104 protein-coding genes, 5 tRNA genes and 1 pseudogene (1 of these 110 running past the window's edge) are annotated in these 115,343 nt (G+C 74.3%); 25 read left to right on the top strand and 85 right to left on the bottom strand.

Going from position 1 to position 115,343, the window contains the following annotated elements:
* The 8 genes from ACI79S_RS08785 to pyrR all read right to left on the bottom strand — a co-directional run.
* Window positions 1-1,075, bottom strand: partial view of an acyl-CoA dehydrogenase family protein gene (locus tag ACI79S_RS08785; RefSeq protein WP_456593064.1) — the 5' portion only. 89 nt of this gene lie to the left of the window's left edge; the window shows 1,075 of its 1,164 coding nt (coding positions 1-1,075); its start codon is at window positions 1,073-1,075; its stop codon lies off the left edge, out of view.
* A gap of 88 nt (window positions 1,076-1,163) precedes the next feature.
* Window positions 1,164-2,012 (bottom strand): orotidine-5'-phosphate decarboxylase, encoded by an 849-nt coding sequence (pyrF, locus tag ACI79S_RS08780; RefSeq protein ID WP_456593063.1) that lies wholly within the window; start codon window positions 2,010-2,012, stop codon window positions 1,164-1,166.
* On the bottom strand, window positions 2,009-3,391 hold the full coding sequence (locus tag ACI79S_RS08775; protein ID WP_456593062.1) for a dihydroorotate oxidase: 1,383 nt from the start codon (window positions 3,389-3,391) through the stop codon (window positions 2,009-2,011). The genes pyrF and ACI79S_RS08775 overlap by 4 nt, the downstream gene beginning before the upstream one ends.
* Window positions 3,388-6,717 (bottom strand): carbamoyl-phosphate synthase large subunit, encoded by a 3,330-nt coding sequence (gene carB / locus ACI79S_RS08770; protein ID WP_456593061.1) that lies wholly within the window; start codon window positions 6,715-6,717, stop codon window positions 3,388-3,390. Before carB ends, ACI79S_RS08775 begins: the two co-directional genes overlap by 4 nt.
* A complete protein-coding gene (carA, locus tag ACI79S_RS08765; RefSeq protein WP_456593060.1) occupies window positions 6,717-7,883 on the bottom strand; it encodes a glutamine-hydrolyzing carbamoyl-phosphate synthase small subunit in 1,167 nt (388 codons plus the stop codon). The genes carB and carA overlap by 1 nt, the downstream gene beginning before the upstream one ends.
* The gene (locus ACI79S_RS08760; protein ID WP_456593059.1) at window positions 7,880-9,169 is read right to left on the bottom strand and encodes a dihydroorotase; all 1,290 of its coding nucleotides are present in this window, start codon (window positions 9,167-9,169) and stop codon (window positions 7,880-7,882) included. The genes carA and ACI79S_RS08760 overlap by 4 nt, the downstream gene beginning before the upstream one ends.
* The gene (locus ACI79S_RS08755; protein ID WP_456593058.1) at window positions 9,166-10,083 is read right to left on the bottom strand and encodes an aspartate carbamoyltransferase catalytic subunit; all 918 of its coding nucleotides are present in this window, start codon (window positions 10,081-10,083) and stop codon (window positions 9,166-9,168) included. The genes ACI79S_RS08760 and ACI79S_RS08755 overlap by 4 nt, the downstream gene beginning before the upstream one ends.
* Window positions 10,080-10,691: a bifunctional pyr operon transcriptional regulator/uracil phosphoribosyltransferase PyrR gene (pyrR, locus tag ACI79S_RS08750; protein WP_456593057.1), complete on the bottom strand. Its 612-nt coding sequence runs from the start codon at window positions 10,689-10,691 to the stop codon at window positions 10,080-10,082. The genes ACI79S_RS08755 and pyrR overlap by 4 nt, the downstream gene beginning before the upstream one ends.
* A 236-nt stretch (window positions 10,692-10,927) precedes the next feature.
* On the opposite strand from pyrR, the gene bldD reads away from it, so the two are divergent.
* From bldD to ACI79S_RS08735, 3 genes are all read left to right on the top strand, one after another.
* A complete protein-coding gene (bldD, locus tag ACI79S_RS08745; RefSeq protein ID WP_456593056.1) occupies window positions 10,928-11,488 on the top strand; it encodes a transcriptional regulator BldD in 561 nt (186 codons plus the stop codon).
* Window positions 11,489-11,619: 131 nt separating this feature from the next.
* Entirely contained in the window at window positions 11,620-12,543 is a 924-nt protein-coding gene (locus ACI79S_RS08740; RefSeq protein ID WP_456593055.1) for an ABC transporter ATP-binding protein, read from the top strand.
* Entirely contained in the window at window positions 12,540-13,556 is a 1,017-nt protein-coding gene (locus ACI79S_RS08735; protein ID WP_456593054.1) for a hypothetical protein, read from the top strand. Before ACI79S_RS08740 ends, ACI79S_RS08735 begins: the two co-directional genes overlap by 4 nt.
* Window position 13,557: 1 nt before the next feature.
* Here ACI79S_RS08735 and nusB read toward each other — a convergent pair whose 3' ends face one another.
* From nusB to ACI79S_RS08660, 15 genes are all read right to left on the bottom strand, one after another.
* The gene (gene nusB / locus ACI79S_RS08730; protein WP_456593053.1) at window positions 13,558-13,965 is read right to left on the bottom strand and encodes a transcription antitermination factor NusB; all 408 of its coding nucleotides are present in this window, start codon (window positions 13,963-13,965) and stop codon (window positions 13,558-13,560) included.
* A gap of 15 nt (window positions 13,966-13,980) precedes the next feature.
* Complete coding sequence (gene efp, locus ACI79S_RS08725) at window positions 13,981-14,541, bottom strand: elongation factor P (RefSeq protein ID WP_456593052.1); 561 nt, start codon at window positions 14,539-14,541, stop codon at window positions 13,981-13,983.
* Window positions 14,542-15,657, bottom strand: a complete 1,116-nt coding sequence (locus tag ACI79S_RS08720) for a M24 family metallopeptidase (RefSeq protein ID WP_456593051.1) — start codon at window positions 15,655-15,657, stop codon at window positions 14,542-14,544.
* Entirely contained in the window at window positions 15,654-16,088 is a 435-nt protein-coding gene (gene aroQ, locus ACI79S_RS08715; RefSeq protein WP_456593050.1) for a type II 3-dehydroquinate dehydratase, read from the bottom strand. Before aroQ ends, ACI79S_RS08720 begins: the two co-directional genes overlap by 4 nt.
* Window positions 16,085-17,143 (bottom strand): 3-dehydroquinate synthase, encoded by a 1,059-nt coding sequence (gene aroB / locus ACI79S_RS08710; protein ID WP_456593049.1) that lies wholly within the window; start codon window positions 17,141-17,143, stop codon window positions 16,085-16,087. The genes aroQ and aroB overlap by 4 nt, the downstream gene beginning before the upstream one ends.
* On the bottom strand, window positions 17,140-17,673 hold the full coding sequence (locus tag ACI79S_RS08705) for a shikimate kinase (protein ID WP_456593048.1): 534 nt from the start codon (window positions 17,671-17,673) through the stop codon (window positions 17,140-17,142). The genes aroB and ACI79S_RS08705 overlap by 4 nt, the downstream gene beginning before the upstream one ends.
* Window positions 17,670-18,863 (bottom strand): chorismate synthase, encoded by a 1,194-nt coding sequence (gene aroC / locus ACI79S_RS08700; RefSeq protein ID WP_456593047.1) that lies wholly within the window; start codon window positions 18,861-18,863, stop codon window positions 17,670-17,672. The genes ACI79S_RS08705 and aroC overlap by 4 nt, the downstream gene beginning before the upstream one ends.
* 47 nt (window positions 18,864-18,910) lie before the next feature.
* The gene (locus ACI79S_RS08695; protein WP_456593046.1) at window positions 18,911-19,573 is read right to left on the bottom strand and encodes a prepilin peptidase; all 663 of its coding nucleotides are present in this window, start codon (window positions 19,571-19,573) and stop codon (window positions 18,911-18,913) included.
* Between the two features lie 7 nt (window positions 19,574-19,580).
* A complete protein-coding gene (locus ACI79S_RS08690) occupies window positions 19,581-20,387 on the bottom strand; it encodes a shikimate dehydrogenase (protein ID WP_456593045.1) in 807 nt (268 codons plus the stop codon).
* The gene (gene mltG / locus ACI79S_RS08685; protein ID WP_456593044.1) at window positions 20,380-21,915 is read right to left on the bottom strand and encodes an endolytic transglycosylase MltG; all 1,536 of its coding nucleotides are present in this window, start codon (window positions 21,913-21,915) and stop codon (window positions 20,380-20,382) included. Before mltG ends, ACI79S_RS08690 begins: the two co-directional genes overlap by 8 nt.
* 209 nt (window positions 21,916-22,124) lie before the next feature.
* The gene (gene ruvX, locus ACI79S_RS08680) at window positions 22,125-22,799 is read right to left on the bottom strand and encodes a Holliday junction resolvase RuvX (RefSeq protein WP_456593043.1); all 675 of its coding nucleotides are present in this window, start codon (window positions 22,797-22,799) and stop codon (window positions 22,125-22,127) included.
* Window positions 22,800-22,804: 5 nt separating this feature from the next.
* Window positions 22,805-25,489 carry an alanine--tRNA ligase gene (gene alaS / locus ACI79S_RS08675; protein ID WP_456593042.1) on the bottom strand — a complete coding sequence of 895 codons (2,685 nt, stop codon included), beginning with the start codon at window positions 25,487-25,489 and terminating at the stop codon, window positions 22,805-22,807.
* Between the two features lie 54 nt (window positions 25,490-25,543).
* Window positions 25,544-25,828: a hypothetical protein gene (locus ACI79S_RS08670; protein ID WP_456593041.1), complete on the bottom strand. Its 285-nt coding sequence runs from the start codon at window positions 25,826-25,828 to the stop codon at window positions 25,544-25,546.
* Window positions 25,828-26,253 (bottom strand): DUF948 domain-containing protein, encoded by a 426-nt coding sequence (locus ACI79S_RS08665; protein ID WP_456593040.1) that lies wholly within the window; start codon window positions 26,251-26,253, stop codon window positions 25,828-25,830. Before ACI79S_RS08665 ends, ACI79S_RS08670 begins: the two co-directional genes overlap by 1 nt.
* Window positions 26,254-26,352: 99 nt before the next feature.
* Window positions 26,353-27,690, bottom strand: a complete 1,338-nt coding sequence (locus ACI79S_RS08660; RefSeq protein WP_456593039.1) for a replication-associated recombination protein A — start codon at window positions 27,688-27,690, stop codon at window positions 26,353-26,355.
* A gap of 36 nt (window positions 27,691-27,726) precedes the next feature.
* Between ACI79S_RS08660 and ACI79S_RS08655 the strand changes: the two genes are divergently transcribed.
* A complete protein-coding gene (locus tag ACI79S_RS08655; protein WP_456593038.1) occupies window positions 27,727-28,581 on the top strand; it encodes an aldo/keto reductase in 855 nt (284 codons plus the stop codon).
* A gap of 164 nt (window positions 28,582-28,745) precedes the next feature.
* On the opposite strand, the gene ACI79S_RS08650 is transcribed toward ACI79S_RS08655, so the two are convergent.
* The 5 genes from ACI79S_RS08650 to ACI79S_RS08630 all read right to left on the bottom strand — a co-directional run bounded on the left by ACI79S_RS08650 (window position 28,746) and on the right by ACI79S_RS08630 (window position 34,724).
* Window positions 28,746-29,837 (bottom strand): pyridoxal-phosphate-dependent aminotransferase family protein, encoded by a 1,092-nt coding sequence (locus ACI79S_RS08650; protein WP_456593037.1) that lies wholly within the window; start codon window positions 29,835-29,837, stop codon window positions 28,746-28,748.
* A gap of 57 nt (window positions 29,838-29,894) precedes the next feature.
* Entirely contained in the window at window positions 29,895-31,670 is a 1,776-nt protein-coding gene (aspS, locus tag ACI79S_RS08645; RefSeq protein ID WP_456593036.1) for an aspartate--tRNA ligase, read from the bottom strand.
* A 36-nt stretch (window positions 31,671-31,706) separates the two neighbouring features.
* Complete coding sequence (locus ACI79S_RS08640; protein ID WP_456593035.1) at window positions 31,707-32,702, bottom strand: aldo/keto reductase; 996 nt, start codon at window positions 32,700-32,702, stop codon at window positions 31,707-31,709.
* Entirely contained in the window at window positions 32,699-33,961 is a 1,263-nt protein-coding gene (gene hisS / locus ACI79S_RS08635; protein ID WP_456593034.1) for a histidine--tRNA ligase, read from the bottom strand. Before hisS ends, ACI79S_RS08640 begins: the two co-directional genes overlap by 4 nt.
* Before the next feature lie 79 nt (window positions 33,962-34,040).
* Window positions 34,041-34,724, bottom strand: coding sequence for an MBL fold metallo-hydrolase (locus ACI79S_RS08630; RefSeq protein ID WP_456593033.1), 684 nt, complete (start codon window positions 34,722-34,724; stop codon window positions 34,041-34,043).
* Between the two features lie 148 nt (window positions 34,725-34,872).
* Between ACI79S_RS08630 and ACI79S_RS08625 the strand changes: the two genes are divergently transcribed.
* On the top strand, window positions 34,873-35,712 hold the full coding sequence (locus tag ACI79S_RS08625; RefSeq protein WP_456593032.1) for a peptidylprolyl isomerase: 840 nt from the start codon (window positions 34,873-34,875) through the stop codon (window positions 35,710-35,712).
* Window positions 35,713-35,852: 140 nt separating this feature from the next.
* Here the strand turns inward: ACI79S_RS08625 and ACI79S_RS08620 are convergent, their stop codons facing one another.
* The 23 genes from ACI79S_RS08620 to ACI79S_RS08510 all read right to left on the bottom strand — a co-directional run bounded on the left by ACI79S_RS08620 (window position 35,853) and on the right by ACI79S_RS08510 (window position 57,013).
* On the bottom strand, window positions 35,853-38,300 hold the full coding sequence (locus ACI79S_RS08620) for a RelA/SpoT family protein (protein ID WP_456593031.1): 2,448 nt from the start codon (window positions 38,298-38,300) through the stop codon (window positions 35,853-35,855).
* A gap of 93 nt (window positions 38,301-38,393) precedes the next feature.
* A complete protein-coding gene (locus ACI79S_RS08615) occupies window positions 38,394-38,945 on the bottom strand; it encodes an adenine phosphoribosyltransferase (RefSeq protein WP_456593030.1) in 552 nt (183 codons plus the stop codon).
* Complete coding sequence (gene secF, locus ACI79S_RS08610; RefSeq protein WP_456593029.1) at window positions 38,942-40,282, bottom strand: protein translocase subunit SecF; 1,341 nt, start codon at window positions 40,280-40,282, stop codon at window positions 38,942-38,944. The genes ACI79S_RS08615 and secF overlap by 4 nt, the downstream gene beginning before the upstream one ends.
* Window positions 40,279-41,868, bottom strand: a complete 1,590-nt coding sequence (gene secD, locus ACI79S_RS08605) for a protein translocase subunit SecD (RefSeq protein ID WP_456593028.1) — start codon at window positions 41,866-41,868, stop codon at window positions 40,279-40,281. Before secD ends, secF begins: the two co-directional genes overlap by 4 nt.
* A 14-nt stretch (window positions 41,869-41,882) precedes the next feature.
* Window positions 41,883-42,194: a preprotein translocase subunit YajC gene (yajC, locus tag ACI79S_RS08600; protein ID WP_456593027.1), complete on the bottom strand. Its 312-nt coding sequence runs from the start codon at window positions 42,192-42,194 to the stop codon at window positions 41,883-41,885.
* A gap of 147 nt (window positions 42,195-42,341) precedes the next feature.
* Complete coding sequence (ruvB, locus tag ACI79S_RS08595; RefSeq protein ID WP_456593026.1) at window positions 42,342-43,466, bottom strand: Holliday junction branch migration DNA helicase RuvB; 1,125 nt, start codon at window positions 43,464-43,466, stop codon at window positions 42,342-42,344.
* Complete coding sequence (ruvA, locus tag ACI79S_RS08590; protein WP_456593025.1) at window positions 43,463-44,122, bottom strand: Holliday junction branch migration protein RuvA; 660 nt, start codon at window positions 44,120-44,122, stop codon at window positions 43,463-43,465. The genes ruvB and ruvA overlap by 4 nt, the downstream gene beginning before the upstream one ends.
* A complete protein-coding gene (gene ruvC, locus ACI79S_RS08585; protein WP_456593024.1) occupies window positions 44,098-44,670 on the bottom strand; it encodes a crossover junction endodeoxyribonuclease RuvC in 573 nt (190 codons plus the stop codon). The genes ruvA and ruvC overlap by 25 nt, the downstream gene beginning before the upstream one ends.
* A gap of 103 nt (window positions 44,671-44,773) precedes the next feature.
* Window positions 44,774-45,535 (bottom strand): YebC/PmpR family DNA-binding transcriptional regulator, encoded by a 762-nt coding sequence (locus tag ACI79S_RS08580; RefSeq protein ID WP_456593023.1) that lies wholly within the window; start codon window positions 45,533-45,535, stop codon window positions 44,774-44,776.
* Window positions 45,532-46,173 (bottom strand): pyridoxal 5'-phosphate synthase glutaminase subunit PdxT, encoded by a 642-nt coding sequence (gene pdxT, locus ACI79S_RS08575; protein ID WP_456593022.1) that lies wholly within the window; start codon window positions 46,171-46,173, stop codon window positions 45,532-45,534. Before pdxT ends, ACI79S_RS08580 begins: the two co-directional genes overlap by 4 nt.
* 56 nt (window positions 46,174-46,229) lie before the next feature.
* Window positions 46,230-47,318: a heparan-alpha-glucosaminide N-acetyltransferase domain-containing protein gene (locus tag ACI79S_RS08570; protein WP_456593021.1), complete on the bottom strand. Its 1,089-nt coding sequence runs from the start codon at window positions 47,316-47,318 to the stop codon at window positions 46,230-46,232.
* 14 nt (window positions 47,319-47,332) lie between these two features.
* On the bottom strand, window positions 47,333-48,241 hold the full coding sequence (gene pdxS / locus ACI79S_RS08565) for a pyridoxal 5'-phosphate synthase lyase subunit PdxS (RefSeq protein WP_456593020.1): 909 nt from the start codon (window positions 48,239-48,241) through the stop codon (window positions 47,333-47,335).
* A gap of 48 nt (window positions 48,242-48,289) precedes the next feature.
* On the bottom strand, window positions 48,290-48,841 hold the full coding sequence (locus ACI79S_RS08560) for a LemA family protein (RefSeq protein ID WP_456593019.1): 552 nt from the start codon (window positions 48,839-48,841) through the stop codon (window positions 48,290-48,292).
* A 10-nt stretch (window positions 48,842-48,851) separates the two neighbouring features.
* The gene (locus ACI79S_RS08555; RefSeq protein WP_456593018.1) at window positions 48,852-50,066 is read right to left on the bottom strand and encodes a glycosyltransferase family 4 protein; all 1,215 of its coding nucleotides are present in this window, start codon (window positions 50,064-50,066) and stop codon (window positions 48,852-48,854) included.
* The gene (locus ACI79S_RS08550; protein ID WP_456593017.1) at window positions 50,066-51,010 is read right to left on the bottom strand and encodes a phosphatidylinositol mannoside acyltransferase; all 945 of its coding nucleotides are present in this window, start codon (window positions 51,008-51,010) and stop codon (window positions 50,066-50,068) included. The genes ACI79S_RS08555 and ACI79S_RS08550 overlap by 1 nt, the downstream gene beginning before the upstream one ends.
* Complete coding sequence (gene pgsA, locus ACI79S_RS08545; RefSeq protein ID WP_456593016.1) at window positions 51,007-51,624, bottom strand: phosphatidylinositol phosphate synthase; 618 nt, start codon at window positions 51,622-51,624, stop codon at window positions 51,007-51,009. The genes ACI79S_RS08550 and pgsA overlap by 4 nt, the downstream gene beginning before the upstream one ends.
* Window positions 51,625-52,206 carry an HIT family protein gene (locus tag ACI79S_RS08540; protein WP_456593015.1) on the bottom strand — a complete coding sequence of 194 codons (582 nt, stop codon included), beginning with the start codon at window positions 52,204-52,206 and terminating at the stop codon, window positions 51,625-51,627.
* Window positions 52,203-54,236 carry a threonine--tRNA ligase gene (gene thrS / locus ACI79S_RS08535; RefSeq protein ID WP_456593014.1) on the bottom strand — a complete coding sequence of 678 codons (2,034 nt, stop codon included), beginning with the start codon at window positions 54,234-54,236 and terminating at the stop codon, window positions 52,203-52,205. The genes ACI79S_RS08540 and thrS overlap by 4 nt, the downstream gene beginning before the upstream one ends.
* Before the next feature lie 49 nt (window positions 54,237-54,285).
* Complete coding sequence (locus ACI79S_RS08530; RefSeq protein ID WP_456593013.1) at window positions 54,286-55,422, bottom strand: CapA family protein; 1,137 nt, start codon at window positions 55,420-55,422, stop codon at window positions 54,286-54,288.
* 10 nt (window positions 55,423-55,432) lie between these two features.
* Window positions 55,433-55,978, bottom strand: a complete 546-nt coding sequence (locus ACI79S_RS08525) for an MOSC N-terminal beta barrel domain-containing protein (protein WP_456593012.1) — start codon at window positions 55,976-55,978, stop codon at window positions 55,433-55,435.
* A gap of 9 nt (window positions 55,979-55,987) precedes the next feature.
* The gene (locus ACI79S_RS08520; RefSeq protein WP_456593011.1) at window positions 55,988-56,371 is read right to left on the bottom strand and encodes an HNH endonuclease; all 384 of its coding nucleotides are present in this window, start codon (window positions 56,369-56,371) and stop codon (window positions 55,988-55,990) included.
* Window positions 56,372-56,459: 88 nt separating this feature from the next.
* Window positions 56,460-56,531: transfer RNA gene (locus tag ACI79S_RS08515), tRNA-Val, on the bottom strand.
* A gap of 26 nt (window positions 56,532-56,557) precedes the next feature.
* A complete protein-coding gene (locus tag ACI79S_RS08510) occupies window positions 56,558-57,013 on the bottom strand; it encodes a TIGR02611 family protein (RefSeq protein WP_456593010.1) in 456 nt (151 codons plus the stop codon).
* Between the two features lie 434 nt (window positions 57,014-57,447).
* Between ACI79S_RS08510 and ACI79S_RS08505 the strand changes: the two genes are divergently transcribed.
* From ACI79S_RS08505 to ACI79S_RS08490, 4 genes are all read left to right on the top strand, one after another.
* A complete protein-coding gene (locus ACI79S_RS08505; protein ID WP_456593009.1) occupies window positions 57,448-57,912 on the top strand; it encodes an SsgA family sporulation/cell division regulator in 465 nt (154 codons plus the stop codon).
* A gap of 95 nt (window positions 57,913-58,007) precedes the next feature.
* Window positions 58,008-58,080, top strand: a tRNA-Gly gene (locus ACI79S_RS08500).
* Window positions 58,081-58,121: 41 nt separating this feature from the next.
* A tRNA-Cys gene (locus ACI79S_RS08495) sits at window positions 58,122-58,192 on the top strand.
* Between the two features lie 57 nt (window positions 58,193-58,249).
* Window positions 58,250-58,324, top strand: a tRNA-Val gene (locus ACI79S_RS08490).
* Window positions 58,325-58,397: 73 nt separating this feature from the next.
* On the opposite strand, the gene coaE is transcribed toward ACI79S_RS08490, so the two are convergent.
* Window positions 58,398-58,994 (bottom strand): dephospho-CoA kinase, encoded by a 597-nt coding sequence (gene coaE / locus ACI79S_RS08485; RefSeq protein ID WP_456593008.1) that lies wholly within the window; start codon window positions 58,992-58,994, stop codon window positions 58,398-58,400.
* Between the two features lie 145 nt (window positions 58,995-59,139).
* Here coaE and ACI79S_RS08480 point away from each other — a divergent pair, with 145 nt between their 5' ends.
* Window positions 59,140-59,400 carry a hypothetical protein gene (locus ACI79S_RS08480; protein ID WP_456593007.1) on the top strand — a complete coding sequence of 87 codons (261 nt, stop codon included), beginning with the start codon at window positions 59,140-59,142 and terminating at the stop codon, window positions 59,398-59,400.
* Between the two features lie 259 nt (window positions 59,401-59,659).
* On the opposite strand, the gene rpsA is transcribed toward ACI79S_RS08480, so the two are convergent.
* Entirely contained in the window at window positions 59,660-61,123 is a 1,464-nt protein-coding gene (gene rpsA / locus ACI79S_RS08475; RefSeq protein ID WP_456593006.1) for a 30S ribosomal protein S1, read from the bottom strand.
* A 219-nt stretch (window positions 61,124-61,342) separates the two neighbouring features.
* Between rpsA and ACI79S_RS08470 the strand changes: the two genes are divergently transcribed.
* Window positions 61,343-62,197: a class I SAM-dependent methyltransferase gene (locus tag ACI79S_RS08470; protein WP_456593005.1), complete on the top strand. Its 855-nt coding sequence runs from the start codon at window positions 61,343-61,345 to the stop codon at window positions 62,195-62,197.
* Between the two features lie 10 nt (window positions 62,198-62,207).
* Here the strand turns inward: ACI79S_RS08470 and ACI79S_RS08465 are convergent, their stop codons facing one another.
* Together ACI79S_RS08465 and polA are read right to left on the bottom strand one after the other, a co-directional pair.
* Entirely contained in the window at window positions 62,208-63,281 is a 1,074-nt protein-coding gene (locus tag ACI79S_RS08465) for an AI-2E family transporter (RefSeq protein ID WP_456593004.1), read from the bottom strand.
* A 54-nt stretch (window positions 63,282-63,335) separates the two neighbouring features.
* Window positions 63,336-66,083 carry a DNA polymerase I gene (gene polA, locus ACI79S_RS08460; protein ID WP_456593003.1) on the bottom strand — a complete coding sequence of 916 codons (2,748 nt, stop codon included), beginning with the start codon at window positions 66,081-66,083 and terminating at the stop codon, window positions 63,336-63,338.
* A gap of 66 nt (window positions 66,084-66,149) precedes the next feature.
* Between polA and ACI79S_RS08455 the strand changes: the two genes are divergently transcribed.
* The 5 genes from ACI79S_RS08455 (at window position 66,150) to ACI79S_RS08435 (ending at window position 70,999) form a co-directional block, all read left to right on the top strand.
* Entirely contained in the window at window positions 66,150-66,560 is a 411-nt protein-coding gene (locus tag ACI79S_RS08455) for a PaaI family thioesterase (RefSeq protein ID WP_456593002.1), read from the top strand.
* A gap of 164 nt (window positions 66,561-66,724) precedes the next feature.
* Window positions 66,725-68,101 carry a branched-chain amino acid ABC transporter permease gene (locus ACI79S_RS08450; protein ID WP_456593001.1) on the top strand — a complete coding sequence of 459 codons (1,377 nt, stop codon included), beginning with the start codon at window positions 66,725-66,727 and terminating at the stop codon, window positions 68,099-68,101.
* Window positions 68,102-68,104: 3 nt separating this feature from the next.
* Window positions 68,105-69,103 (top strand): branched-chain amino acid ABC transporter permease, encoded by a 999-nt coding sequence (locus ACI79S_RS08445; protein WP_456593000.1) that lies wholly within the window; start codon window positions 68,105-68,107, stop codon window positions 69,101-69,103.
* The gene (locus ACI79S_RS08440; RefSeq protein ID WP_456592999.1) at window positions 69,093-70,097 is read left to right on the top strand and encodes an ABC transporter ATP-binding protein; all 1,005 of its coding nucleotides are present in this window, start codon (window positions 69,093-69,095) and stop codon (window positions 70,095-70,097) included. Before ACI79S_RS08445 ends, ACI79S_RS08440 begins: the two co-directional genes overlap by 11 nt.
* Window positions 70,094-70,999: an ABC transporter ATP-binding protein gene (locus ACI79S_RS08435; RefSeq protein WP_456592998.1), complete on the top strand. Its 906-nt coding sequence runs from the start codon at window positions 70,094-70,096 to the stop codon at window positions 70,997-70,999. The genes ACI79S_RS08440 and ACI79S_RS08435 overlap by 4 nt, the downstream gene beginning before the upstream one ends.
* A gap of 169 nt (window positions 71,000-71,168) precedes the next feature.
* Here ACI79S_RS08435 and ACI79S_RS08430 read toward each other — a convergent pair whose 3' ends face one another.
* Together ACI79S_RS08430 and ACI79S_RS08425 are read right to left on the bottom strand one after the other, a co-directional pair.
* On the bottom strand, window positions 71,169-72,509 hold the full coding sequence (locus ACI79S_RS08430; RefSeq protein WP_456592997.1) for an ABC transporter substrate-binding protein: 1,341 nt from the start codon (window positions 72,507-72,509) through the stop codon (window positions 71,169-71,171).
* A gap of 235 nt (window positions 72,510-72,744) precedes the next feature.
* A complete protein-coding gene (locus ACI79S_RS08425) occupies window positions 72,745-73,344 on the bottom strand; it encodes an ANTAR domain-containing response regulator (protein ID WP_456592996.1) in 600 nt (199 codons plus the stop codon).
* 79 nt (window positions 73,345-73,423) lie between these two features.
* On the opposite strand from ACI79S_RS08425, the gene ACI79S_RS08420 reads away from it, so the two are divergent.
* Window positions 73,424-73,497: transfer RNA gene (locus ACI79S_RS08420), tRNA-Leu, on the top strand.
* Window positions 73,498-73,660: 163 nt separating this feature from the next.
* Window positions 73,661-75,259: a pyridoxal-dependent decarboxylase gene (locus ACI79S_RS08415; protein WP_456592995.1), complete on the top strand. Its 1,599-nt coding sequence runs from the start codon at window positions 73,661-73,663 to the stop codon at window positions 75,257-75,259.
* 16 nt (window positions 75,260-75,275) lie between these two features.
* On the opposite strand, the gene ACI79S_RS08410 is transcribed toward ACI79S_RS08415, so the two are convergent.
* The 17 genes from ACI79S_RS08410 to ACI79S_RS08330 form a co-directional block, all read right to left on the bottom strand.
* Entirely contained in the window at window positions 75,276-76,154 is an 879-nt protein-coding gene (locus tag ACI79S_RS08410; RefSeq protein ID WP_456592994.1) for an acyl-CoA thioesterase, read from the bottom strand.
* The gene (gene pyk, locus ACI79S_RS08405; RefSeq protein ID WP_456592993.1) at window positions 76,151-77,566 is read right to left on the bottom strand and encodes a pyruvate kinase; all 1,416 of its coding nucleotides are present in this window, start codon (window positions 77,564-77,566) and stop codon (window positions 76,151-76,153) included. Before pyk ends, ACI79S_RS08410 begins: the two co-directional genes overlap by 4 nt.
* A 173-nt stretch (window positions 77,567-77,739) precedes the next feature.
* The gene (locus tag ACI79S_RS08400) at window positions 77,740-79,230 is read right to left on the bottom strand and encodes a glutamate synthase subunit beta (RefSeq protein WP_456592992.1); all 1,491 of its coding nucleotides are present in this window, start codon (window positions 79,228-79,230) and stop codon (window positions 77,740-77,742) included.
* Window positions 79,223-83,887, bottom strand: a complete 4,665-nt coding sequence (gene gltB, locus ACI79S_RS08395; RefSeq protein WP_456592991.1) for a glutamate synthase large subunit — start codon at window positions 83,885-83,887, stop codon at window positions 79,223-79,225. The genes ACI79S_RS08400 and gltB overlap by 8 nt, the downstream gene beginning before the upstream one ends.
* 324 nt (window positions 83,888-84,211) lie before the next feature.
* Window positions 84,212-85,153: a prolipoprotein diacylglyceryl transferase gene (gene lgt, locus ACI79S_RS08390; protein ID WP_456592990.1), complete on the bottom strand. Its 942-nt coding sequence runs from the start codon at window positions 85,151-85,153 to the stop codon at window positions 84,212-84,214.
* Window positions 85,150-85,950 carry a tryptophan synthase subunit alpha gene (trpA, locus tag ACI79S_RS08385; RefSeq protein ID WP_456592989.1) on the bottom strand — a complete coding sequence of 267 codons (801 nt, stop codon included), beginning with the start codon at window positions 85,948-85,950 and terminating at the stop codon, window positions 85,150-85,152. Before trpA ends, lgt begins: the two co-directional genes overlap by 4 nt.
* Entirely contained in the window at window positions 85,947-87,296 is a 1,350-nt protein-coding gene (trpB, locus tag ACI79S_RS08380) for a tryptophan synthase subunit beta (RefSeq protein WP_456592988.1), read from the bottom strand. The genes trpA and trpB overlap by 4 nt, the downstream gene beginning before the upstream one ends.
* A gap of 86 nt (window positions 87,297-87,382) precedes the next feature.
* Window positions 87,383-88,960, bottom strand: a complete 1,578-nt coding sequence (locus ACI79S_RS08375) for a DUF222 domain-containing protein (protein WP_456592987.1) — start codon at window positions 88,958-88,960, stop codon at window positions 87,383-87,385.
* Window positions 88,961-89,325: 365 nt separating this feature from the next.
* Complete coding sequence (trpC, locus tag ACI79S_RS08370) at window positions 89,326-90,135, bottom strand: indole-3-glycerol phosphate synthase TrpC (protein WP_456592986.1); 810 nt, start codon at window positions 90,133-90,135, stop codon at window positions 89,326-89,328.
* A gap of 152 nt (window positions 90,136-90,287) precedes the next feature.
* Entirely contained in the window at window positions 90,288-90,929 is a 642-nt protein-coding gene (locus ACI79S_RS08365; protein WP_456592985.1) for a Trp biosynthesis-associated membrane protein, read from the bottom strand.
* Complete coding sequence (locus tag ACI79S_RS08360; protein ID WP_456592984.1) at window positions 90,926-92,443, bottom strand: anthranilate synthase component I; 1,518 nt, start codon at window positions 92,441-92,443, stop codon at window positions 90,926-90,928. Before ACI79S_RS08360 ends, ACI79S_RS08365 begins: the two co-directional genes overlap by 4 nt.
* Window positions 92,440-92,817, bottom strand: coding sequence for a phosphoribosyl-AMP cyclohydrolase (gene hisI, locus ACI79S_RS08355; protein ID WP_456592983.1), 378 nt, complete (start codon window positions 92,815-92,817; stop codon window positions 92,440-92,442). The genes ACI79S_RS08360 and hisI overlap by 4 nt, the downstream gene beginning before the upstream one ends.
* A 25-nt stretch (window positions 92,818-92,842) precedes the next feature.
* The gene (locus tag ACI79S_RS08350; protein WP_456592982.1) at window positions 92,843-93,547 is read right to left on the bottom strand and encodes a hypothetical protein; all 705 of its coding nucleotides are present in this window, start codon (window positions 93,545-93,547) and stop codon (window positions 92,843-92,845) included.
* Window positions 93,548-93,557: 10 nt separating this feature from the next.
* The gene (locus ACI79S_RS08345) at window positions 93,558-95,228 is read right to left on the bottom strand and encodes an FAD-binding dehydrogenase (protein ID WP_456592981.1); all 1,671 of its coding nucleotides are present in this window, start codon (window positions 95,226-95,228) and stop codon (window positions 93,558-93,560) included.
* A gap of 101 nt (window positions 95,229-95,329) precedes the next feature.
* Window positions 95,330-95,740, bottom strand: coding sequence for a hypothetical protein (locus ACI79S_RS08340; protein WP_456592980.1), 411 nt, complete (start codon window positions 95,738-95,740; stop codon window positions 95,330-95,332).
* Between the two features lie 29 nt (window positions 95,741-95,769).
* Window positions 95,770-97,605, bottom strand: coding sequence for an ABC transporter ATP-binding protein (locus ACI79S_RS08335; protein ID WP_456592979.1), 1,836 nt, complete (start codon window positions 97,603-97,605; stop codon window positions 95,770-95,772).
* On the bottom strand, window positions 97,602-99,377 hold the full coding sequence (locus tag ACI79S_RS08330) for an ABC transporter ATP-binding protein (RefSeq protein WP_456592978.1): 1,776 nt from the start codon (window positions 99,375-99,377) through the stop codon (window positions 97,602-97,604). Before ACI79S_RS08330 ends, ACI79S_RS08335 begins: the two co-directional genes overlap by 4 nt.
* Before the next feature lie 120 nt (window positions 99,378-99,497).
* Between ACI79S_RS08330 and ACI79S_RS08325 the strand changes: the two genes are divergently transcribed.
* Window positions 99,498-100,109: a TIGR03085 family metal-binding protein gene (locus ACI79S_RS08325; RefSeq protein ID WP_456592977.1), complete on the top strand. Its 612-nt coding sequence runs from the start codon at window positions 99,498-99,500 to the stop codon at window positions 100,107-100,109.
* Window positions 100,110-100,128: 19 nt separating this feature from the next.
* On the opposite strand, the pseudogene ilvD reads toward ACI79S_RS08325, so the two are convergent.
* Window positions 100,129-101,966 (bottom strand): annotated as a pseudogene (gene ilvD / locus ACI79S_RS08320) (dihydroxy-acid dehydratase).
* A gap of 77 nt (window positions 101,967-102,043) precedes the next feature.
* On the opposite strand from ilvD, the gene ACI79S_RS08315 reads away from it, so the two are divergent.
* The gene (locus ACI79S_RS08315) at window positions 102,044-102,874 is read left to right on the top strand and encodes a helix-turn-helix transcriptional regulator (RefSeq protein WP_456592976.1); all 831 of its coding nucleotides are present in this window, start codon (window positions 102,044-102,046) and stop codon (window positions 102,872-102,874) included.
* Here ACI79S_RS08315 and hisF read toward each other — a convergent pair.
* The 4 genes from hisF to ACI79S_RS08295 are packed head-to-tail and all read right to left on the bottom strand — an operon-like array spanning window position 102,871 to window position 105,678.
* The gene (gene hisF, locus ACI79S_RS08310; protein WP_456592975.1) at window positions 102,871-103,668 is read right to left on the bottom strand and encodes an imidazole glycerol phosphate synthase subunit HisF; all 798 of its coding nucleotides are present in this window, start codon (window positions 103,666-103,668) and stop codon (window positions 102,871-102,873) included. The two genes, ACI79S_RS08315 and hisF, sit on opposite strands and share 4 nt — an antisense overlap.
* Window positions 103,665-104,057 (bottom strand): RidA family protein, encoded by a 393-nt coding sequence (locus ACI79S_RS08305; RefSeq protein ID WP_456592974.1) that lies wholly within the window; start codon window positions 104,055-104,057, stop codon window positions 103,665-103,667. The genes hisF and ACI79S_RS08305 overlap by 4 nt, the downstream gene beginning before the upstream one ends.
* Window positions 104,054-104,800: a bifunctional 1-(5-phosphoribosyl)-5-((5-phosphoribosylamino)methylideneamino)imidazole-4-carboxamide isomerase/phosphoribosylanthranilate isomerase PriA gene (priA, locus tag ACI79S_RS08300; protein ID WP_456592973.1), complete on the bottom strand. Its 747-nt coding sequence runs from the start codon at window positions 104,798-104,800 to the stop codon at window positions 104,054-104,056. The genes ACI79S_RS08305 and priA overlap by 4 nt, the downstream gene beginning before the upstream one ends.
* A gap of 38 nt (window positions 104,801-104,838) precedes the next feature.
* The gene (locus tag ACI79S_RS08295) at window positions 104,839-105,678 is read right to left on the bottom strand and encodes a helix-turn-helix domain-containing protein (RefSeq protein ID WP_456592972.1); all 840 of its coding nucleotides are present in this window, start codon (window positions 105,676-105,678) and stop codon (window positions 104,839-104,841) included.
* Between the two features lie 38 nt (window positions 105,679-105,716).
* Between ACI79S_RS08295 and ACI79S_RS08290 the strand changes: the two genes are divergently transcribed.
* From ACI79S_RS08290 to ACI79S_RS08275, 4 genes are all read left to right on the top strand, one after another.
* On the top strand, window positions 105,717-106,265 hold the full coding sequence (locus ACI79S_RS08290) for a TIGR03086 family metal-binding protein (RefSeq protein ID WP_456592971.1): 549 nt from the start codon (window positions 105,717-105,719) through the stop codon (window positions 106,263-106,265).
* Between the two features lie 29 nt (window positions 106,266-106,294).
* A complete protein-coding gene (locus tag ACI79S_RS08285; protein ID WP_456592970.1) occupies window positions 106,295-106,909 on the top strand; it encodes a nitroreductase family protein in 615 nt (204 codons plus the stop codon).
* A 56-nt stretch (window positions 106,910-106,965) separates the two neighbouring features.
* Window positions 106,966-108,213, top strand: coding sequence for a hypothetical protein (locus tag ACI79S_RS08280; protein WP_456592969.1), 1,248 nt, complete (start codon window positions 106,966-106,968; stop codon window positions 108,211-108,213).
* Window positions 108,214-108,307: 94 nt separating this feature from the next.
* Window positions 108,308-108,604 carry a hypothetical protein gene (locus tag ACI79S_RS08275; protein WP_456592968.1) on the top strand — a complete coding sequence of 99 codons (297 nt, stop codon included), beginning with the start codon at window positions 108,308-108,310 and terminating at the stop codon, window positions 108,602-108,604.
* A gap of 58 nt (window positions 108,605-108,662) precedes the next feature.
* Here ACI79S_RS08275 and ACI79S_RS08270 read toward each other — a convergent pair whose 3' ends face one another.
* The 4 genes from ACI79S_RS08270 to ACI79S_RS08255 all read right to left on the bottom strand — a co-directional run bounded on the left by ACI79S_RS08270 (window position 108,663) and on the right by ACI79S_RS08255 (window position 113,641).
* On the bottom strand, window positions 108,663-109,331 hold the full coding sequence (locus ACI79S_RS08270; protein WP_456592967.1) for a response regulator transcription factor: 669 nt from the start codon (window positions 109,329-109,331) through the stop codon (window positions 108,663-108,665).
* On the bottom strand, window positions 109,328-110,911 hold the full coding sequence (locus ACI79S_RS08265; protein ID WP_456592966.1) for an ATP-binding protein: 1,584 nt from the start codon (window positions 110,909-110,911) through the stop codon (window positions 109,328-109,330). Before ACI79S_RS08265 ends, ACI79S_RS08270 begins: the two co-directional genes overlap by 4 nt.
* Window positions 110,912-110,914: 3 nt before the next feature.
* Complete coding sequence (locus ACI79S_RS08260) at window positions 110,915-111,223, bottom strand: hypothetical protein (protein WP_456592965.1); 309 nt, start codon at window positions 111,221-111,223, stop codon at window positions 110,915-110,917.
* Between the two features lie 84 nt (window positions 111,224-111,307).
* The gene (locus ACI79S_RS08255) at window positions 111,308-113,641 is read right to left on the bottom strand and encodes a M20/M25/M40 family metallo-hydrolase (protein WP_456592964.1); all 2,334 of its coding nucleotides are present in this window, start codon (window positions 113,639-113,641) and stop codon (window positions 111,308-111,310) included.
* 92 nt (window positions 113,642-113,733) lie between these two features.
* Here ACI79S_RS08255 and ACI79S_RS08250 point away from each other — a divergent pair, with 92 nt between their 5' ends.
* The gene (locus ACI79S_RS08250) at window positions 113,734-114,498 is read left to right on the top strand and encodes an SDR family NAD(P)-dependent oxidoreductase (protein ID WP_456592963.1); all 765 of its coding nucleotides are present in this window, start codon (window positions 113,734-113,736) and stop codon (window positions 114,496-114,498) included.
* Window positions 114,499-114,508: 10 nt separating this feature from the next.
* Here ACI79S_RS08250 and hisH read toward each other — a convergent pair whose 3' ends face one another.
* Together hisH and ACI79S_RS08240 are read right to left on the bottom strand one after the other, a co-directional pair.
* A complete protein-coding gene (gene hisH, locus ACI79S_RS08245; RefSeq protein ID WP_456592962.1) occupies window positions 114,509-115,147 on the bottom strand; it encodes an imidazole glycerol phosphate synthase subunit HisH in 639 nt (212 codons plus the stop codon).
* Between the two features lie 64 nt (window positions 115,148-115,211).
* Window positions 115,212-115,343: integrase core domain-containing protein (locus ACI79S_RS08240; protein ID WP_456593139.1), on the bottom strand; the 132-nt coding region annotated here is incomplete at its 5' end.

The following is a 115,343-nucleotide window of genomic DNA, read 5'->3' as shown; positions in this document are numbered from 1 at the left end:
GGGCGTCGCGCAGGTGCCGCTCCAGCGGGGAGCGGTCGCGGTAGCCGATGCCACCGACCAGGGTCATGGCCTCGTTGGTGACCTCGACGGCGCACCGGGCGACCTCGGCCTTCGCCGACGTGAGGCCCGGCAGCGCGGCGGGACCGCCGGCGTCGGCCTCCTCGGCCGCCCAGTGGACCAGCCGGCGGGTGCGCTCCACCTGCGCCCAGAGGACACCGAGCCGGTGCTGCAGCAGCGGCTCGCCCGCCAGCCGGCGACCGGTGTGCGCGTGCGCCCGGCGGGCCAGGTGCGCCGTGGCCTCGTCGAGCGACGCCTGGGCCACGCCGACGTAGGTGCCCGCCATGGCCATCAGGAAGTACGGCGCCACCACCTCGAAGACGTACCAGATCTGGTCGCCCTCGGCGCCGAGCAGGTGCTCCGGGGAGAGCCGGACGTCGTCGAGCCGCAGGCCCCGGGAGGAGTTGCCCCGCATCCCGATGCCGGTCCACGCGTGCCCCCAGGCCACGCCCTCGGCGTCCGCCGGCACCAGGACGCAGGAGAACTCCCCCACCGGGGCCCCGGGGTCGGCCGCCACGGTGCTCACCACGTAGGAGTCGGCCCTGCCCCCGTTGGTCACGAACGACTTCTCGCCCGCGACGAGCAGCCCCGCGCCGTCCCGGGTCATCCGGGTCTGCGGCAACCAGAACTGGGCCCCGGTGCCCGGCTCGGACAGGGCCAGGGTGGTCAGGTGCTCGCCGGCGACGATCGCGTCGAGGAACTCGCTGCGCTGCCGGTCGGTGTGCTTGGCCGCCAACACCGCGGTGGCCACGCAGTGCATGCCGAAGCACAGCGCCGTCGACGCGCACACCCGGCCGAGCGCCTCGCAGACGGCCTCGACCCCGCGCAGACCCAGCCCGGAGCCGCCCACCGACCGGGGCGCGGCCAGCCCACCCAGCCCGGCGGCCTGCAGCGCGTGCACCGCCTCGGCCGGCCAGACCCCGGAGTCGGTCCGCTCCACCAGGGGCAGCGCGACGGTCCGCGCCACCTCCTCCGCGCGGGCGACGGCCTCCGCCACGCTGGTCGGGGTCGTCGTCACGAGCGCCGAGGATAGGCCGACCCCTGCACGGCCGAGGCGGCCGGGAGCAGGTCGTTCACCCGAGCGGAGGCCCAGGGCAGGGCACGTCTCACGCGGCCAGCGCCTCCGCCCAGCGCGCCGCAGCGACCCGCAGCGCGGCCGGGTCGGGGCCGGCGCCCAGCACGTCCCGGGAGACCGTGGGGACGATGGCCGTCCCCGCGCCGAACAGCCGGCGCAGGTCGCTCACCGTTCCCCCCTGAGCGCCGAGCCCGGGAGCGAGGACCGGCCCGCCGAGCCCGGCCAGGTCGACGTCGGGCTCGGGCAGGGTGGCGCCGACGACGACGCCGAAGGAGCCGAGGGAAGGGCCGAACCCCGTGGCGGGGCCCGGCACCGCCCCGCCGGGGGCGTTCCAGCCACGCACCGTGTCGACGACGACCTGGGCGACCGACCGCTCCCCCACCACGGCGTGCTGCAGCGTGGCGGCGTCGGGGTTGGACGTGCGGGCGAGGACGAACAGCCCGCCACCGGATGCCTTCGCCGTGGCGACCGCCGGCGCCAACGACTCCGGGCCGAGGTACGGGCTGACGGTCATGGCGTCCACCGACATCGGGTGGTCGCTGCGCAGGTAGTCGGCGTAGGCCGCCATCGTCGAACCGATGTCGCCCCGCTTGGCGTCCAGCAGCACGAGGGCACCGGCCGCCCGGCAGGCGGCGACCGCCTCCTCCAGCACCGCGACCCCGCGCGCGCCGAACCGCTCGTAGAAGGCCATCTGCGGCTTGAGCACGGCGACCGATCCGGCCAGCGCCTCGACGACCGCGTCGGTGAAGCGGCGCAGGCCGTCGAGCGAGTCGCCCACGTCCCAGTCGAGGAGCAGCTGCGCGTGCGGGTCGAGGCCGACGCACAGCGGCCCGCGGGAGGCCACCGCCTCCGCGAGCCGCCGGCCGAACGGCGCGGTCACGGTGCCACCGCCCGGGGCAGCGTCTCCCCCAGCGCCGCGACGCAGCGCTGGGCGAGCAGGGGGTCTACGAACGCCCCGGCGGCCGTCTGCACCGCGTCGGCCCCGACGGCGAAGAGCGCCTCGAACGAGCCCGGGTCGGTCACGCCGCCCATCGCCAGCACGTCGAAGCGGGAGCCCGCCGCGTCGCGGAGCGCCACCAGGCGGCGGGTGAAGTCCAGCGCCGAGTCGCGCACGGCGATCCCGGAGAGGCCGGCCAGCTCCCGCCCGGGGAAGGTCGGGGTGCCGTCGCTGCGCCGCACCCGGCTCTGCACGGTGTTGATGCCGGCGATGCCGTCCACCAGAGGGGCCAGCCGCGGCACGAGGGCCGCCAACTGCTGCTCGTCCAGCCAGGAGAGCTTGGCCACCAGCCCGGTGCGGTCGTCCAGCGCCCGGCGCACCGACCCGACGACGGTCACGGTGGCGTCGGCGTCCAGGCACAGCGGCGGCTTCACCCCGGCGCCCGACCGGGCCAGGGTGTTCGGGCAGGACAGGTTGAGCTCGACCACGGTCGCGCCGGCCTCCTGCGCCATGAGAGCGGTGCGGGCGAAGTCCTCGGCCAGCGCCGCGACCTCCCCCGTGCCGTCCGGGTCCTCACCCATGACGCTGACCAGGAGCAGCTGCTCGTCGCCCACCGCGGCCACCGCGCGCTCCAGGTCGGCCATCCACTCCTCGGGCTCCGGCGAGGGCACCCCGAAGGAGTTCACGCTGCTGAACGTCGAGGAGCCCGGCGCCACCCAGTCCCAGGGGTCGGACACGACGGCCGCGCCCGCCCCCGGGGGCAGGCTCTCGCTCTGCCTCGCAGCGACGGTCCAGTTCGGCGCCTCGTTGGGCGGGTGGGCGCGGCCGCGGACCGTCTTGTACGTGAGCACGTTCCAGCCGTTGGTGACGTTGTGCCGGACCCAGGCCGCGCTGCCGTTCAGCACGCAGGACGGCACCCCGATCGGGAAGCCCACGGTCCGCCCCAGCAGCGACCAGCGCCGGCCGCCCGCCGTCGGCCGCTCGGGCAGCCGCGGGCCCAGCGGCCGCTCCAGGTTCTCCCGGAAGGACCCGAGGACGTCGTACGCGGGCGTGGGCAGCCCGTGGGCGGCCAGCAGGTCGGGCTGCCGGGCGAAGAAGAGCACCCGCGTCAGCAGCGGCAGGTCGTCCTCGCCGACCGCCCCGGAGGCGAGCCGGCGGGCCAGGTCGGCGGCCGCGCCGGTCAGCGCGTCGAGCTCCCGCTGCGGGGGTCGCCCGAACCGGGTGACCCCCGCAGCGAACGCCGCGGGCAGCCCCTCGACCAGCCCGCGGCCGACCACGTCGTCGCGCAGCCGCCGGACGGCGCCCGGCGACGACGTCGTCACGCTCCCGTCCCCGCGAACGTGCTCGGCCCGCCGTGCGTGCCGCCGGCCAGCGCGGCGTGCACCTCCTGCAGGCTGCGCACGCCGATGCCGCCCTGCCGCAGCGCCTCGATGCCCTGGACCGCGGCCGCCATGCCCTGCACCGTGGTGATGCACGGGATGCCGGCGCTCACCGCGGCGGTGCGGATCTCGTAGCCGTCCAGGCGGGGGCCGCTGTTGCCCGGCGCGCCGAACGGCGTGTTGAACACCAGGTCGACGTCGCCGGCCTGGATGAGCTCCACGATGTTGCCCGGGCCCTCGCTGAACTTCCCGACCACCTCGGCGGCGACCCCGTGCCGCCGCAGCACCTGCGCCGTGCCGGTGGTGGCCAGCAGGCGGAAGCCCAGGTCGGCCAGCCGCTTGATCGGGAAGACCGCGGAGCGCTTGTCCCGGTTGGCCAGCGACACGAACACCGTGCCCTCGGTCGGCAGCGAGCCGTACGCCGCCGCCTGCGACTTCGCGAACGCGGTGCCGAACTCGGCGTCCAGGCCCATCACCTCGCCGGTGGACTTCATCTCCGGGGAGAGCACGGTGTCCACCCCGAACCCCTCGACGGTGCGGAAGCGGTGGAAGGGCAGCACCGCCTCCTTGACCGCGATCGGCGCGTGGTCGGGCAGGTCGGTGCCGTCGCCGGTGGCCGGGAGGACGCCGGCGGCGCGCAGGTCGGCGATGGACTCTCCCACCGCGATCCGCGCCGCGGCCTTGGCCAGCTGCACCGCCGTCGCCTTGGAGACGAAGGGCACCGTCCGGCTCGCCCGCGGGTTGGCCTCGATCACGTAGAGGATGTCGTCCTTGATCGCGTACTGGACGTTCATCAGCCCGCGGACGCCGATCCGCTCGGCCAGCTTCCCGGTCGCCGCCCGGATCTTCAGCAGGTCGGCCGAACCGAGGGTGATCGGTGGCAGGGCGCAGGCCGAGTCGCCGGAGTGGATGCCGGCCTCCTCGATGTGCTCCATGACCCCGCCGAGGTAGAGGTCGGTGCCGTCGTAGAGCGCGTCGACGTCGATCTCGACCGCGTCCTCCAGGAACCGGTCGACCAGCACCGGGTGGGCGACGCTGACCTCGGTGGCCTTCGCGATGTAGGCCTCGAGCGTGGCGTCGTCGTAGACGATCTCCATGCCGCGCCCGCCCAGGACGTAGGAGGGCCGCACCAGCACCGGGTAACCGATGCTCGAAGCGACCTCGTGCGCCTCGGCGAACGTCGTCGCCGTGCCGTGCTTGGGCGCCGACAGCCCGGTGTCGGCCAGCACCCGGGAGAACGCCCCGCGGTGCTCGGCGTCGTCGATCGCCTCCGGCGACGTGCCCAGCACCGGCACCCCGGCGTCCTTCAGCCGCTGGGCCAGGCCCAGCGGCGTCTGCCCGCCGAGGGTGCAGATCACCCCGGCGACGGGGCCGGCCGCGCGCTCGGCCTCCACCACCTCGAGGACGTCCTCGAAGGTCAGCGGCTCGAAGTACAGCCGGTCGGCGGTGTCGTAGTCGGTGGAGACGGTCTCGGGGTTGCAGTTGACCATCACCGCCTCGTAGCCGGCGTCCTGCAGTGCCATGACCGCGTGCACGCAGGAGTAGTCGAACTCGATCCCCTGGCCGATCCGGTTGGGCCCGGAGCCCAGGATCAGCACCGCCGGCTTCTCGCGGGGCTGCACCTCGGTCTCCTCGTCGTAGGAGGAGTAGTGGTACGGCGTGCGGGCGGCGAACTCCGCGGCGCAGGTGTCCACGGTCTTGTAGACCGGCCGCACACCCAGCCGCCAGCGCAGCGCCCGGACGCCGTCCTCACCGGCGAGCTCCGGCCGCAGCGCGGCGACCTGCCGGTCGGAGAGGCCGTGCCGCTTGGCCCGGCGGAGCAGCTCCGGCGTGAGGGCGGGTGCCTCGCGGACGTCGGCCGCCACCTCCTGCACCAGGGCGATCTGGTCGACGAACCAGGGATCGAAACCGCTCGCGGCCGCCACGTCCTCGACGGTGGCGCCCGCCGCCAGCGCGGCCTCGGCGGTGTAGAGCCGGCCGTCCACCGGGGTCCGCAGGGCCTCCAGCAGCTCGTCGGCCGACCGGGTGTCCGGCGCGCCGGTCCAGAAGCCGACGACCTTCGTCTCGGTGGAGCGCATCGCCTTGCCCAGCGCCTCCGGGAAGTTCCGCCCCATCGCCATGACCTCGCCGACGCTCTTCATCGTCGTGGTCAGCCGGGGGTCGGCGCCGGGGAACTTCTCGAAGGCGAACCGCGGGATCTTCACCACGACGTAGTCCAGCGTCGGCTCGAACGCCGCCGGGGTGACGCCGGTGATGTCGTTGGTGATCTCGTCCAGCGTGTAGCCGATGGCGAGCTTCGCCGCGATCTTCGCGATCGGGAAGCCGGTGGCCTTGGACGCCAGCGCGCTGGAGCGGGAGACCCGCGGGTTCATCTCGATGACGACCATCCGGCCGTCGGCCGGGTTGACGGCGAACTGGATGTTGCAGCCGCCGGTGTCGACGCCGACCTCCCGCAGCACCGCGATGCCGACGTCGCGCATCCGCTGGTACTCGACGTCGGTGAGGGTCATCGCCGGGGCGACGGTCACCGAGTCGCCGGTGTGCACGCCCATCGCGTCGATGTTCTCGATGGAGCAGATGACGACCACGTTGTCGCTGCGGTCGCGCATCAGCTCCAGCTCGTACTCCTTCCAGCCGAGCACCGACTCCTCGATGAGCACTGTGTGCACCGGGGAGTCGGCCAGCCCGTGGGCGGCCATCCGGCGGAGCATCGGCTCGTCGGTGGCGAAGCCGGAGCCGAGGCCGCCCATGGTGAAGCTCGGCCGGATCACGACCGGGTAGCCGACCTCCTCGGCGGTCTCCAGCGCTTCCTCCACGGTGGCGCAGACCCGCGACCGCGGGGCGTCGGCGCCGATCGAGCGGACGATGTCCTTGAACAGCTGCCGGTCCTCACCGCGGTTGATCGCGGCGACGTCGGCCCCGATGAGCCGGACGCCGTACTTCTCCAGCACGCCGTTCTCGTACAGGCCGATCGCGATGTTGAGCGCGGTCTGGCCGCCGAGGGTGGCCAGCAGCGCGTCGGGGCGCTCCTTGGCGATCACCTTCTCCACGAACTCCGGCGTCAGCGGCTCGATGTACGTGGCGTCGGCGACCTCCGGGTCGGTCATGATCGTCGCCGGGTTGCTGTTCACCAGGCTGACCCGCAGGCCCTCGGCGCGCAGCACGCGGCAGGCCTGGGTGCCGGAGTAGTCGAACTCCGCCGCCTGCCCGATGAGGATCGGCCCGGACCCGATGACCAGGACGTGCTGGATGTCGGTGCGCTTGGGCATCAGTTCTTCTCCCCCGTGCTGGACTGGACCTGCGGTGCCGGTCCGCCGGCGCGGGCATCCCCGTCGCGGGCGGACTCCATCAGGTCGACGAAGCGCTGGAACAGGGGGGCGGCGTCGTGCGGGCCGGCCGCCGACTCCGGGTGGAACTGGACGCTGAAGGCCGGCGCGTCGATCAGCCGCAGGCCCTCGACGACGTCGTCGTTGAGGCCGACGTGGCTCACCTCCACCGGCCCGTAGGGGGTGTCGGTGGGCCGGTCCAGCGGGGCGTCGACGGCGAACCCGTGGTTGTGGCTGGTCACGCGGACGGTCCCGCTGACCCGGTCGAGCACCGGCTGGTTGAGCCCGCGGTGCCCGAAGCGCAGCTTGTAGGTGCCCAGGCCCAGCGCGCGGCCGAGGATCTGGTTGCCGAAGCAGATGCCGAACAGCGGCCGGCGGGCGTCCAGCACGCCGCGGACCGCCGCGACGGCGTAGTCGGCGGCGGCCGGGTCGCCGGGGCCGTTGGAGAGGAAGACGCCGTCCGGGCCGGCGGCCAGCAGCTCCTCGGCGGTGGCCGTGGAGGGCAGCACGTGCGTCTCCACGCCGAGGGCGGCCAGGTGCCGCGGGGTCGCCGTCTTGATGCCGAGGTCGAGCGCGGCGATGGTGAACCGCTTCTCCCCCACCGCCGGGACGACGTAGGCCTCGCCGGTGCTCACCGTCGGCGCCAGGTCGGCACCGGTCATGCTCTCCGCCGCCGTGACCCGGGCCAGCAGCGCCTCGGCGTCCAGCTCGGTGCTGATGCCGGCGCGCATCGCCCCGCGGTCGCGCAGGTGGCGGGTCAGCGCCCGGGTGTCGATCCCGCTGATGCCCACGACCCCCTGGGCGACCAGCTCGTCGTCCAGGCTGCCGGTCGTGCGCCAGTTCGACGTGCGCCGGGCGGGGTCGCGCACGACGAAGCCCGCGACCCACATGCGGCTGCTCTCGTCGTCCTCGCCGTTCACGCCGGTGTTGCCGATGTGAGGCGCGGTCATGGCCACGATCTGGCCCGCGTAGCTCGGGTCGGTCAGCGTCTCCTGGTAGCCGGTCATGCCGGTGGCGAACACCGCCTCGCCGACCGTCGTCCCGGTCGCGCCGTAGGACTCGCCCCGGAACGTGCGCCCGTCCTCGAGGACGAGCAGTGCCTCTGTCACCGTGTTGCCTTTCCGTCCAGAACGGTCGGCGTCCCCCGCAGGAACGTCGCGACCACGCGGCCGGGGAGTTCCCGGCCGGCATAGGGGCTGTTGCGGCTGCGGCTGGCCAGCGCCGCGGGGTCCACCGTGCGGCGGACCCCCGGGTCGACGAGCACCAGGTTGGCGGGCTCGCCGGGTGCGATCGGGCGGCCCTGGCCGTGCAGCCGGCCGATCGCCGCCGGGCGCACCGACATCCGGTCGGCGACGCCGGCCCAGTCCAGGCGCCCGGGCTCGACCATCGTCTCGATGACCACCGAGAGCGCCTGCTCCAGCCCGAGCATCCCGGGCCGGGCCTGCGCCCACTCGCTCTCCTTGTCCTCCACCGCGTGCGGGGCGTGGTCGGTGCCGACGGCGTCGATCGTGCCGTCGGCCAGGCCGGCCCGGAGCGCCTCGACGTCGGCGTCGGTGCGCAGCGGCGGGTTGACCTTGAACACCGGGTCGTAGGACTCGGCGCAGGCGTCGGTGAGCAGCAGGTGGTGCGGCGTGACCTCCGCGGTCACCTGCACGCCGCGGGACTTCGCCCAGCGCAGGATCTCCACCGACCCGGCCGTCGAGACGTGGCAGACGTGCAGCCGCGCGCCCACGTGCTCGGCCAGCAGCACGTCGCGGGCGATGATCGCCTCCTCCGCCGCGGCCGGCCAGCCGGTGAGGCCGAGCCGGGCCGAGCGGTCGCCCTCGTGCATCTGCGCCCCGGCGGTGAGCCGCGGCTCCTCCGCGTGCTGGGCGACCACACCGTCGAAGGCCTTCACGTACTCCAGGGCGCGGCGCATGAGCGCCGGGTCGGCGACGCAGTGCCCGTCGTCGGAGAAGATCCGGACGCGGGCGGCGGAGTCGGCCATGGCGCCGAGCTCGGCCAGCCGCTCGCCCTCGAGGCCCACGGTCACCGCGCCCACCGGGACGACGTCCACCAGGCCGGCCTCCTGACCGAGCCGCCACACCTGCTCGACGACGCCGGCGGTGTCGGCGACCGGGTCGGTGTTGGCCATCGCGTGCACGGCGGTGAACCCGCCGAGCGCGGCGGCGCGGCTGCCGGTCTCGACCGTCTCGGCGTCCTCCCGGCCGGGCTCGCGCAGGTGGGTGTGCAGGTCGACCAGGCCGGGCAGCGCGATCAGACCGGCCGCCTCGACCACCTCGGCGCCGGGAGCGGACAGCGAGTCGCCGATGGCGGCGATCCGGCCGTCGGTGACCAGGATGTCGGCGGGGTCGCCGCCCAGCGGCCGGGCGCCCGTGATCAGGTAGGTGCTCACGCGTTTCCTCCGAGCAGCAGGTAGAGCACGGCCATGCGGGTGGAGACCCCGTTGGCGACCTGCTCGACGATCGTGGAGCGGACGGAGTCGGCCACCTCGGCGGCGATCTCCATGCCGCGGTTCATCGGGCCGGGGTGCATGACGATCGCCTCGTCGGGCAACGCGGCCATCCGCGGGGCGTCCAGGCCGTAGCGGCGGCTGTACTCGCGGGCGCTGGGGAAGAACGAGGCGTTCATCCGCTCGGCCTGGACCCGCAGCATCATCACCACGTCGCTCTTGGGCAGCACGGTGTCCAGGTCGTAGGTGACCTCGGCCGGCCAGCTGCCCACGCCCACCGGCAGCAGCGTCGGCGGCGCGACCAGCGTGACGTGCGCACCCAGGCTGTGCAGCAGCCCCACGTTGGAGCGGGCCACCCGGCTGTGCAGGACGTCGCCGACGATCGTCACGCGGACGCCGTCGAGCCGCCCCAGCCGCTGCCGGATCGTGTAGGCGTCCAGCAGCGCCTGGGTGGGGTGCTCGTGGGTGCCGTCGCCGGCGTTGACCACGCTGCCGCGGACCCAGTGCGCCAGCCGGTGCGGGGCGCCGGAGGCCGAGTGCCGGACGACGATGCCGTCCGCGCCCATCGCCTCCAGGGTCAGCGCGGTGTCCTTGAGGCTCTCGCCCTTGGAGACGCTGCTGCCCTTGGCGGAGAAGTTGATGACGTCGGCGCTCAACCGCTTGGCGGCCAGCTCGAAGGAGATGCGGGTGCGGGTGGAGTCCTCGTAGAAGAGGTTGACCACCGTGCGCCCGCGCAGCGTCGGGAGCTTCTTCACCTCGCGGCCGGCCAGGGCGGCGTCGATCTGGGCCGCGGTGTCGAGCACCAGCGTCGCGTCGTCCCGGTCGAGGTCCGCGGCCTCCAGCAGGTGCCGCTTCACGCGCCCGCCCCCTCGGTCAGCAGCACCTCGTCGGTGCCGTCGACCTCCTGCAGGTGCACCTTGACCTGCTGGCTGCGCGCGGTCGGCACGTTCTTGCCGACGAAGTCGGCCCGGATCGGCAGCTCGCGGTGCCCGCGGTCGACCAGCACCGCCAGCTGGACGCTGCGCGGGCGCCCCAGGTCGCGCAGCGCGTCGAGCGCCGCCCGGACCGAACGCCCGGAGAAGAGCACGTCGTCGACGAGGACGACGAGCCGGCCGTCGATGCCGGCGTCCGGGAGCACGGTGGGCTCCAGCGCGCGGACGCCGCGCAACCGCAGGTCGTCGCGGTACAGGGTGATGTCGGCGGTGCCGACGTCGACCGGGGTGCCGGTGAACGCCTCGATGCGCGCGGCGAGGCGGCGCGCGAGCGGCGCACCGCGGGTCGGGATCCCGACGAGGACCAGGTCCGGGAGACCGCCGTCCGCGGACCCCGGGTCGACCGTCGCGGCCCGCTCGATGAGCTGGTGGGCCATGCGGTCGACGACACGGGCGACGTCGGCGGAGGAGAGCAGGGTGCCGGGGGTGCTGCCGGGAGACGTGCTCCGGGCAGGCTCGGGTGAGCGGGCCATGAGGCCTCCTTCCCCGCCTCACTGGACGGGTCGTTAAAGGAGTGGTCGGACCGGCGTCGACGGTACTGCACGCCCGCTCGCGCCCCACCGGCGCCCGCCCCGGCGCCCGGGGTCCCGCCCAGCCCCGGCACCAACCTGCGCTTTCGCGTCGGCCCGCCTGTTGCGATCCCCGCTTCGCACGTACGCTGCGTGACGAACAGCCCCGATCCGAGACGACGGACAGTGAGCAGACAGCGATGAGCACCGACTACTCACGGGCCCTCGGCGCCCGGCTCCGCGCGATCCGCAACCAGCAGGGCCTGTCCCTGCAGGGTGTGGAGGACAAGTCGCACGGCCGCTGGAAGGCGGTCGTGGTCGGCTCCTACGAGCGCGGGGACCGCGCCGTGACCGTGCAGCGGCTCTCCGAGCTCGCGGTCTTCTACGGCGTCCCGGTCTCCGAGCTGCTGCCCGACCCGCGACCCAGCTCCGCGGTCACCTCGACGAACAAGATCGTGCTGAACCTCGAGTCGCTGGGCTCCCTGCCCGCCGACGAGGCCGGCCCGCTGGCCCGCTACGCCTCGACCATCCAGGCCCAGCGGCACGACTACAACGGCAAGGTCCTCTCGATCCGCGCCGAGGACCTGAAGTCGCTGGCGATCATCTACGACATGAGCCCCGACGAGCTCACCTCCCGGCTCATCGAGTGGGGGGTGCTCTCCCCCGGCATGGAGGGCATCGTCAGCTCCGGTGGCGACGACGAGCTCGAGGAGGACGTCGACGACTCCGCCTGGGGCGACCGCCGGCGCGCTCCGCGCTGACGGAGGCCCCTCTCCTCTCGCACGCTCGCTCTTACGGATCCGGCTCGTCTCGACACGCGCGGCAGCGCCTGGGCGTGCACCCCGACCTGTGCCACTCTGCAGCCGACATCCCGGTCCGCGGAAGGGGCACCATGCCGGCAGTGGAGATGGTGGGGGTCAGCAAGACCTACCGCGGCAAGGGCGGGCAACCGCACCGGGCGCTCGACGGGCTGGACATGACCCTCGAGTCCGGCGGCGTCCACGGCCTGCTCGGTCCCAACGGCTCGGGGAAGACCACCTCGATCCGCATCCTCCTGGGGCTCGTCCGCCCGGACACCGGGACCGGGCAGATGCGGCTGCTGGACCGGTCGGTCCCCGCCGAGCTCCCGGGCGTCATCGGCGACGTCGGCGCGCTGGTGGAGACCCCGCTGTTCTCCCCGGGGATGTCCGGCCGGCTCAACCTCCGGCTCCTGGCCGAGACCGCCGGCGTCCCCCGTGCCCGGGTGGAGGAGTGCCTGGAACTGGTCGACCTGCGCGACCGCGCCGGTGACCGCTTCAAGGGCTACTCCCTCGGCATGAAGCAGCGCCTGGGCATCGCCGCGGCGCTGCTGAAGGCGCCCCGCCTGCTCATCCTCGACGAGCCCAGCAACGGCCTGGACCCGGCGGGCATCCGCGACGTCCGCGAGCTGATCAGGCGGCTGGGCGCCGACTGGCGGACGACCGTCCTGGTCTCCTCGCACCTGCTCGCCGAGATCCAGCAGGTCTGCGACTCGGTCACCATCCTGGCGAAGGGGCGCCGCGTCGCCTCCGGGCCGGTGAGCGAGGTGCTGTCCCGCGCCGGCACCGGTGATGTCCGGGTGGCGCTGCCCGACCCGGCCGGCGCGGCCGCCCTGCTCGCCGCGGCCGGCTACTCCGTCTCCCCCGCCCCGGACGGCCAGGTGCTCGTGCACGGCTCCCCGGAGACCGGACCGATCACCCGGCTGCTCGCCGAGCACGGGCACTACGTCGAGGAGCTGGTCCGCGTGACCCCCGACCTGGAGAGCGCGTTCCTCGCCATCACCGGGGAGCGGGCATGAGCGCGGTGCTGGACCAGCCGGCCACCGGCCCCGAGCCGACCGGCACGCGCCGCGGCGGCAGCCTGCTGCGCGCCGAGCTGCACCGCTTCGCCGCGCGGCGGTTCATCCACGTCCTGCTCGGCCTGGCCGTCCTCGGCTGGCTGGCCGCCGTCGGTGTCGGGCTGCTGAACCACGGCCAGCCCACCGAGGCCGACTACGCCGCCGCGCGCGCCGCGATGGAGGAGGCCATCGCTGCGGACGCGGAGTGGCTCGAGCAGTGCGCGGAGGACGCGGCGGCTGCCGGCGAGGACGTGGCGGCGTACTGCCCGGCCCCGGACTGGCAGGTGGAGGACTTCCTCACCGTCCGGCCGTTCGACCTCGCCGACAACGCCACCACGGGTGCGATCGCGTTCGCGGCCGGGGCGTCGGTGCTCGCCTTCCTGGTCGGGGCCACCTGGATCGGCGCCGAGTGGGTCACCCGCTCGATCGTGGCACTGCTCTTCTGGGTGCCCGACCGGCTGAAGGTCATGGGCACCAAGATCGGTGTCCTCGTGCTGGCCGCGGCGGGGATCGGCGTCGCCGCCCAGGCCGCCTGGCTGGCCATGGCGTTCGTCCTGCGGGCGGCGGTGGGTACCGACGGCCCGCTGCCGGCCGGCTTCTGGAGCGACCTGCTCGCGGTCCAGGGACGCGGAGTGCTGCTGACGGTCCTGATCGCGCTGCTCGGGTTCGGCCTGGCCAACCTGACCCGCAACACCGGGGCGGCGCTGGGGGTGGCGTTCGTCTACGTCGCCGTCGTGGAGAACGCGCTGCGGGTCTGGGACCCGATGCTCGACCGGTGGCTGGTGATCGCCAACTCGGTGGCGCTGGTCAACCCGGGCGGCGTCCGGATCTACGACTACAGCGAGTCCTACAGCGGCATGAACCCACCGTCGTTCCTGCTCACCAACCTGCACGGCGGGCTGGTGGTGACGGCGTTCGCCGCGGTCGTCGTCGGGCTCGGCGTCTGGCTCTTCTCCCGCCGCGACCTGCACTGACCTACGCGGTCGGCACCTCGGCGGCGAGGATGGCGCCGAGGACGCCGTTCACGTACTTCGGCGACTCGTCGGTGGACAGCGCCTTGGCCAGCTCCACCGCCTCGTCGATGACGACGGCGTCGGGCACGTCGTCGACCCAGAGCAGCTCGAAGGTGGCCATCCGCAGGATCGCGCGGTCGACGTCGGGCAGCCGCTCGAGCGACCAGCCGGAGGTGTGCGCCTCGATCAGCTCGTCGATGCGCGCTGCGTACTCGTCGACGCCCTCGACCAGGCGGATGGCGTGGTCGGGGACCGGCGGGTTGCCGTCGGCGACCCGCTCGCGGAGCAGCTCCATCCGGTCCCGGCCCCGGACGTCGGCCTCGTAGAGGACGTCGACGGCGCGCTTGCGCGCCTTGGTCCGTGCAGCCACCGGGTCAGCCCGCGATCAGTTGACGCGGCCGAGGTAGCGGCCGTCGCGGGTGTCGACCTTCAGCTTCTCGCCGGTCGTGATGAACAGCGGCACCTGGATCTGCGCGCCGGTCTCCAGCGTGGCGGGCTTGGTGCCACCGGTGGAGCGGTCGCCCTGCAGACCCGGGTCGGTGTGCTCGACGACGAGCTCCATGGTCACCGGGAGCTCGACGTACAGCGGGGTGCCGTCGTGCACCGCGACGATGACCTCGGTGTTGTCCAGCAGGTAGTCCGCGCCCCCGCCGACCGTCTCGGCCGGCACGTAGATCTGGTCGAACGTGTCCCCGTCCATGAAGACGAAGTCGGTGCCCTCCTTGTACAGGTAGGTCATCGACCGCTTGTCCACGTTGGCCGTCTCGACCTTGGTGCCGGCGTTGAAGGTCTTGTCCACGACCTTGCCCGACAGCACGTTCTTCAGCGTCGTGCGCACGAAGGCCCCGCCCTTGCCGGGCTTGACGTGCTGGAAGTCGGTGACGGTCCAGAGCTGGCCGTCCAGGTTGAGGACGATGCCGTTCTTCAGGTCGTTGGTGGTAGCCATCTAGAGGACCAGCAGTTCCTTGCTCGTGAGGGTCAACAACTCGGGCGCGTCGTCGGTGACGATCAGGGTGTCCTCGATCCGGACACCGCCGTGGCCGGGCAGGTACACGCCTGGCTCCACGGTGACGGCCATACCGGCGGCAAGCCTACCCGCGCCCTGCGCTCCGATGCCGGGCGCCTCGTGGATCTCCAGCCCCACCCCGTGGCCGAGGCCGTGGGTGAAGTGGTCGCCGTGCCCGGCCGCGACGATGACGTCGCGCGCCGCGGCGTCGACGGCGACGACCTCCGCACCGACCGCGAGCGCCGCCCGGCCGGCCGCCTGCGCGGCCGCGACCAGCTCGTAGACCTCGCGCTGCCAGTCGGCTGCGTGGCCCAGCACCAGGGTGCGGGTCATGTCGGAGTGGTAGCCGTCCACGGTGGCGCCGAAGTCGAGCTTGAGGAAGTCGCCGGCGCGCAGCTCGGTGCGGTCGGGCCGGTGGTGCGGGATCGCCGAGTTGGCGCCGGTGGCGACGATCGTCTCGAACGACGGCGCCTCGGCGCCGAGCGCCAGCATGCGGGCGTCCAGCTCGCGGCCGACCTCCAGCTCGGTGCGGCCGGGCCGCAACGCGCCCTCGGCGGCCAGCTCGGCCAGCGCCTGGTCGGCGACGGCGCAGGCGGCGCGCAGCGACTCGATCTCGGCGTCGTCCTTGATCGCCCGCTGTCCCTCGACCGCCCGCCGCACGGAGGCGAGCTCCGGGACCGTGCCACCCGCGGCGGCGTCGGCCAGCACCCGCTCCAGGCCGTGCAGCCCGTCCACGGTGAGGTCGTGGGACTCGTAGCCGATCCGCCCCGCGCCGCGCCGCACCGCCTCCCGGGCCAGGGCCGGCACCGTGGCCCGGTCGACGAGCAGCTCGACGTCGGGCACCTGCGCACCGGCCTGGGTGGTGTAGCGCCCGTCGGTGCCGAACACGTCGCCGCCGTCCGCCCGCAGCAACAGGGCGCCGTTGGAGCCGGTGAAGCCGGTCAGGTAGCGGACGTTCAGCAGGTTGGTGACCAGCACGGCGTCCAGCCCGCGCCCGGCCGCGGTGGCCCGCAGCGCGTCGCGCCGAGCCGCCTCCCGCGTGGTGTCGCGGCTCATGACACGCCTCGCAGGGTCATCCACTGCAGCGCCAGCACGTAGCCGTGCACGCCGAGCCCGGCGATCACCCCGTCGGCGACCCGGGAGACGTAGGAGTGCTGCCGGAACTCCTCGCGGCGGTGGATGTTGCTGATGTGCACCTCGATCACCGGGGCGCTCACCGCGGCCAGCGCGTCGTGCAGCACCACCGAGGTGTGCGTCCAGCCGCCGGGGTTCACCACGATCGGGTCGCCGGCGTCGGTCGCCTCGTGGATCCAGCGCAGCAGCTGGCCCTCGTCGTCGGTCTGGCGCACCTGCACCTCGACGTCGAGCTCCCGCGCCGCGGTCTCCACCAGCTCGACCAGCTGCGCGTAGGTCGTCGTGCCGTACACCTCGGGCTCGCGCGTGCCGAGCCGGCCGAGGTTGGCGCCGTTGAGCACCTGGATGGTCATGGCGTCTCCGATACTGCGGCCCACGCCGCGTCGAGCCAGGCCTGCTGCGGGTCGGTCAGGATCCTGGGATTGCCGAGCCCGTCGAGGACGACGAAGCGCAGCGAGGCCCCTCGGGCCTTCTTGTCCACCCGCATCACCTGCTGCAGGCGCGGCCAGTCCCCCGCGTAGCTGGTGGGCAGCCCCATCGCCGCGATCAGCGTGCGGTGCCGCGCGACCTCCGCCGGCGCCAGGAGGCCCGCCTGCCCGGCCAGCTCGGCGGCGAAGACGAGGCCGACGGCGACCGCCTCGCCGTGCCGCCAGCCGAAGTCCTCGACCCGCTCGATCGCGTGGCCGAGGGTGTGGCCGTAGTTGAGGAACTCGCGCACCCCGGTGTCGAGCAGGTCCTCCCCCACCGCCGCTGCCTTCACCCGCACCGCACGCTCGATGAGCTCCTCGGTGTCCCGGCGGCCGGTCGGATCGGCGTCCAGCAGCTCGAGGATGCGGCCGTCGGCGATGAAGCCGCACTTGACCACCTCGGCCAGCCCGGCGCGGAACTCCGCCTCGGGCAGACCGGCCAGGAGATCGGTGTCGGCCAGCACGGCGGCCGGCGGGTGGAAGGCGCCGACGAGGTTCTTCCCGGCGGCGGTGTTGATGCCGGTCTTGCCGCCCACGGCGGCGTCGACCATGCCGAGCAGGCTGGTGGGCACCTGCACGACGCGGATGCCGCGGGTCCACGTCGCGGCCAGGAATCCGGCCAGGTCGGTGACCGCGCCCCCGCCCACCCCGACGACGGCGTCGGAGCGGGTCAGCCCGAGCCGGCCGAACTCCTCCCACACCTCGGCGGCGACCTGCGCGGTCTTGGCGGCCTCGCCGTCGGGGACGACGACCGCCTCCGCGGCCACGCCGGCGGTCTGCAGCGTCTCGACCGCGGCTCCGGCCGCGGCGGCCAGCGGTGGCGCGTGGACGACGGCGACCTTCGCCGTGCCGGCCAGCACGAGCGCCAGCTCCGTCTGGGCGCCGGCACCGATGACGACCTCGTAGGGCTGCTCCCCCGCGACCGGGACGCGGCGGCTCACCGGTCCTCCTCCGGGGTCAGGACGGCGAGCACCTCGGTGACGACCTCCTCCGGCGACCGCCCCGCGGTGGTGACCCGGTGCGTGGCCACCTCCGTGTAGAGCGGGGCGCGCTGTTCGAGCATGGTGCGCAGCATGGCGCGCGGGTTGACCGCGAGCAGCGGCCGGTCCCGGGAGAGCCCGACGCGGCGGGCGGCGGAGGCGACGTCGACGTCGAGCCACACGACGGTGCCGCCGGCGCGGCCGTGGGCGACCAGCAGCTCGCGGGTGGCGGCGCTGGTCACCGCCCCGCCGCCGAGGGCGAGCACGCCGGTGTGCTCGGCGAGCGCCCGCGCGACCGCCTGCTCCTCGAGCGCGCGGAAGTGCGGCTCCCCGGACTGGACGAACAGGTCGGCGACGGTCGCGCCGGCCCCCTCCTCGACGTCGCGGTCGGTGTCCCGGAAGGCCAGCCCCCACGCGTCGGCGATGGCCGTGCCGACCGTCGTCTTCCCCGATGCGGGCGGGCCGACGAGAACCAGGGCCGGCCCGCTCACCGGTACGGCAGGGAGTCGAGGTAGGCCTGCGCGTTGCGCCGGGTCTCGGCCACCGAGTCGCCGCCGAACTTCTCCAGCGCCGCATCGGCCAGCACCAGCGCCACCATCGCCTCCATCACCACGCTGCCGCGGGGCACCGCGCAGGCGTCGCTGCGCTGGTTGATCGCGACCGCGGCCTCCCCGGTGGCGACGTCCACCGTCTGCAGGGCGCGCGGCACGGTGCTGATCGGCTTCATGGCCGCGCGCACGCGCAGCACCTCGCCGTTGGTCATCCCGCCCTCGATGCCACCGGCCCGGTCGGTGAGCCGCTGCACCCGCTGCCCGCCGTCCGCTGCGTCGGCCAGCACGATCTCGTCGTGGGCCACGGAGCCGCGGCGGCGGGCGGTCTCCAGGCCGTCGCCGACCTCGACGGCCTTGACCGACTGCACGCCCATCAGCGCCGCGGCCAGCCGGGCGTCCAGGCGCCGGTCCCAGTGCACGTGGCTGCCCAGACCCGGCGGCAGCCCGTGGACGACGACCTCGATGACCCCGCCGAGGGTGTCACCGTTCTTCCGGGCGTCGTCGATCTCCGCGGTCATGCGCGCGCTGGTGCCCGGGTCGGCGCAGCGCACCGGGTCCTCGTCGAGGCGCGGGTTGTCGTCGGGCCCGGGCACGAGCCCGTCGGGCGCGACGACCGGGCCGATGCCCACGACGTGGCTGACCACCGAGACGCCGAGCGCCTGCCGCAGGAACGCCTGGGCGATCGCGCCGAGGGCCACGCGGGCGGCCGTCTCCCGGGCGCTGGCGCGCTCGAGCACCGGGCGGGCGTCGTCGAAGCCGTACTTCTGCATGCCGGCGAGGTCGGCGTGACCGGGCCGGGGCCGGGTCAGCGGCGCGTTGCGCGCCTGGCCGGCGAGGATCTCGGCGTCGACCGGGTCGGCGGACATGACCGTCTGCCACTTGGGCCACTCGGTGTTGCCCACCTGCACCGCGATCGGGCCGCCCTGGGTGCGGCCGTGGCGCACCCCGCCGGTGAGGGTGACGACGTCCTGCTCGAAGGACATGCGGGCGCCCCGCCCGTGCCCGAGGCGGCGGCGGGCGAGCTGCAGGTCGAGGTCGGCGGTCTGCACCTCGACCCCGGCCGGGAGCCCCTCGAGGATGGCGGTGAGCTGCTGGCCGTGCGACTCACCGGCGGTCAGCCAGCGCAACATGCCGGGGATTCTGCCAGTAGGAGGACCTGGTCCACGGGCCCCTCCCCTCAGGCGGGTGGGATGCCGCCGATCGCCAGCGCCAGGACGGCACCGACCAGCATCGGCGGGCCGAACGGCACGGTGCTGCGCCACCCCGCCCGCCCGGTGACCACCAGGGCCACCGACACGGCGGCGCCGACGACCAGGCCGAGGAACAGCCCGGCGAGCAGGACACCCCAGCCGGACCACCCGAGCACCAGCCCCAGCAGGCCGAGCAGCTTGACGTCACCGAGGCCGAGGGCGGCCGGGGCGGCCAGCCGTGCCGCGCCGGAGACGGCCAGCGCGAGGGCCCCCGCCGCGACGCCCCGGGCCAGCGCCCACCACGTGCCGAGCACGGCGGCGTCGGCGAGCAGGGCTGCGCCGCAGACGACGGCCGCCGGGAGGAGGACGCGGTCGGGCAGCCGGTGGACGGCGAGGTCGACGCCGGCCAGCACCACCGCCGCGCCCGCGGCCCACACCAGGGCGGCGGTGGCCGGGCGGCCGCCCCCGAGCAGGACGGCGGCGGCGAGCAACCCCGAGGTGAGCGCCGCGGTCAGCGCCGTGCGGGAGCCGGAGGGCAACGCCGCGTCGTCGCGGGTGGCCAGCCGGACGGTGCTGCGCGCCAGCGCCGGCCCGACCAGGAGCCCGGCCAGCACCGCGACCCCGGCGAGGACCGGGCGGGAGACGTCCACGGCGCGGTCAGCGCACGTCGAGCGCCGCGCGCATCGCGCCGATGGGGGCCGGCCGGCCGGTCATGAGCTCCACCTGCACGGTGGCCTGCCAGAACAGCACCTCCAGACCGCTGATCACCGCGCCGCCGGCGGCGGAGACGCGCTCGGCCAGCGGCGTGGGCCAGGGCGCGTAGAGGACGTCGAGGACCGTCTGCTCTCCTCGCCACTCCAGCGCGGCGACGGCCGGCTGGCCGTCGACCGGCACGGTGCTGACGACGACCGGGGCCTCGACGCGCGCACCGGCCAGCGGCAGCACCCGCGTGCGCACGCCCAGGGTGTCGAGGACCCGCACCACCTCACCGGCGCGCGAGGGCTCGCGCACGACGACGTCGACCCGCTCGGCTCCCAGCGAGGCCAGGGCCACCGCCGCGGCCGCAGCCGTCCCCCCGGCGCCGAGGATGGCCGCGTGCCGCACCTCGTCCACCCCGCCCACCTGCAGGGCGGTGCCCACGCCGGCGACGTCGGTGTTCTCGGCCCGCCAGCCGGCCCCGGTGCGGACCAGGGTGTTCGCCGCGCCCAGCAACCGCGGGAGCGGCTCCACCTCGTCGGCGACCTCGACCGCGGCCTGCTTGCACGGCATGGTCACCGAGAAGCCGCGCCACTCCTCGCCCAGGCCGGCCAGCAGCACCGGCAGGTCCTCGGCCCCGACGTCCAGGGCGTCGTAGGACCAGCCGGTGAGCCCGAGCGCCGCGTACGCGGCGCGGTGCAGCAGCGGGGAGAGCGAGTGGCTCACCGGCCGCCCGAGGACCGCTGCACGCTGCGGCCGCTCAGCCACCGCACCCGAGACCGGCGTCGGCGCACCGCTGGCGAGCCTGCTGGAACTCGGCGTAGTCGCTGGTGAAGAAGTGCGACCCGTCCTCCGACTCGAGCACGTAGTACAGGAGGTCGCCGCTGCTCGGGGCCAGGGCCGCCTCCAGGCTCGCCTCCCCCGGGGAGCTGATGGGGGTCGGCGGCAGGCCCTGGCGGGTGCGCGTGTTGTACGGGCTGTCGGTCTGCAGGTCCGTGACGGTGAGCTCGTTGCCGCTCTTGTCGAGGCCGTAGGCGAGCGTGGCGTCGATGCCGAGGGCGATGCCCTGCTCGAGCCGGTTGTAGATCACCTGGGCGACGTCGGGCCGCTCCTCGTCGAGCCGGGTCTCCGACTGGACCATCGAGGCGACCGTCACCACCTCACCGGGGGTGCGCCCGAGAGCGGCGGCCCGCTCCTCCAGCCGCAGCCGGGCGGCCGTCTGGTTGAAGGTCTCGACCATCTGCTGCAGCATCTGCTGCGGCGTGGTGCCGGGCTCGAAGTCGTAGGTGGCCGGGAACAGGTAGCCCTCCAGCTGCCCACCCGCGTACGGGGGCAGCGGCAGCGCCGCCGGATCGGCCGCCGCCTCCACCTCCGCGAGGGTGGTGCCGGTCTGCTCCGCGAGCCGGGCGAGGATCTGGTCCACCGTGAACCCCTCGGGCACGGTGACCCGCGAGACCTGGCGGGAGGCCGGGTCCAGCAGCAGCTCCAGCGCGGCCTGGCCGCTCATCTGCTCCCGGAGGGTGTAGACGCCCGGCTGGATCGAGGTGGCCGCCGGGTTCTCCTGCGCGGCCTCGACGAACGGGGCGGTGGAGGCGATGACGTCGGCGTCGGCCAGGGTGCGCGCGATGTCGGTGAGCGTGTCCCCCTGCTGCACCCGCACGTCCACGCTGCCGCTGCCCGCGCCGGTGTAGTCGGGCGCGGTCGGGTCCAGCATCGAGAGCAGCTGCTGGCCGCCGACGACGATGCCCGCGACGAGGCCGCCGAGCACCAGGACGACCAGTGCGATCGCCAGCGGGCGGCGGCGCCGGCGGCGCCGCTCCCGGTCGCTGCGCGAGTCGTAGGGCGCGATCGGGATCTCGTCGTCGTGCAGCAGGGCCCCGTCGTCGAGGTGGTCCTCGTCCGCCGCGGTGGCCCCGTGGGCGGCGTCGTGCGCGGCGTCGTCGGCCGGCTCGTGCTCCGGCCCGCCGGCCGCGGCGGGCGCCGGCGCGGCGGACGCCTGCCGGCGCCGGCCGAGGCCGCGCCGGCGTGGCCGGTCCTCGTCGACGTTCGCGCCGATCACGTCCAGCCCGCCGGTCGGGTCGTCCGCCGACGCCGGGCCGGGTGCGGCCGGCGTCTCGTCCGGGGTGTCGTCGGGCCCGGTGGACAGCCGGGGGGCGGCGACGGTGGCGTCGTCGTCCACGGCGTCCTCGCGCGGCCGCAGCCGGCCCCACGCACCGGTCGGCAGCGGCGGCAGCGGGGCGGACGGGTGCTGAGCCCCGAAGCCGTGCTCGTCGGCTCCGCCGTGCCGGGAGGTCATCGGGAAGCCCGGCGACGTCCAGCCGGAGGCGCCCAGGGGCCCGGTCGCGTCGCCGGCGCGGCCGCCGGCGTGCCGCGGCGGGTGCGGGATGCGGCCCGGCGGAAAACCGCCGACAGGGGAACCGGAGCCGGTCGGGAACGGGAACGGCAGGCCCCCGGTCCCGTCGTCGAACGCGTGCCTCCCCCGCGGCGGCCGTCCGCCGGGCGCGCTCACGAGGGCGCCTGCCGGCTGTCGAGGTACTGCTGCAGGATCACCACGGCGGCTGCCTGGTCGATCACCGCCCGCTGGCGACGGCCCTCGACGCCGCCCTCCCGGAGGTGGCTGGCTGCGGTCACGGTCGAGAGCCTCTCGTCGATCAGGTTCACCGGCACGTCCGGGATGCGGTCGGCCAGTTCCTGTGCGTAATCGGCAGCATCCTGCGCGGAGGCGCCCGCCGCGCCCGACAGGTGCACCGGCTCTCCCACGACCACCTCTGTCACCTCGTGTTCCACCACCAGGGCGGCGAGCCGGTCGAGGTCGGCCTTGTCCTTGGCCCGGCGCAGGGTCTCCAGCGGGCTGGCGAGAGTGCCCGTGGGGTCCGACAGCGCGAGGCCCACCCGGACGGTCCCGACGTCGACGCCGAGGACCCGACCGCGGGCGCGCGGCGCGCCGGGGCGGCGCGGAGGGATCTTGAGGTGCTGCGGCCAGCCACCGGACAGATCGATCTCCGTGGTCTCGTGCTTGACCGGCGGGAACCCCTGGCTGAGGTCGATCTCGGTGGTCGGGTGGTACGTCGGCTGCTCCCCCGTGGCCGGGCGCGGACGGGCCGGCGGCACGGCCGGCAGCTCGCGCCGCCGACCGCCGACCGGCCCGGTGTCCTCGGGGTTGTACTCGGTGTCGGACACGTTGGTCACCTTCCCGTGGCGGTCGCGACCGCCTGCTCGCCGGCCTGCAGTGCCGCGGGGATACCCGCGGGATCGGTTCCGCCCCCCTGGGCGACGTCGGACTTGCCGCCACCGCGGCCGCCGACGGGGGCCGAGGCCGCCTTCAGGACGTCGTTGGCCGACAGCCCCTGCGAGACCGCGGCCGGGTTGAGTGCGGCCACCAGAGCTACCTTGCCACCGGATTCCGACGCCAGCAGCACGACGGCCGGCCGGTCGGCTCCCAGCCGGCCGCGGACGTCGAGGGCCAGCGTGCGCAGGTCACCGCCGCCGAGGCCGGCCGGGGACCCGGTGACGACGGCGACACCGCCGACGTCGCGGGCCGAGGCGGCCAGCTCGCCGGCGGCGGCGAGGGTCTGCTGCGCCCGCAGGTCGGCCAGCTCCCGGTCCAGGTCGCGCAGCCGGGCGACCATGCCGCTCACCCGCTCCACCAGGCCGTCCTGGGGCGCCTTGAGGATGTCGGCCAGCTGGCGCACCAGGTCGCGCTCGCGGGCGAGGTACCGGAACCCCTCGAGCCCGACGACGGCCTCGACCCGGCGGGAGCCCGAGCCCACCGACGACTCACCGGTCAGCGCGAGGGTGCCGATCTGCGCGCTCCCGCGCACGTGCGTGCCACCGCAGAGCTCGCGCGACCACGGCCCGCCGATCTCCACGACGCGCACCTGCTCGCCGTAGGTCTCGCCGAACAGCGCGAGCGCGCCGAACGCCTGCGCCTCCGGCAGCGTCATCCACGAGGCGGTGACCGTGTGGTCGGCCCGGACGGCGGCGTTGGCGACGTCCTCGATGTCGGTGCGCTGCTGCTGGGTCAGCGCGCCCTGCCAGGCGAAGTCCAGCCGCAGGTAGCCCGGCCGGTTGTAGGAGCCCGACTGCAGGGCCTGCGGGCCGAGCACCTGGCGCAGCGCGGCGTGCACCACGTGCGTGCCCGAGTGCGCCTGGCAGGCCGACAGCCGCCACTCCCGGTCGACCTCGGCGGTGAGCTCGGCGCCGGAGCGCAGTTCGCCCTCGAGCACCCGCACCTGGTGGGCGACCAGACCCTTCACCGGGCGCTGCACGTCGATCACCTCGGCGCGGCCGCCGTCCCAGGTCAGGATGCCGGCGTCGGCCACCTGGCCGCCGGACTCGGCGTAGAACGGTGTGCGGTCCAGCACCACCCGGGTGATCTCCCCGGGGCCGGCCGGCCGCTCGCCCTCGTCGTCACCCTCGGCCACGATGCCCAGCACGCGCGAGTCGGTGCGCAGGGTCTCGTAGGCCCGCCAGTCGGTGGGCCCGTGCTCGGCCAGCAACCGGCGGTAGGCGAGGACGTCGACCGAGCCGGTGCGCTTGGCGCGGGCGTCGGCCCGGGCGCGGTCGCGCTGCTCCTTCATCAGGGCCCGGAAGCCCTCCTCGTCGACGGTCACGCCCTGCTCGGCGGCCATCTCGAGGGTGACGTCGATCGGGAAACCGTAGGTGTCGTGGAGCGAGAACGCCTGCTCGCCGGAGAGGGTCGGGGCGCCGGCCTGCTTGGCCTGCTCGACCGCCGTGTCGAACAGCGTCGTCCCCGACGTGAGGGTGCGGCGGAACGCCTCCTCCTCGGCGTAGGCCACCGACGAGATGCGGGCGAAGTCGGTGTCCAGCTCGGGGTAGCTGGCCCGCATGGCGTCCTTCGACACCGGGAGCAGCTCCGGCAGGCTCGACTCGTCGACGCCGAGCAGCTTCATCGAGCGCACGGCGCGGCGCAGCAGCCGGCGCAGGATGTACCCGCGCCCCTCGTTGCCCGGCGTCACGCCGTCGCCGATCAGCATCAGCCCGCTGCGCACGTGGTCGGCCACCACCCGCAGCCGGACGTCGGCGTCGACGTCCTTGCCGTAGGTGACCCCGGCGAGGTCGGCGGCCCGGCGCAGCACCGGGGCGACCTCGTCGATCTCGTACATGTTGTCGACGCCCTGGAGCAGGTAGGCGACCCGCTCCAGCCCCATCCCGGTGTCGATGTTCTTCTTCGGCAGCTCGCCGAGGACCGTGAACTCCTCCTTGCTCCGGACGTCGGCGAGCTCGTACTGCATGAAGACGAGGTTCCAGATCTCCAGGAACCGGTCGCCGGCGGTGTCCACCAGCGGGCCGCCGTCGGGACCGAACTGCGGACCGCGGTCGAAGTAGATCTCCGAGCACGGGCCCCCGGGGCCGGCCGCCCCGGTGTGCCAGTAGTTGTCCTTCTTCCCGAGCCGCTGGATCCGCTCGACCGGGAGGCCGGCGATGCGGCGCCACGCGTCGGCGGCCTCGTCGTCGTCGAGGTAGACGGTCACCCAGATCCGGTCCGGGTCGAAGCCCAGCCCGCCGTCCTCCAGCCGCCCGGTGATCAGGTCCCAGGCGTGCTGGATCGCCCCCTCCTTGAAGTAGTCGCCGAAGGAGAAGTTGCCGTTCATCTGGAAGAACGTGCCGTGGCGGGTGGTCTTGCCCACCTCCTCGATGTCGAGGGTGCGCACGCACTTCTGCACGCTGGTGGCCCGCGGGAACGGCGCCGGCTCGCGGCCGGTCAGGTACGGGATGAACGGCACCATGCCGGCGACGGTGAACAGCAGCGACGGGTCGGGGGACACCAGCGAGGCGCTGGGCACGACGGTGTGCCCGCGCTGGGCGAAGTGCTCCAGGAAGCGGCGGCGGATCTCGGCGGTCTGCATCGTCTACTCAGTTCTGCGGGGCCCGGTGCACGGGGTGCGGCGGGCCGGGGTGGGTCAGAGGTCGGCGGCGTGCGCTCCGCGGCGCAGGGCCGCGGCGTCACCCGCGTCGGGCAGGGGCGCGTCCAGGCCGGTGCCGGCGCGCAGCTCCAGCTCCCGCTCGCTCATCGCCTCGCGGACATCGGCGCCGAAGTCGCCGATCGCGTCGGCGAGGTCGCGCAGCCCCTCGGCGATCGAGGCCCCGATACCGGCCGGCGTCATCTTCTCGGCGGCGGCGGAGAGCTTGCGGACGACGAGCGCCCCGATGGTGATCCCCATGGCGAGCCAGAACAGCCGGCGCATCAGGCGGCCCGCCGGGTGGCCCGGCGCGCGCGGCGCGCCTCCTTGTCGCGACGGGCGGCGTCGGCGATGGCCTGGCCCTCCCGCTTCTTCTTCGCGGCGCTGCGGACCCCGTAGCTGAACGCGGCGACCTTGATCAGCGGGCTGCCCAGGGTGGCGGCGACGACGCTGGTGAGCGCCGCGACGTTGCTGGAGACGTTGGCGGCGTTGCCGGTGATGTCGTCGACCCGCTCCAGGTTGCTGTTCACGTGCGCGACCGTGGTGCCGGCCTGGCTCAGGATCGGCGCGCTCTGCTCGCGGACCTGGCGGATGGTCAGGGTGGTCTCGTCGAGCGTCCGGCCGAGCTTGAGCAGCGGGACTGCCACCAGCACCACCAGCAGCACCAGGGCCCCGGCTGCGATCAGCCCGGCGATCTCTCCTGCGGACACGCGTGCTCCTGTTCTGAGGGGATTCTGCGCCGGGAGCGTCGTTCCGGCCACGCCACACTAGTCGCGGGCCCGCCCCGCCGTCCGTGCCCCGCCGGTCGGTCAGCGCGTCCGGCGGAGGATCGCCCGCAGCTTGCCCAGCCGTTCCGCCAGCCGCGCCTCCACGCCCCGGCCGGTCGGGCGGTAATAGTCCCTGCCCACGAGACCGTCGGGCGGGTACTGCTGCGGCACGATCCCGTCGGGGTGGTCGTGCGGGTACTGGTAGGTCTTCCCGTGGCCGAGCTTCTTCGCCCCCGCGTAGTGCGCGTCGCGCAGCCCCGGCGGCACCGGGCCGGCCAGGCCCGCGCGGACGTCGGCGACCGACTCGCCCATGGCCACGGTGACCGCGTTGGACTTCGGGGCGGTCGCCAGGTGCACGACTGCCTGGGCCAGCGGGAAGTGCCCCTCGGGCATGCCGATGAACTGCACCGCCTGCATCGCGGCCACCGCCACCTGCAGGGCCGTCGGGTCGGCCATGCCGATGTCCTCGCTGGCGCTGATCACCAGGCGCCGGGCGATGAAGCGCGGATCCTCCCCGGCCTCCACCATGCGGGCCAGGTAGTGCAGCGCGGCGTCCACGTCGCTGCCGCGGATCGACTTGATCAACGCGCTGGCGACGTCGTAGTGCATGTCGCCCTGCCGGTCGTAGCGCACCGCCGCCTGCGCCACCGCCGTCTCCAGCGTGGCGAGGTCGATCTCCGTCGCCCCGACGGCCCGGGCCGCCCCGGCGCCGGACTCCAGGGCGGTGAGCGCCTTGCGCCCGTCGCCGCCGGCGATCCGGACGAGGTGCTCCTGCGCCTCGTCGCTGAGCGTGACCTCGCCGGCCAGCCCGCGCTCGCTGGTGAGCGCGCGGTTCAGCAGGGCGCGGACGTCGTCGTCGGTGAGCGGCTGCAGCGCCAGGACGAGGCTGCGGCTCAGCAGCGGGCTGACCACGGAGAAGAACGGGTTCTCGGTGGTGGCGGCGATGAGGCTGACGATCCGGTCCTCGACCGCGGACAGCAGGCTGTCCTGCTGGGTCTTGGAGAACCGGTGCACCTCGTCGATGAAGAGCACGGTGCGCCGGCCGGCGTAGGTGAGCTCGCGCTTGGCGCTGGAGATGACCGCCCGCACCTCCTTCACCCCGGAGTCGAGCGCCGAGAGCTGCACGAACTGGCGCTTGGTGGCCAGCGAGATCACGTGGGCGAGGGTGGTCTTGCCGGTGCCGGGCGGGCCGTAGAGCACCAGCGACATCGGCTCGTCGGACTCGACCAGCCGGCGCAGCGGCGCGCGGTCACCCAGCAGGTGCTGCTGCCCGACCACCTCGTCGAGCGCCCGCGGCCGCATCCGCACCGCCAGCGGCGCCCCCGGGTCGACCACCGGCGCGCCACCCTCCTCGGGAGCGGGGTCGAACAGCGAACTCACGGGTGAGGACGCTACCCGCGGGGCACGACGCTTCCCATGCAGCAGCGACGCATCGGGGACGTGACGGTCAGCGCGATCGGGCTGGGGGCGATGCCGCTGTCGACCAAGCAGGACCGGCCCTCCCGCGAGGAGGCCGTCGGCGTCGTGCGCGCCGCCCTGGACGCGGGCGTGACGCTGATCGACACCGCCGACGCCTACGCCCGCGACGAGGCCGAGTTCGGCCACAACGAGGAGCTGGTCGCCGAGGCGCTGCACTCCTCCACCGGCGGCGACGTCCTCGTGGCGACCAAGGGCGGGCACACCCGCCGCGGCACCGACTGGGAGCTCGACGGGTCGCCGGCCTACCTGCGGCGGGCGTGCGAGGCCTCGCTGCGCCGGCTGGGCGTGGACGCGATCGGGCTCTACCAGTTCCACCGTCCGGACCCGGCCACGCCGTGGGAGGAGTCGATGGGCGCGCTGCGGCAGCTCGCCGACGACGGGCTGGTGCGGATGGTCGGCATCTCCAACGCCGACGTCGCGCAGATCGACGTCGCCCGGTCGATCGTGGGCGACGCGCTGGTCAGCGTGCAGAACCAGTTCGCACCGGGCTACCGCTCCTCGCACGGCGAGCTCGCGCACTGCGCGGCGCACGGGCTGGCGTTCCTCCCGTGGAGCCCGTTCGGCGGGGTGACGGCGGCCGGTTCGCTGAGCTCCACCGCACCGGCGTTCGCGGCGGTGGCCCGGGAGCTCGGGGTGTCGGTGTACCAGGTGACGCTGGCCTGGCACCTGGCGCAGAACGACGTCGTCGTCCCCATCCCGGGCGCGTCGCGGGCGGCGACGATCGTCGATTCCGCGGCCGCCGCCGACCTGACCCTCTCCCCCGACCAGCTCGCCCGCCTCGACGCCGCCTGACGGGCCCGGTCGGCGAGGCGTCAGCCGGGCAGGGTGAACAGCTCCTGCGGCTGATCGGCCCGCGAGCCCGCCGGCGGTCGTAGCCGCGGGAGGACGACGGCCACCGCTGCCGCCACCGCGATCGCGACCAGCCACGGCAGCAGGTCGCGGTACCTCCCAGGACCCTAGCGGCCGAGGACCTCCTCCAGCGCGGACAGCACGAGCCCCACCTTGGCGGGTGAGGCGTTCGGGCCCATGAGGCCGATCCGCCAGACGGTCGAGGCGTAGGCGCCCACTCCCCCGCCGATCTCCAGGTCGTAGCGCTCCAGCAGCTCGCCGCGGACGGCGGCCGAGTCCACGCCGTCGGGGACCTTCACCGTGGTCAGCTCCGGGAGCCGGTGGCCCTCGGCGGCGAACAGCTCCAGGCCCAGCTCGGCCAGCCCCTCGTGCAGCAGCCGCCCGGCCTCGGCGTGCCGCGCGTGCACGGCGTCCAGCCCCTCGTCCAGGATCCGGCCGAGCCCCGCGTGCAGCGACACGACCATGCCGGTCGGGGCGGTGTGGTGGTACGTGCGGCCGCCCGACCCGGCTGCCTCGCCGGCGTACCCGCCGAGCATGCCGAGGTCCAGGTACCAGCTCTGCGGCTTCTCGATCCGCCGCTCCCAGGCGCGGTCGGAGATGGTGAACGGCGCCAGCCCCGGCGCGACGCCCAGGCACTTCTGCGAGCCGGAGTAGGCCAGGTCGACGCCCCAGTCGTCCAGGCACACCGGGATGCCGCCGAGCGAGGTGACGCAGTCGGCCAGCAGCAGCGCGTCGCCCTTGCCGGCGGCCAGCGGCTCGAGGTCCGAGCGCACCCCCGTCGAGGTCTCGGCGTGCACGGCGGCGATCAGCTTCGGAGACGGGTGCGCCGCCAGCACGCGCTCGGCGTCGACCGGCTGCCCCCACTCGTGCTCGACGGCGACGACCTCGGCCCCGCAGCGGGCCGCGACGTCGGTCATCCGCTGGCCGAACAGCCCGTTCACCGCGACGACGACGACGTCGCCGGGGCCGACGGTGTTGACGAACGCCGCCTCCATGCCGGCCGAACCGGTGGCCGACAGCGGCAGCGTGCGCCGGTTCGCCGTGCCGAACACCTGGCGCAGCCGGTCGGACGTCTCGTCGAGGATCCGCAGGAACTCCGGGTCGAGGTGGCCCAGCAGCGGCTGCGCCAGCGCGACCTGCGCCTCCGGGTACGGGTTGGACGGGCCGGGTCCGAGCAGGGTGCGGGCGCGCAGCGACATGCCCGCGACGCTACCGAGCCGACGCCGGACCCGCGTGCGGGCTCACGCCCCCGGCCGCTACTTCGTCGGGTCGGAGGGCCCGGGCGCCCCGGGCTCACCGGGCAGCGGCGGCTCCTCCGGCTTCGCGTCGATGCCGGCCTCCTTGCGCTGGGCCTCGGTGATCGGCGTCGGCGCACCGGTCAGCGGGTCGAAGCCGGCGCCGGTCTTCGGGAAGGCGATGACCTCGCGGATCGACTCCACCCCCGACAGCAGCGCCGACAGCCGGTCCCACCCCAGGGCGGCACCGGCGTGCGGCGGCGGACCGTAGGCGAAGGCCTCGAGGAAGAACCCGAACCGCTCACGGGCCTCCTCACGGGACATGCCGAGCGTCTCGAACACCCGCTCCTGCAGCTCGGCGTCGTGGATACGGACCGAACCGCTCATGACCTCGTTGCCGTTGATCACCATGTCGTAGGCGTCGGACAGCGCCGCGCCCTTGTCCTCGGCGAACCGGTCCCGCCACTCGGGGGTCGGCGAGGTGAAGGGGTGGTGCATGAACGTCCAGTCGCCGTCCTCGGTCTCCTCGAACATCGGGAAGTCGACGACGAACAGGAACGACCAGGAGCCGGGCTCGATCAGGTCGAGGCGCTTGGCGATCTCGTTGCGCGCGGCGCCGAGCAACTCCTGGGAGGGGCGACGGGCGCCGGCGGCGAAGAAGACGCAGTCGCCCGGCTTCGCGCCGACGGCCTCGACCAACCCGGCGCGCTCGGCGTCGGAGATGTTCTTGGCGACCGGGCCGCCGAGCGTGCCGTCCTCGGCGATCGTCACGTAGGCCAGCCCGCGGGCCCCGCGGGACTTCGCCCAGTCCTGCCAGGCGTCGAAGGCCCGCCGCGGCTGGGAACCGCCACCGGGCATGACGACCGCGCCGACGTAGGGCGCCTGGAAGACGCGGAACGGCGTGCCGGCGAAGTAGGAGGTGAGCTCGGTGAGCTCGATGCCGAAGCGGAGGTCCGGCTTGTCCGAGCCGAACCGGTCCATCGCCTCGCGGTAGGTCATCCGCTGGATCTCGGGGATCTCGTAGGAGGCGAGCTCCCGCCACAGCGAGCGGACGACGTCCTCGGCGATCGCGAGCACGTCGTCGCGCTCGACGAAGCTCATCTCGAAGTCCAGCTGGGTGAACTCCGGCTGCCGGTCGGCGCGGAAGTCCTCGTCCCGGAAGCAGCGGGCGATCTGGTAGTAGCGCTCCAGGCCGCCGATCATCAGCAGCTGCTTGAACAGCTGCGGCGACTGCGGCAGCGCGTACCACTTGCCCTGCTGCAGGCGCACCGGCACGAGGAAGTCCCGGGCGCCCTCGGGCGTGGAGCGGGTGAGGTTCGGCGTCTCCACCTCCACGAAACCGTGCTGCGCCATCACGCCGCGGGCGATGCGGCTGATCTCCGAGCGCAGCCGGATCGCCGCCGCCGGGCCCTGCCGACGGAGGTCGAGGTAGCGGTACCGGTAGCGGACGTCGTCGCTGGCGGCCTGGTCGGTCTCGATCGGGAACGGCAGCGGGGCCGACGTCGACAGCACCCGCAGCTCGGAGGTGGCCACCTCGATCTCGCCGGTGGGCAGCTCGGGGTTCTCGTTCCCCTCGGGGCGCCGCCGCACCTCACCGGCGACGAGCACGCAGTACTCGTTGCGCAGGTGGTGGGCCTCCTCCTCGCGGACGACGACCTGCACGTACCCGGAGGCGTCGCGCAGGTCGAGGAAGACCACGCCGCCGTGGTCGCGGCGGCGGGCGACCCAGCCGGCGAGGGTGACGGTGGTGCCGGCGTCGGACGCGCGCAGCGTTCCGGCGTCGTGGGTGCGGAGCACGTCGGGCCTTTCGGTGGAGCGGAAGGAGGGTGTGGCTTACCAGCGGTCGTGCACGTGGGCGCGGATGCGCTCGTCGTACACCCGCTCGAGGTCGGCGAGCTGGGCGTCCGACAGCGGGGCCATCGACGCGGCGGCGACGTTGCCGCGCACCTGGGTCACGTTGCGCGCCCCGGGGATGACGGTGCTGACGCCGGGCAGGTCGATCACCCAGCGCAGCGCGAACGCGGCGGTGGGCACGGCGTCGCCGGCGATCTCGGCCACCTCGCGGGCCGCCGCGACACCGACGTCGAAGGGCACGCCGGCGAAGGTCTCGCCCACGTCGAAGGCCTCACCGTGCCGGTTGAAGTTCCGGTGGTCGTTCTCCGGGAACGTCGTCGACTCGTCGTACTTGCCGCTGAGCAGCCCGCTGGCCAGGGGCACACGGGCCAGGATGCCGACGCCGGCCTTCTGCGCGGCGGGCAGCAGCTCCTCCAGCGGCTTGCGCCGGAAGATGTTGAGGATGACCTGGATCGTCTGGACGCCCTCGTGCTCCAGCGCCGTCAGGCCCTCGGCGACGGTCTCCACCGACACCCCGTAGGCGGCGATCGAGCCGTCGGCCACGAACCCGTCGAGGGTGTCGTAGACCCGCTGGTCGGAGTAGACGGCGGTCGGCGGGCAGTGCAGCTGGACCAGGTCGAGGGTGTCGACGCCGAGGTTGCGGCGGGACCGGTCGACCCAGGCGCGCAGGTTCTCCGGGGTGTACTGCTCGGCGGTGAAGGGGTCGGCGCGGCGGCCGGCCTTGGTGGCGACGAACGGCCGGTCGGACCGGGGCGCCAGCGCCTTGCGGATGCGCTGCTCCGAGCGGCCGTCCCCGTAGACGTCGGCGGTGTCGAGCAGGGTCACCCCGGCGTCGAGCGCGGCGTCGAGCACCGCGGCGGCGGTGTCCTCGTCGACGTCACCCCAGTCACCGCCGAGCTGCCACGTGCCCAGCCCGATCACGCTGACGTCTGCCCCGGTCCGCCCGAGCGGTCGCTGCTCCATCGAAGAAGTCACCCCTCCACACTCGCACGCACCCGGTCGAACAGCTCACCCACGGGGACGGCGACCTGCTCACCGGTCCGCATGTCCTTGAGCTGCCCCACGCCGTCGGCGAGGTCCCGCTCCCCGATGACGACGACGCGCGACGCGCCGGACCGGTCGGCGGCCTTCATCGCGCCCTTGAGGCCGCGGTCGCCGTAGACGGTGTCGGCCGCGACCCCGGCGGCGCGCAGCTGGCCGACCAGCCGCACGGCCAGCCGCTTCGCCTCGGCACCCAGCGGCACGACGAACGCCTGCACCCCCGCGACCGCGCCGACGTCGAGCCCCTCGGCCTGGACGGCCAGCAGCGTCCGGTCCACCCCGACGGCGTAGCCGATGCCGGAGACGTCGGGGCCACCGAGCGCGGCCGAGAGCCCGTCGTAGCGCCCGCCGCCGCCGATGGCCGACTGCGCGCCGAGGCCGTTGTGCACGAACTCGAACGTCGTCTTCGTGTAGTAGTCCAGCCCGCGGACCAGCCGGGGCGCCTCGGTCCACGTCACGCCGAGGTCGGTGAGGTGCTGGCGGACGGCGTCGTAGTGCGCCCTCGTGGTGTCCGACAGGTGGTCGACCATCAGCGGGGCCTCGTCCAGCTGCGCCTGCACCTCGGGCCGCTTGTCGTCGAGCACCCGCAGCGGGTTGATCGCCGCCCGGCGCCGCGTCTCCTCGTCGAGGTCGAGCTTCGCCAGGTACGCCACGAGCAGCTCGCGGTACTGCGGCCGGCAGGTCGCGTCACCGAGGGAGGTCAGCAAGAGCTCGAAGTCGGTGAGGCCCAGGTCGCGGAACCCCTGCACGCCGAGCGCCACCACCTCGGCGTCCAGCGCGGGGTCGTCGACGCCGAGCGCCTCCATGTCCACCTGGGTGAAGTGCCGGTAGCGCCCGGCCTGGGGCCGCTCGTAGCGGAACGCCGAGCCGACCGTCCACAGCTTCACCGGCAGCGCACCGGAGTGCAGCCGGTGCTCGATGAAGGCCCGCATCAGCCCGGCGGTGAGCTCGGGGCGCAGGGTCAGCGAACGGCCGCCGCGGTCGGAGAAGGTGTACATCTCCTTGGTCACGACGTCGGTGGACTCGCCCACCCCGCGGGAGAAGACGGCGGTCTCCTCGAACACCGGCGTCTCGACGTAGCCGTAGCCGGCCCGCCGCAGCGGCGCGGTCAGCGCGTCCCGGACGGCGAGGAACCGCGCCGAGTCCGGCGGCAGCGTGTCGAACGTGCCCTTCGGCGCGGTCAGCCCGCTCACAGTGCACCCCGTTCGGCTCCGGACTCGTTCCGCTCCTCGGTCGCTGGCGCTCCCTGCGATGCTCGCTCGCCCGTCGCTCTCACAGCCCGCGACCCTTCGGGGCGGCGGCCGCCTCGGCCAGGTACGGGTTGGTGGCCCGCTCCCGGCCGATCGTCGTCGCCGGGCCGTGGCCGGGCAGCACGACGGTCTCGTCGTCCAGCGGCAGCACGACGTCCCGCAGCGACCGGAGCATCGCGTCCCAGGAGCCGCCGGGCAGGTCCACGCGGCCCACCGAGCCGGCGAACAGCACGTCACCGGCGAGCAGCCCCGGCGCCTCACCGAGGTCGAGGGAGAACATCACCGAGCCCTGGGTGTGACCGGGCGCGTGGCGGACGGTGAGGTCCACCCCGGCCAGCGACAGCACCGCGCCGTCGTCGAGCGTGCGGACCTCCGAGGGGTCCGGGAGCCGGACCCCGGTGATCAGCGGGGCCAGCTGCGGCCCGTGCCAGCGCGCCGGGTCGGTGAGCATCCCGAAGTCGTCGGGGTGCAGGTAGGCGGGGATGTCGTAGCCGTCGCACACCGGCAGCACCGAGAAGGTGTGGTCGAGGTGGCCGTGGGTCAGCACGACCGCGACCGGCTTGAGGCCGTCGTCGGCGAGCATGCGGGCCAGGGGCTCGACGGCGTCCATGCCGGGGTCGACGACGACGCACTCCTGCCCCGGCCCGGAGGCGACGGCGTAGCAGTTGGTGCCGAAGGCGCCGGCGGGGAACGAGCGGATGAGCACCCGTGCAGGTTACGCGGGGGCGCACGGGGGTTCCGGCGCTGCCAGGGATCCCCCAGCCCGGACACCTAGACTCGCACCCCGACCAGCGCCGCCGCCTGCCGCCCGAGGCCGCGCACCGCGCCCCGTCCCGCCCGAGGAGTCCGCCCCCGTGCCCACGAACAAGCAGCGTCGGGAAGCCGCGCAGCGCCACCTGCAGCGCCAGCTCGAGCGCCGCACCGAGCAGGCGAAGAAGCGCCGCCGCAACCTGGGTCTGCTGCTCACCGCGATCGCCGTCGTCGCGATCGTGGGCGCCGCGCTGCTGATCACAAACGTGTTCGGCGGGGACGAGGACACCGACGACCTGGCGGGCGAGCCGACGACGCCGGCGACCAGCACGTCCGCGGCGCGCACCACCAACGCCGACGGCACCGTCACCTGCGAGTACCTGCCCGACGAGTCGGGGAACACCAACCTCACCGACGTGGGCACCCCGCCGAACCCGGAGTCGACCCCCACCCAGGGCACCGCGACCCTGCTCATGAGCACCGACCAGGGAGACCTCACCCTCACGCTGGACCGGGCGCAGGCCCCGTGCGCGGCGGCGAGCTTCGTCTACCTGACCGAGCAGGGGTTCTACGACGGCACCTCCTGCCACCGGCTGGTGAACGCCGAGACGTTCGGGGTGCTCCAGTGCGGGGACCCGACCGGCACCGGCGCCGGCGGGCCCACCTACAAGTACGCCGAGGAGGTCACCCCGGACACGACCTACCCCCGCGGGACCGTGGCCATGGCCAAGACCGCGGCGCCGAACAGCACGGGCGGCCAGTTCTTCCTGACCTTCGTCGACACCGAGCTGCCGCCGGAGTACACCGTGGTCGGCTCGATCGACGAGGCGGGGCTGGCCGTGCTCGACGAGGTCGCCGCCGGTGGGGTCCAGGGCGCGGACGGCCCGGGTGACGGCCCGCCGAACATCCCGGTGACGATCGAGGACATGGCCGTCGTCGGCTGACGGCGGTCGCCCTCCTGGCTCACCTGCAGGGGTCCTGGCTCACGCCCGGAGGTGAGCCAGGACCCGGAACGATCAGGTGACCTGATCACGAGGGGGGACGACGGGGTCGGCGACGGCGGACGGCGACGCGCTGAGGTCGCTTACGCGGTGACGCGCTCGACGTCGAAGACGCCGTCGACGTTGCGCACCGTCTGCAGCACCGCGCCCAGGTGCGCGGGGTCGGCCAGCTCGAAGGTGAACCGGCTGATGGCCACGCGGTCGCGGCTGGTCTGCACCGACGCCGAGAGGATGTTGACCCGCTCGTCGGCCAGGGCCTTGGTCACGTCGGAGAGCAGCCGGTGGCGGTCGAGGGCCTCCACCTGGATGGCCACGAGGAAGACCGACCCCGGCGACGACGCCCACTCGACCTCGACCAGACGTTCAGGCTTGCTGCGCAGGTCCCCGGCGTTCGTGCAGTCGGTCCGGTGCACGCTCACGCCACCGCCGCGGGTCACGAAGCCGAGGACGTCGTCGCCGGGGACCGGGGTGCAGCACTTGGCGAGCTTGGCCCAGACGTCGGTCATGCCGTGGACGACGATGCCCGGGTCGCCGCCGGCCGAGCGGCGCGCCGCCGGCCGGCGGGTGGGAATCGCGGTCTCGGCGATGTCCTCGGTCGCGCCCTCGCTGCCGCCGAGCGCGGCCATGAGCTTCTCGACCACGGAGGCGGCGGAGAGCTGGTTCTCTCCCACCGCGGCGTAGAGGGCGGTGACGTCGGCGAACCGCAGGTCCTTGGCCAGCGTCGACAGCGCCTCGCCGCCGAGCAGCCGCTGCAGCGGCAGCCCGGCCTTGCGCATCGCGCGGGTCAGCGCCTCCTTGCCGGCGTCGACGGCGTCCTCGCGGCGCTCCTTGGTGAACCACTGGCGGATCTTGGTCCGGGCGCGGGAGGAGCCGACGAAGGTCAGCCAGTCCTTCGAGGGCCCGGCGGTGGGCGACTTCGAGGTGAAGATCTCCACGACGTCGCCGTTGGAGAGCTTGCTGTCCAGCGACACGAGCGAGCCGTTCACGCGGGCGCCGATGGTGCGGTAGCCGACCTCCGTGTGCACCGCGAAGGCGAAGTCGACGGGGGTGGAGTCCCCGGGCAGGCTCACCACGTCGCCCTTGGGCGTGAAGACGAAGACCTCCTGCGGCCCCAGGTCGTAGCGCAGGGTCTCGAGGAACTCCCCCGGCTCCTGGGCCTCCCGCTGCCAGTCCAGCAGCTGGCGCAGCCACAGCATGTCGTCGGGCGAGCCGGCCTTGGGCGGCGCACCGCTCTCCCCCGCGGCCGGCTTGCCCCCGGCGCGGGCCTTCTCCTTGTACTTCCAGTGCGCCGCGATGCCGTACTCGGCGGTGCGGTGCATGTCGTGGGTGCGGATCTGCAGCTCGACCGGCTTGCCCTGCGGCCCGATGACCGTGGTGTGCAGCGACTGGTACATGTTGAACTTCGGCATCGCCACGAAGTCCTTGAAGCGGCCCGGCACCGGCTGCCAGTGGGCGTGCATGATGCCCAGCGCCGCGTAGCAGTCGCGCACCGAGTCGACCAGGATGCGGATGCCGACGAGGTCCCAGATGTCGGTGAAGTCCCGGCCGCGGACGATCATCTTCTGGTAGATCGAGTAGTAGTGCTTCGGCCGGCCGGTGACGACCGCGTCGATCTTGGCGGCCTTCAGCTGCTCGGTCACCGCCGCGGCGACCTCGGCCAGGTAGGTGTCGCGGGAGGGGGCGCGCTCGGCCACCAGCCGCACGATCTCGTCGTAGCGCTTGGGGTACAGCGTGGCGAACGCGAGGTCCTCGAGTTCCCACTTGATCGTGTTCATGCCCAGCCGGTGGGCCAGCGGGGCGAGGATCTCCAGCGTCTCGCGCGCCTTCTTCTCCTGCTTCTCCGGCGGGAGGAAGCGCAGCGTGCGCATGTTGTGCAGCCGGTCGGCGAGCTTGATGACCAGCACCCGCGGGTCGCGGGACATCGCCACGATCATCTTGCGGATCGTCTCGGCCTGGGCGGCATCGCCCAGCTTCACCTTGTCGATCTTCGTGACGCCGTCGACCAGGTGGGCGACCTCGGAGCCGAAGTCGGTGGTGATCGTCTCCAGCGTGACGCCGGTGTCCTCGACCGTGTCGTGCAGCAGCGCCGCGATCAGGGTGGTCGTGTCCATGCCGAGCCCGGCAAGGATCGTGGCGACGGCGAGCGGGTGGGTGATGTACGGGTCGCCGCTCTTGCGCCGCTGCGTGGAGTGCGCCGCCTCGGCGACGTCGTAGGCACGCTGCAGCAGCGCGAGATCGGCCTTGGGGTGGCTCTGCCGGTGCAGCACGGCCAGTGGTTCGAGCACCGGGCGGACCAGACCGCTGCGCTGCCCGGCGACGATCCGCCGGGCCAGGCGGTCGCGCACCCGTCGACGGGGGGTGCCGAGGTCGGCGTCGGGCGGATCCGAGCCGACGTCGTCGGGACGGCGGACCGCGGGTCGCTCGGGCAGCGGGCTGCGGACCGGGGCCTCCCCCACCCCCTCGGCGACGGCCCCCTCGGGGACCGCACCGGCCCGCGCCTCAGCCGCGTCGGCGGCTACTTCGGAGGCCACGGGCGACTCCTGCGGCTGGCAGAGGGGGGACCCCCACCATGCTAGCCGGACCACGCCCGCCCGCGCCGGGGCCGCGAGCGGGATCTCCCTCGGTCAGGTGGTCCAGAGGGCGTGCACCGGGTGCGGTGCCAGCAGCCCCCGGCCCCCGAGCCCCGCCAGCTCGACGACCACCGAGATCGCCGACACCACGCCGCCGAGCTGCTCGACCAGCGCGACGGCGGCGCCGAGCGTGCCGCCGGTGGCGAGCACGTCGTCGACGAGCAGCACCCGCTGGCCGGGATGGACCGAGTCGGCGTGCAGCTCCAGCGTCGCGGTCCCGTACTCCAGGGTGTAGTCGGCGGACACCCGCGCGCGCGGCAGCTTGCCCGCCTTGCGGACGGGCACCACGCCCACGCCGGCGTCGAGCGCCACCGCGGAGGCGAGCAGGAACCCGCGCGCCTCCACCCCGGCGACGACGTCGAACGGCCTCGGACCGGACCCCTGCGGCGCCGCCAGCCCGTCGACCATGCGCCGGAAGGCGGGCCCGTCGGCGAAGACCGGGGTGAGGTCGCGGAAGACGATCCCCGGTTCCGGGTGGTCGGGGACGTCCACGGTGAGGGAGGCGATGAGCTCGTCGAGCGGCTGCTCGACCGGGGCCGCGCTCACCGGCGCCGCTTGCCCGTCGGCCGGCTGGCGCCCGGACGCTGCGGGCGGGCACCCGGCCGCGGGGCGGCGCTGGCGCCCCGCGGCGCATCCGGCCGCACCGACGGCGGCGACTCGACGACGACGTCCGCGGTGACGGCCCCGGGCAGCTCCGGCGCCGCGACGGCGCCGGAGCCCCGGCGCCGGCGAGCGCTGGCCACGGGGCCGGCCGGGACGGCGGCGCCCCCGGTGCGCGCCGCCGAGGAGCGCCTGGCCAGCACCCGCCGGCGCAGCGCCTGCTGGGCCGGCTCGCGCTCCTTGAGGTCGGCGACGATCGGGGTGGCGAGCACGATCGACGAGTAGGTGCCGGCGGCCAGGCCCACGAAGAGCACGAGGGCGAGGTCCTTGAGGGTGCCCACGCCGAGCAGGCCGGCACCCACGAAGAGCAGGCCGGCGACGGGGAGCAGCGCGATCACCGAGGTGTTGATCGACCGCATCAACGTCTGGTTGACGGCGAGGTTGGCCGCCTCGCCCCAGGTCATGCGCGCGCTCCGCTCGAGGTCGCGGGTGTTCTCGTCGACCTTGTCGAACACGACCACGGTGTCGTACAGGGAGAAGCCGAGGATGGTCAGGAAGCCGATGACGGTCGACGGCGTGACCTCGAAGCCGACCAGCGCGTACACGCCGGCGGTGACGACGATGTCGTGCGCGAGCGCGGCCATGGCGCCGACGGCCATCTTCGGCTGGAAGCGGACGGCGAGGAAGAGCACGACGGCGACGAGGAAGACCGCCAGCGCCACGAGCGCCTGGGTGGTGATGTCCTGGCCCCACTCCGCGCTGACCGACTCCGGGCTGACCTGCTCCGGGGCGATGCCGACGGCCTCGGCCATCTCCTCGACCACGGCGCGCTCGGTCTCGTTGTCGAGCTGCGAGGTGCGGATGAGCAGCGTGTTCCCGCCGACGACCTGGGCCGAGGCGACGTTGGCGCCGGCGTCCTCCGCGGCGGCGCGCGCCTCCTGCAGCTGCTGCTCGGTGCCGGGCAGCCGGAAGCTGTTGCCGCCCTCGAAGTCGATGCCGAAGTTGAACCCGCGGAAGACCATCGAGAGCAGGCACAGGAGCACCACCACGGCGGTGATCCGGTAGATCAGGCGGCTGCGACCGACGACGTCCAGGCCGGCCTCGCCGTTGTAGAGCCTGTGGGCCAGCCCGGCCCGTCCACCGGGCGCGGCCGGGGTCGCGGCGTCGTCACTGCCCGGGTCCTGGGGCAGCCCGGCGTCGGCCAGGGTCTCCTCGCCGGTGCCCACCGGCGACTGCTCGGTGGTCGGCTCGGCCGGGTCGGCCGGGTCGGTCGGGCGCGTCATGAGGTGCTCCTGTCCTGCGGGCCGCCGACCGCGGCGGTGGCACCGACGAGTTCCCGTGCCGGTGCGCCGGTGCCGGCTCGACGCGTGTGCTCCACCCGGCCGAGGCCCGAGAACCGGTTCTTGCCGAAGTTCCGGAACCGGGACAGCACGGCCATGAGCGGGTGGGTGAAGAGGAAGACGACGACGAGGTCGAGCACCGTCGACATGCCGAGGGTGAACGCGAAGCCCTTCACGTCACCGATGGCGAGCAGGTACAGGATCGCCGCGGCCAGGAAGCTGACCGCGTCCGCGGACAGGATCGTCCGCCGCGCCCGCACCCAGGCCCGCGGGACCGCCGACCGCAGCGAGCGCCCCTCCCGGATCTCGTCCTTGAGCCGCTCGAAGTACACGACGAAGGAGTCGGCGGTGATGCCGATGGAGACGATGAACCCGGCGATGCCGGCGAGGCTGAGGGTGAACCCGATCTCGCGCCCCAGCAGGATCAGGCAGGCGTAGACCACCACCGCCGAGAGGATCAGGCTGGCGATCATGACGAGGCCGAGCAGCCGGTAGTAGACCAGCGCGTACACGAAGACCAGCGCGATGCCGAGGGCACCGGCGATGAGGCCGGCCTCCAGCTGCTCCTCGCCGAGCTCGGTGGAGATCGACTGCGCGGTCGCCTGGGTGAACGTCAGCGGCAGGGCGCCGTAGCGGAGCTGGTTGGCCAGCTCGGTGGCCGACTCCTGGTCGAAGCTGCCCTGGATGGTGGTCTGGCCGTTGATCGCGCCCTGGATGGTGGGCGCGGAGACGACCCGGCCGTCCAGGGTGAACGCCACGTTCGACCCCACGTTGGCCGCGGTGTAGTTCGCCCAGGTCTCCCGCCCGCCGGACCGGAAGTCGAGCAGGACGACCCAGCTGCCGTCGGTCGGGTCGGTGGCGGCGCTGGCGTCGTCGATCTCGGTGCCCTCGATGATCGTCGGGCCGAGCAGGTACTTGACGGTGCCGTCCTCGCTGCACGCGGCCACGAAGTCCTGCGGCCGGTTCACCTCGCCGAGCAGCTCCTCCGCGTCGCAGGTCAGCGTCGCGAACTCGGCGGCGGCCTCCTCCTGCGTGACGGCGGGGGCGTCCGGGTCGGGCAGCGTGGGGTCCGCGACGGCGTCGCCGCCGGCCGCGGGGTCCTCCGCGGCGTCGGTGCCGGGCTCCTCCGCGCCGGGCTCCTCCTCGACGGGGCCGGCGGGGGCCACCTCCAGCACGGGCCGGAAGCGCAGCTGCGCCGTGGCGCCGAGCTCCCGGGCCTGCTCGCCGTCGTCCCCGGGGACCGAGATGACGATGTTGGAGTCGCCCTCGGTGACCACCGATGCCTCGGCGACGCCGAGCCCGTTGACCCGCTGCTCGATGATGCGCCGGGCCAGCTCCAGGTCCTCCTGGGCCGGCGCCTGGCCGTCGGGGGTGCGGGCGGTCAGGGTCACCGTCGTGCCGCCCCGCAGGTCGAGGCCGAGCTGCGGCGTACGGGTGTCCCCGGTGAAGAAGACCAGCCCGTAGAGCAGGGCCACGATCAGCACGAACGCGCCGAAGTAGCGCCCCGCGGGGAGGGTGCGGTTGGCCACGGAGGTCTCCCGGGTCAGACGGTGCCGTCGGCCGGGCGCGCGGGGTCCTCGTCGGACGGCGCGGACCCGGCCGGGCGGCGGACCTCGAGGATCGCCTGGCGGGCGAAGGTCGCCACGACACCCGGCGAGATCTCGAGGTCGATGGTCGTCTCACCGACCCCGGCCACCGTGCCGTGCATCCCGCTGGTCGTCATGACCGGGGTGCCGACGGTGAGGGAGGCCAGCAGAGCCGCGTGCTGCTCCTGCATCTTCTTGCGCTGCCGCGCGGGCAGCACGAACAGCACGACGGCCAGCAGGGCCAGCATGATCAGCGGGAAGTACTCCACGACAGGTGTGCCTCTCTTCCGCGACTGGTGGCTCGCGGTGGTGCGGCCCGGGACGGGACCGCTCGGGTGCGTCGGTTGCCGTGCGCGCGGCGACCAGGCGGGACGCGCACGGCCCGGCCTGCGAGTTGCGCGCCAGCGTCCGGGAGTCTAGGCGTCGAAGAGGGTGTCTGACGACGACCCCGGTGCCCGTGGGTCTGCTGTGACCCGGCCGAGGGGGACACCCCCGGCCGGCAGCGGCCGCCCCAGGTGCGCCCAGGCGGCCTCGGTGGCGACCCGCCCGCGCGGCGTGCGGGCCAGCAGCCCGGCGCGCACCAGGAACGGCTCGCACACCTCCTCCACGGTGTGCGGCTCCTCGCCGACGGCCACCGCCAGGGTGGCGACGCCGACCGGGCCGCCGCCGAACTTGCCGACCAGCGCGTCCAGCACCTCCCGGTCCAGCCGGTCCAGGCCCAGGTGGTCCACGTCGTACAGGGCCAGCGCGGCCTCGGCGACCGCACGGGTGACCCGGCCGTCGGCCTCCACCTCGGCGTAGTCGCGCACCCGGCGCAGCAGCCGGTTGGCGATGCGCGGTGTCCCGCGGGAGCGACCGGCGATCTCGGCCGACCCCTCGTCGGTCAGCTCCACCCCGAGCAGCGCCGCGCTGCGGGCCAGCACCCGCTGCAGGTCGGCCGGCTCGTAGAACTCCATCTGGCCGACGAAGCCGAACCGGTCGCGCAGCGGGCCGGTGAGCAGCCCGGCACGGGTGGTGGCGCCGACCAGCGTGAACGGGTTGATCTCCAGCGGGATCGCCGTCGCCCCGGGGCCCTTGCCGACGACGACGTCGACCCGGAAGTCCTCCATCGCCATGTAGAGCAGCTCCTCGGCGGGGCGGGCGATGCGGTGGATCTCGTCGATGAAGAGGACGTCACCGGGCGCCAGGTTCGACAGCATCGCCGCGAGGTCGCCGGACCGCTCGATCGCCGGACCGCTGGTGATCTTCACCGAGGTGCCGAGCTCGGAGCCGATGATCAGCGCGAGGCTGGTCTTCCCCAGCCCGGGCGGGCCGGAGAGCAGGACGTGGTCGGGCGTGCGCCCCCGCCGGCGCGCCCCCTCGAGCACCAGGGCCAGCTGACGGGCGACCTTGGGCTGGCCGATGAAGTCGTCGAGCGAGTGCGGGCGCAGCGCCGACTCGACGACCCGCTCCTCCTCACCGGCCTGCGGCGACACCGACCACTCCGGCGCCGCGTCGGAGGCCAGCTCACCGGTCAACGACCGGTCGAACGGCGCGGTCACGACCTACCCAGCAGCTGGAGCGCCCGCCGCAGCAGCACCGCGACCTCCACGCTCCCGGTCGCGGCGAGCTGCTCGTCGGCGACCGGGGCGAGCTGACCGACCGCGCCCTCGGCCTCCTTGCCGCTCCACCCGAGGCCGACGAGCGCGCTGGTCAGCTGGTCGCGCCAGGGCGCCACCGGGGTCACCGACGGCAGCCCCGCGGGCGCGGGCGCGTCGAGCGAGGTGTCGGTGGCCGTGGAGCCCAGCCGGTCGCGCAGCTCCAGGATCAGCCGCTCGGCACCCTTCTTGCCGATGCCCGGCACCTGCATCAGCGCCTTGACGTCGGCCGTCGACACCGCCCGCCGGACCTCTCGCGGCGGGTGGATGGCCAGCACCGCCTGCGCGAGGCGCGGGCCGACGCCGTTGGCGGTCTGCAGCAGCTCGAACAGCTGGCGCTCGTCGTCGTCGGCGAAGCCGTAGAGGGTGAGCGAGTCCTCGCGCACGACGAGGCTGGTGGCCAGCCGGGCGGCCTCCCCCACCTGCAGGCGGGCGATCGTGCCCGGGGTGCACTGCACCGCCAGCCCGATCCCGCCGACCTCGACGACGGCGCCGTCCGGGGAGACCGCGGCCACCCGGCCGCTCACGCTGGCGATCATCGCGCCGCCACCCCCGTCCACCGCGGCAGCGTGCTGGTGGCGCGCACCGGCGCACCGATCCCGCCGGCGAGCGCCGCGGTGCGCAGGCGCTGCTGCGCCGGACCGCGCCACGCGTGGCAGACCGCGAGCGCCAGGGCGTCGGCGGCATCGGCCGGCTTCGGGGCGGCCGGGAGCCCGAGGACCCGGGTGACCATGAGGGTGACCTGCTCCTTGTCCGCGCGGCCGTTGCCGGAGATGGCCGCCTTGACCTCGCTGGGCGTGTGCCAGGCGACCGGCCGGTCGGCCTGGGCGGCGGCGAGGGCGGCGACCCCGGCCGCCTGGGCGGTGCCCGTGGCGGTGCCCTTGTTGTTCTGGGTGAACACCCGCTCGATCGCCACCACGTCGGGGCGGTGCTCACGCAGCAGCGCCGTGACGGCGGTGTGCAGCTCCAGGAGCCGCAGCTCGAGGTCGAGCTCGGCCAGGGTGCGGACCACGCCGACGCCGACCGCCGTCGGCCGCGCCCCCGGGCGCCCGTCGACCACGCCCCACCCACACCGGGTGAGGCCCGGGTCGATACCGAGCACCCGCATGGTCACGCTCCCGTCGGCCGAACTGATGTTCGACCGAGGCTAACCGGCCGCTCCGGCACGGCGACCCCGACACGCCCGGGAGGCGGTGCACCGGGGTCGGTCGTCAGGCGCTGGCGGTGACCTGCTCCATGACCTCGTCGGACACCTCGTAGTTGGCGTAGACGTTCTGCACGTCGTCGCAGTCCTCGAGGGCGTCGATCAGCCGGAAGACCTTGGCCGCACCCTCCGCGTCCAGCTCCACCTGCACGCTGGGCTGGAACCCCGCCTCGGCGGAGTCGTAGTCGATGCCGGCGTCCTGCAGCGCGGTGCGCACGGCGACCAGGTCGGTCGGCTCGCAGAGGACCTCCAGGACGTCGCCCAGATCGCGCACCTCCTCGGCGCCGGCGTCGAGCACCGCCAGCAGCACGCTGTCCTCGTCGACGTCACCGGTCTTCGGCACGACCACCACGCCCTTGCGGGAGAACAGGTAGGAGACGGAGCCGGGGTCGGCCATCGACCCGCCGTTGCGGGTCATGGCCGTGCGGACCTCCATGGCCGAGCGGTTCTTGTTGTCGGTGAGGCACTCGATGAGCACCGCGACACCGCCGGCCGCGTAGCCCTCGTAGGTGATGCCCTGGTAGTCGACGCCACCGGCCTCGGCGCCCGATCCGCGCTTGACCGCCCGGTCGATGTTGTCGTTGGGCACCGAGCTCTTCTTCGCCTTCTGGATGGCGTCGTAGAGCGTCGGGTTGCCGGCGGGGTCACCGCCGCCCGTGCGGGCGGCGACCTCGATGTTCTTGATCAGCTTGGCGAAGAGCTTGCCGCGCTTGGCGTCGATCCCGGCCTTCTTGTGCTTGGTCGTCGCCCACTTGGAGTGGCCGCTCACGGCTCTCCCCTCTCTGCGTCGGCCAGGTGCGCGCGCACGATGTCGACGAACAGCGCGTGCACCCGGCGGTCCCCGGTCAGCTCGGGGTGGAAGCTGGTGGCCACCACGTCGCCCTGGCGGACCGCGACGATCCTACCGTCGGCCGCTCCGCCCACGACCCGCCCGAGGACCTGCACCCCGGGCCCGGCCTGCTCCACCCACGGCGCGCGGATGAAGACGGCGTGCAGCGGCCCGCCCTCGACTCCGGCCAGCTCGACGTGCGATTCGAAGGAGTCGACCTGGCGGCCGAAGGCGTTGCGCCGCACGGTGACGTCGAGTCCGCCCAGCGTCGGCTGGCCCGGCGGGGCGTCGACCAGCCGGTCGGCCAGCAGGATCATGCCGGCGCAGGTGCCGTAGGCGGGCAGCCCGGCGCGGACGGCGTCGCGCAGCGGCTCGAGCAGGCCGAACCGGTCGGCGAGCTTGGCCATCGTCGTCGACTCGCCGCCGGGCAGGACCAGGCCGTCCACCTCCGCCAGCTCCTCCGGGCGGCGGACGGGCCGGGGCTCGGCGCCCTCGGCCCGCAGCACGGCGAGGTGCTCGCGGACGTCGCCCTGCAGCGCCAGGACCCCGATCTCGGGTCGCGTGGAGGGGGTGGACACGAGGTCCGACGGTACGGCGCGCCCCGCGGGGCGCGCCGGGCCCTGCCCGTGCCCGCTCAGGTCCGCCGCGTGGGCTCGACGGCGGCGGCGCGCGACGAACTCCAGGTCAGCAGCCGCTCCAGGGGCCCCCGGCCGAGCTTCCACCGCCACATGCCGGCCACCGCGAGCGCGGACACGACGAACGCCAGCCACACGTCGGCGCCGTCCGCGGCGCCGGGATCGGCCGTCTCGAGCGCCCAGATGACGACGATGTGCGCGGTGTAGACCGACAGCGCCAGCGCGCCGACCGCGCGCAGCGGAGCGGTGAGCAGCGGCAACCGGTCGGCGAGCACCAGGCACCCGGCGATCACGAGGACGGCGACACCGCACGACCCGACCAGCTCGAAGGTCGTGCCGCTGTGCGGCTCGGCCCCCGTCAGCCACGCCGCCTCCCACTCCCCCACCGGCGAGGCGAAGCCCTCCCGGGGACCGGTGGACGGGACGCCGTCGGCGACGGCCCGGGTGCTCGCCCAGCCGCCCCCGTAGCCCAGCACGGCGGCGGCCGCGCCCGCCCCGCCCAGGCGCGCCCGGACGCCCGCGGCACCCAGGTCCAGCCGGCCGACGGCCAGCCCGACGAGCACGAAGGCCAGCCACAGCATCGCCGGGTAGGCGCCGGTGACCAGCAGCTCCGCGACGTAGTGCGACTCCGCGTCGGCGACCGAGAGGACCTGCCCGAGGAACGCGTTCAGCGGCGGCCCGGCAACGGCCACGACCCCCGCGGCGACGAGCAACCGCCGCGGCGGCCGGCGGAGGAAGGGCAGAGCGAGCACGAACAGCGCACCGTAGACGCCGAGGATGATCGCGACGAACGTGTCCAGCCACTCCAGCACCGCGCCGATCGCGACGATCCACGCGGCCCGGACGACGATGCGCAGCCGGGCCCGGACCAGGTCGACGCCGTCGACCGGCCGGGACCGTCCCGTGAGCAGCGCGATCGAGACGCCGGCCAGGGTGGCGAACAGGATGGAGGACCGGCCGTCGACGACTGCGGCCCACGTCGACGGGTCCGCGCGCAGTTCGCCGCTGATGCCCAGGTGGGCACCGAACATGCCCAGCACGGCCAGCCCGCGGGCGAGGTCCAGGCCCGCGATGCGGTCCCGTCCCACCCCCGGGTCGTACGTCACCAGCCGCGGGTGGCGTACCGCTCGCTCTCCGGCAGCGTCGCGACGTTGATCCCGACCATCGGCTCCCCCAGGCCGCGGGAGACCTTGGCGATCACGTCGGGGTCGTCGAAGAAGGTGGTGGCCTGCACGATGGCCGCCGCCCGCTGCGCCGGGTCGCCGGACTTGAAGATGCCCGAGCCCACGAACACTCCCTCGGCGCCGAGCTGCATCATCATCGCCGCGTCGGCCGGGGTGGCGATCCCGCCGGCGGTGAACAGCACCACCGGCAGCTTGCCGAGCCGGGCCACCTCGGCCACCAGGTCGTACGGCGCCCGCAGCTCCTTGGCGGCGACGAACAGCTCGGTCTCGTCGAGGGTGCCCAGCGCCTTGATGCCGGCCCGGATCGACCGCATGTGCCGGGTGGCCTCCACGACGTTGCCGGTGCCGGCCTCGCCCTTGGAGCGAATCATCGCCGCGCCCTCGGAGATGCGCCGCAGCGCCTCGCCGAGGTCGGTGGCGCCGCAGACGAACGGGACGGTGAACGCGTGCTTGTCGATGTGGTGCGCCTCGTCCGCGGGGGTGAGCACCTCGGACTCGTCGATGTAGTCGACGCCGAGGGCCTGCAGCACCTGCGCCTCGACGAAGTGGCCGATGCGGGCCTTGGCCATCACCGGGATGGAGACCGCGTCGACGATCCCCTGGACCATGTCCGGGTCGCTCATCCGCGCGATGCCGCCCTGGGCGCGGATGTCGGCCGGCACCCGCTCCAGCGCCATCACCGCGACGGCGCCGGCGTCCTCGGCGATCCGGGCCTGCTCCGGCGTGACCACGTCCATGATGACGCCGCCCTTGAGCTGCTCGGCCATGCCGCGCTTCACGCGGTCGGTACCGGTCCGGGCGCCGGACGGGTCGGGCTGCGTCGTCACTGGTTTCCGCCTTGGGGTCGAGAACGGGGGACCCCCACCGTACGGGCGTCAGCCGGCGAGGCGGCCGGCCACGTCGGCGTCCTTGGTCACGTCGTCCAGCCGGTCGTCGATGTCGAAGTAGCGCGGCAGCGGGACCGTCCGGTGCAGCCCCGCCCAGCGGGGGAAGCGCCGGCCGCGCAGCTCACGGGTGTCGCGCACGGCGTCGTTGTAGAACCGGCGGGCCAGGGCGACCCGCGTATGGGTGCCCGCCAGGTCCGTGCGCAGCGCGGCGGGGACGCCCGGCAGGCCGGGCGGCAGCTCGCGCAGTGCGTGCCCGAGCGCGTTCTCCGCCAGCTCCCGGTCCCCCCGGTCCCGGGCCTCACGCGCCTCCGCGGCGTGGGACACCAGGGCGAGCCGGACCTCGGCGGCGAGGGTCGCGGGGTGGTGGCGGGCCAGCTCCTCGGCCAGCCCGGCGCGGCGCTGCAGCTGGGCGTCCAGCGTGGCCCAGGCCCGGTCGACCCGGGCCTCCAGCCGCCGCAGCCGGGTCAGCGTCCAGACGGTCCAGATCGCCAGGAGCAGGAGCACTCCGGCGGCGAGCAGCAACCCGGCCTGGGACGTCACGGGGCCGAGGCTAGCGGCGCGGCCGCCGGATGCGGGGAGGTCCGGCCGCGGTGCCTGTCGGCGGCACGCCGGGGAACTCGTCCTCGGGCGCTGCGGTCACCACGCCGCCACCGGGCGGCAGGACGGTCTCGTAGACCGCCAGGACGCGGCGCGCGAGCACCTGCCAGTCGTACCGCGCGGCCACCCGCGAGCCGCGCGCGGCGAGCTCGGCGCGCCGGGCCGGGTCGGCGAGCAGGTCCGAGAGCGCCCGGCCGAGCGCGGCGGCGTCGTCCCGTCGCACCACGACACCCGCGGCCCCGTCGTCCAGCACCCGGACGAAGGCGTCCAGGTCGCTGGCGACGACGGGAGCCCCGGCGGCCATCGCCTCGATGAGGATCACGCCGAACGACTCGCCGAGCAGGTTGGGGGCGCAGTAGACGTCCACGCTGCGCAGCAGCGCCGCCTTGTCCGCCTCCGAGATCTCGCCCAGCAGGGTCACGTGCGGCCGGAGCTCGGTGCCCACCATGGACCACAGCTGGTCGGCGTCGCCCCGTCCGGCGATGAGCAGCCGGGCCGCCGGATGGGCCCGGACGACGGTGCGCAGCGCCTCCAGCAGCACCGGCAGCCCCTTGCGGGGCTCGTCGAACCGCCCGACGAAGCCGATGGTGGGCGGGGCACCGGTCCCGCGCCCGCAGCCGGGCAGCGGCGGCCCGTCGGCGAAGAACGGCACGTGCACGCCGTTGGGGATGATGACGGCGTCGCCCCCCAGGTGCTCGACCTGCACGCGGCGGGCGAAGTCGGAGACGGCGATCCGGCCGCTGATCTTCTCCAGCCAGGGCCGCGCCATGGGGCCGACCGCGGCCAGCCACTTGGAGCGGGTCGTCGCCGCGTGGAAGGTCGCCACGATCGGGCCGGTCGCGATCATGCACACCAGCAGGGACACCGACGGGGTCGCCGGCTCGTGCACGTGGACGACGTCGAACCTGCCCTCCCGGAGCCAGCGGCGCACCCGCGCGGCCGACACCGGGCCGAACTGGAGGCTGGCCATCGAGCCGTTGTACGGGACCGGGACGGTCCGGCCGGCGAAGGTGACGAAGGGATCGGTGACCGACTCCTCGTGCTGCGCGGGCGTGAGCACCTCCACGTGGTGGCCCAGACCCCGCAGCGTCGCGGCGAAATCGCGCACGTGGTACTGGACACCGCCGGGGACGTCCCAGCGGTAGGGGCAGACCAGGCCGATGCGCATCAGTCCGCGGTCCCCCGGCCGGGGTCGGCCGGATCGGCCGGGACGTCGGGCCAGATCCGGCCGAGCATGTGCCAGTCCTCGGGGCGCTCGGCGATACCGGCGGCGAAGGTGTCGGCCACCTGCTGCATCGCCGTCGCCACCCGGTCGGCGAGCCGGCCGGGGCCCCGCACCGGCACCTCGGGCGAGATGCACATCCGCCACCCGGTCGCGGTGAACTGGCAGACGGCGGGGACGAGGGCGGCACCGGTGCGGTCGGCCAGCAGCGCCGCGCCACCGGGCATGGTGGCCGTCCGGCCGAAGAAGCTCACCGGGACACCGCCGGCACCGAGGTTGCGGTCGACCAGCAGGCAGGCCACGCCGCCGCCGGCCAGCCACGCCCGCAGCACCTCCGAGCTCGGCCGCTCCCCGCCGGTGAGCGGCACCACCCGGAACCCCAGCGACTCGCGGTAGTCGAGGAACCGCCGGTACAGCGACTCGGGCCGCAACCGCTCGGCGACGGTCATGAACGGGCCGTCCAGCCAGTCGGTGAACCAGGCGCCGGCCGCGTCCCAGTTGCCGCTGTGCGGCAGGGCGACGACCACCCCGCGCCCCTCGGCGCGGGCGCGCGCGATGTGCTCGATCCCGGGGACGACGCTGTCCCGCCGGATCCGCTCCGCCGTCAGCGTCGGCAGCCGGAATGCCTCCTGCCAGTAGCGGGCGTAGGACCGCATCGCGCGGCGGGTCAGCTCCGCCAGCTCCGGCTCGGTCAGCCGTCCGCCGGTCACCACGCGCAGGTTGGCGCGCAGCTGGCGGACGCCCCGGCCCTCGCGACCGGCGGCCCAGTCCCCCGCCCGGTCGAACAGCGACCGCGCGGCCGGCTCGGGCAGCATCCGCACCGCCCGCCACCCCGCCGCGTAGCCCGCGTCGGACAGCCGCCCGGCCAGCTGCTCCCGCGCGCCGCTCACGGTTCGATCCGCCGTCCGTCCGCGGACCGCTTCACCGCCAGCACGCGCTGGGCAACGGTGACGGCGCTGCCGGCCAGGAGCACCCACAGCGCCACGTGGACGGCGTACGGGATGCCCAGCCCGGTGAAGCCGGTGCCGGTCAGCACCAGGATCAGCCGCTCCGTCCGCTCGACGACCCCGACGTCGCAGGACAGGCCCATGCCCTCGGCCCGCGCCTTGATGTAGGAGGTGAGCACGCCCAGCACCAGGCAGAGCAGCGCGAGCAGGACGAGGAGCCGGTTGTCCCCGCTCCCGGCGAACCACCAGATCAGCGCACCGAAGATCGCGGCGTCGGCGGCGCGGTCACCGGTGGAGTCCAGCACGGCGCCGAAGACCGAACCGCCGCCGCGCAGGCGGGCCAGTGCGCCGTCGAGCATGTCCAGCAGCACGAAGACCGTGACGGTGAACGCGCCCCAGAAGAGGTGGCCGGTCGCGATGAGCCCGGCCGCGCCGGCGACCGCCCCGACGGTCCCGGTGATCGTGACCATGTCCGGGGTGACCCCGAGCCGGGCCAGCCGGACGGCCAGCGGGTTGACCACCTTGGCCACCACGGGGCGGGCGTTGACGCCGAGCACTCAGGCCTCCGGGCTCGTGGCGAGGTGGTCCGCCCAGGCGGCGGCGAGCAGGGCCCGGGTCTCCGCCAGCACCTGCGGGAGCACGCGGGTGAGCCCGATGACCGGCATGAAGTTGGTGTCCCCGCCCCAGCGCGGCACGGCGTGCTGGTGCAGGTGGTCGGCGATGCCGGCGCCGGCGACCGACCCCTGGTTCATGCCGATGTTGAAGCCGTGGGCACCGGTCACCGCCCGCACCACCCGCATCGCCGTCTGCGTGAAGGCGCCGAGCTCGGCGACCTCCTCGGGCGTGAGGTCGGTGTAGTCGGGCACGTGCCGGTACGGCACCAGCATGAGGTGCCCGGCGTTGTACGGGTACAGGTTGAGGACGGCGAAGACCGTCTCCCCCCGCGCCACGACCAGCCCCTCGGCGTCCCCGAGGGTCGGGATGACGCAGAACGGGCAGTCGTGCGCGCCCGTCGGCTTGCCCTCCCCGCGGATGTAGGCCATGCGGTAGGGCGTCCAGAGGTGCTCGAACACCGTCGCCGGACCGCCGTCGTCGGAGGAGACCGCCACCCGGTACGGCTCGTGCGGCTCTCCGGTCATCCGGGGACCGCCGCGGTCTCCGCCGTCGGGTCGGTGTTGTTCCGGGCCGCGACCCAGGCCGCGACGAACTCGACGGCCTCGTCGACCGGCACGCCGTTGCGCTGGCTGCCGTCGCGGAAGCGGAAGGAGACCGCGCCGGCCTCGGCGTCGGTGGCCCCGGCGATGAGGACGAACGGGATCTTCTGCTTGCTCGCCGTCCGGATCTTCTTCTGCATCCGGTCGTCGGAGTCGTCGATCTCCACCCGCAGGCCGCGGGCGCGCAGCGCCAGCGCGACGTCGGTCAGGTAGGGCACCTGCTCGTCGGTGACCGGGATGCCGACGACCTGCACCGGGGCCAGCCACGCCGGGAAGGCGCCGGCGTAGTGCTCGGTGAGGACGCCGAAGAACCGCTCGATCGAGCCGAACTTCGCCGAGTGGATCATCACCGGCTGCTGCCGGCCGCCGTCGGCGGAGGTGTACTCGAGGCCGAACCGCGCGGGCTGGTTGAAGTCGTACTGGATCGTCGACATCTGCCAGGTGCGCCCGATGGCGTCCCGGGCCTGGACGGAGATCTTCGGCCCGTAGTAGGCCGCCCCACCCGGATCCGGCACCAGTTCCAGGCCGGTCTCCTTCGCCGCCTCCTCGAGGACGGCCGTGGCGACCGTCCACTCCGCGTCGGACCCGATGAACTTGTCGGAGTCGTCGCGGGTGGAGAGCTCCAGGTAGTAGTCGTCGAGGCCGAAGTCGCGCAGCAGCCCGAGCACGAAGTGCAGCAGGTGCCGGATCTCCCCCGGGGCCTGCTCGGGGGTGACGTAGCTGTGCGAGTCGTCCTGGGCGAAGCCGCGCACCCGGGTCAGGCCGTGCACCACACCGGACTGCTCGTACCGGTAGACCGACCCGAACTCGAACAACCGCAGCGGCAGCTCGCGGTAGGACCGCCCGCGCGACCGGAAGATCAAGTTGTGCATCGGGCAGTTCATGGCCTTGAGGTAGTACTTCGCGTTGTCCAGGTCCATGCCCGGGAACATGGTCTCCTCGTAGTACGGGAGGTGACCGGAGGTCTCGAACAGCCCGCTCTTGCTGATGTGCGGGGTACCGACGTAGTCGAAGCCCTCCTCGAGGTGCCGGCGCCGGACGTAGTCCTCCATCTCCCGCTTGATCACCCCGCCCTTGGGGTGGAAGACGGGCAGGCCGGAGCCGATCTCGTCGGGGAAGCTGAACAGGTCCAGCTCGACGCCGAGCCGGCGGTGGTCACGGCGCTCGGCCTCGGCCAGGTGCTCCAGGTAGGCCTTGTGCGCGTCCTTGCTCTCCCACGCGGTGCCGTAGACCCGCTGCAGCTGCGGGTTCTTCTCGCTGCCGCGCCAGTACGCGGCGGCGCTGCGGGTGAGGCTGAAGGCGGGGATGCTCGAGGTCCGCGACAGGTGCGGGCCGCGGCAGAGGTCGGTCCAGACCCGCTCGCCCGACCGCGGGTCGAGGTTGTCGTACATGGTCAGCTGCGCCCCGCCGACCTCGACGTCGGCGCCCTCGGCCGCCTCGCCGGCACCCCCCTTGAGGCCGATGAGCTCCAGCTTGTACGGCTCGTGCGCGAGCTCGCCCTTGGCGTCGTCGTCGCTGATCTCGCGCCGGGCGAAGTACTGCCCGGCCTTCACGATCTCCTGCATGCGCTTCTCGAGCGCCTTCAGGTCCTCGGGGGTGAACGGCCGCTCGGGGTCGAAGTCGTAGTAGAAGCCGTTCTCGACCGGCGGGCCGATGCCCAGGCGGGTGCCCGGGAAGAGGTCCTGCACCGCCTGGGCGAGCACGTGCGCCGCGGAGTGCCGGATGACCGCGCGCCCGTCGGCGCTGGACGCCGCCACGGCCTCGACCTCGGCGTCGGCGTCGGGGGCCCAGGCGAGGTCCTTGAGGTCGCCGGTGGCGACGTCGCGGACGACGACGGCGCCGTCGGGCCCCTTGAGCGGGACGCCGGCCGCCTTGAGCGCGTCCTGGGCCGTCGTCCCGGCCGGCACCCGGATCGGTCCGACGGCGGTGGGCGAGGGCTGGGTGGACACGAGCATGCTCCAGGGATCGAGGAACGGGCGCCCTGAGCCTAGTGCGCCCCCGCGCTCACCCCGGGACGATGCCCAGCCCCGCGGCCACCGCGCCCCGCCGGTCGAGGACGCCGGCGATCCGCGCGAAGCTCTCGGGGTCGGCCGGGACGATCCGCACCGCGTCCTCGCCCAGCTCGATGCGCAGCGGCACCGCCTCCGCCCGCGAGACGGTGAACCGGCCGTCGGCGCCGCGGGTGAAGGTGAAGCGGGCGGCCACCGAGTCCTCCGTCGGGTACCCGCGGGTGGCGTGCTCGGCGAGGTGGTTGCCCAGGCCGTGGGCCACCCACTCGCCGCCGATCCGCTCGACCGGCTGCACCACGTGCGCGTGGTGGCCGAGCACGAGGTCGACGTCCGGGGAGCCGAGCAGCGCCTCGGCGGCCGCCACCTGGGTGGGCGTCGGGTCGTGGTCGTACTCCTGGCAGCAGTGGAGGCTCGCGACGACGACCTCGGCGCCCGCTGCGCGCGCCCGCGCCGCGGCGGCCAGCATGCCGGGCACGTCCGGCAGCGCGGCGACGTCCACGGACCACTCCCGGCCGGCGGGCAGCGGCACGCCGTTGAGGCTGAACGTCGCCGCGACGTGGCCGATCCGCACGCCGTCCACGTCGACGAGCGTCGGCCGGAGGCTCTCCTCCTTGCTGCGGTACGTGCCGGTGTGCCCGATGCCGGCCCCCGCCAGCGTGTCGATCGTGCGGGTGAGCCCGTCGAAGCCGGCGTCCAGCGAGTGGTTGGAGGCCGTGGAGCACAGGTCGTACCCCGCGCCCGCCAGCGCGTCGACGATCTCCGGCTGGACGCTGAAGCTCGGGTAGCCGCGGTACGGGCCGCCCTCGGGGGCGACCGGCGTCTCCAGGTGGCAGATGGCCAGGTCGGCGTCGCCGATCAGGTCGGCGACGGGCGCGAACACCCCGCTGAAGTCGTACGAGCCGTCGGGCTGCCGGGCACCGGAGGTGAGCGCCCGGCCCTGGTGCACCAGCACGTCGCCGGTCGCCAGCAGCGTGAAGCTCTCGGGCTCCGGCTCGGGCTCGGGCAGCGGCTCCGGCGCCGGCGCGGACGCCCCGGGACCGGGGGCGCCGGCCGGCTCGGCGGGCGCACCGGACCCGCCACCGCAGCCGGCCAGCAGCAGCACGGCCGCCCCGGCGGCCCACCAGCGACGCATGGAGCCGACGCTAGAGCAGGACGGCGTCGCCGACGGTCAGCTCGCCGGGCTGTCGCACCTCGGCGTAGACGCCGAGGCAGTGCTTCGGGGTGCGGACCACGGCCAGCTCGGCGGTGCCGATCCGCACCGTGCGGCCCACCCAGCTCCGCTCGTCGTCGTCGGGCAGGTCCAGCAGCAGGTTGGCGCGCGGGTCCTCGGCGGAGCAACCCTCGGGGACGTCGCCGGCCGCGGCCCGCTCGATCGCCTGGCGGGAGACCAGGTGCACGGGGGCCGCATCGGCACCGGAACCCTCGGGTGCCCGCTCGATCCGCACCGGCCGCCCCAGCGCGTCGCTCACCGCCTCCGCGTCGGCTCCCGCATCGCCGGTGGGCGTGAGCGCGGCGAGGCCCGGTGCGTGCTTGCCGCGCAGCACCTCACCGCTGGCCGCGTCGACGACCGTCCAGGCCCGGTCTCCCTCCGGACCGGCCGACCCGACGCGGACGGAGTCGCGGGAAGTGCCGCCGAGGGACTTGACGGGGTAGATCCAGATCCGCGCCACGCGCCCGGTCGTCGTCACGCCCCGACCCTAGGCCGCCGACCGCGAGCGGCGCAGGCGGCGGAGCTGCGCGTCCAGGTAGGGCCGGGCCCGCCGCTGCCCACCGGACCGGGTGATCGCCGCGGCGAGGTCGCCGAGGGATCGCGCCAGCCGCGCCTCGTCGGCCGGCCAGCCCCGGCGGCGGCACTCCTCCAGCCACTCGACCGGGCTGCGGTGACCCCGCTCGCCGTTGCAGCGCACGCAGGCGGCGACCTCGTTCTCCAGCCACGACGGCCCGCCCTTGACGCGGGGCACGACGTGCTCGGTGGTCGGGCGGACCAGTGGGGAGAACCGGCGCCCGCACCACATGCAGGTCGGCCCGTCGCGGTCCAGGAGGATCTGGAGCCGGGCGGCGCGGTCGGGCTGGGCGCTCATCACCCCCATCGTCCCGCGATCCGGGCCGGGCCGCCGGGGAACGCCGAAGGGCCAGGTCCCTCGCGGGGAACCTGGCCCTTCGTTCCGGTGGGCGATACTGGGTTCGAACCAGTGACCTCTTCGGTGTGAACGAAGCGCTCTACCACTGAGCCAATCGCCCGTTGCACCTCTGATTGTGCCAGATGCTCATCGCCAGAGCGGTACCCACCCCGGCACCCAGTCGGGGACGCCCATCAGGTGCAGGCTGACGACGAGGATGCCGTACACGAACGCCGCCGTCGCCAGCGCGAGCAGCAGGCGCACCCAGACGGGCTGGGCGGCGACCCAGTCGGTCCAGCGCGAGACGTGGCGCTTGGTGAACTCGAGCAGCCGTTCGGCCCAGGTGAACTCGGTGGCGAGGATGAAGAGGCCGGCGATGACCGTCAGCCACCCCGGGCCCGGCAGCGGGATGGTGACCAGGCCGATGGCGACGATGAGGCCGCCGACGATCCCCACGCCCACCCGGTAGCCGTGGTTGAGGCTCCGGCGCACGGCCAGCCGCCTGCGCCAGCGCGCCTCGGCCACGCGTTCGCGGAGGCTGTGCACGTCATCGGCGTCGTAGCGCGCGCGCCGCTGGTCCGGGGTCTCCGGGTGCTGCCGCACGCCCGCCGCCGGTGCCGCCGTCGTCTCTCGTCCGCTCAGCTGGTCACCTGCCCGGTCGCGACTACCTCCGCCGGTGCCGACGGAGCCTGCCGACCGGGCCCGATGCCGTGTCCGGGGAGGCCGTCGAGACCGGTCACCTCAGAGCCTACGGTGCGGATCTCCATCCGTGACCGCACGACGTCGTACGTGCCGAACGCCACCGGATACCGGCACCGAGCCCCCACACGACGTACGCCGCGGACGACGCGTCGTCGCGCCCGAGCCCGTCGGCGACGACCTGCTGCCGGGCGGTCACGACCGAGCGCAGGTCGTCGCGGGCCGGTCGCTGCGACACGCCCACCAGGTTCGGAACACGCGCCTGTGGCGCATGATGCGGGTGTGACCAGAGCACACGAAGCACGTCACTTCTCACAACCGCCGTCGTTGGAACTGTCATGACCAGCCGATGGACTCCGGGCCACATCTCCCCCATCACCCTCCAGCTGGTCGGACCGCGGTCGTGGACGGAGGTCCCGGCCCTGCTCTGCTACGACCCCACCGACCCCTACGCGGTGCGCATCGCCTTCGGTGACGCCGCGGAATCCGACGGCGCGGTCGACGGCGAGGAGAGCATCGCCTGGCTGGTGAGCCGGGAACTGCTGCAGGCCGGCCTCGAGCACCCCGCCGGCGACGGCGACGTCCGGATCTGGCCGGCGCGCGCGACGACCGACCTGCTGTTCCTGCACCTCCGGGCCCCCTCGGGCGAGGCCCTGTTCGAGCTCTCCCGCGCGACGGTCGCCGCCTTCCTCCGCCACACCGAGGCCCTGGTGCCCTCGGGGTCGGAGAGCGCACTGCTCCACCTGGACGCGGAGCTCGACGCCCTGCTGTCCAACGGCGGGCCGGACTCGCCAGGGCACTGAGCTGCGAGAACGCCCCGGCGGACCCCTGGGGCAGAGGGTGGGGGGACCCCCCCTGCACACCCCCTCAGGACGTCCGCTAGAGTTCTTCTCGTAACGCGGACGTGGCTCAGCTGGTAGAGCATCACCTTGCCAAGGTGAGGGTCGCGGGTTCGAATCCCGTCGTCCGCTCGGAACCTCGGGCACCGGTCGAGAGATCGGTGCCCGCGTGCGGTGGAGTGGCCGAGAGGCGAGGCAACGGCCTGCAAAGCCGTCTACACGGGTTCAAATCCCGTCTCCACCTCGTCGCTTCCTCGCGGGGCACGAGCGCGGAGGAGGGTCCGGTCGACAGGCCGGAGAAGGGCGATTGGCGCAGCGGTAGCGCGCTTCCCTGACACGGAAGAGGTCACTGGTTCGATCCCAGTATCGCCCACCACGACAGCAGAGCCCCGGGTCCCGGCCCGGGGCTCTGCTGCATCTCGGGGCGGCGCATCCGTGACCGGCGCCGCTCAGCTCCGCAGCGGCTCGACCCGCTCGGCCCAGAGACGATCGACCTGCTCGGCCAGCCGCTCGAGGGGTCCGCTGTTGTCCAGGACGACGTCGGCGACGGCGCGCCGCTGCTCGTCGCTCGCCTGGGTGGCGATCCGGGCGCGCGCGTCGGTCTCAGTGAGGCCTCGTCCGACGAGCCGGGCGATCCGCGTCGCCAGGTCGGCCTCCACGACGACGACGAGGTCGTAGGTCCCCGCCTGCCCGGTCTCGACGAGCAGGGGCACGTCGTTGACGACGACGGCGTCGTCCGGAGCCGTGGCGACCAGCTCGGCCGACCGCTGCCGCACCATCGGGTGGACCAGCGCATCGAGCCGCCGGCGGGCCTCCTCGTCGGAGAACACGATCGCCGCCAGCGCGGCGCGGTCGAGGGAGCCGTCGGCCGCGAGCACTCCGTCGCCGAACGCGGCCGCGACCGCGGCGAGCCCCGGGGTGCCCGGCTCGAGCACCTCACGCGCGATCCGGTCGGCGTCCACGACCACCGCCCCCCGTTCGGCCAGCAGCCGGGCCACGGTGCTCTTGCCCGAACCGATGCCACCCGTGAGTCCGATCCTCAGCACGCACGGACAGTAGCGACCGCCCGGACAGAGATCACGGAGAGGTAACACGGCGCCGACGCGCCGGGCGCGTCGCAGCAGTCACACGCGCACCACCGTTAACGTCTGCCCCGGCGATCTTCCCCGCCGAGAGAGGCAGAACGAGAACATGTCACGTCACACGCCCGCCGCATCCACGTCGTCCCGCGCCGCCGGCCGGCACCGGCTCGGTGCTGCCTCGGGCGTGCGCTGCGCCGACATCCCCGCCGTGCGCGAGCGGATGCAGTACCAGCGCCCGGCCGTCGCCCACCGCAGCTCACTGCTGCGCTGGATGTTCTCCACGCCCACCACCGGCCGCCACACCTGGAGCTTCCTCGCCGGCTCCGGCGGCCGGCCCCGCACGGCGTTCGCCATCATCCTCAGCCTCTGAGCGGCCCCCCGTCCCCCACGGGACGGGACCACGACCGTCGTGGCCACCGGGTGGCAGAGAACGGCCGCATGCACGACCAAGGGCCCGTGGACGACGTCCACGGGCCCTTCGCCCTTCCTGGTGCCCGCGTCGTCCCGGGCCCTCGTCGGAGGGCACCCGGCGGACCCGCCTCCGTCCCCGGCTGCGGGAACGCCAGAGGCCCAGGACCTCTGGGGTCCTGGGCCTCCGACGTTCAGCGCTGCCGGGTCAGACCCTCAGGTCACTCCCCGCCGGCCAGCTTGGCACGCAGCGCGGCGAGCGCCTCGTCGCTGGCCAGCGTGCCACCGGTGCTCGGGGCGTCCGGCGTGGCGTCGTCGCTGGAGTAGCTGCCGCCGGCCGCAGCCTCGGCGTCGGCCTCCTTGGCCGCGGCGATCTGCTTGCGGTGCGCCTCGAAGCGGGCCTGGGCCTCGGCGTACTGCCGCTCCCACGTCTCGCGGGCCTCGTCGTAACCCTCGAGCCACTCGCCGGTCTCGGCGTCGAAGCCCTCGGGGTAGATGTAGTTGCCCTGCTCGTCGTAGGACGCAGCCATGCCGTACGCGGCCGGGTCGAAGGTCTCCTCGTCGCCGACGACGCCCTCGTTGGCCTGCTTGAGCGACAGCGAGATCCGGCGGCGGTCCAGGTCGATGTCGATGACCTTGACCAGGATCTCGTCGCCGACCTGCACGACCTGCTCGGGGATCTCCACGTGGCGCTCGGCCAGCTCGGAGATGTGCACCAGGCCCTCGATGCCCTCGTCGACGCGCACGAACGCACCGAAGGGAACCAGCTTGGTGACCTTGCCGGGGACGACCTGCCCGATCTGGTGGGTGCGGGCGAACTGACGCCACGGGTCCTCCTGCGTCGCCTTCAGCGACAGGGAGACCCGCTCGCGGTCCAGGTCGACGTCGAGGACCTCGACGGTGACCTCCTGGCCCACCTCGACGACCTCGGAGGGGTGGTCGATGTGCTTCCAGGACAGCTCGGAGACGTGCACCAGGCCGTCGACGCCACCGAGGTCGACGAACGCACCGAAGTTGACGATCGAGGAGACGACACCCGAGCGCACCTGGCCCTTGGCGAGCTTGTTGAGGAACTCGCTGCGGACCTCGGACTGCGTCTGCTCCAGCCACTGGCGGCGGGAGAGGACCACGTTGTTGCGGTTCTTGTCGAGCTCGATGATCTTCGCCTCGAGCTCGCGGCCCACGTAGGGCTGCAGGTCGCGGACGCGGCGCATCTCGACCAGCGACGCCGGGAGGAACCCGCGCAGACCGATGTCGAGGATGAGGCCGCCCTTGACGACCTCGATGACGGTGCCGGTGACGACCTCGTCGGCTTCCTTCTTGGCCTCGATCGTGCCCCAGGCGCGCTCGTACTGCGCGCGCTTCTTGGAGAGGATCAGCCGCCCTTCCTTGTCCTCCTTCTGGAGGACCAGGGCTTCCACCTCGTCGCCGACGCTGACGACCTCGTTGGGGTCGACGTCGTGCTTGATGGAGAGCTCGCGCGAGGGGATGACGCCCTCGGTCTTGTAGCCGATGTCCAGCAGCACCTCGTCCCGGTCCACCTTGACGATGACGCCCTCGACGATGTCGCCATCGTTGAAGTACTTGATCGTCTGGTCGATCGCCGCGAGGAAGTCCTCGGCGGTACCGATGTCGTTGATGGCGACCTGGGGGGTGCTGGAAGGACGGACCTGAGTGGAGGTCATGTGGTTGGTTGCTCCGGACGGTTTATGCGTAGGGACAGGACGACCCGCGGCCGTCGGACCGCGGGGAGGAACAGCGGGGAGAACCGGCGCGAGCATTCCCCTGAGGGAAGGGCACGACAGACCTCTGGCGCTCCTCCATCGTACGGACGCCGGGCGCGCCCGGTCCACCTGGGTGGGAGCGGTCTTCCCCGGTCGGCGGCGTGTCACGATCGGCGTGTCATGGACGCATCCCCCACCGGCCCGACCCTCCCCCTCGGCAGCGACGGCTACCCGGCCGCCGGGGGCGTCGCCCGCCGCCCGGCGGGCACCGCGGAGTCGGTGCGCGCCAACCGCCGCTGGTGGGACGCGGCCGCGCCCGCCTACCTCGCCGAGCACGGCTCCGACCTGGGGGACGCCGACTTCCTCTGGTGCCCCGAGGGGCTGCGGGAGGCCGATGCCCACCTGCTGGGCGACGTCGCCGGCCGGCGGGTGCTCGAGATCGGCTGCGGGTCGGCGCCCTGCGCCCGGTGGCTGCGGACGGCCGGAGCGGAGGTCGTGGCGATGGACCTCTCCGGCGGCATGCTGGCCCGGGCCGCGGAGCTGAACCGGTCCACGGGCATCGCCGTGCCGCTCCTGCAGGCCGACGTCGGCGCGCTCCCGCTGGCCGACGCGAGCACGGACGTCGTGTGCTCGGCGTTCGGCGGGCTCCCCTTCGTGGCCGACGTCGAGGGGGCGCTGCGCGAGGTGGCGCGGGTGCTGCGACCCGGCGGCCGGTTCGTCGCCTCGGTCAACCACCCGATGCGCTGGCCGTTCCCCGACTCCCCCGATCCCGAGGACCTGCGGATCGTCTCCTCCTACTTCGACCGCACGCCGTACGTCGAGACGGACGGTGCGGGTCGTGCTGTCTACGTGGAGCACCACCGCACGGTCGGCGACTGGGTGCGCGCCGTCGTCGGTTCCGGGCTGGTGCTGCAGGACCTGGTCGAGCCGGAGTGGACGCCCGGCCGCACCGAGAACTGGGGCCAGTGGTCCCCCGAGCGCGGCGCCCTGGTGCCCGGGACGCTGATCCTCGTCTGCGGGAAGCCGGCGGTCTGATCCGCGCCGGTCACGCCGACGCCGGCTCCCCCGCGATGGGCGGGCTCCCGCGCCGCACCCACAGCTCGTGCGCGGCGGCCGTGATCGCGGCCGCCAGCGGGACGAACAGCAGCGCGCCGGCGATCCCCCACAGGACGCCGCCGGCCGTGACGGCGATCAGCACGGTGACGGCGTTGAGCGGCAGCCGGTTCTTCATCACCCAGGGCTCCACCACGTCGTTGCCGACCTGCTGGACGACCACCACCAGCGCGAGCACCAGCAGCGCCGTCGTCAGCCCGCCGGAGCCGTAGGCGACGGCCACCGCGAGGAGGCCGGCCACGAAGGCCCCGATCGTGGGGATGTAGGAGGCGAGGAACTGCAGCACGGCCAGCGTGAGGGCCAGCGGGACGCCGAGCAGCAACAGCCCCAGGCCGATGCCCACCGCGTCGAACAGCGCCACGACCGTCAGCCCGCGCACGTACCCGCCGACCGTCGTCCAGGCCGCGCGACCGGCGGCGTCGACGTCCTCGCGCACGGGGCCGCCGAGCTTGCCCAGCAGCCAGCTCCACATACCGGCCCCGCCGACCAGGAACAGGAAGGCCAGCACCACGGTGAGGAAGGCGGCGATCAGCACCTCGGCGACCGTCTGGGCGGGGCCGAGGAGATCGCCGGCGCTCGCGCCTCCGCCTCCCGAGCCGTCGCCGGAGGAGTTCCCCCACGGCACCTGGATGCCGAAACGCTCCGACAGCTGCGCGGTGACCTGCTGGAACTGGTCGCGCAGCTGGGGCAGCTGATCGGCGATGCGGGCACCCAGCCCAGCGGCGGTCCCGGCCACCGCCGCCAGCAGCAGGGCGACGGCACCGAGGGCGCCGAGCCAGCGCGGAACGCCCTTGCGCTCGGCCCACCCCACCGCGGGCGCCGCGACCCCGGCCAGCAGCAGCGCCACCGCCACGGCCACGAGGGGCAGGGTGAGCCGGACCGCGAACCCGGCGAGCAACCACAGCAGGACCGTCAGCACGAGGAGCCGGCCGCCCACGGCCGCCGACCGGGCCAGCCAGGGCGGGACCGACTGCTCCTCGGGACCGGACGTGCGTGGAGAACTCATGTCCTCCGACATGGTCAGCAGCGCGGGAACTGACACATCGGCCCGGCCCGGGGCTCAGTGCGCGGCGGCGTCCCAGCTGGGCCCGACGCCGACGGAGACCTCCAGCGGCACCGAGAGCTGGGCGGCCCCGGCCATCTCCCGGCGGACCAGCGCCTCCAGGGCGGCCCGCTCCCCCGGCGCCACCTCGAGCACGAGCTCGTCGTGGACCTGCAGCAGCATCCGGGAGCGCAGCCCCTCGGCCTCGATCGCCTTCTCCACGTTGAGCATCGCGACCTTGATCACGTCGGCGGCGGAGCCCTGGATCGGGGCGTTGAGCGCCATGCGCTCGGCCATCTGCCGCCGCTGCCCGTTGTCGCTGGTGAGATCGGGCAGGTAGCGCCGGCGGCCCAGGGTGGTCTCGGTGAAGCCGGTCTGCCGGGCCTCGTCGACGACGCCGTCGAGGTAGTCCCGGATGCCGCCGAACCGCTCGAAGTAGGCGTGCATCTGACCGCGCGCCTCCTCGGGGCTGATCCGCAGCTGCTGCGCCAGTCCGTATGCCGAGAGCCCGTAGGCCAGGCCGTAGCTCATCGCCTTGATCCGGCGCCGCATCTCCGGGTCGACCTCCTCGATGGGGATGTCGAACGCCTTGGACGCCACGAAGGAGTGCAGGTCCTCCCCCGACGTGAACGCCTCGATGAGCCCCTCGTCGCCGGAGAGGTGCGCCATGATCCGCATCTCGATCTGGCTGTAGTCCGCCGTCATCAGCGACTCGTAGCCCTGACCCACGACGAACGCCTGCCGGATCCGGCGGCCCTCGGCGGTGCGGATCGGGATGTTCTGCAGGTTCGGATCGGTCGAGGAGAGCCGGCCGGTGGCCGCGATCGTCTGCTGGAACGTGGTGTGGATGCGCCCCGCGTCGTCGACCATCGGGATGAGGCCGTCGATGACGGTGCGCAGCCGGGTGACGTCGCGGTGGCGCATCAGGTGCTCGAGGAACGGGTGCCCCGTCTGCGCGAGCAGGTTGGTCAGCGCCTCCGCGTCGGTCGTGTAGCCGGTCTTGTTCTTCTTCGTCTTGGGCAGGCCGAGCTCGTCGAACAGGACGGTCTGCAGCTGCTTCGGGGAACCGAGGTTCACCTCCCGGCCGATGACGGCGTAGCACTCGGCCGCCGCGGCGGCGACGCCGTCGGCGAACTCCTTCTGCAGGTCGTGCAGGAACCCCAGGTCCGCGGCGATGCCCCGGTACTCCATCGCGGCGAGCACCCGGGTGAGCGGCAGCTCGATCTCGCCGAGCAGGTGGCCGCCACCGCGCTGGCCGAGCACCTGCTCCAGCGCCTCGGAGAGGTCGTTGACGGCGACGGCCTTGAGGACGTCGGCCTTCGCGGCCTCGGCGGCCAGGTCGTCCTCGCTGGGCCCGAGCCCGTCCAGGGTGAGCTGCCCGTCGCCCTCGGCGGCGTCCTTGAGCTCGCGGCGCAGGTAGCGCACCGCGAGGTCGCCCAGGTCGAACGAGCGCTGCCCGGGCAGCGCCAGGTAGGCGGCCAGCGCGGTGTCGCTGACGACCCCGGCGAGCTCCCACCCGCGGGCCCAGATGGCCAGCAGCGGGCCCTTCACCTCGTGCACGACCTTCGGCCGTTCCGCGTCGGCGAGCCACGCGGCCAGCGCCTGCTCGTCGGCGACGTCCAGAGCCGGGCCGAGGTCGACGAACGCGGTGTGGTCGTCCGCGGCGGCCAGCGCCAGCCCGGTGAGCTCACCGGTGCCGCGACCCCACGTGCCGCGGAAGATGACACCGGTGTGCCCGGTGCGGGCGTGGGCGTCCAGCCAGGAACCCAGCTCGCCGACGGGAACCTCGTCGACGGTGACGTCGAAGCCGCCCTCGACCTCCGGCTCGGCGCTGGTCAGCGTGGCGAACAGCCGGTCACGCAGCACCCGGAACTGCAGGTTGTCGAAGAGCGTGTGCACCTCGTTGCGGTCCCACGCCTGGACGGCGAGGTCCTGCGGCCCGATCTCGAGGGGGACCTGCCGGTCGAGCTCGGTGAGCCGCCGGTTCTGCAGCACGGCGGAGAGGTGCTCGCGCAGCTTCTCCCCGACCTTGCCCTTGACCGTGTCGACCTGGTCGACCAGGGCGTCGAGCGAGCCGTACTCCCGCACCCACTTGGCGGCGGTCTTCTCGCCGACGCTCGGGATGCTGGGCAGGTTGTCGCTCGGGTCGCCCCGGAGGGCCGCGAAGTCGGGGTACTGCACGGGGCTCAGCCCGTACTTGGCCTCGACCTCCTCCGGCGTGAACCGGGTCATGTCCGAGACGCCCTTGCGCGGGTAGAGCACGGTGACGTGCTCGTTGACCAGCTGCAGCGCGTCGCGGTCGCCGGTGGCGATCAGCACGTCCATGCCGTGCTCCACGGCCTGCACGGTGAGCGTCGCGATGACGTCGTCGGCCTCGTAGCCCTCGGCGGTGATCACCGGGACGCGGAGCGCGCCGAGCACCTCCTGGACGAGGCTCACCTGGCCGCGGAAGTCCGTCGGGCTCTCCGCCCGGTTCGCCTTGTACTCGGCGTAGATCTCGCTGCGGAAGGTCTTCCGGCCGACGTCGAACGCGACGGCGAGGTGCGTGGGCTGCTCGTCGCGCAGGATGTTGATCAGCATCGACGTGAAGCCGTAGACGGCGTTCGTCGGCTGGCCGGTGGTGGTCGAGAAGTTCTCCACCGGCAGCGCGAAGAAGGCGCGGTAGGCCAGCGAGTGCCCGTCGAGCAGGAGCAGGCGGGGGCGCGCCCCCGACCCGGCGGGGACGGCGGACGGCGGGGCGCTGGGGGTACTCACCGGAGCGGACATCGCCGACGATCCTAGGGGCGGCTCCCGACAGAACCGGCCCGCCGACCGCTGGCTACGGTGCCAGCCGTGACCACCCCTCCCCCGGACTGGCTGCCCGACGGCATCAGCAGCCCTCTCGACGACAAGCTCGGCGTGCGGATCACCGACTGGAACCCCGACCGGCTGGTCGCCACGATGCCGGTCGCCGGCAACGAGCAGCCCTTCGGTCTGCTGCACGGCGGGGCCACCTGCACGCTCGCCGAGACGATCGGGTCCATGGCCGCGGCCGTCGGCGCCGGCCCGGACCGGCAGGTCGTCGGCATCGAGCTGAACGTCAGCTACCTCCGGGCGACGACCGCCGGCACGGTGACGGCCGTCTGCACGCCGGTGCGCCGCGGGCGGACGCTCTCGACCTTCCTCATCGACGTGACCGACGACCAGGGGCGGCGGACCGCCACCGCGCGGCTGACCTGCATGTCGATGGCCGCGCGGGGCTGAGCCCGCCGGACCGGTCGGGTCCACCGACACGGCCTCGTTTCGCGACCGTCCGCAACCTCCGCAGCACGGCGTGTCGCGGAAAGGTCACAGCTCGGCGCACGGTGGCGGCTTGACCGCGCAACTGCGTTAGGTTCCGACCTCAACGAATCCGCCGAGGAGGTCGAGTGACGCACCCGACGGACCGTGTCCGCCGGCACGGTCGACGATGCAGGCCCGCGCGAGCAGGGTCTCGGAGGCCGTCCGGCGCACCGGGGGGGAGAGGCCTCACGGCGCTGCGCCTGCTGCTGGTCGCGCTGTTCACCGCCGGCCTCGCCACGCTGACCCCCGGCGCCGCGCACGCCGCCGAGGACACGGCGGAGGAGGCGAGCGAGCAGGTCTCCGGCACCCTGCGGACCAGCCTCAGCGGCCCCATCGAAGGGGTCGAGGTCGTCGTCACCACGCCGGACGGCGACGAGGTCGGCACCGACGAGACCGACGAGAACGGCCGGTTCGCCGTCGAGCTGCCCGGCCCCGGCGAGTACACGGTCACCGTCCCCGAGGACGCGCTCCCCGAAGGGGTCGAGTTCAACTCGGGCAACAGCCGGACCGTCACCGTCGACCCCGGTCGCAACCAGGGCGTCATCATCGGCCTCGACGACGGCAGCCGGAACTCCGGTGGCGGCACGGTCCGGTGGGTCCAGCTGCTGGTCGACGGCCTGCGCTTCGGCCTGCTGATCGCCATGGCGGCCGTCGGCCTGTCGCTGATCTTCGGAACCACCGGCCTGACCAACTTCGCGCACGGCGAGCTCGTCACCATCGGCGCCGTCGTCGCCTGGTTCATCAACGTCGAGGGCGGCGTGCCGCTGATCCCGGCCGCGCTGCTGGCGATGGTGATCGGCGCCGGCGTGGGCCTGCTCAACGAGCGGCTGCTGTGGCGGCCGCTGCGCCGCCGGGGCACCGGCCTGGTGGCCGCCCTGGTCATCTCGATCGGCCTCTCCCTGCTGCTGCGCTACGCCTACCAGATCTTCTTCGGGGGCAGCTCGCAGGCGTACGCCGACTACCGCGGCCAGCGCGCCGTCGACTACGGCCCGTTCAACATGACCGACAAGGACCTCTACTCGATCGTCATCGCGCTGGTCGTGCTCCTGCTGGTCGCGCTGATGCTGCAGCGGACCACGATGGGCAAGGCGATGCGCGCGGTGGCCGACAACCGCGATCTCGCGGCGTCGTCGGGCATCGACGTGAACCGGGTGATCCTGGTCGTCTGGATGATGGGCGGCGCGCTCGCCGCGCTGGGCGGGGTGCTGCTCGGGTTGTCCGACGAGGTCCAGTGGGACATGGGCTTCCGGCTGCTGCTCCTGATGTTCGCCGGGGTGACCCTGGGCGGGCTCGGCACCGCTTACGGCGCGCTGGTCGGGAGCATCGTCGTGGGCGTCTTCGTGCAGATGTCCACGCTGGTCATCCCCAACGACGTCAAGTACGTCGGCGGGCTCCTGCTGCTGATCGTGATCCTCATGGTCCGACCGCAGGGCATCCTCGGCAGCCGGGTTCGGGTGGGTTGAGCAATGGGTGAGTTCATCGACGCGCTGGCGATCGCCGTCAAGGCGGGGATCGGCTTCCAGGCCGTCTTCCTGGCCCTCCTGGCGCTCGGCATCAACATGCAGTTCGGCTATGCCGGGCTGCTCAACTTCGGGCAGATCGCCTTCGCCATGGTCGGCGCCTACGGGATCGCGGTGTCGGTCAGCCAGTGGGGGCTGAACTTCTGGGTCGGGGTCGCGATCGGGATCGCCGCCGCGGTGGCCCTGGCGCTGCTGCTGGGCCTGCCCACGCTGCGGCTGCGCGCGGACTACCTCGCCATCGCGACCATCGCGACGGCGGAGGGGCTGCGGCTGCTGTTCCGCTCGGTGTCGGCGACGCCGGTCACCAACGGCTCCCGCGGCATCTCCGGCTTCAACCGCGGCTTCGTCGAGCTGGCCCCGTGGGACACCAGCCGCCGGTACCGCCTGCTGGGCACGTTCTGGAGCGGCGCGGACCTGTGGGTGACCGCGGTGGGCTGGTCCCTGGTCGCCCTCGGCTGCCTGCTCGTGTGGGGGCTGGTGCGCAGCCCCTGGGGCCGGGTCGTGAAGTCGATCCGCGAGGACGAGGACGCCGTCCGCGCGCTCGGCAAGAACGTGTACGTCTACAAGATGCAGGCGCTGGTCCTCGGCGGCGTCTTCGGCGCCCTCGGGGGCATGGTCTACGCCCTCGGCACCGGGTCCGCGACCCCGGACCAGTACCAGAACGCCAACACGTTCCTCGCCTACGTGGCGCTCATCCTGGGCGGCGCCGCGCGCGTGCTCGGACCCGTCGTGGGCGCCATGCTGATGTACTTCATCATCCAGTTCGCCGACTCCGGTCTCCGGAGCATGATCCAGACCGGCGTCATCCCCGAGGGCCTGCTGTCGACGACCGACGTCGCCCAGATCCGCTTCGTCATCATCGGTCTCGGGCTGATCCTGCTGCTGGTGTTCCGCCCGCAGGGGATCTTCGGCGACCGACGAGAGGTGATGCTCGATGCCCGCTGAGCCCATTCCCACCGGCGCCACGGCGGGGGCGTCGGCGCCCGGCGCCCGCACGCCGGCCCACGTGGCGCTGCGCGACGTCCCCTGGGAGATCGGCGTCGCCAAGCCGGACCCGACGATCGTCGTGGACGGCGTGACCCGCACCTTCGGCGGGCTGACCGCTGTGTCGGTCGACCACCTGGAGATCCAGCGCGGCGGCATCACCGGGCTGATCGGCCCGAACGGGGCCGGGAAGACCACGCTGTTCAACCTGCTCACCGGGTTCGACCAGCCGGACAGCGGGTCCTGGTCCTTCGACGGCCGACCGCTGGGCAAGATGGCGTCGCACCAGGTGGCCCGGCTCGGCGTCGTGCGCACCTTCCAGCTCACCAAGGCGCTCTCCCGGCTCACCGTGCTGCAGAACATGCTGCTCGGCGCCCAGGGGCAGAAGGGCGAGGGCTTCTTCTCGGCGCTCGTGCCCGGGCTGTGGCGGGCGCAGGAGCGGGCCAACACCGAGAAGGCGCTGGAACTGCTCCGGCGCTTCAAGCTCGACACCAAGAAGGACGAGTTCGCCGGCACGCTCTCCGGGGGTCAGCGCAAGCTGCTCGAGATGGCCCGGGCGCTGATGAGCGACCCGAAGGTGGTCATGCTCGACGAGCCGATGGCCGGCGTGAACCCGGCCCTGACCCAGAGCCTGCTCGGGCACGTCAAGGACCTGCGCGAGCAGGGCATGACGGTCATCTTCGTCGAGCACGACATGGACGTGGTCCGCGACATCAGCGACTGGGTCGTCGTGATGGCCGCGGGCAACGTGATCGCGGAAGGGCCGCCGGAGTCGATCAGCCAGAACCAGGCCGTGGTCGACGCCTACCTCGGGGCCCACCACGACGCGCCCCTCACCGTCGAGGAGGAGGAGGCCCAGCTGGCCGAGGCCGAGGACACGATCGCGCGGCAGCAGGGCCGGGGCGGGGACACGCTCAGCTCCGACCGCACGCACCGGGAGGGCGGCGAACGATGACGATCGATCCGGGCGCGGGCGGGGATCCGCGCACCAGCACGAACCCCGAGTACGAGTTCGACCGGCCGGCCGACCAGGGCACCGGCGCGCCGGCCGCCCCGGGAGCGGACGCCCCCACGGCCGGCCTCTCCCCCGCCGAGCTCGCCGCCACCCGGCCCGAGCACACCCGGCTGGCCGAGGGCGCCCTGGTGCGTGGCGACGAGCTCGTCGCCGGCTACGTCCCCGGGGTGAACATCCTCAACGGGTGCGACTTCTACCTGCAGGAGGGCGAGCTGGTCGGCATCATCGGCCCCAACGGGGCCGGGAAGTCGACACTGCTCAAGACCCTCTTCGGGCTGATCCCGGTGCGCTCCGGCACGGTCACCCTGCGCGGGGAGGACATCACCTCCGCGCCCGCGCACCGGCTGGTGTCCCTGGGCGTGGGGTACGTGCCGCAGAACAACAACGTGTTCCCCTCGCTCACCATCGAGGAGAACATGCAGATGGGCGCCTACCTGCGGCCCAAGGTCTTCAAGGAGCGCTTCGACTACGTGGCCGAGCTGTTCCCCATGCTCGGGGAGCGGCGGCGGATCAAGGCCGGCTCGCTCTCCGGTGGCGAACGGCAGATGGTCGCCATGGGCCGGGCGCTGATGATGGAGCCGTCGGTGCTGCTGCTCGACGAGCCCTCGGCCGGCCTCTCCCCCGCCTACCAGGACGAGGTGTTCATCCGGTGCCGCCGGATCAACGCCACCGGGGTCTCGATCATCATGGTCGAGCAGAACGCCCGGCGCTGCCTGCAGATCTGCGACCGCGGCTACGTCCTCGACCAGGGCCGCAACGCCTACACCGCGACCGGCGAGTCGCTCATGCACGACCCGAAGGTCATCGAGCTCTACCTGGGGACGCTGGCCAAGGCGCACTGACCCCGCTCGGCACGCACACGGCGCCGGCACCCCGCAGGGGGGTGCCGGCGCCGTCGTCGTCCTCGCTGCCGCTCCACGGCTCGACGGGTGCAGACGCACAGGGGCCCGGCACCGATGCGGTGCCGGGCCCCTGGTGGCCGTCAGCGGATCAGCGATCCGCCCGCCGGGTTCAGCCGCGCGCCGGGCCGATGCCCTGCGCGTTGAGGCTCTCGATGATCCGGGCGGACTCGTCGAAGCCGATGACCACGATCCCGTCGGGGTTGAGGTCGACCATCTGCTGCACCTCGGCGTCGTAGTTCGCCGCCGTGGGGTCGTAGATGACCAGCTCGATGCTGTCCTCCGAGAGCCCGCTGCTCACCAGGTTGTCGACGGTGTTCTCCGCCAGCCCGGTGCCGTAGGAGTCGTTGCGGGCGAGGATCCCGATCGTGTTCGCGCCGTCGTTGATGATCAGGTCGGCGAGGGCCCGCGACTGCAGCGTGTCCGGCGGGGCGGTGCGGAAGTACAGCCCGCCGTCGTCGTAGTTGGTGAACTCGTCCGAGGTGTTCGCCGGCGAGATCTGCACGACGCCGGCGCCGGTGATCTTGTCGATGACCGTCCGCGTGACGGCCGAGGAGGCCGCACCGACGATCACGTCGACGTTCTGCTGGAGCAGGGCGTCGACCGACTGGGTCGCGATGTCGGTCGAGGTGTCACCGGAGTCGCGCTGGATGAGCTGCACCGGCTGGCCGAGCACGCCGCCGGCCTCGTTGATCTCCTGGACCGCCAGGTCGGCACCGGCGATCTCCGGGGGGCCGAGGAAGGCCAGGTCGCCGGTCTGCGGGAGCAGGGTGCCGATGACCAGCGGGTCGTCGGAGGTGGCGCCCGGCGGGGCCGGCTCCGGGCCCTCGTCGTCCGCGGCGTTCGCCTCGTCGCCGGCGAGCACGAACTCGGTCTCGTCGGAGGCGATCGTGTTGTCCTCGCCGAACTGCAGGATGCCGAAGCTGGCCACGGAGGGCTCACCGGGCTCGGCGAAGGCCAGCGGACCGGAGACGCCGTCGTAGTCGGGGTTGCCCCGGGCGTTGACGATCTCCTGGCAGGAGGCGAAGTCCGTGCAGGTCTCCCCGCCGAAGGTCACGCCGTTGATGTAGGGGGCGAACACGGCGGGGTCGGTGCTGCCCGCCAGCGACGCGGCGATCGCGGAGATCAGGATCGCGTCGTAGGTCTCCCCGGCGTAGTTGAAGTCGACCAGGTTCGGGTCCACCTCCAGCAGCCGGTTGGTGAAGTCCTCACCCAGGTCGGTCAGGGGCGTGGTGCCCTTCATCCCGGCGAGCGCGCCCTCCTCGGTGAACGACTCACCGAGCGCGTTGCCCATGTTGCCGTCGGTGCCGTAGACGTTGACCTGCTTCTCGCCGCTGTCGCCGCCGCCCTCGGCCGACGTGCCACCGTCCTCGTCGCCGCCGCCGCAGGCGGTCAGCGCGAGCAGGGCAGCACCGGTGACGGCGATGCTGCGGGCAGTAGTGCCAGTGCGCATCAAATGACTCCCAGTGTCATCAGTGCGCCCGGCGCCGGCGCGCGTACGCGACGACCGCCGACCGGGCGCCGATCGGTGCGCAGAACCTAGCTGCCGTCCGGAGGGTTGCACCCGGCCCGGAAGGGACCGTGATGAGGTCGTGACCTCGGTGTCCGCATGATGGATCCGCGGGCACGCTGGGTGATCGGCAGGGGACGCTGCGGTGCGACAGACCCGCCGAGGACGCCGCCCGGGCTCAGGCGGTGCTCTCGTCCGGGGTCGCGGTGGCCGTCAGGATCGACTCGGCGAGGGCCTTCATGCTCGTCCGCTGGTTCATGGCGGTGCGCTGGATCCAGCGGAAGGCCTCGGCCTCGGTCATGCCCTGGTCGGCCATCAGCCGGCCCTTCGCCCGCTCGACGACCTTGCGGGTCTCCAGCCGCTCCTCCAGCGACTTCACCTCGCCGTCCAGCGCGGTCATCTCGGCGAACCTGCCCCGGGCCACCTCGATGGCCGGCACGAGGTCGTTCTTCGAGAACGGCTTGACCAGGTAGGCCATCGCCCCGGCGTCGCGGGCCCGCTCCACCAGCTCCCGCTGGCTGAACGCGGTGAGCACGATGACCGGCGCGACGCGGGCCGAGGCGATCTGCTCGGCGGCGGAAAGGCCGTCGAGCACCGGCATCTGGATGTCGAGGATGACCAGGTCGGGGCGGAGCTCCTCGGCGCGGTCCACGGCCTGCTGGCCGTCACCGACCTCGGCGACGACGAGATACCCCTCCTCCTCGAGCATCTCCTTGAGGTCAAGACGGATCAACGCCTCGTCCTCGGCGATCACAACCCGGATCGGCTCGCTGCTCACGGGGTGGCAGCCTATCGGCGTGGGCGCCGGTCCACCGCCCGGCTACTCTTCTCGGGCGCCGGTCGCACCTGGCCGGCACGCCCCCGTACCCCAATCGGCAGAGGGAGCGGATTCAAAACCCGCGCAGTGTGCGTTCGAGTCGCACCGGGGGCACCGTGCTGAACTGCGATCCTCCGGATCGCGACCGCGGCCATCACTCTGCGGTCCTCCGGATCGCACCGCGGCCAGGTGCCGTTCCCCTGCTGCGCTGAGCCTTTTCCCGCGCTGCCTCGGGGACCCTCCGGGCCCCGCTCCTCGCGGGCAATACTGTGGGGTGGTGACCGAGCCCGCGCCGCACATGACGCCCGAGCAGTTCCGGCAGCACGGCCACGAGGTGGTCGACTGGATCGCCGACTACTGGGCGCGCATCGCGTCCTTCCCGGTGCGCTCGCAGGTCTCCCCCGGCGACGTCCGGGCGTCGCTGCCGGCGTCGGCCCCCGAGCGGGGCGAGCCGTTCGCCGCGGTGCTGGCCGACCTCGACCGGGTCGTCCTGCCGGGGATCACCCACTGGCAGCACCCCGGGTTCTTCGGCTACTTCCCCGCCAACACCTCCGGCCCCTCCGTGCTGGGCGACCTGGTCTCCGCCGGGCTGGGCGTGCAGGGGATGTCGTGGGTGACCAGCCCCGCCGCCACCGAGCTCGAGCAGCACGTCATGGACTGGTTCGCCGAGCTCCTCGGGCTGCCCGCCTCGTTCCGCTCCACGGGCAGCGGCGGCGGCGTCGTCCAGGACTCCAGCTCCGGGGCCAACCTCGTGGCCCTGCTCGCGGCGCTGCACCGCGCCAGCGGCGGCGCCACCGTCCGCCAGGGCGTGCAGCCCGAGCGCGCCACCGTCTACGTCTCCAGCGAGACACACTCGTCGATGGAGAAGGCCGTCCGGATCGCCGGGCTGGGCACCGAGGCGGTCCGCATCGTGGAGGTCGACGGCGACCTCGCCATGAACCCCGGCGCGCTCGCCGCCCGGCTCGAGCGGGACGTCGCCCGTGGGTACCGGCCCGTGCTGGTCTGCGCGACCGTCGGCACCACGTCGACCACCGCGGTCGACCCGCTCGCCGTGATCGGGCCGATCTGCCAGCAGTACGGCGTCTGGCTGCACGTCGACGCCGCGTACGCCGGCGTGAGCGCGGTCGCCCCCGAGCTGCGCGGGCTGCAGGACGGTGTCGAGTGGGCCGACAGCTACACCACCGACGCCCACAAGTGGCTGCTCACCGGCTTCGACGCGACGCTCTTCTGGGTCGCCGACCGGGCGGCTCTGACCGGAGCCCTGGCGATCCTCCCCGACTACCTGCGCAACGCCGCCACCGACGCCGGCGCCGTCGTCGACTACCGCGACTGGCAGATCGAGCTCGGCCGGCGCTTCCGCGCGCTCAAGCTGTGGTTCGTCGTCCGCTGGTACGGCGCCGAAGGGCTGCGCGCCCACGTCCGGGGGCACGTCGCGCTGGCCCAGGAGCTCGCCGGCTGGGCCGCGGCCGACGACCGGTTCGACGTCGTCGCGCCGCACCCGCTGTCCCTGGTCTGCCTCAAGCCCCGCTGGCCGGCCGGTGTCGACGCCGACGTCGCGACGATGACGCTGCTCGACCGCCTCAACGACGCCGGCGAGGTCTTCCTGACCCACACCACCGTGCGGCGGGAGGTGGTCCTGCGCGTCGCCATCGGCTCGCCGACGACGACGCGGGCGCACGTCGAGCGCGTGTGGGCGCTGCTCACCGAGGGCCACGACTGGCTGGCCGCCGACTTCGCCACCCAGGCCGCCGAGCAGGCCGCGGCGCGCGCCGCCGAGCGCGAACGGGCCGAGCAGGCCCGCGCCCAGCGGGAGCAGGAGACGGCGCAGCCGGACGGGGAGCGCACCGACGAGGCGGCGGGTGCGGGCCCCGCCTGAGCGGCGGGGCCGCGGCTCACCGGTCCAGGGACCGGATGAGCCCTTCCTGCGCCACGGTGGCGACGTGCCGACCGTCGGCGGACCAGATCTGCCCGAAGCACAACGCGCGCCCCGCCGACGCCGCGGGGCTGTCGGTCTCGTAGAGCAGCCAGTCGTCGGCGCGCACCGGCTGGTGGAACCACACGGCGTGGTCGAGGCTGGCGCCGATGAAGTCCGGCCATCCCCCGCCCAGCCGGGCGAACCCCGCCGAGAGCAGGGTGAGGTCGCTGACGAACGTCAGCGCCGCCGCCTGCACCACCGGGTCGTCGCCCAGCTCGCCGGCGACGCGGAACCAGGTCCACGACTGCGTGTGCGGCGGCGACTTGGGCGGCGCGGCGAACGGGTCCTGCTGGAAGCGCTGCTCGACCACCCGCCCCATCGCCGCCATGAAGGCGGCCCGCTCGCCGTGCCGGGCCACGACCTGGTCGGTGCCCATCATCTCGTCGGGGCCGGGCGCCTGCGGCATCGGCAGGGAGTGCTCCGCCACGGCGGGCTCCCCGGCGTGGAAGTCGGCGGTGAGCGCGAAGATCGCCACGTCCTCGCCCCCGCGCCGCTGGCAGGCGATCACCCGCCGGGTGGAGAACGAGCGCCCGTCGCGGATCCGGTCGACGGAGTAGCGGATCTCCTCCGACGGGTCGCCGGGCCGGAGGAAGTAGGAGTGCAGCGAGTGCACGCCCCGCTCGCCGGGCACGGTGCGGCCCGCGGCGACGAGCGCCTGACCGGCCACCTGCCCGCCGAAGATCCGCTGCCGCTCGCTGCTCGGTGTCTTGCCGACGAACACGTCGGGCTCCCGCTCGGCGAGGTCGAGCACCGACAGCAGCGCCGCCGCCTGGGTGTCCTGCGGCCCGCCGGTCACGAGTCGGTCCCCACCTCGTGCACGCGGATGAGGTTCGTCGACCCGACCGTGTTCGGCGGGCTGCCCGCCACCACGACCACCCGGTCGCCCACCTTCAGCCGGCCGATGGAGAGGAGGGAGAAGTCCACCTGGGCCACCATGTCGTCGGTGTGCTCCACCATGGGCACCAGGAAGGTCTCCACGCCCCAGGACAGGGCCAGCTGGCTGCGCACCCGGGCGTCGACGGTGAACGCGAGCAGCGGCTGCCTCGGGTGCAGCGCCGCCAGCCGTCGGGCGGTCTCCCCCGTCTGCGTGAAGGTGGCCAGCGCCCTGACGTCCAGGGACTCCCCGATGTCCCGCGCCGCCCGGACGATCGCGCCGGAGCGGGACCGCGACCGCCGCGCCACCTCGGGCACCCACAGGTGGTCGCTCTCGACCGCCTCGATGATCCGGTCCATCGTCCGGACCGCGCCGATCGGGTAGGCCCCGACGGAGGTCTCCCCCGAGAGCATGACCGCGTCGGCGCCGTCGAGCACCGCGTTGGCGACGTCGGAGGCCTCCGCGCGGGTCGGCCGGGAGTTGGTGATCATCGACTCGAGCATCTGGGTCGCCACGATGACCGGCTTGTTCCGCTCGCGGGCCGCCTGGATGGCCCGCTTCTGCACCAGCGGCACCTGCTCCAGCGCCAGCTCCACGCCCAGGTCCCCGCGAGCGACCATGATGCCGTCGAACGCCTCGACGATGGCGTCGAGGTTGCGCACCGCCTCGGGCTTCTCCAGCTTGGCGATGACCGGGACGTGGATGTCCTCCTGGCGCATGATGTCGCGGACCAGCGCCACGTCCGCGGGCGAGCGCACGAAGGACAGCGCGATGAAGTCCACGCCCAGGTGCAGCGCGAACCGCAGGTCGCGCTCGTCCTTGTCCGACAGGGCCGGCACGCTCACCGCCACCCCGGGCAGCGAGAGACCCTTGTTGTTCGACACCTTGCCGCCCTCGACGACCAGGCAGAAGACGTCGGGGCCCTCGACGCCGACGACGCTGAGGGAGAGGTTGCCGTCGTCGACCAGCAGGCGGTCCCCGACGCGGACGTCGTTGGCAAGGTCCTTGTAGGTGGTGGAGACCCGCTCCGCGGTGCCCTCGACGTCCTCGACGGTGATGCAGACCTGGCTGCCGGTCGCCCAGGTCACCGGGCCGTCGGCGAAGGTGCCCAGCCGGATCTTGGGCCCCTGGAGGTCCGCCAGGATGGCCACGGCGTGCCCGGTGCTGTCGGATGCCTGCCGCACCAGGTGGTAGGCGGTCGCGTGGTCCTCGTGGGAACCGTGGCTGAAGTTGAGCCGGGCGACGTCCATCCCCGACTCGACGAGGGCGGTGACCTGCTCGGCGGAGCTGGTGGCCGGACCGAGGGTGCAGACGATCTTCGCGCGGCGGGACATGGGGATAACGCTAGTGCCACGACGAACTGCGTGACGGGGCGGGACCGGCGTGTCGGCTACCGGCCTGGTCGCGCCGGGCGGGGCCCGGAGGCTTCCGCGCAGGCGGGACGGACGCGCTCCTCCGAACCGGGGACGGCACGTGGCCGCGGTGCGGTCCGGAGGAGCGCGGTGCCTCAGCGCAGCGCGACCGCCGTCGGGGTGACCGGGCGGGGCAGCATGGACTCCCCCGTCAGCCAGGTGTCGACGGCGGCGGCCGCGGCGCGGCCCTCGGCGATCGCCCAGACGATCAGCGACTGGCCGCGGCCCATGTCGCCGGCCACGAAGACGCCGGGCACGGTGGACATGAACTCTCCGTCACGGGACACGTTGCCCCGCCCGTCGACCTCGACGCCGAGGGTGTCGACGAGGCCCTCGCGCTGCGCCCCGGTGAACCCCATGGCGAGGAACACCAGGTCGGCGGGGAGCTCCCGCTCGGTGCCCTCGATCTTCTGGAACCGGCCGTCGACCCGCTCGACCTCGTGGAGGAGCAGCGCGCGGACGTTGCCGTTCTCGTCGCCGACGAACCGCTCGGTGTTGACCGAGTACAGCCGTTCGCCGCCCTCCTCGTGCGCGCTGGAGACGCGCATGATCATCGGGTAGGTCGGCCACGGGTTGCTGCCTTGGTCACGGCGGTCCGGCGGCGCCGGCATGATCTCCAGCTGCGTGACCGAGGCCGCGCCCTGGCGGTGGGCGGTGCCGAGGCAGTCCGCACCGGTGTCACCGCCACCGATGATCACGACGTGCTTGCCGTGGGCGTTGATCGGCGGGTCGTCGAGCTCCCCGAGAGCCTGGCGGTTGCCGTAGGGCAGGTACTCCATGGCCAGGTGGATGCCGGCCAGCTCGCGCCCGGGAGCGGGCAGGTCACGGCCGATGGTCGCGCCACCGGCCAGGACGACGGCCTCGAAGTCCGCGCGCAGCTGCTCGACCGACAGGTCGCCCTCGCCGCTCCCGCCCACCTCGACCCCGGTGACGAACCGGGTGCCCTCGGCGCGCATCTGGTCCAGCCGGCGGTCCAGGACGGACTTCTCCATCTTGAACTCGGGGATGCCGTAGCGGAGCAGCCCGCCGATGCGGTCGGCCCGCTCGTAGACGGTCACGTCGTGGCCGGCCCGGGTGAGCTGCTGGGCCGCGGCCAGCCCGGCGGGGCCGGACCCGATGACGGCGACCTTCTTGCCGGAGCGCTCGACCGAGGTCTGCGGCTGCACCCAGCCCTCGTCCCAGGCGCGGTCGATGATCTCCCACTCGATCTGCTTGATGGTGACCGGCGACTCCTGCAGGTTCAGCACGCAGGAGCCCTCGCACGGCGCCGGGCAGAGCTTTCCGGTGAACTCCGGGAAGTTGTTCGTCGCGTGCAGCCGCTCGATCGCGTCGTGCCAGTCGTCGCGGCGGGCCAGGTCGTTCCACTCCGGGATCAGGTTCGCCACCGGGCAGGCGTGGTGGCAGAACGGGATCCCGCAGTCCATGCAGCGGGCGGCCTGCTTGCGCACCTCCGCCGTCGGGAAGAGCGGGTCCTCCCCGTTCTGGCGCCGGCTGTAGACGTCCTTCCAGTCCAGGAGCCGGACCTCGACGGGACGCCGCGGCGGGAGGTCGCGCTCGTACTTCAGGAAACCGGTCTGGTCAGCCACGTGCCGCCTCCATCACTGCTCGGTCCACGTCCGTGCCGGCGGCCTCGGCGGCCCGCCGGGCCTCCAGTGCCCGCCGGTAGTCGCGCGGCATGATCACGCTGAACCGCTCGGACCAGCGACCCCAGTCGGCCAGCAGCGCGGTCGCCACGGTCGACTCGGTGTCGGCCGCGTAGCGCACGAGCACGTCGCGCAGCCACTGCGCCGACTCCCCGTCCAGCGGCTCGACGTCCACCATCTCGGGGTTCACCCGGTGCCGGGCGAGGTCCAGCACGTAGGCGATGCCCCCGGACATGCCCGCGGCGATGTTCCGGCCGGTGTGCCCGAGGATCACCGCGCGCCCCCCGGTCATGTACTCGAGCGCGTGGTCGCCCACGCCCTCGACGACGGCGAGCGCGCCGGAGTTGCGCACGCAGAACCGCTCGCCGACCCGGCCCCGGAGGAAGATCTCCCCGCCCGTGGCGCCGTAGCCGATGACGTTGCCGGCGATCACGTTGTCCTCGGCGAGGAACGGCGCCTCGCGGGACGGCCGCACGATGATCCGGCCACCGGACAGCCCCTTGCCGACGTAGTCGTTGGCGTCACCGAACAGCCGCATGGTGATGCCGCGGGGCACGAAGGCGCCGAAGGACTGACCGGCCGATCCGCCGAAGGTGAGGTCGATCGTGCCGTCGGGCAGCCCCTCGCCGCCGAAGCGGCGGGTGACCATCGACCCCAGCATCGTGCCCACGGTGCGGTTGACGTTGCGCACCGGCAGCTCGAGGCTGACCGGTCGCGCGTCGAGCAGCGCCCCCTCGCACAGCTGGATGAGCGTCTGGTCCAGGGCGACGTCCAGCCCGTGGTCCTGGCCGCGCACCGCCCGCCGCGGCGTGCCCTCGGGCAGCTCGGGCACGACGAGCACCGGTGCGAGGTCCAGGCCCTGCGCCTTCCAGTGGTCGACGGCCTGGCGGGTGTCGAGCAGCTCGGCGTGGCCGACGGCCTCGTCGATGGACCGGAAGCCCAGCTCGGCCAGGTAGTGGCGCACCTGCTCGGCGAGGAACTCGAAGAAGGTGACCACGAACTCCGGCCGCCCGGTGAACCGCTTGCGCAGCTCCGGGTTCTGGGTGGCGACGCCGACCGGGCAGGTGTCGAGGTGGCAGACCCGCATCATCACGCAGCCGGAGACCACCAGCGGCGCGGTCGCGAAGCCGAACTCCTCGGCCCCCAGCAGCGCCGCCACGATCACGTCGCGGCCGGTCTTCATCTGACCGTCGACCTGCACCACGATGCGGTCGCGCAGCCCGTTGGCCAGCAGGGTCTGCTGGGTCTCGGCCAGGCCCAGCTCCCACGGGGAGCCGGCGTGCTTGAGCGAGGTCAGCGGCGCGGCACCGGTGCCGCCGTCCATCCCGGAGATCAGGACGACGTCGGCGTGCGCCTTGCTCACCCCGGCCGCGACCGTGCCGACGCCGACCTCGGCGACGAGCTTGACGTGGACCCGTGCCGCGTCGTTGGCGTTCTTGAGGTCGTGGATGAGCTGCTTGAGGTCCTCGATCGAGTAGATGTCGTGGTGCGGCGGCGGGCTGATCAGGCCGACGCCCGGCGTCGAGTGCCGGGTGCGGGCCACCCACGGGTAGACCTTGCCGCCGGGCAGCTGCCCACCCTCGCCGGGCTTGGCGCCCTGCGCCATCTTGATCTGGATGTCGTCGGCGTTGACCAGGTACTCGCTGGTGACGCCGAACCGGCCGGAGGCCACCTGCTTGATCGCCGAGCGGCGCAGGTCGCCGTTGGGGTCGGGGGTGAACCGGTCGGGGTCCTCACCACCCTCGCCGGTGTTGGAGCGGCCGCCGAGGCGGTTCATCGCGATGGCGAGGGTCTCGTGCGCCTCCTGCGAGATGGAGCCGTAGCTCATCGCGCCGGTGTTGAAGCGCTTGACGATCTCGCTGACCGGCTCCACCTCGTCGAGCGGCACCGGCGGGCGCACCCCGGTCTTCAGCGTGAAGAGCCCGCGCAGGGTCGCGGCCTCCTCGGACATCTTGTCCACCGTCTGCGTGTACTTCTCGAACACGTCGTACTGGCGCGACCGGGTGGCGTGCTGGAGCAGGAACACCGTCTCGGGGTTGAACAGGTGCACCTCGCCCTCGCGGCGCCACTGGTACTCGCCCCCGGTCTCCAGCCGGCGGTGCGCCCGCTCGGTGGGGTTCTCCGGGTAGGCCTGGCGGTGGCGCATGGCCACCTCCTCGGCGAGGACGTCGATGCCGACACCGCCCAGCGGGCAGGACGTGCCGGTGAAGTACTCGTCGACGAGCTCCTGGGAGAGACCGACCGCCTCGAAGATCTGCGCCATCGTGTACGAGCCGACGGTGCTGATGCCCATCTTGCTCATGACCTTGAGGACGCCCTTGCCCAGCGCCTTGACCATGTTGCGGACGGCCTGCGCGGGCTCCACACCGGTCAGCGCGCCGTCGCGGATGAGGTCCTCGATCGACTCGAACGCCAGGTACGGGTTGACCGCCGCGGCGCCGTAGCCCAGCAGCAGCGCGACGTGGTGCACCTCGCGGCAGTCGCCGGACTCGACGACGAGCCCGACCTCCATGCGGGTCTTCTCCCGCACCAGGTGGTGGTGCACCGCGGCGGTCATCAGCAGCGACGGGATGGGGGCGCGCTGCTCATCGCAGTCGCGGTCGGAGAGCACGATGATGCGGGCACCGGCGGCGATCGCCTTGCTCACCTTGCTGCGCAGCTGCTCGATCGCCTCGGCCAGCGCCGTGCCGCCACCGTTGACGTCGAAGTGACCGGTGATCCGGACGGCGGCGTACCCGGGCAGGTCGCCGTCGTCGTCGATGTGCAGGATCTTGGCCAGCTCGTCGTTGTCGATGACCGGGAAGGGCAGGTGCACCTGCCGGCAGGACGCCGGGGACGCCTCCAGCAGGTTCTGCTCCGGACCGAAGGTGCGGCCCAGGCTGGTCACCAGTTCCTCGCGGATGGCGTCCAGCGGCGGGTTGGTCACCTGCGCGAACAGCTGCCCGAAGTAGTCGTAGAGCAGCCGGGAGCGGTCCGACAGCGCGGCGATGGGGGTGTCGGTGCCCATCGAGCCGATCGGCTCGGCGCCGCTGGCCGCCATCGGCGTGACCAGCATGCGCAGGTCCTCCTCGGTGTAGCCGAAGAGGAGCTGACGGCGCACGACCGACTCGTGGCTGGGCCGGGAGCGACGGCGCTCGGGCAGCTGCGGCAGGTGCACCAGGCCGGCGTGCAGCCAGTCGTCGTAGGGGTGCTCTGCGGCCAGGGCGCCCTTGACCTCCTCGTCGGAGACGATCCGCCCCGAGGCGGTGTCGACGAGGAACATCCGGCCCGGCTGCAGCCGGCCCTTGGCCACGACGTCGGCGGCCGGGATGTCGAGCACGCCGACCTCGCTGGCCATGACGACCAGGTCGTCCCTGGTGTGCCACCAGCGGCCCGGGCGCAGGCCGTTGCGGTCGAGCACCGCGCCGATCAGCGTGCCGTCGGTGAAGCAGACGGCGGCCGGCCCGTCCCAGGGCTCCATGATCGAGGAGTGGAACCGGTAGAAGGCCCGGCGGGCCGGGTCCATCTCGTCGTGGTTCTCCCACGCCTCCGGGATCATCATCAGCACCGCGTGCGGCAGCGAGCGGCCCGACAGGTGCAGCAGCTCGAGCACCTCGTCGAAGGTGGCCGAGTCGCTGAAGTCGCTGGCGGTGACCGGGAAGATCCGGTCCAGGCCGAGCTCGGAGGCGGGGCCGGCCGGGCCGTCGAACACCTCGGTGGCGAGCTTGGCCTCGCGGGCCCGCATCCGGTTGCGGTTGCCCTTGATGGTGTTGATCTCGCCGTTGTGCGCGATGAAGCGGAACGGGTGGGCCAGCGGCCAGCTCGGGAAGGTGTTCGTCGAGAAGCGGCTGTGCACCAGCGCGATCGCCGACTCGTAGCGCTCGTCGCGCAGGTCGGTGAAGAACAGCGGCAGCTGGTCGGTGGTCAGCATGCCCTTGTAGGTGATCGTGCGCGATGACAGCGAGGCGATGTAGAGCGAGCTGCCCGCGTCGACCGCGGCCCGCTCGGCACGCTTGCGCAGCACGAAGGAGCGCCGCTCCAGGCGGGTGACCCCGTTGCAGACGACGTTCCCGCCGAAGGCCCTCTCGTCGGCCCGGCCGCCCATGGTCTCGGCGACGAAGACCTGCGCGAAGTGCGGCATGACCGCCCGCGCCGTGGGGCCGAGATCGGCGCCCTCCGGCTCGACCGGGACGTCGCGCCAGCCGAGGACGGTGAGCCCCTCCTCCTCGGCGAGGCGGGCCACGTCGTCGTACCGGGCGGCGCGCTCGGCCTCGTCGGTCGGGAGGAACGCGATGCCGACCGAGTACTCGCCGAGCGGCGGCAGGTCGAAGCCCACGCTGGCGCGCAGCAGCGTGTCGGGGATCTGGGTGAGGATGCCGGCGCCGTCACCCGAGTTCGGCTCGGCACCGGCGGCGCCGCGGTGGTCGAGGTTGTGCAGCGCGGTGAGACCGGCGGCGACGATCCGGCGGCTCCGGCGGCCGCGGGCGTCGGCCACGAAGGCGACACCGCAGGCGTCCTTGTCGTTGGCCGGGTCGTAGAGCCCACTGGGGGCGGGCACGGCGGAGAACGGCACAGCGCTGGCGGGGGCTGCCGCGGTGGCGGTGGCGGGAAGGTCGGTCATGTCACTCCCGTCGTCGGCGCACCGTCGTCCCTCGGAGCGAGGGGTGGACGGGGGCGGGGGCCCGGGCCGGAGGTCAAGGGCGGCGGTCAAGGGCGGCACGTGCGGAGGCGCGGGGACCGACCGGACACAGGTGGCCCCGACCGGCAGAGGCGCGCGAGCCCACCGATTGGTGCCGGCGGGCCGTCGTCCGCGGGGCAGCGCTGGCCCGGTCCGACACTACGACCCGACCAGGATCGCTGGCGAGTCAGCCGGAAGCGTACACAGCCGTAACGCCGTCCTGACACGGCCGAAGCCGATCCGTGACAGGGCACACGCCCACCTCCGTCAGGCCGGGCCCGGCGGTCGGTGATCGTCGTCACGCACGCCGGTCGCCGAGGCGCCGGAGGACCCGTCGGACGCTTCGGGCTCCGGCCCGGAGGACGGGCGGGGCCCGCGGTCGACGACCTCCCGGGGGCGCCCGCGCTGCCAGACGAAGTAGGCGACGGCGAGCAGGCCGACGACGATCGAGGTGAAGACGTTGACCCGGACCCCGAAGAAGGTCTCGGCCGGGTCGGTGCGCAGCAGCTCGATCCACAGCCGGCCGGCGCAGTAGGACGCCACGTAGAGCGCGAACGCCCGGCCGTGACCGAGCCGGAAGCGGCGATCGGCCCAGATGACCAGCGCCGCGGCCGCGAGGTTCCACAGCATCTCGTACAGGAACGTCGGGTGGAACGTCCCGAGGACGACCGGCTCACCGTCGGCGCCGGTGACCGCCTGCCCCCCGCTCCACTCGTAGATCGTCAGCGCCCACGGGAGGTCGGTCGGGCCGCCGTAGAGCTCGTTGTTGAACCAGTTGCCCAGCCGGCCGATCGCCTGCGCGACCAGCAGCCCGGGCGCCAGGGCGTCGGCGAACGCGGGCAGCGGGATGCCGCGCCGCCGGCAGGCGATCCACGCCCCCACCCCGCCGAGCGCGATCGCACCCCAGATGCCGAGGCCCCCGTCCCAGATGGCGAAGGCGCGCAGCGGGTCGCCGCCCTCCCCGAAGTACGGGCGGGGGCTGGAGATCACGTGGTAGAGCCGGCCGCCGGCGATGCCGAACGGCACGGCCCAGATGGCGATGTCCAGCACGTCGTCGGGGTTCCCGCCCCGGGCGGTCCAGCGCCGCTGGGTGAGCACGATGGCGGCCACGATGCCGGCGATGATGCACAGCGCATAGGCGCGGATCGGCAGCGGACCGAGGTGCCAGACGGCCTGGGTGGGGCTGGGGATGGCCGCGAGGACGCTCACGCGCGCACGTCCGCCCGGCGGACGCCGTCGACCAGGTCTCCGGTCAGCGCCCGGACGCCCTCGATCCCCCGCCCCTCGATGAGCTCCCGCACGTACGCGGAGCCGACGATGACCCCGTCGGCGAACGCGGCGACCTCGGCGGCCTGGTCGCCGTTCGAGACGCCCAGGCCGACGCAGACGGCGAGACCGGGCGCGGCCTCCCGGGTGCGGGCCACGAGCCGCTCGGCGGCGTCGCCGACGGTGGCACGGGTGCCGGTGACCCCCATGGTCGAGGCCGCGTACACGAAGCCCCGGCAGGCGGCGGTGGTGGACCGCAACCGGGCGTCGGTCGACGAGGGCGCGACGAGGAACACCCGGTCGAGGTCGGCCCGCTCGGCGGCGGCGATCCACGCGGCGGCCTCGTCGGGGATGAGGTCGGGGGTGATGGCCCCTGCTCCCCCGGCCGCGGCCAGATCGGTCGCGAACCGCTCGACGCCGTAGCGCTCGATCGGGTTCCAGTAGCTCATCACCACCGGGACGGCGCCGGCCGCGGCCACCGCCTCGACGGCCCGCAGGACCTCGCGCATGCCGACGCCGTTGCGGACGGCGACGTCGACGGCCTGCTGGATGACCGGGCCGTCCATGCCGGGGTCGCTGTAGGGGACGCCGACCTCGATCACGTCCGCCCCGGCCTCGACGGCCGCCACCATGGCGGCGATCGAGCCCTCGACGTCCGGGTAGCCGACCGGCAGGTACGCGATCAGCGCCGCCCGCCCCTCGGTCCTCGCCACGTCGAGCCGCTCGGCCAGCCTGCTCACGCCATCTCCCCTGCGTCCGGGCCGGGCACGGCCTCGTCGTTGGTGACCGCGCCCTCGGTGGGCTGCTGATCGGTGTCCAGGCCCGGGCCCGGTGCGGCGTCGTCCCGGTCGCCCAGCCCGAACCACCGGGACGCGGTCTCCACGTCCTTGTCACCGCGGCCGGAGAGGTTGACCAGCAGCAGCGAGTCCGGCCCCAGCTCGCGCCCGAGCGCGAGCGCGCCGGCGAGGGCGTGGGCCGATTCGATCGCCGGGATGATGCCCTCGGTCCGGCACAGCAGCGCGAAGGCCTCCATCGCCTCGGCGTCGGTGACCGGGCGGTACTCCGCCCGCCCGATGTCGTGCAGGTAGGAGTGCTCCGGGCCGACGCCCGGGTAGTCGAGCCCGGCGCTGATGGAGTGGGAGTCGATCGTCTGGCCGTTCTCGTCCTGGAGGAGGAACGAGCGGGCACCGTGCAGCACCCCCGGCGTCCCGCCGGTGATGGTCGCCGCGTGCCGGCCGGTGCCGACGCCGTCGCCGCCGGCCTCCAGGCCGATCAGCCGCACCCCGTCGTCGGGGACGAAGGCGGTGAAGATGCCGATGGCGTTGGACCCCCCGCCGACGCAGGCCAGGACGGCGTCCGGCAGGCGCCCCTCGCGCTCGAGCACCTGGGCACGCGCCTCGTCGCCGATCACCCGCTGGAAGTCCCGGACCATCGCCGGGAAGGGGTGCGGCCCCGCTACGGTGCCGAAGACGTAGTTGGTCGTCTCGACGTTGGTGACCCAGTCGCGGAAGGCTTCGTTGATCGCGTCCTTGAGGGTGCGGGAGCCGGTGGTGACCGGGACGACCTCGGCGCCGAGCAGCCGCATGCGGGCGACGTTCAGCGCCTGGCGCCGGGTGTCCTCCTCGCCCATGTAGACGGTGCAGGACAGCCCCATGAGGGCCGCCGCGGTGGCGGTGGCGACGCCGTGCTGGCCGGCGCCGGTCTCCGCGATGACGCGGGTCTTGCCGATCCGCTTCGTCAGGAGCGCCTGGCCCAGCACGTTGTTGATCTTGTGGGAGCCGGTGTGGTTGAGGTCCTCGCGCTTGAGCAGGACCCGGGCGCCGCCCGCGTGGGCGGCGAACTTCGGCACCTCGGTGACCGGGCTCGGCCGGCCGGTGTAGTCGCGCTGCAGGCGGGCGAACTCGCTGAGGAAACCCGGGTCGACCCGCATGGCCTCGTACGCCTCGGTCAGCTCGTCGAGCGCGGCGATCAGCGCCTCGGGCACGAACCGGCCGCCGAAGACCCCGAAGTGCCCGGTGGCGTCCGGCCAGCCTGGTCGCGCCGGGAGCGAGAGGTCTCCGGTCTGCGGTGGGCTGGTCGTCGTCATGCGCACAGTGTCCCGCGCCGGGCGCCGCGATCGGCGCAGGGGTGCGCGGGACGTCACCGGATCGGACCAGTGCACCCGGGACCCGGTCAGAAGGGAGGTGGGTCGTCGTCCGGGTCCGCTGGTGGTGGTGGCGGCTCGGGTGGTGCGGTGAGGACGCGGTAGCCGGGTGGTCGGCTGGTGCGGGTGACGCCGGTGGGGGTGATGACGGTGAGCACGCCGTCGTCGCTCATCGTGTGCTGCCAGCCGGGGGCGAAGGTCTTGAGCCGGTGGTGGTGGCGGCACAGGCAGCACAGGTTCTCGCAGGCGGTGGCTCCACCGTCGGCGTGGGGCAGGACGTGGTCGATGTCGGCCCAGCCGGCGGGTGCGGTGCAGCCGGGATGGCGGCAGGTGCGGTCGCGGGCCTCGAGGAAGCGCTGCTGGGCGGCCGAGGGGCGGTAGCGGTCGACTGCCGCCGGCGGGCCGAGCAGCGGGCAGTCGCAGGACCGGGCGGGGTGGTGGGGGCAGCCGCGGGTGGCCAGCCGCGCCAGCTCCGCCCGGCCGGTGACGGCCCGCAGCTTTCCGGTGGCGTCGGTGAGCGCGATCTGCAGGCTGCCGCCGGGCGGGGCCTGGATGCTGCAGGCGTCGAGCTGGGTGAGCAGTTCGCGCAGGTGGGCGGCGGTGATCGGCTCCCCGTCCACCTCCCCGACCGGCGCGGGCGCCCCGCCTGTGACCGCTTCCGACGCAGTACGGGTGAAGGCGGGCGGGCGCGGCCCACCGGCGGCCAGGAACCGGCCGGGAGTCAATGCGTCCAGTGGTGCGACCACGGTCAGCTGGGCGGTCACCGCGGGCTGCTGTTGCCAGGGGCGCAGCAGCAGATCGGCCAGTGCTCCGGCGCGCAGCATCCCGATCGGCCGCGCATCCCCGGCGTCCTTCGCGGCGCGGGCGTGCCGATCCAGGGCGTCGCGGCAGGCGCGGGCCTCGGGATGGGGCAGCAGGGCGCGCAGCTCGCTCATCCCGTCCCCGACCGGGCGCACCGTCACATCCGCCGCGCGCCGGCGGGCCTCCCGCCGCCGGTCGGCCGCGGCGGCGTCCCGGGCCAGCAGCTCGGTGCGCACCGCCGCCCGCAGCTTCCCCACCCCCAGCTCGGTGGCGGTGGGGAGGACGGCGGTCTCCATGCCGGCGATGACCGCGGGGTCGGTGTCGGCGCCGGTGGCGGCGACCTCGGCGGCGATCGCCCGGGCCCGCGGCCAGTCCAGCCGCCCCAGCCGCAGCGCAGCGAAGGTCGCCGGCAGCACGGTGGTGAGCACGTGGGCGTGCTCCACCTGCGTCACTGCCGCCGTGCGGCTGCAGTTCTGCACCGCGGCCAGCTCATCGGGCACGAACTCGCTGGCCCCCGGCGGGCCGACCTGCCCGGCGCGCTCACCGCCGGGCAGCAGGTCGGCCGGGGCGGGGCGGGTGGCGGCCAGGTCCATCACCAGCTCCGCGCGCAGCGCGGCCAGCCGAGCCTCCGCGGCCACGATCTGCCCCAGCAGCTCCGCGGCCTCTGCCGCCGACCGCCGCGCGGGCAGCCAGGCACTGAGCGGCTCGTCCCACCGCTGCGGATCAGGATCCTCCAGCTCCCACGGCGAGGGCGCGTCGGACACCGGCGCCACGGTCACCCCGACCGCGAACCCGACCACCGACATACCCGCAGGCTAAGCAGGGGGTACGACAATTCCCGCAGGTCAGAGGCACTCTCACGATTCAGGTGAGAGATGGAGAGGGGTACCGGGGGGGCCTGCCACATCTGGCAGGTGCCGGTTCGCGAGTTGATGGCTCTCCTGGCCAACGAGCACCACGATTCCCCGGTCACGGTCAAGGGCATCTGCCCCCACGGGGACCACCTCGTCCAGGACGACCTGGAGGTCTCGACGACGAGGGACCCGTCCCGGACATCGAGAAGGTCTGCATCCTCGGGACGGCCGCACCCGAAGCGGAACACCTGCACCGCGACAGGCAGGAGGGTGACGCTCCTGCCTGCGGGCGACCCGGATCCTGAGGGGCAGCCTGCTCAGCGCGTGGTGCGCGGGGTGGCCGGGTGCGAGCCGGCGGTGACCAGGTCGGCGACGGCCTGGCGGGCGTCGCCGGCGGTGACCAGACCCTCGCCCACGAGCACGGCGTCGGCCCCGGCGGCGGCATAGCTGATCAGGTCGTGCGGGCCGCGGACCCCGGACTCGGCGATCTTGACGACCTCCGACGGCAGGCCGGGGGCGATCCGCTCGAAGGTGGACCGGTCCACCTGCAACGTGGTCAGGTCGCGGGCGTTGACCCCGATCACCGAGGCGCCGGCCGCCATCGCGCGGTCGGCCTCGGCCTCGGTGTGCACCTCGACCAGCGCGGTCATGCCGAGGGACTCGACCCGCTCCAGCAGCCCGACCAGCACGTTCTGCTCCAGTGCGGCGACGATCAGCAGGACCACGTCGGCCCCGTACGCCCTGGCCTCGTGCACCTGGTAGCTGCTGACGATGAAGTCCTTGCACAGCACCGGGACGTCGACGACGGCGCGGACGGCCGCGAGGTCGGCGTGCGACCCCCCGAAGCGGCGCCGCTCGGTCAGGACCGAGATGACGCGCGCACCGCCGGCGGCGTACTGCTGCGCGAGCTGGGCCGGATCGGCGATGTCGGCCAGGTCGCCCTTGGACGGACTACGCCGCTTCACCTCGGCGATCACGCCGACGCCGGGGGCACGCAGGGCCGCGAGCGCATCCCGCGCCGGCCGGGCCGCCTGCGCGGCGGCCTTCACCTCGTCCAGCGGTGTCGCGGCCTCGCGGACGGCGAGGTCGGCGCGGACACCGTCGATGATCTCGTCGAGCACGTTCACGGCGTCGTCGCAGCCTCGGCCGAGGTCCCGTGGTTGCTCATCGGCGCCACTGCTCCTCGTACGTCGATCCCGGCGGATGGGTGGCCCCACTCTAGAGGCGGGCCACGGAACCCCCGGCCCGGGGGCGGGCATCGCGATCCCGGGCCGTTCCGCTATAGGGGTGAACCCGGCCGCGGCGGGGGTGGGGGTTCGGTCGGGTCCTCCCCGCGATCCAGCGCCTTCCAGGCGTCGTCCGCACGGTCCTCCTCCGACCGCACCGGCGCCTGCCCCGCGTCGCGCTCGTAGCGCCGACCCATCGCGGGCCACGAGGCCCCGCGGAGCACGGCCAGCACCCCGGCGAGGACGGCCAGCACCCCGGCGGCCACCGCCAGGCCCGGCCAGACCACGGAGATCTCCACCGACGTCGCGGTGACGCTGGTGCCGCCGACGCCGGGCAGGTCGGCGGCGGCATCGGCGACTCCCCCGGTCAGCACCCGGGTGCCCGACCACAGCAGGGCGCCACCGCAGGCCGCCACCAGCAGCCCGACCACCAGCCGACCCGTCCCGCGCACCGCCAGCAGCGCGACGGCCGCGGCCAGCAGCACCAGGCCGGCGGCGGTCACCAGCGGTGCCGCGGCGCCACCGGTGAGGGTCCCGCTCACCGGCGGCAGAGGAGCCCGTCGCTCGGCGGTCACCTCCGCCCAGCGCTGGCCCGCCGTCGACAGGGCCAGCGCCCCGGCCACCGCGGCACCGACCACGACGGCCGCGAGCTCGCGCCGCGCACCCGGCCGGTCGCCGGCCGCCGCACCGCTCACGGCAGCTCCCGCAGCCGCTCCGCCGTCGCGATCGCCGACAGCACGGCGCGCGCCTTGTGACGGGTCTCGGCCTCCTCGGCCGCGGCGTCGCTGTCGGCCACGATGCCCGCCCCGGCCTGCACGTACGCGCGCCCCTGGTGCAGGACGGCGGTGCGGATGGCGATCGCCATGTCCATGTCGCCGCTGGCGTCGACGTAGCCGACGGTGCCCGCGTACAGGGCGCGCCGCGTCGGCTCGAGGGTGTCGATGATCGCCATGGCGCTGGGCTTCGGTGCGCCGGAGACGGTGCCCGCGGGGAAGGTCGCGTCGAAGACGTCCAGGGCGTCGCAGCCGGGCCGCACCTCGCCGGCAACGGTCGAGACCAGGTGCATGACGTGGCTGTAGTGCTCGACCCGCATGAAGTCGGGCACCTCGACGCTGCCCGGCACGCAGACCCGCCCCAGGTCGTTGCGCGCCAGGTCGACGAGCATGACGTGCTCGGCCCGCTCCTTGGGGTCGGCGAGCAGCCCCTCGGCCAGGCGCACGTCCTCCTCGGGCGTGGCGCCGCGCGGCCGGGTACCGGCCGGCGGGTGCACGACGGCCGAGGTGCCGGTCACCGTCACCAGCGCCTCCGGGGAGGAGCCGACGACGTCGAACGGCGTCTCCCGGCCCGCGAAGCGCAGCAGGTACATGTACGGCGACGGGTTGGTCGCCCGGAGCACCCGGTAGAGGTCCAGCGCAGCGACGTCGGTCTCGAGCTCGAACCGCTGGGCCAGCACCACCTGGAAGGCGTCGCCGGCCCGGATGTGCTCCCGCACCTCCTCGACGCCGGCCTGGAAGACCCCGGGTGCCAGGTTGCTGCGCACCGACGCCGGCACGTCGGCCGGCTCGAAGACCGCGACCGCCGGCGCGGCGGGCCGGACCAGCGCGGCGGCCATGGCGTCCAGGCGCGCGACCGCGTCCTCGTAGCCGGCGGCGGAGGGCTCGGCTCCGGCCCCGCGCAACGCGTTGGCGATGAGCAGCACCGACCCGTCGCTGTGGTCCAGCACGGCCAGGTCGGTCACCAGCATCATCGCCAGCTCCGGCATGCCCAGGTCGTCGACGCTGGTGCTCGGCAGCCGCTCCAGGCGGCGGACGACGTCGTAGCCCAGGTAGCCCACCAGCCCACCGGTGAGCGGGGGCAGCCCCGGCGCGCGGGGCGAGCGCAGCCGCCGCGCCAGGACCCGCACGGCCTCCAGGGGATCGGCCGGCAGGTCGTCGGTCAGCCCGGGCACGTCGTCCCCGAGCCACTGCGTGCGGCCGTCGCGCTCGGTGAGCACTCCCGCGCTGCGGACCCCCACGAAGCTGTACCGCGCCCACCGCTTGCCCTGCTCGGCCGACTCCAGCAGGACCGTGCCCGGACGGTTGCCGGCGAGCTTGCGGTAGACGCCCACGGCGGTCTCGCCGTCGGCCAGCAGGCGGCGGGTGACCGGGATGACGGGCGCCGCCGTCGCCGCGAACTCCTCCGGCGAGGGCGAGGTGACCCCGAACCTCACGGCGCCACCCCCTGCGCGGCCGGCAGCACCCGGTGGAAGCAGCTGCGCTCGCCGGTGTGGCACGCGGCGCCCTCCTGGTCGACGAGCAGCAGCAGCGCGTCGCCGTCGCAGTCCAGCCGCACCTCCCGCACCCACTGCCGGTGCCCGGAGGTCTCCCCCTTCACCCAGTACTCCCGCCGGCTGCGCGACCAGTAGGTCGCCCGCCCGGTCGTGAGGGTCCGGCGCACCGCCTCGTCGTCCATCCAGGCCACCATGAGCACCTCGCGGGTGTCGTGCTGCTGGACGACGGCGGCGACCAGGCCGGCCGGGTCACGGCGCAGCAGGGCGGCGACCTCGGGGGCCAGCGCGGGTTCGGAGGGATCGGTCGCGGACATGCCGCCAGTCTGCCGTGCCGCCCGGTCAGCCCTGCGGGGCGGTGAACCAGCTGCGCCCGCCGCCGAAGAGCACCAGCCCGAGCGCGACGAGCGGGGCGGCGGCGAAGAACAGGCTGAACACGGCGAGCACCCCGCCGACGTCCTCGACCGCCGCGGCCGGCCCCAGCAGGTCGGTCAGCTTCGCCCACCAGTAGACGGCGAGCACCAGCTGGGCGCCGTGCGCGGCCAGCACCACCAGCCACGCCGTGCGGGTGCGCCGGACCAGGGCGAGGATCCCGGCGGCCACCAGCAGCGCCACCGACACCAGCTGGACGATCGCGAGCGCGCCGCCCTCGCGGGCGAACACGTAGGCCTGGGTGGGGGCGGCACCCGGGCTCTGCTCGATCGCCATCTCCGCGAGCGAGGCGAAGAACCACACGTACAGCGAGGCCACCGCGACCAGCAGCGCCTGCACGAAGCTCAGCACCGCGGCGCCGACGACCTGGCCCGGCCGGCGCCCGGCCCGGGGCGGCACCGGACCGCCAGGGAACGGCGCGGTCCCGTACGGGCCGGGGTGGCCGTAGCCGTACGGGCCGGGGTAGCCGTAGGGCGGGGGGCCGTACCCGGGCGGCGGCGGGCCGTAGGGCGACGCGTAGCCGGGAGGCGGCGCCGTGGGCGGCGGGCCGGTGTAGCCGGGCCCCTGCTCGGTCGGCGTCGCCGGGTCCGACCAGGGGTCGCGCGGTGCGCTCACGTCCCGCCCGTCACAGGGCGGCCGCGAGCGCGCGACCCGCGACCCGGCCGGAGAACAGGCAGCCGCCGAGGAAGGTGCCCTCCAGCGAGCGGTAGCCGTGCACACCGCCACCACCGAAGCCGGCCACCTCACCGGCGGCGTAGAGCCCGCTGAAGACCTCCCCGCCGGGCCGTAGCACGCGGCCGGAGAGGTCGGTCTCCAGCCCGCCGAGGCTCTTGCGGGTGATGACGTTGAGCCGGACGGCGACCAGCGGCCCGGCCTCGGGGTCGAGGATGCGGTGCGGCGGGGCGACCCGGATCAGCTTGTCGCCGAGGTAGTTGCGGGCGCCGCGGATCGCGGTGATCTGCAGGTCCTTCGTGAAGGTGTTGCCGACCTCCCGGTCGCGGGCCACGATCTCCCGCTCCACCTGCGCGAGGTCGAGCTCCGGAGCGCCGCCGGTCACGCGGTTCATGCCCGCCACCAGCTCCGGCAGGGTGCGGGCGACGACGAAGTCCTCGCCCCGGTCCAGGAACGCCTGGACGGGGCCGGAGACGCCGGCCTTCACCCGGGTGGCGAGCAGCCGGAGGTCCTTGCCGGTGAGGTCGGGGTTCTGCTCGGAGCCCGAGAGGGCGAACTCCTTCTCCACGATCTTGTGGGTGGCGACGAACCAGGTGTGCTCGTGGCCGGTCTGCCCGATGTGCGCGAGCGTCCCGAGCGTGTCGAACCCGGGGAACAGCGGCACCGGGAGCCGCTGGCCGGTGGCGTCGAGCCACAGCGACGACGGGCCGGGGAGGATGCGGATGCCGTGCCGCGCCCAGACCGGCGAGTGGTTGGCGACGCCCTCGGTGTAGTGCCACATCCGGTCGCCGTTGACCATGCTCGCGCCGGCGGCCACGGTGGCCTCCTGCATCAGCCCGTCGACGTGTGCCGGGACGCCGGAGAGCAGCCGCTGCGGTGCCGGACCGAGCCGGGCCGGCCAGTAGCGGCGCACCAGGTCGTGGTTGCCGCCGATGCCGCCGGAGGTGACGACGACGGCCTGCGCGGAGAGCTCGAACTCCCCCACCTCGGCCCGTGAGCTGGCCTCGCCGCGGGCCACGCCGCTGGGCTCCAGCACCGCGCCGCGGACACCGGTCACCGCGCCGCCGCTCACGACGAGCTCGGTGACCCGGTGCCGGAAGCGCAGCTCGACCCGGCCCGCCGCGACGGCCGCCCGCACCCGGCGCTCGAACGGGGCCACCACACCGGGACCGGTCCCCCACACGATGTGGAACCGCGGCACCGAGTTGCCGTGCCCGGTGGCCGTGTAGCCACCGCGCTCGGCCCACCCGACGACCGGGAAGAACCCGATGCCCTGCTCCTTGAGCCAGGCCCGCTTCTCCCCCGCGGCGAACTGCAGGTAGGCCTCGGCCCACTGGCGGGGCCAGTGGTCGCTGTCGCGGTCGAAGCCGGCGGTGCCGAACCAGTCCTGGCGGGCCAGCTCCAGCGAGTCGCGCACCCGCAGCCGGCGCTGCTCGGGCGAGTCGACGAGGAACAGGCCACCGAAGGACCACCACGCCTGCCCGCCCAGCGACGCCTCGGGCTCCTGGTCGACCAGGATGACCCGCTTGCCGGCGTCGGCAAGCTCGGCGGTGGCGACCAGGCCGGCCAGGCCCGCCCCCACCACGACGACGTCCGCCTCGGAGCTGTGCGTGTCGGTGCTCACGCCCCGACGCTAGCGGGCGCGAACCCGTCCGCGCCGTCCCCCCGCGGGGCGACGCGCGGGTGGCCGGCGGACAGCCGCACGGGGCAGGACCGGGCCGGCGGTCAGGAGGGCCCTGTCCGGGTGGCCACGTGGTCGCGGACGGCCGGGCTGAGGCACAGCCCGAGCACGCCCAGCAGCGCGACGAGGAGGACCGCCATCGCCACCGCGATGCGATTGCCGTCGGCCGCCGCCCCCACGAGCTGCCACGCCACGAGGACGGCGGACAGCGCGCTCGCCGCCGCGAGCAGTCCGCGGCTGCGACGGCGCAGGAGCTGCACGGCCCCCGCGGCCAGCAGGACAGCGGCGCCCGCGGGCAGCAGCGCCCAGCCCCAGCCACCAGCGCCCGTGTCGAGGCCGGCCAGCGCCCGGATGATCACCGCCGCCCACAGCAGCGGAAGGGTGCAGAGCAGGGCCAGGACGGCCGCCACCACCGCGGGACCGCGCCCCCGTTGCCCCGCTCCGCTGCCAGGCATGCGGCCACGCTAGCCGCTGGCGCGCCCGATCAGCCGACCGGCTCGGGTTCGCCCGCGGACGAGCGGCGCCAGGATGCGTGCAGCCGGGCGTAGGGCCCGTCGGCGTCCACGAGCTCCGCGTGCGTGCCGCGCTGCACGACGTGCCCGGCGTCGACGACGAGCACCTCGTCGGCCCGCTCGGCGGTGGAGAGGCGGTGCGCGATGGTCAGCGTGGTGCGGCCGGCGGTGAGGGTGTCCAGCGCGCGGGTCAGCCGCTGCTCCGTGGCCGGGTCGACGGCGCTGGTCGCCTCGTCGAGCACCAGCAGGTCGGGGTCGGCCACGTACGCGCGGGCGACGGCGACCAGCTGCCGCTCGCCGGCCGACAGCGACTCCCCGCGCTGCCCGACCGCCGTCCCGACGCCCGCCGGCAGACCGGCGACCCACGCGCCGAGGCCCAGGTCGTCGAACGCGGCGACGACGTCGTCGTCGGTCATGCCGGGGCGGCCGTAGCGCACGTTGTCGGCCACGGTGGCGTCGAACAGGAACCCGTCCTGCGGCACCATCACCACCCGCGCGCGCAGCGAGGCGAAGGCGACGTCGGACAGCGGCACCCAGCCACCGGCGTCGGAGCCGAGCAGCACCCGCCCTCCGGCCGGGTCCATGAGCCGGGTGACGAGCTTGGCGAACGTCGTCTTCCCCGAGCCGGTCTCCCCCACGATCGCCACGCGGGTGCGCGGCGCGATGGTCAGGTCGACGTCGTCGAGCGCCGCCCGCGCGCCGGGGGCGTAGCGGAAGGTGACGTGCTCGAAGCGGACGCCCAGCGGCCCGGCCGGCAGCTCCCGCACCCGGTCGGGGGCGGCGACGGCGGGGTCGCGGACGTCGGGCTCGGTGTCGAGCACGTCGAGCACCCGGCGGAAGCCGGCGACGGCGTTCTGCGCCTCGTTGAGCACCTCGCTGGCGGTCTGCACGGGGGCGACGAAGAGGGTGACCAGGAAGAGGAACGCGACGAGCGTGCCGGGGGTGATGTCGCCGGCCAGACCCAGCAGCACGCCGACGACCACGACGGCGGCGTTGGCGATCGCGGCGACGAACTCGCCGCTGACGAACACCGCGGCGGTCACCTTCTGCGCATCGACCTGGGCGCGGTAGTGCCGGTCGATGGCGGCGTCCAGCCGCGCGGCGGTGCGGGCGCGCACCCCGTAGGCCCGCACCGTCGGGGCGCCGACCACCGACTCGGAGACCGCGGCGAGCACGTCGCCGACGCGCTCCCGGACCACGCCGTAGACCTGCACCAGCCGGCGGGCGAACCAGCGGACGGCGAACACCAGGGGGACGAAGCAGAGGAGCACCAGGAGCGTGAGCTGCCAGGAGTAGACGAACATGACGGCGGTGGCGACGACGAGCTGCCCCACGCTGACCAGCCCGAGGACACCGCCCCACTGCATGAACACCGACAGCTGGTCGACGTCGCTGGTCACCCGGGAGACGAGCGAGCCGCGCCGCTGGCCCTGCTGGTGCAGCACGGAGAGGTCGTGCACGTGCCGGAACGCCCGCACCCGCAGACCCGCCAGGGCGGTCTCGGTCGTGCGGAACAGCCGGACGTTCATCCGGTAGACCGCGACGGCGGTGAGCACCACGACGAGGGCGCAGCCGGCGACCACCCAGGCGACCAGCCCGAGATCGGGGCCGGCGGGCGCACCCAGGCCGCGGTCGATGACCTGCTGCACGGCGATGGGCACGACCACGCGGCCGGCCGTGGCGACCAGGGCCAGGGCGAAGGTGACCGGCAGGCCGCGCCGGAACTCCGGCATCATCCGCAGGCCGCGTCGCAGCGTGGCCAGGGCCCCCTCGGGCGCGCGGTCGTCGAGCCGCGTCGCGGCGGTCACGCCGGCACCTCCGCCTGCGCGTAGGCCTGCACCAGCGCCGTGTACCCCGGCACCTCGGCCAGCAGCTGCTCGTGGGTGCCGCGGGCGACGGCGCGGCCGTCCTCGAACCAGACGACCTCGTCGGCCAGCGCGATCGTGGCCTGCCGGTAGGCGACCACCACCACGGTCGTCGGCCTCCCGCTCCGCCGCAGCGCGTCGAGGATGCGCGCCTCGACGGCGGGGTCCACGGCGCTCGTGGCGTCGTCGAGCACCAACAGCCGGGGGCGGCGGACCAGGGCGCGGGCGAGCGCGAGCCGCTGCCGCTGGCCGCCGGACAGGGACGCGCCCCGCTCGCCGACCCGGGTGTCCAGGCCGTCGGGCAGCGCGGCCACGAACTCGTCGGCCGCCGCCACGCGCAACGCCGTCGCCACCTCGTCGTCGTCGAAGGGGGCGCCGAGGGTGACGTTGCCGCGCACCGTGTCGTCGAAGAGGAAGGCGCTCTGCGCGACGAACGCCGCCTGGCCGTTCACCTCGCCCTCCCGCAGCCGGCGCAGGTCGACCCCGTCGAGCAGCACCCGGCCGTCGGCCGGGTCGACCAGGCGCACCAGCAGGCCGGCGAGCGTGGACTTGCCCGACCCGGTGGGGCCGACCACGGCCACGGTGCGGCCGGCCGGCACGTCGAAGGTGACGCCGGTCAGCGTGGGACGGCTGCCCCCGTCGAACGTGAACGCCACGTCGCGCAGGGCCACCGCGGCGCCGCCGGCGCCCGCGACGGCGGCGTCCGGCCCGTAGGGCGTCTCCCCGGTCGCCTCGAGGACGGGGGTGACCCGGTCGAACCCGGCCAGCGCACGCGGCAGGTCGGCGAGCACCCAGCCGATGGCCCGGATCGGCAGGGCGAGCAGGGTGAACAGGTAGGCGATCGACACCAGGTCCCCGGCGTCGGTGGCGCCCTCGGCCACCCGGCCGGCGCCGATGAGCAGGACGGCGAGGGTGCCGAGGTTCGGCAGCGCCTCCATCATCGGGTCGAAGAGCCCGCGCACCCGGCCGACGGCGATCAGCCCGTCACGCAGCTCCTCGGCCCGGGCGGCGAAGCGTTCGGTCTCGGTGTCCTCGCGGCCGAGCGTCTTCACCACGAGCGCCGCGTCGAAGCTCTCGTGCGCGATCTCGCTGACCTCGGCCCGCAGCTGCTGGGCCCGCTGCATCCGCGGGCTCATCACCTGCGAGTAGACGGCGTTGGCTGCGAACACCAGCGGGAACACCACGAGTCCGACCAGCGCCAGGAGCGGGTCGGTGAGGACGAGCGCCACGCTGGTGATGGCGATCATCACCAGCGCACCGCAGGCGAACGGCAGCGGCGCGACGAAGAACCACGCCGACTCGACGTCCGAGTTGGCGTTGGAGAGCAGCTGCCCCGTGGGGTGGCGCTGGTGCCAGGAGAGCGGCAGCCGCAGGTACTGGCCGGTCACCCGGCGGCGGTACTCGGCCTGCAACCGGTAGCTCATGACGCCGGCGAACAACCGGCGGCCCAGGATGCCGACGATCTTCAGCAGGGCGACGCCGAGGATCGCGACGGCGGCCAGGGTGAGGGCGGCCGCGGTGGTGGCGCCCTCGTCGAACGAGGGCAGCAGCACGCGGTCGGTGATCTCACCGATGACGTAGGCGCTGGCGACCGTCATCGCGCCGTAGAGGCTGCTGGCCAGCAGCGCGAGGGTGAACATGCCCGGCTGCTCGGCGATCGCCCGCCGGACGTGACGCAGCCCCCGTCGGACGACGGCGTCTCGGCGGCGGGACACGGAACTCCTCGGGGTCGGTGCAGGCACCTGGATGCTACGCGATCGTTAGTGGGGCTAAACGACCCCGCGCACCGGTGCACGCCGGGTTTCGGGCCCGGGCTTCCTCGGTAACTCCGCCGGGTGAGCGACTCTTCCCCGTCCCTGGTCGACCGCGAGCGCGCCGCGCTGGCCGACCTCCTCGACGAGCTCGGCCCCGACGCGCCGACCTGCTGCGAGGGGTGGACCACCGCCCATCTCGCCGCGCACCTGGCCGTGCGCGACCGGCGCCCCGACGCCCTCCCGGGGTACGGCCTGGAGATGCTGCCCGGTGGTGCGCGCCTGGCGTGGTGGTCGCACCGGCTGGAGGACCGGCTGCGCGAGTCGACGCCGTACGCGGAGGTGGTCGACCAGGTGCGCAGCGGGCCGCCGGCGTGGTCGCCGATGACGCTGCCGGCCGCCTCCAAGGCGTTCAACGTGTCGGAGTTCGCCATCCACCACGAGGACGTCCGCCGCGCCCAGCCCGGCTGGGAACCGCGGGTCCTCCCCCGCGAGGAGCAGGACCAGCTGTGGGCCGGGCTTGGGCTCTACGCGCGCCGCGCCGCCGGCCGCCGCGGCCTGGTGCTGCGCCGCAGCGACGACCCCGGTGCGGAGAAGCGGCTGGGGGCCGGCGGGCGCACGGTCACCGGCGAGCCGCTGGAGCTGATGCTGTGGGCCTCCGGCCGGCGCGACGTCGCCCGCGTCGAGGTCGGCTAGCCAGGCGCCGGTCGCCGGGTCACGGGACGAGCCGGACGGCGCCCTTGTCCGCGGACTGGGCGAAGGCGGCGTAGGCCCGCAGCGCGGTGGACACCGGGCGGCGCCGATCCCTCGGGCGGTAGCCCCCGGCGGCCTCCAGCGCCGCCCGCCGGTTCCCGAGCTCCTCCTCGCCGACCTCCAGCCGGATGCTCCGTCCCGGGATGTCGATGCTGACCGCGTCGCCGTCCCGCACCAGTGCGATGACCCCGCCCGCCGCCGCCTCCGGGGAGACGTGCCCGATGGACAGCCCGGACGTCCCGCCCGAGAACCGGCCGTCGGTCACCAGCGCGCAGGCCGCGCCGAGGCCCCGGCCCTTCAGGAACGCGGTGGGGTACAGCATCTCCTGCATGCCCGGTCCGCCTTGCGGCCCCTCGTAGCGGACGACGACGACGTCACCGGCCTGCACCGGCCGGTCAGGATGGCCTCGACGGCGTCCTCCTGGGACTCGACGACCACGGCCGGACCGCGGAAGCGCAGGATCGACTCGTCCACGCCGGCCGTCTTCACCACGCAGCCGTCGGCCGACAGGTTGCCGCGCAGCACGGCGAGCCCCCCGTCGGCGGTGTAGGCGTGCGCCACCGACCGGATGCAGCCGGCCTCGGCGTCGAGGTCGAGGCCCGCCCACCTCTCCGACTGCGAGAACGCCGCCGCCGAGCGCCGGCACCCCGGTGCCGCGTGGAAGAGCTCGACCGCCTCCGGCGTCGCCCGCCCACCCCGGACGTCCCAGTCGTCGAGCCAGCCGCGCAGGTCGGGGCGGTGCACCGATCGGACGTCGCGGCGCAGCAGCCCGGCGCGGTCCAGCTCGCCGAGGATGGCGGGCACGCCTCCGGCGCGGTGGACGTCCTCGACCAGGTGGACGCCGTTCGGCGCGACCCTGGCCAGGCACGGCGTGCTCCGGGAGATCCGGTCGACGTCGTCGAGGGTGAAGTCCAGCTCCGCCTCGGCGGCCGCGGCCAGCAGGTGCAGGATCGTGTTCGACGAGCCGCCCATGGCGATGTCCAGGGCCATCGCGTTCTCGAAGGCCGCGCGGCCGGCGATCGCCCGCGGCAGCACCGAGGCGTCGTCGCGGTCGTAGTAGGCCCGGACCAGCTCCATGACCGTGGTGCCGGCCGCCTCGTACAGGCCGCGGCGGGCGGTGTGGGTGGCCAGCGTCGTCCCGTTGCCCGGCAGCGCGAGACCGAGCGCCTCGGTCAGGCAGTTCATCGAGTTGGCGGTGAACATGCCCGAGCACGAGCCGCAGGTCGGGCAGGCGTTCTCCTCGATGCGGCCGAGGTCGGCATCGGTCACCGACGGGCTGGCCGAGTCGGCGATCGCCGAGACCAGGTTCAGGCCGGTGCGGACCGTGCCGTCCACCAGGGTCGCCGTGCCGCCCTCCATCGGACCGCCGGAGACGAAGACGGTCGGGATGTCCAGCCGCAGCGCGGCCATGAGCATGCCGGGGGTGATCTTGTCGCAGTTGGAGATGCAGACCAGCGCGTCGGCGCAGTGGGCCTGCACCATGTACTCGACCGAGTCGGCGATCAGGTCGCGGGAGGGCAGCGAGTACAGCATCCCGCCGTGGCCCATGGCGATGCCGTCGTCGACCGCGATGGTGTCGAACTCCCGCGGCACGCCGCCGGCCGCGGAGACGGCGTCGGAGACGATCCGGCCGACCGGCTGCAGGTGCCTGTGACCGGGGACGAACTCGGTGAAGCTGTTGGCGACGGCGACGATCGGCTTGCCGATGTCGTCGCCGTCGACGCCGGCCGCGCGCAGCAGCGCCCGGGCTCCGGCCATGTTGCGGCCGTGGGTGACGGTGCGGGACCGCAGCTCTGCCATGCGGCCAGTCAGCCACCCGGGGGCGGGAACGGGGTAGACGCTGCCGGTGCTAGCAGTGGCGGTACTAGGTTCGCCGCGTGACCCAGGAGGCGCGGCGCCGGGAGCTCGGCAGCTTCCTGCGCAGCCGGCGGCAGGCGCTGTCCCGGGCGGACTTCGGGCTGCCGGACCCGCCGCGCCGGCGCAGCCCCGGCCTGCGGCGGGAGGAGGTCTCGGCCTTCGCCGGGGTGAGCGTCACCTGGTACACGTGGCTGGAGCAGGGGCGGGACATCCACCCCTCCCGGCAGGTGCTCGAGGCCCTTGGCCGGGTGCTGCGGCTGACCACCTCGGAGCTGCACTACCTGCTCTCCCTCGGTGGCTTCGCTCCCGGCGCGCCCGACGGTGACGCGCCCGTCCTGGACGCCGCTCCCCCAGCCACCCAGCGGTTCCTCGACAGCCTCTGGTTCCCCGCCTTCGCCGTGGCCGCCGACTGGACGATCGGCGGCTGGAACGCCGCCTACGCCGCCCTCTACGCCCGGATCGACGGCCTCCCGCCCGCCGATCGGAACCTGCTGTGGGTGGTGTTCACCGACCCGCACCTGCGCGAGATGCTCCCCGACTGGGCCGAGGACAGCCGGCACTTCGTCGCCGAGTTCCGCGCCGAGTCAGGTCGGCGGCTCGGCTCCCCCGGCCACTCGGCGCTCATCGCCCGCCTCTCCGAGGCCAGTCCCGAGTTCCGGGAGCTGTGGGGCGACCTCACGGTCGAGGGGTTCACCTCCCGCCGGCGGACGTTCGTGCACCCCACGGCCGGCACCCTGGAGTTCGAGCAGCACCGGCTGGCACCGGCCGACCACCCCGACCTGCAGGTGGTGGCCTACGTGCCCGACCGGGGCAGCGGTACGGCCGCCTGGTTCGCGGGCCTGTCGCCCTAGCCCCCGAGCGGGTGGTCGGCCTCGCGCCGCACCGGGACGCCGGCGCCGGCGAGGGCGCCCTTCACGTCGCCGATGCGCAGCACGCCGAAGTGGAAGACGCTCGCGGCCAGCACCGCGTCGGCGCCGGCCGCGACCGCGGGCGGGAAGTGCTCGACCGCGCCCGCTCCCCCGCTGGCGATCAGCGGGACGGCGACCTCGCGCCGCACCTGGGAGATCAGGTCGGTGTCGAAGCCGGCCCGGGTGCCGTCGGCGTCCATCGAGTTGAGCAGGATCTCCCCCACACCCAGCTCCGCGGCCTGCACGCACCACTCCACGGCGTCGCGGCCGGTGCCCCGGCGCCCGCCGTGGGTGGTGATCTCGTACCCGGAGTCGGTGACCGCGCCGTCGCGCACCCGGCGCGCGTCCAGCGACAGCACGAGCACCTGGCTGCCGAAGCGGTGCGCGATCTCGGCGATCAGCTCGGGCCGGGCGACGGCGGCGGTGTTCACCGCGACCTTGTCCGCCCCCGCGCGCAGCAGCTTGTCGACGTCCTCGACGCCGCGCACCCCGCCGCCGACGGTGAGCGGGATGAAGACGCTCTCGGCGGTGCGGCGGACGACGTCGTAGGTCGTCTCCCGGTTCCCGGAGCTGGCGGTGATGTCCAGGAAGGTCAGCTCGTCGGCGCCCTCGGCGTCGTACACCCGGGCCATCTCCACCGGGTCGCCGGCGTCGCGCAGGTCGACGAAGTTGACGCCCTTGACCACCCGCCCGGCGTCGACGTCGAGGCACGGGATCACGCGCACGGCGAGCGTCATGCCGCGGGCTCCCGCACCGCGTCGGCCTCGATCTCCACCAGCAGCTCCGGGTCGATCAGCGCCGACACCTCGACCATCGTCGACGCCGGCCGGATGTCGCCGAACACCTCGCCGTGCGCACGCCCGACCTCCTCCCAGCGGCTGATGTCGGTGACGTACATCCGGGTGCGGACGACGTCGGCGAGGCCGAAGCCCGCGCGCTCCAGGGAGCGCTCGATGGTGGCCAGCACCTGCCGGGTCTGCGCCGCGGCGTCGCCCGGGTGGGCGACGACGCCGTCGACGACCGCCGTCGTCCCGCTCACCCAGGCCGTGTCGCCGCGGACCACGATCCGGCTGTAGCCGACGACGGGCTCCCAGGGGTTCGCCGACCCCAGGTTGAGGACCGTCACGCCTGGGCTCCGTCGCCGTCCCCGGAGGCGACCCGCAGCGCCTCGGGCAGGGTGAACTGGCCGGCGTAGAGCGCCTTGCCGACGATGGCGCCCTCGACGCCGATCGTCGTCAGCCCGGCCAGGGCGCGGATGTCGTCGAGCGAGCTGACCCCGCCCGAGGCGATCACCGGCCGCGCCGTCGCGGCGCAGACCTCCCGCAGCAGGTCGAGGTTCGGCCCCTTGAGCGTGCCGTCCTTGGTGATGTCGGTGACGACGTAGCGGGCGCAGCCCTCGGCGTCGAGGCGGGCGAGGGTCTCGTACAGCTCCCCGCCCTCCTGGGTCCAGCCGCGGGCGGCCAGCCGGGTGCCGCGGACGTCGAGCCCGACGGCGATCCGGTCGCCGTGCTCGGCGATCGCCCGCGCGCACCACTCCGGCGACTCCAGGGCAGCGGTGCCGAGGTTCACCCGGCGGCAGCCGGTGGCCAGTGCGGCGGCCAGCGAGGCGTCGTCGCGGATGCCGCCGGAGAGCTCCACGTCGACGTCGAGCTCGCCCACCACCCGGGCCAGGAGCTCGCGGTTGGACCCGCGCCCGAAGGCGGCGTCGAGGTCCACCAGGTGCACCCACTCGGCGCCGTCGCGCTGCCACTGCAGCGCGGCGTCGAGGGGGTCGCCGTAGGAGGTGGCGCTCCCGGCCTCCCCCTGCACGAGACGGACGGCCTGGCCGTCGGCGACGTCGACGGCGGGGAGCAGCTGCAGCTTCGGCACGGCGACCAGCGTAGGGACCGCCCCCGCCGGCGTCGGCGTCAGCTCCCCCGCAGGTACCGGGCGGCGAACCGGCCGGGGGTCATGGCGGTCACCCGGGCGAAGTCGCGGGTGAAGTGCGCCTGGTCGGCGTAGCCCAGCGCCGCCGCCACCTCGCCGAGGTTCGCCGGGGTGCCGCGCAGCCGCTCGGCGGCCTCCTGCAGCCGGCGGCGCTGGATGAGCCACTTCGGGCTCAGCCCGAGCCGGCGCCGCACCAGCCGCTGGAGGGCCCGCTCGGAGAGGTCGAAGCGCTCGCAGACGTGGGCCACGCGGACGACCTCGCGGTCGCCCTCGACGAAGGCGACGACCTCGTTGACCAGCCGGCCCTCCTCGTCCACCGGCAGGCAGGGCCGCAGCGCGTCCCCGAACGCGGCCACGGCCGCGCCGTGGGCGTCCGGGGAGTGCGGGTCCGGGCCCATCGCCGCACGCACCCGCTCGGTCAGCCGCTCCCCCCGGTCGCCCAGGACCTCGGCGACGTCGACGTGCCGGTCGGTGAAGCCGCTCATCGGCCCGCCCGCGATCAGCGCCCCGGCCGCCGGCGCGCACATCACGCCGACCGCCCACCCCTCGCCGGTCAGCGTCGTCTCCGACAGCCCGGGGACGACGCCGTAGAACCGGGCGTAGTCCTGGGCCACGACGACCAGGGCCACCGGGTACTGCAGCACCCGCTGCGGCGCCTCCTCACCCGGCGGCACCGACCACACCGGGATCCAGAAGCGCTGGAGGAACCCGTCGAACTCCGCGGGCGCGGCGTACCGGTGCATGACGTGGGACGCGTCGCCCGGGTCTCTGAGGTGCGCCCGCTCCACGAGGTCCATCGCGCCGGGGCTGTCGGGTTCCATCAAGACCGAGCCTGCCGCACGTTCCTACGTTCCGGGGCATGAACCGCACCGCCACGAGCTACCAGGCAGCCGACCGCCCCCTCACCCAGCTCCTCGACGCCGTGCCCCCGGCCGGCTGGAGCCGCCCCTCGCCGTGCGAGGGGTGGACCGCCGCCGACGTCGTCGGGCACCTGATCGGCACGCAGCGGGACTTCCTCACCACGCACGGCGTGGACCTCGGCGGCGCACCGGATGTCGCCGCCGATCCGGCCGCCGCCTGGCGCGAGCACGCCGAGCGGGTGGCCGCGGCCGTGTCCGACGACGCCGTGCCCGCCCGGGAGTTCGACGGCTTCTTCGGGCCCACCACGGTCGGCGCCGCCTTCGAGCAGTTCTACGTCTGGGACATGGTGGTCCACCGCTGGGACGTCGCCCGCGCCGTCGGCGCCGACGCCGGGCTCACCGACGAGGAGCTGGACCGGATCGAGGCGGGCGCGGACGGCTTCGGGCCCGCCCTGCACATGGAGGGGATCTGCCGCCCCGCCGTCGAGGTGCCCGGGGACGCCGACCGCGCCACCCGCGTGCTCGCCCGGCTCGGGCGGAGCGCCTGAGCCGTACCGGCGGGTGACACGCTGACGGGGTGGAGTTCGCCGACGTCGTCCGCCGTCGCCGCATGATGCGCGACTACGACCCCGACCGCCCGGTGCCGCCGGAGGTGCGCGAGCGGCTGCTGGAGCACGCCATCCGCGCGCCGTCGGCCGGCTTCAGCCAGGGCTGGGCGTTCCTGGTGCTGGAGACCGCCGAGGAGCGCGACCGCTTCTGGTCGGCCACTGCGCCGACCCCCACCCAGCCCGGCGGCGCGCCCGACGGCTGGCTCACCCGCATGCGGCGGGCGCCGCTGCTGGTGGTGCCGCTGGCCAACAAGGCCGCCTACCTCGACCGCTACGCCGAACCGGACAAGGGCTGGACCGACCGCGACGAGGCCCGCTGGCCGGTGCCCTACTGGGACGTGGACGCCGGCATGGCCGCGCTGCTGATGCTGCTCACCGCGGTCGACGAGGGGCTGGGCGCCTGCTTCTTCGGCGTCCCCGGGGAGCGGGTCGAAGCGTTCCGGGCGGCGTTCGGTGTGCCGGCGGAGTACCGGCCGGTCGGTTGCGTCTCCGTCGGCTACCCCGGCGGCGAGGACCGCCGGTCGCCCTCGCTGCGCCGCGGCCGGCGGGGCGTCGACGAGGTGGTGCACCGGGGCCGCTGGTGAGAGCTCCCTCATCGGGGTCTCACGCGGGGCTCACCCCCGCAGCCGAGCCTGGCGGCGTGGACAGCGGCCCGCTCTGCCCGGCCAGGGTGCCCCCGTCGTGGCCGCCCTCGCTCCAGCTCCTGCTCGGTGAGCCGGCCGGCGACCTCTGGTCGGCCGTGCTCGGACCGCTGTCCGGCCGGCTCCGCAGCCTCACGGCGGCCGCGGTGACGCTGCGCCCGGACGGCGCGGCGACCGTCCGCCACACCGCCGTCGTCGACTGGGCGGACGGGCGCTCCACCCGGGAGCACCTCGCAGCGACCACCGGGGCGGCGATCCCGCCGGGAGCCGCCGTCGTCGAGGGCGAGGCCGGGGGCGGTCCGGTCGCCGTCGGTCTCTGGCGCTGGCCGCTCGACCCGGCACTGCCCGGGCTGGCCTGGGCGACGTCGGCGGCCCGGGTCGCCGAGCGGCTCGCCTCGCTCGGCATCGACGTCGGCGGCCCCCGGCTGCGGTTGCGCGCCTACCGGCCTGGCCGGCGGGCGGTCGTGGAGGTGACCTCGCCGGCCGGCCGCTGGTTCCTCAAGGTCGTCCGGCCAGCTGCGGTCGCGGACCTCGTCACCCGGCACGCCGCGTTGGGACCGGCTGTGCCGGTACCGCCCGTGCTGGCCAGCACCGGCGACGGCGTCGTCGTGCTGCCCGGGCTGCCGGGCACGCCGATGCGGACCGCCCTGGCCGGCGGTCCGGCCCGGCTGCCCGACCCGCTGGCCCTCGACGCCCTGCTCGACCGGCTGCCGCAGGTGGCGGCCCGGGCGCGCCGGTCCGCTCCGGGCGACCCGCTCCCCCGGCTGCGGGCGCACGCGGCGGTGCTCGGGATGCTGTGCCCGTCCCTGGTCCCCCGGCTGGACCGGCTCACCGCTGCGGTGGGTGCGGCCGCACGGGAGCACCCCGTGGTGCCGGTGCACGGTGACTTCTACGAGGCGCAGCTGCTCGTGGACGCCGGGGCGGTGGTGGGCCTGCTCGACGTGGACACCGCCGGTCCCGGGGCGCGGATCGACGACTGGGCCACCCTCCTGGGCCACCTGGTCCTGCTGGAGCACCTGGCCGGCGATCCCGCGCCGATCACCGACTACCGGAGCCGGGTGGCCGACCTGCTCGCGGGACGCTGGCCCGGCGGCGAGCTGGAGTCCCGGGTGGCCGGGGTGCTCGTGGGCCTGGCCACCGGGCCGTTCCGGGTGCAGCAGCCGGGGTGGGCCGCGGCGACCGAGGCCCGGCTGGCCCTCGCCGAGCAGTGGGCCGGCTGCGTCGCGGGGAGCTCTCCCGCCGGATGAGAACAGCCTCATCGCGGTCTTCCGGAGACCTCACCGGCGGCGGGCACCGTGGTCCTCGTCAGCGCACCACCACCGTTCCCGAGAGGACCGCACCATGAGCAGCACGCCCGCCACCTGGAAGATCGTCACCGTCGGCACCGCGCTCGCCGGGCTCGGCGTGGCCGGCGTCGGCATCGCCGCCGCGGACGACGGCGGGGCCTCCTCCCAGCCGCCGGCAGCCGTCACCGTCGCGGCGGATGACAGCCCCGACGCCTCGCCCGACGACGACGCCGTCGCCGATGCCTCCGCGGACACGTCGGACGGTGCCCACGACACCCCCGACGACGCCACCCCGGACGACACCACCCCCGACGACACCCCCGAGGACGACAGCCCGGACACCGACGACTGATCGGCCGGCCCGGCGGCCCCGGTCCCCGCGCGGGGGCCGGGGCCGTCGGCGGCCCGGGTCAGGCAGCGGGGAGGCGGTAGCCCATGCCGCGCACCGTCTCGATGCGGCCGGCTCCGAGCTTCTTCCGGAGGTACCGGACGTACACGTCGACGACGTTGGAGCCGGGGTCGAAGTCGTACCCCCACACGTGGCTGAGCAGCTGCTCGCGGGCCAGCACCTGTCCCGGGTGGCGCAGGAACGTCTCGGCTAGGGCGAACTCCCGCGCGGAGAGGTCGACGGTGCGCCCGTCCACGCTCGCCCGGCGGGTGCGCAGGTCCAGCGAGAGCCCGCCGACGGCCAGCACCGTGGCCGCGCCCTCGCCGTCGCGGGCGCCGGCCAGGCGCAGGCGTACCCGCGCGAGCAGTTCCTCGAAGCGGAACGGCTTGGCCATGTAGTCGTCCGCGCCGCCCTCGAGCCCGGCCACGGTGTCCTGCACGCTGTCCCGCGCGGTCAGGACGATCACGGGGACCGCGCAGCGCTCCGCGCGCAGCGCGCGCAGGACGGCGAACCCGTCCAGCACCGGCAGCCCGATGTCGAGGACCACGAGATCGAACTCGCCGCTGCGGGCGCGGTCCAGCGCGGACAGCCCGTCGCCGACGACGGCCGTGACGAACCCGTTGGCCCGCAGGCCCTTCTCGACGAACGCGGCGATCCGCGGCTCGTCCTCGGCGATCAGCACCCGGCTCACCGGGGTCCTCCCTCGGTCGGTGCGGACGGGGCGCCGGCGACCAGGGGCGGCGTCGCGAGCGAGTCGTCGACGGTGCCGCTGGTACCGGCGGGCAGGTCGGCCGGCCCGGCGTCGCGCGGGGGCGCCGGGCGGGCGGGCAGGACGAGGGTGAAGGTGGCCCCCTCGCCCGGACGGCTGTGCAGCTCGACGGAGCCGCCGTGGGCCGCCGCGATGGCCTGGACGATGGAGAGGCCGAGGCCTGCGCCGTCGCTGCGCCGGGCACCGGAGCTGCCGCGGGCGAACCGCTCGAAGACCCGCTCCTGGTCGGCGAGCGGCACCCCCGGTCCGGTGTCGTCCACCCACACCAGCAGCTGCTGCCCGCTGAGGCGGCTGCCCAGCAGGATGCGGTCCCCGGGAGCGGTGTGCTGGACGGCGTTGTCGGCCAGGGCGACGACGGCCTGGGTGAGCCGCTGCGGATCCAGCAGCAGGTCGGCACGGGCGACGGCGCCGAGCTGCCAGTCCCGGTCGCCGAGCCGCCGCACCTTGCCGAACACCTCGGCGGTCACCTCGGCGACGTCCACCGGCTGCAGGCGGACGAACTCCGGCTGCTCGGCGCGGGCGAGCAGCAGCAGCTCGGAGACCATGCGGTTCATCCGCTCGAGCTCGTCGTCGACCAGGGCGACCGTCTGGCGCACGTCCTCGGGGTCGGCCGGGTCGAGCACCTCCAGGTGCCCCCGCACGATGGTGATCGGCGTGCGCAGCTCGTGGCCGGCGTCGTCGAGGAACCGGCGCTGGGCCGCGACACCGCCCTCGACCCGGTCGAGCATCGCGTTGACGGCCACGGCGAGGTCGGTGATCTCGTCGACCGGCCGCCCGTCGACCGGGATGCGGCCGGTCAGATCGGTCTCGGTGATCCCCTGCGCGGTCGTCGCGACGGCGCGCACGGGCGCGAGGACCCGGCCGGCGACGACCCAGGCCCCGGCGGCGGCGAGCAGGACCGTCACCGCGCCGACGCCGAGCATCAGCCGGGCGGTCTCGTCGGCGGCCTGGCGTTCCTGGTCGGCGAAGTAGGCGACGACGGCGACCCCGCGGGCCGGGTCGCCCTCGAGCGTCACCGGGACGGCGAGGTAGCGGACCTCACCCGCCCCGCTGTCGTAGCGGCCGGCCGTGGTCTCGGTGACGTCACCGACCAGCTCGGTGAACTGCCGGTCCTCGCTGAGCAGCACCGGTGCCTCGATCCGGCTCTGGAAGCGGTACCGGCCGTCGACGTACCCGAGGAACTTCTCGTTGGGCCGGGCGAGGTTGTAGGTGATCACCGTCTGGAGCACGTCCGCGACCGAGGCGAAGGGTGCGCCGGTCTCCGGGTCGATGCCCGAGGCGACGATCTGGGAGAACTCCACGACCTCGGCGTCCAGCGCCACGTCCATCCGCTCGTCGGTCGCGCGGATCAGCAGCCGCCAGGTCACCAGCGTGACGAGCGCGAGCGCGAGGAACACCAGCAGGAGGACCCACGCGATGATCCGCGTGCGGGCGGCCCGGGGCACCAGCCGGTGCCGGGCGCGCTCCCACCACCCGGTCCTCGCTCGCTGCTCGTCGTTCACCGCTCAGTCGTCACCGTCGTCGTCAACGTCCGGGACGTCGTCGTCGTCCCCGGGACCGTCGTCGTCATCGTCGTCGTCATCGGGCAGGGGCGGCGGTGGGACCACGTCGGTGACCGGCGGCTGACCGCCTCCGTCCCCCGGCGCCGGCGTCACCGGCCCGGAGGGGGGATCCGCCGGGGCGGGGACGTCGATGGGTGCCGGGACCGGTCGTCCGCCCGGTGGCGTCGAACCCAGCAGCGCCCACGCCAGGGCACCGGCGAGCAGGACGGCGGCCAGGCCGGCCAGCACGGCGACCACGGGACGAGAGCGCACCCAGTCAGCCTCCGTCGCGCCGGTGTCACCACGGTGAGGGCGGGATGAGAGAACTCTCATCCCGCGAGCGCCGGGGCAGGTCGCTCAGCCGAGCTCGGTGACCGCCGTGACCAGCACGAGGTCCGCGCCGTGCGCGCCGGCGACGTCCACCCCCTCGGGCCTGGGCTCGAAGCCGGGCAGCCCGGTCAGCCCGTCGCTGCCGTCCGTGGCGCGCAGCCGCACCGGCCCGTCGCCCTCGACGGTGAAGGCCGCCTGCAGCCCGCCGCTCGGCGGCGCGTGGAAGGTGGTCCGCACCGTGTCCTCGCCCAGGGACTCCTCGGGCACGGCCCGGCCGCCGAGCCGGGCGCGGACCACGGTGCCGCCCTCGACGGCGAGGTCGAGGTCGACCAGCCGGACCCCGGGCCGCTGCGGGGTGACCCGGACGGTGATCTCGCGCCGTTCGCCGAGGACCTGGTCGGAGACGACGGTGACCTCCGGCGCCAGCAGGTCGGCGACCTCGGCCGGTCCGGTGCGCAGCTCGCGGCCGGCGAGGTACGGGAGGTCCGCGCCGAGGGTGCCGCGGCCCTCGACGAAGCGGTCGGTCCACTGCCCCGGCGTCGGCTCGGTGGTCACCCACCGGGCCCGGTCCCGGTCGGTGTCGAGGACGTAGGCCAGCCGGCTGGGGACCGGGTGGTCGGCGTCGAAGCGGTCGACCGCCAGCCCCGCGGCCACGCATGCCCACGCGGCTGCCAGCGCGACCACCGGTACGGCGGCCGCCGCCAGCCGGTCGCGCGCCCGGGCCGGCGCCGCGGGATCGGGGAACAGCAGTTCCAGCGCCGGCAGCAGGGCCAGCGCGGCGAGCACGACGGCGATCGACGGCGCGAGCGCCTGCGACATGCCGAGCGCCGGGAAGAAGAGCGCGGCGGTCGGGGCGAGGACGACCACCGCCGTCGCGCCGGTGAGCAACGCGGCGCCGACCCGGACGGCGCGCGAACGCGCGAGCACGGCGACGGTGCCGCTGAGCGCACCGACCAGGGCCGGCCAGGCGGCGAGGTAGGAGCCACCCGGCGCCACCGCGGCGAGCACCGCCGACACCACGGCGAGCCAGAACAGCGCACCCGTGGCCAGCGGGGCCGCGCCGACCGGCCGGCGCAGCAGCGCGTACCAGATCAGGACGACGGCCAGCACCACCGCGACGGCCGCCAGCCGGAACCAGCCCGGCCGCCAGGGGTCGAGCATCGTGGCGTACTCGGGGCGGATGGCGACCAGCGCCCACCACAGACCCTGTGCGGCCAGCGGCCCCGCCACGAGCGGGACGAGCGCCAGCGCCGTGGCCCCCGCGGTGCGCCGCAGCGGGCTGACCCCCCGGCGGTGCAGCGTCCAGGCCAGGCCGGCGACCGCGACCAGCGCCGCACCGGCCAGCGGCCACACCAGCCCGCCCGGGTAGCGCACCAGCAACCCGGGGAGCGGGAAGTAGGTCGCATCCTCGGCGGCGGGCTCGGCGAGGCTGGCCAGGTCCCGGTCGCCGAGCTCCCGGGCCAGCGCCAGGGTGTTGTCGCCGAGCGCCTGCAGGCTGCCGCGGTCGAGCCGTTCGGGGGTGTCCTGCGGCGTGTGGTAGGCCGCGGCCCCGTCGATGAAAGCGGTGTTCATGGCGGTGAAGCCACCGTCCTCGAGCAGCACGCTGACGTCGGTGTCGTTGGGCAGGGCCCGGTAGACCTCGACGGCGAAGCTGCTGGCGACCGGGTGGGGCGCAGCGTCGGCGAACGCCGCCGCGAGCCGGGCGTTCCCGAGCGACGTCTCGAACATGATCGGTGGACCGCCCGTGCCGCGGGCCTCCAGGTTCAGCGCCACCCCACCGCCCGCCAGCGGGTGCGAGGCCACGAAGGCCTCGGCTCCGCACAGGCAGGCTTCCTCGGCGTCGGTCAGGACGACGACGACGTCGTTGCGCAGCTGCGGGCCCTCGGTCAGCGCCCGGACGGACTCCAGCAGCGCGGCGACCCCGGCGGCGTCGTCGGCCGCCCCCGGCCCGCCCTCCACCGAGTCGTGGTGCGCCATCAGGTACAGCCGGCCGGTGGGGTCGGCGCCGGGCAGGACGGCGACCACGTTCCGCACCCGCGCCATGCGGGCCTCCCCCGGGCCACCGGCCCGGGCGCCGACGGCGTTCTGCACCCGCGTGTCCAGGCCGAGATCGGTCAGGGCGCGCACGAGCCCGTCGACCACCTCGTCGTTCGCCGGGCTCCCCGCCACGTGCGGCTCGGCCGCGATGCGCTCGACGTGCGCGAAGGCGCGGGCTGCGCTGAACTCCGTGGCCGGAGCGTCGGCCGGGCGCGGGTCCGGTGACTGGAGGCCTGCCACGGTCCAGGCGGTCAGCGCCAGCAGCAGCGCGACGACGGCCGGCCCGGCGAGCCGGCCGGGGCGGGACGGACGCTCGGCGGGCACGCGACCTCCTTCGACGGCGACCCGCGCACCCTAGGGCGGGGACGCGTCCTCGTCGGGCAGGCACGGCCGACGGCGGCTGGTTGACTGCCGCCATGAACAGCCCCGCAGCCTCCCGCGCCGTCCTCGTCACCGGCGCCTCCCGCGGCATCGGGCGGGCGATCGCGCACGCCTTCGCCGCCCGGGGTGACCGGGTGGCGGTGCACTCCGGCAGCTCCCGGGAGGCGGCCGAGCGGGTCGCCGCCCAGCTGCCCGGGGACGGGCACACCGTCGTCCAGGCGGACGTGGCCGACCCCGAGGCGGTCGGGGCGATGGTCGACGACGCGGCGACGGCGCTGGGCGGGCTCCAGGTGCTGGTGAACAACGCCGGTGTCCACACGCCCCACCCGCCGCTGGAGACGTCGTGGACCGACTGGCAGGCGGCCGTGTCGCGCACGCTGCAGGTGAACCTGGTCGGCGCGATGCACGCCACCTTCCGCGCGGTACCGCACCTGGTCGCGGCCGGCGGCGGCGCGGTGGTGAACGTGACCAGCCGGGGCGCCTTCCGCGGCGAGCCCACCACCCCGGCCTACGGCGCGGCGAAGGCGGGCCTGAACGCCTTCGGGCAGTCGATGGCCCAGGCGCTGGCCCCGCACGGGATCAGCGTGGGCAGCGTCGCCCCGGGGTTCGTGCAGACCGAGATGGCCCGCGAGATCCTCGACGGGCCCAGCGGCGACGCCGTCCGGGCGCAGTCCCCCTACGGGCGGGTGGCGCGACCGGAGGAGGTCGCCGCGGCCGTGCTCTGGTTGGCGTCCCCGGAGGCCCGCTTCTCCACCGGCACGATCATCGACGTCAACGGGGCCAGCTACCTGCGCAGCTGACCTGCGCGCCTCAGTTCAGCGTGCCGAGCCAGTTGGTGAGCAGCTGCGCGCCGGCGTCGCCGCTCTTCTCGGGGTGGAACTGGGTGGCCGACAGCGCGGCGTTTTCCACGCCCGCGACGAACCGGTCGCCGTGCTCGGCCCAGGTCACCTTCGGCTTCGCCAGCGGCGAGGGCACGCCGTCCTGGCCCAGCGGGAAGCTGCGCACCCCGTAGGAGTGCACGAAGTAGAAGCGCTGGTCCGCCAGCCCCGCGAACAGCACGCTGTCCTGCGGTGCCTGGACGGTGTTCCAGCCCATGTGCGGCAACACCGGCGCCTCGAGCGGCTCGACGACACCGGGCCACTCGCCGCAGCCCTCGGCGTCCACGCCGTGCTCCACGCCGCGCTCGAACAGGATCTGCATGCCGACGCAGATGCCGAGCACCGGCCGGCCCCCGGCGAGCCGGCGGCCGATGATCCGGCGGCCGTCGACGGCGTCCAGCCCCGCCATGCAGGCGGCGAACGCGCCCACCCCGGGGACGACGAGGCCGTCGGCGTCCAGCGCCGTCCGCGCGTCGGAGGTCACCGTCACCTCGGCGCCGACCCGCTGCAGCGCGCGCTCCGCGGAACGCAGGTTGCCCGAGCCGTAGTCGAGGACCGCCACCTTCTTCACGCCTGTCACGCTACCGACCAGCGCCGGAGCCCCTCGATGTGTTCCCCCGTGGGCGCGCGCCGGCCTAGATGTACTGCTCGGAGACGTTGGTGCAGCGGGTGATCGGCGGGAGGTTGCCGAGCGCTGTGTGGGGCCGGTGGTTGTTGTAGTGGTGCAGCCAGCCTGACAGGGCAGCCCGGCGAGCGGTCTCGGAGGT

This window comes from Blastococcus sp. SYSU DS1024 (assembly GCF_054050795.1).
The sequence above is the reverse complement of the archived record's forward strand: the minus strand, read 5'-3'. Positions and strand labels throughout refer to the sequence as shown.

Bases quoted from the DNA above. Each gene is read 5' to 3' on its own strand.
- carB (WP_456593061.1), bottom strand. From the start codon at position 6,717: ATGCCCAAGCGCACCGACATCCAGCACGTCCTGGTCATCGGGTCCGGG.
- pyrR (WP_456593057.1), bottom strand. From the start codon at position 10,691: ATGGCCCGCTCACCCGAGCCTGCCCGGAGCACGTCTCCCGGCAGCACC.
- bldD (WP_456593056.1), top strand. From the start codon at position 10,928: ATGAGCACCGACTACTCACGGGCCCTCGGCGCCCGGCTCCGCGCGATC.
- ACI79S_RS08740 (WP_456593055.1), top strand. From the start codon at position 11,620: ATGCCGGCAGTGGAGATGGTGGGGGTCAGCAAGACCTACCGCGGCAAG.
- ACI79S_RS08735 (WP_456593054.1), top strand. From the start codon at position 12,540: ATGAGCGCGGTGCTGGACCAGCCGGCCACCGGCCCCGAGCCGACCGGC.
- efp (WP_456593052.1), bottom strand. From the start codon at position 14,541: ATGGCTACCACCAACGACCTGAAGAACGGCATCGTCCTCAACCTGGAC.
- ACI79S_RS08720 (WP_456593051.1), bottom strand. From the start codon at position 15,657: ATGAGCCGCGACACCACGCGGGAGGCGGCTCGGCGCGACGCGCTGCGG.
- aroQ (WP_456593050.1), bottom strand. From the start codon at position 16,088: ATGACCATCCAGGTGCTCAACGGCGCCAACCTCGGCCGGCTCGGCACG.
- aroC (WP_456593047.1), bottom strand. From the start codon at position 18,863: ATGTTGCGCTGGCTGACCGCCGGTGAGTCGCACGGCCAGCAGCTCACC.
- mltG (WP_456593044.1), bottom strand. From the start codon at position 21,915: ATGACCTCCCGGCACGGCGGAGCCGACGAGCACGGCTTCGGGGCTCAG.
- alaS (WP_456593042.1), bottom strand. From the start codon at position 25,489: ATGCAGACCGCCGAGATCCGCCGCCGCTTCCTGGAGCACTTCGCCCAG.
- ACI79S_RS08670 (WP_456593041.1), bottom strand. From the start codon at position 25,828: ATGCGCCGGCTGTTCTGGCTCGCCATGGGGATCACCATCGGGGCGCTC.
- ACI79S_RS08655 (WP_456593038.1), top strand. From the start codon at position 27,727: ATGCAGCAGCGACGCATCGGGGACGTGACGGTCAGCGCGATCGGGCTG.
- ACI79S_RS08650 (WP_456593037.1), bottom strand. From the start codon at position 29,837: ATGTCGCTGCGCGCCCGCACCCTGCTCGGACCCGGCCCGTCCAACCCG.
- secF (WP_456593029.1), bottom strand. From the start codon at position 40,282: ATGACGCGCCCGACCGACCCGGCCGACCCGGCCGAGCCGACCACCGAG.
- ruvC (WP_456593024.1), bottom strand. From the start codon at position 44,670: ATGCGGGTGCTCGGTATCGACCCGGGCCTCACCCGGTGTGGGTGGGGC.
- ACI79S_RS08555 (WP_456593018.1), bottom strand. From the start codon at position 50,066: ATGCGCATCGGCCTGGTCTGCCCCTACCGCTGGGACGTCCCCGGCGGT.
- ACI79S_RS08540 (WP_456593015.1), bottom strand. From the start codon at position 52,206: ATGACCGGAGAGCCGCACGAGCCGTACCGGGTGGCGGTCTCCTCCGAC.
- thrS (WP_456593014.1), bottom strand. From the start codon at position 54,236: ATGCTCGTGTCCACCCAGCCCTCGCCCACCGCCGTCGGACCGATCCGG.
- ACI79S_RS08530 (WP_456593013.1), bottom strand. From the start codon at position 55,422: ATGCGTCGCTGGTGGGCCGCCGGGGCGGCCGTGCTGCTGCTGGCCGGC.
- ACI79S_RS08520 (WP_456593011.1), bottom strand. From the start codon at position 56,371: ATGAGCGCCCAGCCCGACCGCGCCGCCCGGCTCCAGATCCTCCTGGAC.
- ACI79S_RS08505 (WP_456593009.1), top strand. From the start codon at position 57,448: ATGACCAGCCGATGGACTCCGGGCCACATCTCCCCCATCACCCTCCAG.
- ACI79S_RS08480 (WP_456593007.1), top strand. From the start codon at position 59,140: ATGTCACGTCACACGCCCGCCGCATCCACGTCGTCCCGCGCCGCCGGC.
- rpsA (WP_456593006.1), bottom strand. From the start codon at position 61,123: ATGACCTCCACTCAGGTCCGTCCTTCCAGCACCCCCCAGGTCGCCATC.
- ACI79S_RS08470 (WP_456593005.1), top strand. From the start codon at position 61,343: ATGGACGCATCCCCCACCGGCCCGACCCTCCCCCTCGGCAGCGACGGC.
- ACI79S_RS08465 (WP_456593004.1), bottom strand. From the start codon at position 63,281: ATGAGTTCTCCACGCACGTCCGGTCCCGAGGAGCAGTCGGTCCCGCCC.
- polA (WP_456593003.1), bottom strand. From the start codon at position 66,083: ATGTCCGCTCCGGTGAGTACCCCCAGCGCCCCGCCGTCCGCCGTCCCC.
- ACI79S_RS08445 (WP_456593000.1), top strand. From the start codon at position 68,105: ATGGGTGAGTTCATCGACGCGCTGGCGATCGCCGTCAAGGCGGGGATC.
- ACI79S_RS08440 (WP_456592999.1), top strand. From the start codon at position 69,093: ATGCCCGCTGAGCCCATTCCCACCGGCGCCACGGCGGGGGCGTCGGCG.
- ACI79S_RS08435 (WP_456592998.1), top strand. From the start codon at position 70,094: ATGACGATCGATCCGGGCGCGGGCGGGGATCCGCGCACCAGCACGAAC.
- ACI79S_RS08430 (WP_456592997.1), bottom strand. From the start codon at position 72,509: ATGCGCACTGGCACTACTGCCCGCAGCATCGCCGTCACCGGTGCTGCC.
- pyk (WP_456592993.1), bottom strand. From the start codon at position 77,566: ATGTCCCGCCGCGCGAAGATCGTCTGCACCCTCGGTCCGGCCACCAGC.
- gltB (WP_456592991.1), bottom strand. From the start codon at position 83,887: ATGACCGACCTTCCCGCCACCGCCACCGCGGCAGCCCCCGCCAGCGCT.
- trpB (WP_456592988.1), bottom strand. From the start codon at position 87,296: ATGACGACGACCAGCCCACCGCAGACCGGAGACCTCTCGCTCCCGGCG.
- ACI79S_RS08375 (WP_456592987.1), bottom strand. From the start codon at position 88,960: ATGTCGGTGGTCGGGTTCGCGGTCGGGGTGACCGTGGCGCCGGTGTCC.
- hisI (WP_456592983.1), bottom strand. From the start codon at position 92,817: ATGTCCGCGACCGATCCCTCCGAACCCGCGCTGGCCCCCGAGGTCGCC.
- ACI79S_RS08340 (WP_456592980.1), bottom strand. From the start codon at position 95,740: ATGCCTGGCAGCGGAGCGGGGCAACGGGGGCGCGGTCCCGCGGTGGTG.
- hisF (WP_456592975.1), bottom strand. From the start codon at position 103,668: ATGACGCTCGCCGTGCGCGTGATCCCGTGCCTCGACGTCGACGCCGGG.
- ACI79S_RS08295 (WP_456592972.1), bottom strand. From the start codon at position 105,678: ATGGAACCCGACAGCCCCGGCGCGATGGACCTCGTGGAGCGGGCGCAC.
- ACI79S_RS08290 (WP_456592971.1), top strand. From the start codon at position 105,717: ATGAACCGCACCGCCACGAGCTACCAGGCAGCCGACCGCCCCCTCACC.
- ACI79S_RS08275 (WP_456592968.1), top strand. From the start codon at position 108,308: ATGAGCAGCACGCCCGCCACCTGGAAGATCGTCACCGTCGGCACCGCG.
- ACI79S_RS08250 (WP_456592963.1), top strand. From the start codon at position 113,734: ATGAACAGCCCCGCAGCCTCCCGCGCCGTCCTCGTCACCGGCGCCTCC.